Raw genomic sequence first — 96554 nt, forward strand, 5'->3', positions numbered from 1 at the left:
CTGCAGGTGCTCGCCGCGGGCGCGGTGGACCGGGCCCGCACCGCAGCGGTCACCGCCGCAGCATCACCCCTCGTCCCCGTCACGGCCGCTGAAGCGGGCCCGGGTCCGGGCGATGACGGCTCCCGGAACACCGTGGAGTTCCTCCGGGGCAGGCTGCGGATCAGCTCCGCCGAAGCCCGCCGCCGGATCGGGCTGGCCGACTCTGTCCTGCCCAGGGCAGGGTTCGGCGGGCAACAGCTCCCCCCGAGGTACCAAGGAGTTGCCGCCGCGGTCAGCACCGCCCAGATCAGCTCCCGCGCCGCAACCACCATCACCCTGGCCCTGGACCGGGCGCAGCATTTCACCACCCCGGACCACACCGCCGTGATGGAACACGACCTGACCCAAGCCGCCGTCGAAAACGACGCCGACTTCCTCACCCGCGTCGCCAAACACTGGGCCGAAGCCATCGACCAGGACGGGACCGAACCCTCCGAAGCGGCCCTCCGGCAAATCCAGGGCGCGTTCATCCGCCGCCCCAAACACGGCCTGCAGCACCTGGAAATTTTCGCCACCACCGAACAGTTCGAAACGCTCACCACCGCCATGAACACCGCCACCAACCCCCGCACCCCGGCCCCTGCAAAAGGCAACGGCAACGACGGGAACGGCGCCGACGGACCAGGCAGTGACGGACCAAGCAGTGGGGCGGGGAACGCTGAATCGGCCAGCCTTGACGGTTGGGACACCGAGGGTGTCCCGGAGGTCTCCCTGGATCACCGCTCACAGGGGCAGATGCGGCTCGACGGGCTCGTCGGCGCCGTCCAGACCGTCCTTACCACCGACATCCTGCCCGCCAACGGCGGACACCGGCCCCAGATCCTGGCCACCATCAACTACCGCGACCTCCTCGCCGACCTTCGGAAGCGACAAGACGCACAATGGGCCCAAGACTCACAGGGGGACCAGGGCACCCAGTGGGACCAGGGCACCGAGGGCCCGCAGCCGGCCTACACCGGCCGGACCAACGCCGGGAGCACCGGCGGCACCGCACTGTTCGCCTTCTCCGGGCCGGTGAACCCGGCCACGATCCGCAAAATTGCCTGCGACGCCGACATCATCCCCGTCGTCCTCGGCAGCCAGGGCCGGATCCTGGACATCGGCCGCGCCTCACGCGTCTTCCCGCCCCACATCCGCAAGGCCATCATGGCCCGGGACCAAGGCTGTGCGTTCCCCGCCTGCACCATCCCGGCTGCGTGGTGCGAAGCCCACCACATCACCTACTGGTCACGCGGCGGGACCACTGGAACCGGCAACGGCGTCCTGCTCTGCAGCCACCACCACCACCTCATCCACAAAGAAAACTGGAGCATCGAAGTCACCAACGAGGTGCCCTGGTTCAAACCCCCACCAGAACTCGACCCCCACCGAAAACCCCGCCGCAACAACTACTTCCACTCACGGCCACAACGGGAATGAACTGGAACGCGACTGTCCCGCGGCACCGTTCTGCTGGCTATGATCAGACCATGCGTGCCCACCCATCTGCTGCAGACGTGACCGGATACCTGACCGAGGCGGTGGCACTGGCCGAACGGAATGTCGCGGCCGGCGGCGGGCCCTTCGGCGCGCTGGTGGTGACAGCTGACGGCGCCGTCCATGAAGGGGTCAACCGGGTCACCCGTGACAACGATCCCACCGCCCATGCCGAAGTGGTGGCTATCCGGACCGCCGCCAAGGAGACCCGGAGCTTCGACCTCAGCGGCGCTGTCCTGTACGCCAGTTGTGAGCCCTGCCCGCTGTGCCTAGCGGCGGCGCTCTGGGCACGGATCGACCGCGTGTACTTCGCCGCGGACCGGCACGGCGCAGCCGCAGCGGGATTCGACGACGCCGTCTTCTACGAGTACTTCGGCGGCACACGGCCCGAACTGTTGCCGGTCAGCCATACCCAGGTTCCGACGTCGGGCGCCCCGTTCGATGCCTGGCGCAACAACACTGAACGCACTGACTACTGATGCTCGCTACCCGGCGACCCTGCTGGGAAGCCTTCCCACGCCCTCGACCAATTCGCTTTGGTCACCACACAGCGCGATCCGGATCCACCCTTCGCCGATCGAGCCAAAGGCAGTCCCGGGTGCAAAGGAGACTCCGGCCTCGGCGAGGAACTGCTTGACCCAGCCCCGGACATTTCCGCCGCTCACGTGCGAGACGTCCGCCCACAGGTAGAACGCCCCCTGCGCGGTGAGGAAAGGAATGCCCTTCTTGGCCAGAACTGCCGAAGCCGCATCGCGGTTGGCCCGGTAATGCGCGTGGGCCTGCGATACATAGTCCTGCGGACCGGTCAGCGCGGCGAGCGCCGCGTACTGGGACGGCGACGCCACACAGGAGACGATCGCCTCCATGACGTTGTTCATCCGCTGCTCCAGCCCGGGCGGGCAGACCAGTGCCCCGATACGCAGGCCGGTGAGCCCATAGGTCTTGGAGAGCGTCAGCGACGTAAACACCCGCGCCTCGCCGGGGGCGGTGCTGTCGAACCGGGCAGGGCTCATGTGCGGGACGTCGTAGGTGAAGGCCTCGTAGCACTCGTCCGAGATGATCCACAGGTCATGGCGACGGGCCAGTTCAACCAGTTCCCGGGTCAGGTCTTCCCGAAGAACGGCGCCCAGGGGGTTCGACGGCGAGTTGAGCATCAGCACCCGCGTCCGGTCCGTGATGAGCGCCTCAATGTCCGCGATTCGGGGCTGGAAATCATGGGCGGGGTACAGGGGATACTCCACGGGGACGGCATGCAGCAGGCGGCTGGTCATGGCAAACGTGGGATAGCCCGGATTGGGAATCAGGATTTCGTCGCCGGGGGCGAGCAGCAGGCTCATCGCGAAGTGCAGGCCCTGCTGGGCGCCGTCGACCACATATACGCGGTCCGCCCGAATATCTACGCCGGACTGCTCGCGGAACCTGGCTGCGAACGCCTCCCGGAGCGGCGGGATGCCGGCGTTCGGGGTGTAGTTGGTTTCGTCGCGGTCCAGGCAAGCTATTCCGGCATCCAGGACATGGCGGGGGAGCGGGAACCCGGGTTCCCCGATGCTCAGGATCAGCGCTCCAGGGGTGCGCCACGCCGCCTCGGTGATCTCGCGGATCTGGTTTACGGGGACGTCGCGTATGTGCGCGGAAAGCTCGGGCATGACTGCCATCCTAGCGCCGGGCCCTCCCGCACACCGGTGAGCGGGCCGCATGCCCCATATACTGGTAGGCGTGCTTTCTGGACTGGTAATAGTGGACAAGCCGCAGGGATGGACCAGCCACGATGTGGTTGGACGGATGCGGCGGATCGCCGGTACCCGGAAAGTGGGCCACGCAGGAACGCTGGATCCCATGGCCACCGGCGTGCTGGTGCTCGGCATCAACAAGGCGACGCGGCTCCTCACCTATATCGTGGGAACGTCGAAGACCTACACGGCCACCATCCGGCTGGGGGAATCCACCATCACCGACGACGCCGAAGGCGAAGTTGTCAGCCGGGCGAGCGCCGCTTCCGTGACTGAGGATGCCATCCGCTCCGGCGTTGAGTCCCTGACAGGCGAGATCCGGCAGGTGCCCAGCAGTGTCAGCGCCATCAAGGTCAACGGTGAACGCTCCTATGCGCGCGTCCGGTCCGGGGAAGATGTCCAGCTGGCTGCCCGGCCAGTCACCATTCACCGTTTCGACATCCACGGAATCCGCCGGGACCAGGCCGCCGGACACGACACCGATGTCGTGGACGTCGACGTGACGGTGGAATGTTCCTCGGGCACCTACATCCGCGCCCTCGCCCGGGACCTCGGCAACTCCCTCGGAGTCGGCGGGCACCTGACCGCATTGCGTCGGACCAATGTGGGGCCGTACTCGCTGGACCAAGCACGCACCCTCGAGCAGCTCGCGGAAGACCTCGAAGTCCTCGAAATGTCGCAGGCGGCCCGGGCGCTCATGCCCAATCGGGACCTGAGCGCAGAGGAAACTACCGAGATTTCCTTCGGCCGGCGCATCGCCGCCGGAGCCGCTGCGGGCACACCGGCCGCCGCGACAGCCGAAAAGCCCGCAGCCGCATTCGCGCCAGACGGATCGCTTGTGGCGCTGCTCGCGGACAGTGGAAGTTTCGCCAAACCAGTACTGGTCTTCGCACCGGGAACGGGACCCGGCGGTTCCAACAGTTCCGGCACAGGCGGTTCCGACTCCGGCACAGGCGCCGGCGTGCCTGGCGGCTCGGGTGCCGACGGCGGCGGGCAGGCCTAGCGTTGGACGCGTATTTCTACATCATCCTGGGCGTCGGCCTGCTGTCCACGCTCATCTGCGTCGCGGCGGGCATCATGAAGAAGGCCCCGAACGACATCACCATCCTTTCGGTGGCCGCCGTCGAGCTGGCCTTGCTGGTCTACCTCGTTGGCTCGATAGTGCGGGTCATTGCGGGGGAGCATATCGCGGGAGAGGCCTGGGAATTCTGGGGCTACCTCGCCACCGCGCTCCTGCTGCCGGTAGCCGCCGTGTACTGGTCCGTCCTGGAACGGACCCGCTGGAGCAATTTTGTCCTGGCCGCCGTCGGCGTTACAGCCCTCGTCATGGCCGCCCGCATGAATCAGATCTGGTACTGAAGTGGAAGAAGCACGCAACGTGGCTGATACGTCCGAACACACCGGCAAGCGCCCCGCCGACACCCGGAACACCGGTCCCGGCCGGCTACTCATCGCCGTCTACGCCATCTTTGCCATTTCCGCTACCGCCCGGGCCGGCTACCAGATCCTCACCAAGTTCTCAGAGGCCCCGCTGGCCTACCTGCTCTCCGCCTTCGCCGCCGTCGTCTACGTGGTGGCTACGGTGTCGCTGGCCAAGGCCGGCCGCACCTGGTTCAAGGTTTCCCTGGTCGCCGTCCTGGTGGAACTGGTCGGCGTGATTGTCGTGGGGGCGCTGAGCCTGTTCGACCCTGTGCAGTTCCCGCACGAAACCGTGTGGTCCGCGTTTGGCCGCGGCTACGCCTTCGTTCCATTCATCCTGCCGGTTCTGGGCCTCATCTGGCTTTACCGGCGGCGGCCCGCAGCCCCTGCCGTACGGATCTAGCGGTTCTCGTCCGGCACGTCCACCTCGATCAGCTCGCCGGGCGTCAGCGACCCGTGCGAGGCGGTCGCCGAATCGTTCGTCTGCCCTGAACCGTTCGTGTTCGGTGCCGAACCGGATTGCACAGATGGTTCCTCGTCCTGCTCCGTCAGCGGAGCCTGCTGCGACTGCGAGCCGCCGCCAAGAATGCCGCCCAAGATATCGCCAAGGCCGCCCGAACCGAACCCTCCTGAACCGGGCCCGCCCGCCCCCTGTCCACCGCTGCCTTGCCCGCCGTTACCAAGCCCGCCGAGGCTGCCGCCCAGGATTCCCCCGAGGATGCTTCCCAGATCGATCCCGCCTCCACCGGTAGGGGAGGCCTGGTCTCCGGAACCCTGCCCGCCGCCGAGGACCTTCTTGGCCAGATACGACATGACGATCGGGGCGAGGATCGGCAGCAGTTTGCGGACGAGGTCCCCGCCGACTCCGCCGAGGTTGGCTGTCCCCGCCAGCTGATTGGCCACCTTGTCCTGCTGGCCGCCGAATACGTGGCCCACGATCTTTTCGCCGTCCTGGGTGTCCACCTGTGACGGGTCCACGCCGCCGTCGGCAAGTCCATTCCGGTGCCTGGCCAGCTCGGATTCCAGCGCAGCAGCGCCATCCGGCGCCTGGACGTTGTTCTGCATCCCGGCAAGCAGCGTTGGCACGGCGGCTTCCACGGCCGCCTGCGCGGAGGCCGTATCAGTCCCCAGCAGGGAGGCGATCTGCTGGACTGGGATCTGTCCCAGCAGCTCCTGGATGTCACTCATGGCGTGGCTCCTTCCCGCCCGCTCATCTCGCAGGCGATCCGTGCGGTTGAAACGCGAATGAAACTCGAAGGCTCAGGGCAGTGCTGACTGGGCCGCTGCCTTTGCATCCTAGCGGGGCGTACCCGCAGACGGTAGGCCACCGGCCTGCCCCCAGCGCAGTCCACCAGGCCAGCTGCCCGCCGCACGCCGGGGCGTCCGTGACCGGCAGCGATTGCGGGTAACCTTAGAGAGTTCCGGCCCCGGCGCGCCGGAAGCAAGTTCTGGCAGGCAGTAAAAGGCGAGGTTGATGGTCCACATCTGGAATGATCCGACCGAGGTCCCCGAAGACTTTGGTCCTTCCGTTGTCACTATCGGTAATTTCGACGGCGTCCACCGTGGCCACCAGCAGGTGCTGTCACAGCTCATCAGGACCGCGCGGCTGAACAACGCCAAGTCGGTTGCGGTGACGTTCGACCCCCACCCGGCCCTGGTCCATCGGCCGGAAAGCGCGCCCGAGCTGATCATGGGCCTGCAGGACAAACTCCAGGCCCTCAGCGAGCTCGGACTGGATGCCGTTCTGGTCATGAAGTACTCCCTGGAGCTCGCCAGCCTTACCCCGGAAGAATTCGTCGGTTCCGTTCTGGTGGACAGCCTCCACGCCAGCCACGTTGTCATCGGCCACGACACCCGCTTCGGCAAGGGCAACTCCGGGGACCTGAACACCATGCAGGATCTGGGGGAGAAGTTCGGCTTCGAGGTGCTGGTGATCAGCGAGTTCGGCTCGGAAGGCTTCCCGCTGCATGACGACGGCGGAACGGACCGCCGCTGTTCCTCCACCTGGGTGCGCGAATCGCTCCGGGAAGGAGACGTCGGCACCGCCGCCGCGGTTTTGGGCCGAGCTCACCGGATGCGCGGCGAGGTAGTCCACGGAGCCGCGCGCGGCCGGGACCTCGGCTTCCCCACCGCCAACCTCTCCAGCGACGCGAGCGGCCTGATTCCGGCGGACGGCATCTACGCGGGCTGGCTCGTGGACGAGGCGGGGACGCGCTGGCCTGCCGCCATCTCGGTTGGCTCCAACCCTACTTTCGACGGCGTGAGCCGCCAGGTGGAGGCGCATGTCATCGACAGGCCCGAAGAGCGCATCGAGGACTTCGATCTGTACGGCCAGACAGTAGTTGTGGAGTTCGTGGCCAGGCTCCGCGGCATGGTGGCATACCGTGGGCCTGAAGCCCTCGTGGAGCAGATGCGCCAGGACGTCCTGCAGACGCACGACATCCTGCTCAAGCGCTGACCCGCCGGCACCTCCGGGCCTGCACCACACAGTCCCGCATCACACAGTATTGGCAAGGAAGGCGACACTGTGACCGTAGAGAAAAACACCAGGAAACTGGACAAGGGCATTGTGCGCGATTTCAGTTCCCGCATGAGTTACGCGTCCTACCTCCAGCTGCCCACGCTGCTCAGCGCCCAGCAGCCCGTTAGCGTCCCGGAACACCATGACGAACTGCTCTTCATCATCCAGCACCAGACCACGGAGCTGTGGCTGAAGCTGGTGCTTCACGAGCTCCGCAGTGCCGCCCAGTGGCTGCGTTCCGATGACCTTGGTTCGGCCTTGAAGGGCATCGCGCGGGTTAAGCACATCCAGAAGACCCTCACCGAACAGTGGTCCGTCCTGGCCACGCTGACACCCACCGAGTATGCGGAGTTCCGCGGGTTCCTCGGCAACTCATCCGGATTCCAGTCCAGCCAGTACCGTGCCGTGGAGTTCGTGCTGGGCAACAAGAACAGGAAGATACTTCCCGTCTTCGAATCCGATCCCGAAGCCCACGCCCTGCTGACCGAAGTCCTGCACGCGCCGAGCATCTACGACGAATTCCTCGCCTACCTGCACCGCCACGGCTTCGATGTTCCCGCGGAAGTACTGAACAGGGACGTGACGCGGGCGCATGAGTTTGAGCCTGCCCTGGTTCCGCTGTTCAAGCACATCTACGAAAACGCCGCGCAGAACTGGGGAGCGTACGAGGCGTGCGAGGAACTCGTTGACCTGGAGGACAACTTCCAGCTGTGGCGGTTCCGGCACCTGCGAACCGTACAGCGCACCATCGGCATGAAGACGGGCACCGGGGGCTCCAGCGGAGCGGCGTTCCTGCAAAAGGCCCTTGAGCTGACGTTCTTCCCGGAGCTGTTCGCCGTGCGTACGGAGATCGGACAGTGACCGCCCTGGACGGCGCCGGAGACCCGGCCGCCCAAGCGGGCGAGGCCCTGCTGTATAAGGCCACGCGTCTCGACGCCGAAGACCGCCTGGCCCGGTACCGGGACCTGTTCGTCGGCGCGGACACCGAGCTGTCCTACCTCGACGGCAACTCCCTGGGACGCCCGCTCAAGCGGACGGCCGGCGACATTTCCAGCTTTGTCGAGCAGGGCTGGGGCGGGCGCCTGATCCGGGGCTGGGACGAGGAGTGGCTGGACATGCCCCAGGCCATCGGCGACCAGCTGGGGCGCGCGGTGCTGGGCGCCGCCGCGGGTCAGGCCATCATTGCCGACTCCACCACCGTGGTGCTGTACAAGCTGATCCGGGCAGCCCTGGCCGCCGTCGGGGATCCGGCGCGGACAGAGATTGTGGTGGACACGGACAACTTTCCCACCGACCGGTACCTCGTCGAAGGCATCGCCAAGGAGGAGGGGCTGACGCTGCGCTGGATCGAGGCGGATCCCGCCTCCGGTGTCCGCCCCGAACAGGTGCGGGAGGCCGTGGGCCCGGCCACCGCCGTCGTCCTCCTCAGCCACGTGGCCTACCGTTCCGGTTACCTGGCGGACCTGCCGGCCATCACGGCGGCAGTGCACGACGCCGGCGGGCTGGTGGTGTGGGACCTGTGCCATTCGGCCGGGTCAGTGGAGCTGCAGCTGGATGCCTGGGACGTGGACTTTGCCGCGGGCTGCACGTACAAGTACCTGAACGGCGGGCCGGGCTCGCCCGCCTTCGCCTACGTCAACGACCGGCACCTGCCCGGACTCGCGCAGCCCATCTGGGGATGGATGGGCCGGAAGGATGCGTTTGAGATGGGGCCGGGCTACGAACCGGCCGCCGGCATCCGCCGGTTCCTCAGCGGCACACCGGCCATCTTCGGAATGATCGCCATGCGCGGCACCCTGGACCTGATCGAAGAGGCCGGCATGGCCGCCATCCGCGAAAAGTCGCGGCAGCTCACCAGCTACGCCCTGGAACTGCACGATGCGTGGCTCGCGCCGGCCGGCGTGCGGCTTGCCACGCCGCGGGATCCGGACCGCCGCGGAGGCCACATCACCGTTGACCATCCCGCTTTCCGCGAGGTGACGGCGGCGCTGTGGGAGAAGGATGTCATCCCGGACTTCCGGGCGCCCCAGGGCATCAGGATTGGACTTTCGCCGCTGAGCACCGGCTTCGCCGAACTCCACCGCGGCATGGCAGCCATCCGGGACCTGCTTCCGGAGGCCTGAACCGCGATTCAACAATAACCCCCAACAGCACTGCTGCCGTTTCGACAAGATTGCAACACGGCCGGTAAACTAAGCGGTGGATCCGGCTGCAGTCCGTGGTTGCTGGATCCTGCTGTGTGCGGAAACTTCCTTGGAAGCCGGCACCGGCACCCCCGGCAGTGAATTACTGACTCGGGCCTCACGGCACATCTCTAGGAGTTATTGTGGCACTTGACGCCGCCGTAAAGCAGTCCATCATCAAGGATTTCGCAACGTCCGAGGGCGACACCGGTTCGCCGGAGGTCCAGATTGCGGTTCTGACTCAGCGGATCAAGGATCTGACTGAGCACATGAAGGAGCACAAGCACGACTTCCACACCCAGCGCGGTCTGCTGGCCATGGTTGGTCGCCGCAAGCGCATGCTGACCTACCTGAAGAACACCGACATCGCCCGCTACCGTTCGCTCATCGAGCGCCTCGGCCTGCGCCGCTAGTCTGGTTTGGAGGCGGCCCTTTCCTGCCGGAACGGGCCGCCTCGTCAGTACATAAAAACTAAACAGGAGGATCAACCGCATCACGCATTCGCGGTCCTCGGTAGTGATCCCCGGGAAGCTTCGCTGATTGAAGCCGGCCCGTGGGTCTCGATCGATGACCGGGTGCAGGGCCAGTAGACAGATGCTGGCTGGGTTGATGCGGCTGGACTTCCGTTAATCAAGAAACGGAGGTGACTCTCTTGGAGGGTCCCGAAATCCAGTTCTCAGAAGCAGTCATTGACAACGGCCGCTTTGGCAAGCGTGTAATCCGCTTCGAAACCGGCCGCCTTGCCAAGCAGGCAGCCGGCGCAGCCATGGTGTACATCGACGAGGACACCGCGCTGCTCTCTGCCACCACCGCTGGCAAGCACCCGCGTGAAGGCTTTGACTTCTTCCCCCTGACGGTGGACGTCGAAGAGCGCATGTACGCCGCCGGCCGCATCCCGGGCTCGTTCTTCCGCCGTGAAGGCCGCCCGTCCACGGAAGCCATCCTGGCCTGCCGCCTGATGGACCGCCCGCTGCGCCCCGCGTTCGTCAAGGGCCTGCGCAATGAGGTCCAGATTGTCGTCACCGTCCTGGCGATCAACCCGGACGAGCTTTACGACGTCGTGGCAATCAACGCCTCCTCGATGTCCACCCAGCTCTCCGGCCTGCCGTTCTCCGGCCCGATCGGCGGCGTCCGCGTTGCCCTCGTCGCCGACGAGCAGGGTTCGCAGTGGGTTGCCTTCCCGAAGCACTCCCAGCTCGAGAACTCCGTGTTCAACATGGTTGTGGCCGGCCGCGTTGCCGGTGACGACGTCGCCATCATGATGGTCGAAGCCGAAGCCACGGACAACTCCTGGAGCCTCATCAAGGAACAGGGCGCCACCGCCCCCACCGAAGAGGTTGTTTCCGAGGGCCTGGAGGCTGCCAAGCCGTTCATCAAGGCACTCTGCGAAGCGCAGCAGGACCTGGCCGCCCGCGCTGCCAAGCCCACCGTTGAGTTCCCCGTCTTCCTGGACTACCAGGACGACGTCTACGCCGCCGTCGAGGCTGCTGCCGCGGAGAAGCTCACCGCTGTCTTCCAGATCGCTGACAAGCAGGACCGCGACAACGCAGCGGACGAGCTGAAGGACGAGGTTGTTGCCTCCCTGGCCGGCCAGTTCGAAGGCCGCGAAAAGGAAGTTTCCGCAGCGTTCCGCTCGGTGACCAAGCACGTTGTGCGCCAGCGCATCCTGAAGGACCAGATCCGCATCGACGGCCGCGGCCTGACGGACATCCGCCAGCTCACCGCCGAGGTCGAGGTCCTGCCCCGCGTCCACGGCTCGGCCATCTTCGAACGCGGCGAAACCCAGATCATGGGTGTCACCACGCTGAACATGCTCAAGATGGAACAGCAGATCGACTCGCTGTCGCCGGTAACGCGCAAGCGCTACATGCACAACTACAACTTCCCGCCGTACTCCACCGGTGAGACCGGCCGCGTCGGTTCCCCGAAGCGCCGCGAAATCGGCCACGGTGCCCTGGCCGAGCGCGCGCTCGTGCCGGTGCTGCCGTCCCGTGAGGAGTTCCCGTACGCCATCCGCCAGGTGTCCGAAGCCCTCGGCTCCAACGGCTCCACCTCCATGGGCTCGGTCTGCGCCTCGACGCTGTCCATGCTCAACGCCGGTGTCCCGCTGAAGGCTGCCGTTGCCGGCATCGCCATGGGCCTGGTCTCCGACCAGGTGGACGGCCAGACCCGCTACGCCGCGCTGACCGACATCCTCGGCGCCGAAGATGCCTTCGGCGACATGGACTTCAAGGTTGCCGGTACGTCTGAATTCGTCACCGCCATCCAGCTGGACACCAAGCTCGACGGCATCCCGGCATCCGTGCTGGCAGCAGCACTGAAGCAGGCCCGCGAGGCCCGCCTCCACATCCTCGAGGTTATCAACGCCGCGATCGACACCCCGGACGAGCTCTCCGAGTTCGCTCCGCGCGTCATCGCCGTGAAGATCCCCGTGGACAAGATCGGCGAGGTCATTGGCCCCAAGGGCAAGATGATCAACCAGATCCAGGAGGACACTGGCGCGGACATCTCGATCGAGGACGACGGCACCGTCTACATCGGCGCCACCAACGGCCCGTCGGCAGATGCCGCCCGCTCCGCTATCAACGCCATCGCCAACCCGCAGGTTCCGGAAATCGGTGAGCGCTACTTGGGCACGGTCGTCAAGACCACCACCTTTGGCGCCTTCGTGTCCCTGACTCCGGGCAAGGATGGTCTGCTGCACATCTCCGAGCTGCGCAAGATCGCCGGCGGCAAGCGCGTGGACAACGTCGAGGACGTCGTCTCCGTGGGCCAGAAGATCCAGGTCGAGATCACCAAGATCGATGACCGCGGAAAGCTGTCCCTCTCTCCGGTAGTTGCTGAAGAGGAAGGCGCCGGCGACGCCGACCGCGTTCACGCTTCCGCTCCGGCAGAAGGCTCGGACGCTTCCGAGTAGTTCCGGGCTCCGGCTAGCTACGCTGCCGGAACCCATAAAGGCGGGGCCGTTGGTTGTACCACCGGCCCCGCCCCTTTTAACCCACCCCTCTCAACACCGCTTTGCGGCGGCAAATAAGCGCACGTCAGAGCCACGCCGACGGCGTGGCCCGCTGGTACGATTGCAGGCAGATTTGGCTCCGCTTCCCGAAAGGCCTTGATGACTGTCGTACCCCTGCCGCTGGAGCAGAACCACCCCGGCGACACCCTGATCCACGGAGCCGACGGCGGTTCGGAAGTCCGTCGTTCGGTCCTCCCCGGTGGGGTGCGTGTCCTGACCGAGGCGATGCCGGGGCAGCGTTCAGCCACCATCGGGTTCTGGGTGGGCGTGGGATCCCGCGACGAGGCTCCCGGGCAGCACGGTTCGACGCACTTCCTGGAGCATCTGCTGTTCAAGGGCACCAAGAGGCGCACCGCCCTGGAGATCGCGTCCGCCTTTGACGAGGTGGGCGGTGAATCCAACGCCGCCACGGCGAAGGAAAGCACCTGCTACTTCGCCCGCGTGCTGGATACGGACCTGCCGATGGCCATCGACGTCATCGCCGACATGATCACCGGCGCCGTGCTTGACCCTGCGGAGATGGAGCAGGAGCGGGACGTCATCCTCGAAGAGATCGCCATGGACAGCGACGATCCCACGGACGTCGCCCATGAACACTTCGTCGCCGCCGTGCTCGGTACCCACCCGCTCGGGCGCCCGATCGGTGGGACTCCGGACGCCATCCGCGCCGTGGCACGCGACTCCGTCTGGGACCACTACCGCCGTTACTACCGCCCGGACGAACTGGTGATCACTGCCGCCGGCGGTCTGGAGCACGACGTCGTCTGCCGGCTTGTGGTGGATGCCCTCCACTCAGCAGGGTGGTCACTTGAGTCCGGGGCGGCTCCCGTGGAGCGCCGCTCCACCGAGCGCGCACAGATCACCGGCACCGCCGGGCTACATGTGGTCACACGCCCGGTGGAACAGGCCAACATCATCATGGGCTGTCCCACCATCGTGGCCACCGATGAGCGCCGCTATGTTATGAGCGTGCTGAACGCGGTGCTTGGCGGCGGGATGTCGTCACGGCTGTTCCAGGAGATCCGCGAGAAGCGCGGCCTCGTGTACTCCACTTATTCCTTCGCCTCGTCCTATGCCGACGCAGGCTACTTCGGCATGTACGCCGGCTGCACGCCCACCAAGGTCCGCCAGGTCCTGGAACTCCTTGGTGCAGAACTCGACAGTCTCGCGGCGGGCGGCATCTCCGAAGAGGAGCTTCGCAAGGCGGTCGGGCAGCTCTGCGGCGGGATCGTCCTGGCACTCGAAGACACCGGCTCCCGTATGTCGCGGCTGGGCCGCGCCGAGCTGGTCTCCGGTGAATACCAGGACATCGACGAGACCCTGCGGCTCATCAAGGCCGTAACGGCGGAGCAGGTCCAGGAGCTGGCCAGTGAGCTGGCTGCGGCACCCCGGACCGTGACGGTGGTCGGCCCCTTCGCCGAATCGGAAACCTTCGGGCTCTGATCCACGGAAGTTTCGGCGTAGGAGGAAAGATGGACCAGCCGCCACCGGGGACAGCGCACGAGGCCCTGGAGATCTTCGTCGGGCGCTGGCTGGGAACCACCGAGCTGGCTGCCTCGCCGTGGGGTCCGGCACGCACCGCCACCGCGGAGGTGACGTTCACCCGCGCCGCCGGGGGGTTCGCCGTCGTCCAGTCCTACCGCCACACCGAAGCCGACGGTACGCACTTTGAGGGGCACGGGGTCTTCACGGTGGATCCCGACCACGACGAAACGCTCTGGTATTACGTCGACAGCATGGGCGGGCCCCCGTCAGCCCCGGCCCGTGGTGTCTGGCACGACTCGACCCTCATGGTGGAGCGGCACAGCGACCGGGGCACCGCCCGGCACACCTTCCGGGTGGACCAGGGCGTGCTGACCCACACGGCTGAACTGCGGCTGGGGGAGACCCAGGAGTTCCAGCCGTTTATGACCTCGATCTGCCACCGCGCCTGAATCAGCGCCTCGCTCAGCCCACCAGCTCGATTATCGGGGTCTGCGCAGATCTCCTTTGGCTGGCCCCGGCTTCACTCCGGCCGGTCCATTCCGGCGCGGTGAATGGCGAGGTAGAGCGATGGTAGGCCCCGGTGTCCCGCCCCACCACCCACCGCCAGGCCTGGCGCCGGGCCGCACGCTCTATCAGTTCCTGCCGGCTTTTCCCCGACGCTTCCTCACGTCTTGCCCGATTTTTCTAGACGCTTCCTCACGTCGTGTCGACACGAGAGGAAGCGTTGGTCTAACGCGGCGAAACGTGACGGAGCGTTGTGGGGGGTCCAGCTGGGTTAGCCGCCGGCGAAAGGCGGGAGGACGTCCACCACGTCGCCAGCTGCCAGGACGGTGGTCCGGTCCCGGACCGCGACCTCGTTCAACAGGAAGCTGCTGCGGGCCAGGATCCTGTCGAGCGGCGGCGTCCCGGCCGGAGGTTCCGGACGGTCGACGTCGAGCACGGCGGCCAGGAGGGACTCCACCGTGGATCCGGCCGGAAGTTCGAAGCGCTCTTCATCCACGCCTGCCGCGGCGCGTGCGGCAGCGAAGTATCGTACGTTCAAGGATTAGCCTCCGATGGCGCTCATGCTGCGGTCCGGCTGGACGAAGTCCGGAGCGTCGAGTCCCACGTGGTCCATGCCGTGGGCTTTGGGCTTCAGCCACATGGCATCCTGCCAGCGTTCGGCTAGCTGCGCGTCGCTGGCCCCTTGCCTCAGCAGGCCGAGCAGGTCGAATTCCTCGCGGGAGAAAAGGCAGCTCATGATCTTGCCTTCGGCCGTTATCCGGGTCCGCCGGCAGTCGGAACAGAACGGCTCGGTAACGGAGGCGATGATCCCCACGGTTCCCAGCACGGGGGCGTGTGCATCAGCGGAACTGCCTGATGCAGCGGAACCGGCCGTCCGGCGTCGTACTTCAAAGCGTTCCGCCGGTGCGCCGTCCCGGGCCCGAGGATCCGGGCTCAGCGCGAACTCCTCGGAGAGGAGTTCGCGGATCTCGGCCGCGGTGATCATGTTCCGGCGGGTCCAGCCGTGGTCTGCGTCCAGCGGCATCTGCTCAATGAACCGCAGTTCGTAGCCGTGCTCCAGTGCCCAGGCGAGGAGGGACGGCGATTCAGTGTCGTTGATGCCCCGCATCAGCACGGCGTTGAGCTTCACCGGCCCCAGGCCCGCAGCCCAGGCGGCGTCCACCCCGGCGAGCACCCGGTCCAGGAACGGCCGCCGTGTCAGTTTGGTGAAGGTTTCCTCGTGCAGGGAGTCCAGGGAGACGTTGATGCGCGTCAGCCCGGCGGCCTTGAGGGCTGCAGCCTTCCGGTCCAGGCCCACGCCGTTCGTCGTCATGGAAATGGGAAGCTCGGGGTGTGCTCGGCGCAGGGCACCAATGATCTCGACGAGGTCGGCCCGGACCAGAGGCTCGCCGCCGGTCAGGCGCAGCTCGCGCACGCCAAGCTGGTTCACGCCGATGCCGACGATCCGCACGATTTCCTCGCCGGTCATGACCGCCTGCTTCGAGAGCCACTCCAGCCCCTCGGCCGGCATGCAGTAGGTACAGCGCAGGTTGCACTTGTCCGTCAGCGAAAGCCGCATGTCCGTCGCCCGGCGGCCGTAGCGGTCCGCGAGGCCCGCGGGAGCGCCGGCCGGGCGGCGGGCGGGGACCCCGGCCGGGCGCGCAACGGGAAGGGGCTGCGAACCGGAATCGGTTGCGCCTCCTTCGCGAAGCTGCGGTATGCCAAGCTGAACACTCATGACTTCAGGCTACGCCACGATGGGGCGCGGATCACACCTGGTCCGTCCCGTGGCTGGCGGCTGCGGCTGCGCGCCCGGAGGCAGGGCGGCCACCGCAATGACCGCAATGATCGCAGTGCCGGAAAGCGCTGGTGAACCTATGCTGGAAGGGTGAACGGGTCCCATGAGCCAGGCCTGCACCGGCGCCGGTGGGCTGCCGCCGCAGGCGTGGTGGCAGCCGGCACCGGACTTGTCGCGAGCGAACTCATCGCCGGCTTCGTGAGTCCTTCACTTTCCACGATGACCGCCCTGGGCGGCGCCGTCATCGACGCTGTTCCGCCGGGCGTCAAGGACTGGGCCGTTTCCCTCTTCGGGACAGCGGACAAGCTTGCCCTGCTGGCCGGCATGGCGCTGGGTATCGCCGTTTTCGCTGCCGCGGCAGGTGTCCTCGAGCTGCGCCGGCGCTTCGCGGGTGCCGGTATCTTTGCCGTCTTCGGCGTCGTGGGACTGGCCGCGGTCCTGACCCGCGCCCAGGTGACCGCCGCCGCCGTCGTCCTTCCGCTGCTTGCGGCCGGGATCGGGATCGCCGTGCTCCTGAAGCTGGTCAGCCGCCTGGCGGCCCCGCAAAATGGGGAGGCCGGCCCGGGACCGGCCCGTCGGGGGTTCTTCCAGCTGCTGGGAGGCACCGCCGCCGGCGTCCTGGTGGGCGGCGCCGTCGTCACCGTCTGGCGCGGCGGGGCGGCCGGTGTCAATGAGGTCCGCCGGACCCTGCGGCTGCCCGTGCCGCAGTCCCCGGCGCCGCCCATTCCGGCCGGCGCTGACATCGGACTGGCGGGAGTCGGCCCGCTGGTTACACCCAATCCCGACTTCTACCGGATTGACACTGCGCTGTCCGTTCCCGTTCTTGATTCCCGCGAGTGGAGGCTCAAGGTCACCGGGCGGGTGGAACGGGAGGTCGAGCTCACCTTCGATGACCTGATGTCAAAGCCCCTGATCGAGCGGCACGTGACCATCGCCTGCGTGTCCAACGAGGTGGGCGGCGACCTGATCGGCAACGCCAGGTGGCTGGGCTGGCCGGTGCGGGAGCTGCTGGCGATGGCCGGCCCCGCCCCGGACGCGGACATGGTGCTGTCCCGAAGCGCCGACGGCTTTACGGCCAGCACGCCGCTGGAGGTGCTCACCGACCGCCGTGATGCGCTGCTGGCCGTGGGCATGAACGGCGAACCGCTCCCGCTCGAACACGGCTTCCCCGTGCGGATGATCGTCCCCGGGCTGTACGGTTACGTGTCCGCGACCAAGTGGCTCACCCAACTGAAGGTCACCAGGTTTGCCGACGACGTGGCCTACTGGACGCCGCGCGGCTGGTCCGAGCGCGGCCCCATCAAGATCTCGTCCCGTGTCGATGTGCCCCGGAACGGAGCTTCCGTACCGGCCGGGAACGTGGTGTTCGGGGGCGTGGCTTGGGCGCAGCACACCGGAATCGGCAAGGTCGAGCTGCGCGTGGACCGGGGGAGCTGGCAACCGGCCAAGCTCGCTCCGGGCATCTCGGTGGACACCTGGTACCAGTGGCAGCTCGGCCTTGACCTGCAGCCCGGGCAGCACGAGATTCAGGTCCGGGCCACGGACCTCAAGGGCACGGAACAGGCTGAGGAACACCGTTCGGTGGCACCTGACGGCGCCACGGGCTTCCACACCATTAGAGTGGACGTGAAAACGTAGCCCACCAAAGGCCGGACCATGCACAGCCTGCACGAACACAGCACCCACGAGCACGGCAAACACGATCACGGTACCCACAGAAGCGTCGCGGACCACCGGCAGGCGGTCAGGGCACTCCTCGAACCGCTGCTGTCCCCGGAACGGACCGAAAGGCTTCCGCTGGTCCAGGCCCTGGGGCGCGGGCTGGCGGAGGACGTCACCGCTCCGCTGAGCCTGCCCCCGTTTCCGAACTCCCAGATGGACGGCTTTGCCATCCGTTCCGCGGACGTGCCCGACGGCGGGGCGGACCTGCGCGTCGCCGCTCCGGTTCCGGCGGGCGCGCGTCCCGAGCTGCTGCAGCCGGGCAGCGCTGCCCCGATCATGACCGGCGCCATGGTGCCTGCGGGGGCAGACGCCGTCGTACCTATTGAACAGGCGGTCCCTTCCATCTTTCCGCCCGCGGGCGAAGAGGCTGAGGTGAGGCTGCCGGCCACGGCTGCCGGGACGTACATCCGCGCCGCCGGAAGCGACATCGAAGCCGGCCAGCAGGCCCTGGCCGCCGGAACCTGCCTGGGCCCGGCGCAGCTGGGTCTGCTCGCCGCCCTGGGGATGCCCGAGGTCCTGGTCCACAAGCAACTTTCGGTCCTGCTGGTCACCACCGGCGACGAAGTGGTGGAACCCGGGGAACCGCTCGGCGACGGCAAGATCTATGACGCCAACGGCACCCTCCTGGAATCCGCGCTGCGGCAGGCGGGACTTGCCGTGACCCGGGCGGGCATTTCAGCCGACAGCCCCGAAGCCCTGCGGACGCTGCTGCGCACCCACATGTCCGCGGTGGACCTGATTGTCACCACCGGGGGAGTAAGCAAGGGGGCCTACGAGGTGGTGCGGCAGGCCATGGACGGCCAGGACGTCGCGTTCCAGCACGTCGCCATGCAGCCCGGCGGCCCCCAGGGACTGGGAACGTTCGACGGCGTCCCCCTCCTTGCGTTTCCGGGGAACCCCGTCAGCTGCCTCGTCTCCTTTGAGATGTTTCTCCGGCAGGTGCTGGGCGAACTGTTTGGCGCGCCCGCGCCCAGGCCCGCCGTCCGGGCGCGGCTGGCCCAGCCGCTGACTTCCCCGGCCGGCAAGCACCAGGTCCGGCGCGGGTCCCTGCAGGCTGACGGCACCATCCGGCTGCAGGGCGGCGAAAGTTCGCATCTGGTGCAGGCGCTGGCCCACTCCAATGCCCTGGTCCACGTGCCTGCAGGCACTGCCGCTCTCGACGAAGGCGCCGAAGTGGAAGTATGGATGTTGTGACTGCAGAAAATGACCCCGGCGCCCTGACCCACCTGCGCCGTGACGGCACGGCCCAGATGGTGGACGTCTCAGAAAAACCGGAAACCACACGCGAGGCCACGGCCACCGCGACGGTCCGCAGCACCGCCGAGGTCCTCGCGCTGCTGGGCACCGGCGGCCTGCCGAAGGGTGATGCGCTCGCCGTGGCCCGGGTTGCCGGGATCATGGCGGCCAAGAAAACCCCTGAACTGATCCCGCTGTGCCACCCGCTTCCGATCTCAAAGGTGACGGTTGACTTTGAACTCGGACCCGAGACAGTGGACATCCTGGCCACGGTCAAGACCCGCGGGGTGACCGGCGTCGAAATGGAGGCCCTGACGGCGGCCTCCGTGGCGGCGCTGAGCGTCTACGACATGATCAAGGCCGTGGACAAGCACGCTGTCCTCACGGACATCAAGGTCCTGGCCAAGAGCGGCGGCAAGAGCGGGGACTGGGCCCTGTGAGCACCCCCGACTCCACAACCGCGGCACCTCACGTCCACGGCGAGGTCCAGGGCCGCAAGGCCGGCGTCGTGATTGCGTCAACGCGCGCTGCCTCCGGCGTCTACCAGGACGAGACCGGGCCGGTCATCACTGACTGGCTCACCGAACACGGCTTCGTGCCGTATCCGGTCATGGTGGTGCCCGACGGTGAACCTGTGGGCGCAGCGATCCGCGCGCTACTGACCCAGGAACCCGCCGTCGTCATCACCAGCGGCGGCACCGGCCTGAGCCCGGACGACCGCACGCCGGAAATGACGCTGCCGCTGCTGGACCGCGAAATCCCCGGCATCATGGAGAGAATCCGCCAGGCCGGAACGGCGAAGACGCCGCACGCCATGCTCAGCCGCGGACATGCCGGTGCGGCCGGCAGGACTTTCATCATCAACCTGCCCGGATCACCCAAGGGGGTCATGGACGGCCTGACCGTCCTGGACTCGGTGATCGGGCACCTGTGCGACCAGTTGGAGGGCGGACATGGCCACTGAGGCTTCGTTCGAAGTAGTAACCGCGGTGCTCAGCACTGAACCCATCTCCGTGGACCAGGCCATCGCCGCCGTGGAGTCTGAGACGGCCGGAGCTGTAGTTAGCTTCAGCGGCGTGGTCCGGAACCACGACGGCGGGAAGCCGGTCGACCGGCTCAGCTACAGCGCCCATCCGACGGCCCGGAAGGTGCTGGACGACGTCGTGGCGCAGCTGGTGGCCGAACAGGCGGCAGCGGCAGGAGCCGATGGTGCCATGGCTCCGCCCGTCCGGATCTGGGTCGCGCACCGGGTGGGCCCGCTGGAAATTGGCGACCCTGCCCTTGTCTGCGCCGTAGCGGCCGCCCACCGCGGGCAGGCCTTCGCCGTGTGCTCCGAGCTGGTGGACCGGGTCAAGGCTCAGGTGCCGATCTGGAAGGAACAGTTCTTCAGCGACGGCACAGTCGAATGGGTCGGGGCAGGGGAGTAAGGGCCAGCAGCGCAGGGGAATAAGAGCCGGCAGCGCCGCGGAACACGCCGTCCGCGCGTGAGGTAACGCATGCGCTCCGGTTCCGTCCGGCGGCCGCCCGAACTGTAGTGTGGAATCCATGACCCAACAACTTCCTGTCGCCGTTCTGGGCGCAAACGGGCGCATGGGCGCCGAGGCCGTGAAGGCCGTGGAGGCCGCCCCGGACATGGTGCTCGTCGCCGCGCTGGGACGCGGTGACTCCCTCGATTCCCTGCGCGACGCCGGTGCCCGGTATGTCGTGGACCTCACCGTTCCGGAAAGCACCGAGGAGAACGTCCGCTTCGCCGTCGAAAACGGCATGCACGCGGTGGTGGGCACCACGGGCTGGGACGTGGGCAGGCTGGAGTCGCTGGAGACCCTGCTGGCCGGCCACCCGGAAGTCGGCGTGCTCATTGCACCCAACTTCGCCCTTGGCTCCGTGCTCACGTCGGCGTTTGCCGCCAAAGCCTCCAAGTACTTCGAATCAGTGGAGATCATCGAACTCCACCACCCGGACAAGGTGGACGCGCCCTCGGGTACTGCAGTGCGCACCGCCCAGCTGGTGGCAGCGGAACGCGAGGCGGCCGGCGTCGGCCCCAGCCCGGACGCTACTACAACTGAACTGGCCGGAGCCCGCGGCTGCGAGGTGGACGGCGTGCGCGTGCACAGCGTCCGGCTCCGGGGGCTCGTGGCCCACCAGGAGGTCCTGCTGGGCGGGCCGGGGGAGCAGCTGACGCTCCGCCATGATTCCTTCGACCGCGCCTCGTTCATGCCGGGTGTCCTCCTGGGCGTCCGCAACGTTGCCGCCCACCCTGGACTCACCGTCGGCTTGGACGGCTACCTGGATCTGGGGCTGTAACGCAGTGAAACCGTTTCTTGGCTGGCTGAAGACCAACCGCACCAAGATCTGGGTGGGCGCGGTGACGCTCCTGCTGGTCTTCTACCTTGTGGTGTCCCTCCAGCGTTCGGTCCTGCTGCTGACCGACCCCGAGCCCGTGGCCAAGGCCATCGGCGCGGCGTACCTCGTGCTGCCGGTGATCGGTGCCTGGGCCCTGATCCGGGAACTCCTCTTCGGCGCCCGGACCGAGCAGATGGCACGGGTGCTCGAGGCCGAAGGCGGTCTGCCGGAGGATAACCTGCCCCGCACGCCGGCCGGCCGGATTATCCGCGCTGCGGCGGACCAGGAGTTCGAGAAATACCGCGCGGAGACGGAGGCGGCCCCGGACGACTGGCGCTCGTGGTTTAGGCTCAGCTGCGCCTATGACGCGTCCGGTGACCGGAAGCGGGCACGTTCTTCCATGCGCGACGCCGTGCGGCTGTTCCGCGCCTCCGGCGACGCTGTGGCGCGCTAGCAGGGCAGCCGGTCCAGCCAGACAGCAGGCTTAGCGAATCCTTGCCGGCTGGTGGCGGCCCACCTGGTTGGCGGCGTGTCCGAGCCATTCCAGCGGACCGCGCCATTTCAGGATGGCGAAGACCATCCCGATCACCACGGCCAGCGCCGCGTGGGCGAAGTACATCCCGTCCTCGGTCCACCCCGCAGGCAATGGCTTGAGGTGGAACGACGCCACCACGCACACGTGTGCCGTGTACAGGGTCAGGGTCATGGCGCCGGGTCCGCGGAGCGGAAGCAGCAGGTCGAGGGCCAGCCACTGGCCCAGCCTGCCCACCAGAAGGCAAAGGCCGACGACGGCGGCCGCCACACCGCTGGTATGCAGCAGGTCCAGCGTGGCTCCGGAATGGGGCGCGCTGCTTGCCAGCCACCACCAGGATCCCTCTTGGCGGACGCCGGCCAGATTGACCTGCAGGAGGCTGTCCAGCGGATAGTTGGGGTCGGTGAGGATATCCTGCAGGGCGGCGCGGCCGCCCCATGGCCCCATTGCCGCCGTCCCCAGGACCTTGGAGAATGCCGCTACAGCCGTGCCGCCGAGCAGCATCAGCACGGGAACTATCGCCGTGGTCAGCGCGAGCCTGCCAATGATGAGACCTACCAACAGATATGAAATCCACTGGAACACCGGGTAGTACCCCGTCAGGAACAGGTCGCCAAGGAGCTGGCCCGGGGCGGTGAGGTCCTCCCACCCCGGGTTGTGGCTGAGCTGCAGCGGCGGATCGGCGGCCATGAGCCACGGCCGCAGCAGGAAAGCAATCACCGGGGACAGCAGGATCCAGCCCGCAGCCCAGGCGCACAGGGCCTTCAGCCGCAGCCCGATGAACGGCAGGACGCACAGGAACAGCACGGCGTAATGCACCAGGATTACCGCCACGTTGACGTCCAGTCCGCCGAGCGCGAGCCCGACGACGGCAATCACCAGCGCGCGCATAGCGATGCCGCGCCGTGCCGCGGTCAGTGCCGGTCCGTCAAGAGGCTGTTGCTTGCCGGTGGACAGGGCGAGGCCGATTCCCGCGAGCACGGCAAACAGTGCGGCGGCACGGCCCGAGAATGTCAGGCCGACCCACGTCGGGGTCAGGGCGGCGTTCGGCTCGAAAGTCGGGAGCAGGTGGGTGGCCATCATGCCCAGGAGGGCCAGGCCGCGGGCAGCGTCGATACCGGCCAGCCGGACGCCTGTTGCGGGCACCTTCGCTGTTTTGGAAGATGCAGCCGTGCTCCGCGAGGTCATGATGTGATCGTCTCACATCCGCATAGCAGCACTGATTTTCATGAACCAGGGCCGCTAAGGGCGATGTCGCCGTCGGGCTGGGCCTTCAGCTCCGCGATTTGTTCAGGCACGACGTCGGACAGCAGCTTGGACCGGTGGTGTGGTTCCTGATCGGCCGCCGGGCGCCGTCCGCGAGAAAAATCCCGTTGCGGCTAGAGCAATAGGGCCGGCGGCCTCACCGCGTCGTCCTCGGGTGCTTCGAACCATGCCCGGCCGTGGCGGTACCGGAATGCGAATCCGGTGTATCCGGCCGGCCGCAGGTCGACCGTGTCGAGGACGCCCGCTGCCGGGCGCTCGGCCTGGTCCCAGCAGGGAACAACGGCTCCCGGCTCAGCTACCCGTGCAAGTCCGATGTCAGGGAAGCTCGCGTCGACGTATCCGGCGCGTGCCGTGAGAGGTACTCCCGTGTAGATGCAGCCGGCAAAACCGTACAGCAGCAGCCGATTCTCGTTCGGCCGCGACTGTTCCGGCAGCTCGGACCGCTCATCCCAGAGCCAGGATTCCGCGGCCATCGCCGCAAACTCCGCCGCAGACAGGTCATTAATCCTGTCTATTCCATGGAGCGGGCAGTAATCCGAAGCGTGCACGCCCTCCTCCGGCATGAGGCGGTCGTCGGCATCCGGAAAGGACCGGCGGAATTCCAAGAGGCAGATGCATCCACCGGACGTGGCATCTTTCAGGGGTACGAGCCCGGACGCGTCATCAACGAAAGGCCATGACGGCGCCAGACCCGCCCCCGCCGGAACTTCCCAGACGAGGCGCTTCCCCACCCGACTCATCGCGAACAGCCGCCCACCCTGACTCACCACTGTGGCGATGGCCATGATGCTTAGTGCGGCCGCCACTGCAGCAAAAGCGCTTGAGGATGATTCCTTGGCCATTTCCTCATAGGTTCGACCGAGTTCAGCGGGAAGCGCCGCGAAGGCAACTGTCCAACCGGCAGTGGCCGTGGCGACAAAGACGAGGGCTTTGATGTGGCCGCGGCGAAGCGCCCGCTTGCTGGCTTTCACTGCGTTGGCGCCCACTGCGGCAGTGCGTCCCGTGGTTGACGACCGCGCCAGCGCACGCACTGCGCGCACTTCACGCCATGACCGGGAGGCCGCAGCCAGGGCCAGCACGGCGCCTACCGCAGAGCCAAGCCACCACACCGGTCCGGAGGCATAGCCGTCCAAACTGTGGGGCACGGCTGCGAAGCCGAGGACCAACGGTGCTGCCACTACGGCATGCCGTCCCAGCATCCAGCCAAGGACACAGAAACCTGTAGCGAGAAGAATGCTCGCGATGCCCACCATGTCGATGAGGCGGAACGTTCCGTACCATGAAGGGTCATCGAAGGATTCCCAACCACGATCAGCGATAAAGGCCCCGGCTGTCCCGAGTAAGCCAGTGAGCCAACCAAGAATCCCCAGCCGCCGGGAAGACACCCGCTTCGGGAGGGCGGCCCATGCCCGCGTTTCCGGACGCACGATGTCACAGCTGAGGGTCAACAGTCGATCCTTCCGCGCGGCCTGATTTACGTTGATCATTCCATGGCCGGCGGACTGCGGCTGGCATTTTCGCGACCCTTGTATTCGAATATATATTCGAATAGTATTCCGGCATGAAGAAGTCATCAGGGCGTTCGGCGGGTCACCAAGCAGCCGGCCATCAAGCGGGAGGGCATGCGCCTGGGGGGCGCCGGTTCGGGGGTGATGTTCCCCGGGATCAGGCGCCCGGGAGTGATGCGCCCAAGGGTGATCCCCTGAAAGCCATGAGCCCGGGAGTTGTGGACTATCTCTTCCGGCAGCTCGTGGCGGGGGAGCCGCCCGAGGACGTCCAGTGGGGCCGGGAAGGCGTTGCGCTTTCGGCGCAGGCGCCGGGGCCGGAGCTGGCGCGGCGGCTGTCCGAAACGGACCTCGATGCGCTGACGCCCACGGAGCTGTTCCACTATGTCCGCGCCGCACAGCGCCTTTCCCAGTGGGCAGAGTCGTTGCGGGAGGTGGCCGTGGAGCGCTACTGCGCAGGCGCCGATCCCGCCTAGGATGGGCTCGTGACCGCACCGCTTACCGTCTCGGCAGTCCAGTACGCAGCCCTGTCCGGCGGAATCGACGCCAATGTGCCGGAGCATGTGCACCTCATCGAGGACGCCGACTCGCACGGCGCGCGGCTCGTGGTGTTCCCTGAACTGTCGCTAACCGGGTACGACCTGCCGCCGCTTCGCGGTGGGCAGCAGTTTGATGCGGGGGACCAGTGGGTGGCCCCGGGGGATCGCCGTTTGGACCCAGTGCGGGAGATCTGCCGCAGAACCGGGATCACCGCCGTCGTTGGTGCACCCTTCCGGGAGCCGGACGGCACTCCGCGGCTCGCATCCCTGGCCGTTCATCCGAATGGCACAGAAGAGACTGGCTTCAAGACGCACCTCCACGGCGACGAGCAGTCCTTGTTCGAGGCAGGGCGGCAACCGCTCCTGCTGGACGTGGACGGGTGGAAGATTGCCCTGGCCATCTGCTTCGATGCTGCCCAACCTGCGCACTCCGGCGCTGCCGCCGCCGCGGGAGCCGACGTGTACGCCGTCTCGGCGCTCTACACGCAGGAGGAAGGCCACCGGCTGGGGCTGCATCTCGGAGCGCGGGCCATGGACAACCGGATATATGGCGTCCTTGCCAACCTGGGTGGCCGAACACCGCTGGGTCCGTCCTGCGGCCTGAGCGGTTTCTGGGGGCCGGACGGGCTGCCGATGCAGCAGGCGCGCGGTACCGGAACGGAAGTTGTCACAGCTGTGCTGCGGCGGGGTTCCCTGGAGAGGTACCGGTAGCCGGCGTGGTACCGCGGCCAGCTAACGCACGGGAATTTGACGATCATCACGCGGCGGCCATTGTCCTAACCTGCACGTGACAGGGTAACGTTTTTCCCATGGCTGAAACTTCCGCGAACCTCCCTGCCCTGGGCACCCTCCTGACCGCCATGGTTACCCCGTTCACGACGGACGGCAAGGTCGATTACCAGCAGGCAGCGGAATTGGCCAGCAAGCTCGTTGACGACGGCTGCGACGGCCTGGTTGTCACCGGGACCACGGGCGAGACGTCCACCCTCACCGACGAGGAAAACCTCGGAATGTTCCGCGCCGTTATGGAAGCCGTTGGCGGGCGTGCCGCAGTTATCGCCGGTACCGGAACCAACGACACCGCCCACTCGGTGCACCTGTCCCAGGAAGCTGCCAAGCTGGGCGTCGACGGCCTGCTGATCGTCACGCCCTACTACAACAAGCCCAGCCAGGCCGGCGTCCGGGCGCACTTCGAGACGGTCGCATCCGCCACGGACCTGCCCGTCATGCTGTACGACATCCCCGGACGGTCCTCCATCGAGATCGCGCCGGACACCATGATCCGTCTTGCCCAGCACCCGAACATCGTTGCCGTCAAGGATGCCAAGGCCGACTTCGCCGCGGCAACCCGCGTTCTGGCCGAGACCGATCTTGCCTTCTACTCCGGCGACGACGGCCTGACCCTGCAGTGGATGGCCCTGGGCGCCGTGGGCCTCGTGGGTGTCACCACGCACGTTGCCACCCGCCGCTTCCGGGAGCTCATCGACGCGATCAACGCGAGCGACCTCGGCACGGCCCGCAAGATTAACTTTGAGCTTGAACCGATAGTGCGCGCCACCATGACCCGTGTCCAGGGCGCCGTTGCAGCCAAGCAGATTCTTAAATGGCAGGGAGTCCTGCCCAACTCGATTGTCCGCTTGCCCCTCGTGGAGCCGGACGAAGCCGAGATCGAAACCATCCGCGAGGACTTGGCGAAAGGAGGGCTGGTCTTTTCCTGACGGACTGAGACCGGCACTCTTCCGTCTGGAAAGAAGTGCATTATGACCCAAGTAGCCCTCCCCGGCCTCGTTACGCCTCCCCGCCTTCCCCAGGGCACCCTGCGGATTGTTCCGCTGGGCGGGCTCGGCGAAATCGGCCGGAACATGGCTGTGTTCGAAATCGACGGCAAGCTGCTGGTCGTCGACTGCGGCGTCCTCTTCCCTGAGGAAACCCAGCCTGGCGTTGACCTGATCCTGCCCGATTTCTCCTACATTGAGGACCGGGTCGACGACATCGTTGCCGTGGTCCTCACGCATGGCCACGAGGACCACATCGGGGCCGTTCCGTACCTGCTGCGGCTCCGCAACGACATTCCGCTCGTGGGGTCGCAGCTGACCCTGGCGCTGATTGAAGCCAAGCTCCAGGAGCACCGGATCAGGCCCTACACGCTGTCCGTCACCGAGGGGCAGGTGGAGCAGTTCGGCCCCTTCCAGTGCGAGTTCGTTGCGGTCAACCACTCCATCCCGGACGCCCTGGCGGTCTTCATCCGCACAGCCGGCGGCACGGTGCTGCACACGGGCGACTTCAAGATGGACCAGCTGCCGCTCGACGGCCGCATCACCGACCTCCGGCACTTCGCCAAGCTGGGCGAAGAAGGCGTGGACCTGTTCATGTCCGACTCCACCAACGCCGACGTCCCGGGGTTCACCACCGCGGAGAAGGAGATCGGCCCCACGCTGGACCGGCTCTTCGGGCAGGCCACCAAGCGCATCATCGTGGCGTCGTTCTCATCCCACGTGCACAGGGTGCAGCAGGTCCTTGACGCGGCGGCCAAGCACGGCCGGAGCGTCGCCTTCGTGGGCCGTTCCATGGTGCGGAACATGGCCATCGCGGCCAAACTTGGCTATCTGCACGTGCCGGACGGCATCCTGGTGGACCTGAAGAACATCGACTCGCTGCCCGACAACCGGGTGGTGCTGATGTCCACCGGGTCCCAGGGCGAACCCATGGCCGCGCTGTCGCGCATGGCCAACGGCGACCACCGCGTAGTGGTGGGCCAGGGGGACACCGTCATCCTGGCGTCCAGCCTCATTCCCGGCAACGAGAACGCCGTCTTCCGCATCATCAACGGCCTGCTGAAGCTCGGCGCCGACGTGATCCACAAGGGCAACGCCAAGGTCCATGTGTCCGGCCATGCCGCGGCCGGGGAGCTCCTTTACTGCTACAACATCCTCGAGCCGCTCAACGCTATGCCGGTGCATGGCGAGACGCGCCACCTGATCGCCAACGGCAAGATCGCGGAGGAGTCGGGCGTTCCGGCGGCCAGCATCCTGCTCGCAGACAACGGCACGGTGATTGACCTGCGGGACCACCGGGCCGACATCGTGGGCCAGGTCGAGGTTGGCTTCGTGTACGTGGACGGCTCCAGCGTGGGCGAAATCACCGACGCCGACCTCAAGGACCGCCGCGTCCTGGGCGACGAAGGCTTCATCTCCATCATCACGGTCATCAACAGGGCCACCGGCAAGGTTGTCTCCGGGCCCGAGATCCACGCCCGCGGTGTCGCTGAGGACGACTCGGTCTTCGACGACATCATTCCTAAGATCAACGCCGCACTGGAGGAGGCAGTGCTCAGCAACGCTGACCACACCAACCACCAGATGCAGCAGATCGTCCGCCGGGTGGTCGGCACGTGGGTAAACCGCAAGCTGCGCCGGCGCCCCATGATCATCCCGGTGGTCCTGGAGGCCTAACCGCCGGTTCCAGCGGGGCTGAACACGGCTGAACACAGCCCCCGGAAGGCCCGGAAATCCGCGGTTCCCGGGCCGCAGTGGAGTACCGTGGCAGATATGGCCACTCGTACTTCCCCCGCGCCAAAACGTACCCCCAGCAGTAAAACGGGCGCAGCCGCAGGCCGCAGCGGCTCTTCAGCGGCCAAATCCGGCCGAACCGGATCGTCCGCCGGCAGCGCCCGCACGCGCCAGCTTCCCGCCGTCGAACACCGGCAGCCCTGGCTGCTGCGGGTGGCCGGCGGGGCCTGGCTGGGTATCGGTCACCTGGTGGGCGGGGGAGTGCGCCGGATCGGCCAGGACGTCAGCGACCTGGCACCTGAAGACCGCCGCGACGGGGCCGCCCTCTTTAACCTGGCCCTGGCGGTCTTCATCGCCACCTTCGCCTGGTGGGGTTTCCGCGGCTGGTTCCCGGACGCCGTCTACGCCGTGGTCAACGGCACCTTCGGCTGGATGTCGCTCGTCCTGCCGCTCATGCTCTTCGTGTGCGCCTGCAGGCTGTTCCGGCAGCCTGTGGACGGCCGCGGAAACAACCGTGTGGGCATCGGCTTCCTCATCATGACGTTCGCGGGCTGCGGCATCGCGCACATCGTGGGCGGCCAGCCGACCGTCAGCGAGGGCTTCGACGGGCTGCGGCAGGCCGGCGGCATGCTGGGTTTCCTGGCGGCCTCGCCGCTGGCCGCCATTCACCCCGCGGTCCCGGTGGTCCTGTACGGGCTGCTGGCTTTCGTGTCTGTCCTCATCGTCACTGCCACGCCGTTCGGCGCCATACCGCGGCGGCTGCGCGGCGCCTATGAGCACCTGATGGGCATCGACCTTCAGGAGAACGACGGCGACGCCCACGACCGCAGCTACCTGTACGAGAACAGCCCTCCCGTCCCGAAGAAGAAGCGCAAGCGCCTCTTCGGCAAGGACGAGGAAGCCGACCCCCGGCTGGAAGGCTACGTCGGAGACGAAGCGTTTGAACATGCCGTGGTCGACGACGACGACGAGCCGTCACCGGAGGCCGGCAAGGGGCGCCCCGCCGTGGCCCCGGGAGTCCGGCGGCCTACCCAGGCGGAGATCGCCGTCGAGAAGATCAAGGCAGCCCAGGGACTCGGCGCCAAGGGCGCCGACGCCGAGAACGCCACCGAGGCCATTCCGCTCGTGGTCCCCGGCATGGCCGGTTCGGCGACCTCACCCGGCTCGACTGCCGCTGCTGCTGCGCAGGTGCCGTCCAAGCCAGTGGCGCCCGCGCCGCCGCCCACACCGATTCCGCAGCGCACGGAGCAGCTGTCCCTCGCAGGCGATGTCACTTACACGCTGCCGTCGTCCGACGTGCTCACGCCAGGCTCCATTCCCAAGGAACGCACGGAAGCCAACGACGCCGTCGTCGCCGCCCTGACTGACACACTCCAGCAGTTCAACGTGGATGCGACTGTGACCGGTTTTAGCCGCGGTCCGACCGTGACCCGGTACGAGATCGAACTGGCGCCGGGCACCAAAGTGGAGCGGGTCACCGCGCTGTCCAAAAACATCTCCTACGCCGTCGCCTCGAGCGACGTCCGCATCCTGAGCCCCATTCCCGGCAAGTCGGCCATCGGCATCGAGATCCCCAACACGGACCGCGAGACCGTGTCGCTGGGTGACGTTCTGCGCAGCCAGAATGCCCGCCGCACGGACCACCCCATGGTCATGGGCGTCGGCAAGGACGTCGAGGGCGGCTACGTCGTGGCCAACCTGGCCAAGATGCCCCACCTGCTGGTGGCTGGTGCCACCGGTGCCGGTAAGTCCTCGTTCGTGAACTCCATGATTACGTCCCTGCTGATGCGGGCCACGCCCGACGAAGTCCGCATGGTCATGGTGGACCCCAAGCGCGTGGAGCTCACCGCCTATGAAGGCGTGCCGCACCTCATCACGCCCATCATCACCAACCCCAAAAAGGCCGCCGAGGCGCTGCAGTGGGTGGTCCGGGAAATGGACGCCCGCTACGACGACCTCGCCAACTACGGCTTCAAGCACGTGGACGACTTTAACAAGGCAGTGCGCGCCGGCAAGGTCCAGCCGCCGGTGGACTCCAAGCGGGTCATCCGGCCCTACCCGTACCTCCTGGTGATCGTGGATGAGCTCGCCGACCTCATGATGGTCGCACCGCGGGACGTGGAAGATTCCATCGTCCGCATCACGCAGCTGGCCCGCGCCGCCGGTATCCACCTGGTGCTCGCCACGCAGCGCCCGTCCGTTGACGTGGTCACCGGCCTCATCAAGGCCAACGTGCCGTCCCGCATGGCCTTTGCCACGTCCTCCGTTACCGACTCACGCGTGGTCCTCGACCAGCCCGGCGCCGAGAAGCTGATCGGTCAGGGTGACGCTCTGTTCCTGCCCATGGGCGCCTCCAAGGCGATGCGTGTGCAGGGCGCCTGGGTCACCGAATCCGAGATCCACAAGGTGGTGGAGCACGTCAAGGGCCAGCTCCAGGCCGTCTACCGTGACGACGTGGCACCCGAAGCGCAGAAGAAGCAGATCGACGACGACATCGGGGACGACCTCGAAGTGCTGCTGCAGGCCACGGAGCTGGTGGTCACCACCCAGTTCGGCTCGACGTCCATGCTGCAGCGCAAGCTCCGCGTCGGGTTCGCCAAGGCAGGCCGCCTCATGGACCTGCTCGAATCACGCGGCGTTGTTGGTCCATCTGAAGGCTCCAAGGCCCGCGACGTGCTGGTCAAGCCGGACGACCTCGCCGCGGTTCTGGCCGCGATGAAGGGCCAGGAGGCGCCGGCTGCGGCCGATTCGCAGACCGCCGCTCTGAGTGACAACGCCAACGCCAACATCGCCCAGGGCGGCTACGCGGAGGACCTCGTTGCCGCCGACCTGGAAAACCGCACCCAGAGCGTCGACTATTACGACGGCGCCGACAGCTCCGGTGACGACGAGGACGGTTCCGAGGACGCCTGGTCCCTCACCGGCAGGTAGTCCTCATGGGTATCAGCAAGAAAGCGGTAGCGCCGAAGACGGTAGCCTAGAAGGGTGACTAGCACCGAAGCGACCGCGGCCGGCTCCAACAGCTCCGGGATCTGGAATCTTCCCAACATCCTCACGATGCTCCGCATCGCGCTGGTGCCGTTCTTCGTGTGGTTCCTGATCGCCGACGCCCCGGGCCTGCGGAGCGAGTCCGGCGGGTGGCGCTGGGCGGCCGTGGCGGCGTTCGCCGTCGCGATTTACACGGACAAGCTCGACGGCGACATCGCCCGCAGCCGGGGACTGGTCACCGACTTCGGCAAGATCGCCGATCCGATCGCGGACAAGCTGCTGACCGGATCGGCCCTGGTCATGCTGTGCGTCCTGAATGAGCTGCCCTGGTGGATGACGATCGTGATCCTGGTCCGTGAGTGGGGCATCACAGCGCTGCGGTTCTTCGTCATCCGGTACGGCGTCATCCCGGCGTCACGCGGCGGCAAGCTCAAGACGGTTGTCCAGACCGTGGCGATCTTCCTCTACGTCCTTCCGCTGGCTTCCATCGCACCGTGGTTGACCTGGGTGGCCTTCGCGGTGATGCTGGCAGCCGTGCTGATCACCGTCTGGACCGGCGTCGAATATGTCATTCAGGCGCTGAAAGTCCGGTCGGAGGGGCTCCGCCGGCGGGCTGCGGACCTCGGCCAGCAGGAGAACGAGGAGGGCCAGCCGTGACGAATTTGCACCGGATCGCCGGGGAAGCCGTGGCTGCGGCCGTCGGGCGCGGCGTCACCGTCGCCACCGCGGAATCGCTCACGGCAGGAATGGTCGCCGCCGTACTGGCCGACACCCCGGGGGCCTCCGCCATGCTGCAGGGCGGCGTGGTCTCCTACAGCAACACCGTGAAGCGGGACGTCCTTGGCGTTTCCCAGGACCTGCTGGACGCCGTCGGATCGGTGGATGAAGCAGTGGCTGCCGCCATGGCCGACGGCGCCCGGCGGGTCTGCGGCGCGGACCTCGCCGTCTCCACCACGGGCGTCGCCGGCCCTGACGCGCACGACGGCAAGGCCGTGGGAACGGTGTTCGTAGGCGTCGCCACTGCGCAGGGTGTGCAGGCCTTTTCCTACAGCTTCCAGGGCACCCGGGCAGAAATCCGCGGGCTGGCCTGTGGCGCTGCTTTGGAGCGACTTCAGGAGGCACTGGCCGCGTTAAGCTGAGTTTCCGGCTACGCTGACCTGGCCCGCTGACTGCGCTAAGCTACCCGGAGTAAGGTTGCCGGGAACAAAAAGCGAATCCGAATAGTTGTCACATTGTGTCGCCTCTCCTTGAGGGAGGCGCCTAGGATGAAGAGAACATATGCGGTTTACGTCACAGTGAACCGGAACCATGAGGGAGCAAGGCGATACAGATGGTAAAGCAGCCCGTGTCCGTAAACGGCGTTGTCCGCTGGAAGGACGTGGGCCTCGCCGATCAGGCCAAGAGCGAACAGAAGGAGCGCAAGATGGTTGTACTTCGTCACGAAATCGGTGATGTACTGCGCGATGTCCGCCAGCGGCAAGGGCGTACCCTCCGCGAAGTTTCGCACAGTGCCCGGGTCTCCCTGGGTTACCTGAGTGAAGTGGAACGCGGCCAGAAGGAAGCTTCCTCGGAACTCCTGTCCTCGATCTGTTCGGCGCTGGATGTTCCGCTTTCCAGCATGCTCCGCGAGGTCAGCGACCGCGTGGCTGTCGCCGAAGGCGTTGCCGTGCCGGACACCGTCCCGCAGGAATTCTCCCAGCGTTACGGCCGTGACCTTGAGCGCGACCTGAGCAGCGAGCTCAACAACGAGCTCGCCACGGAAATGCTGTCGGGCGCCCGGTAACGGAACCCGGAACTCCGGACTAATAGCAACAGCGAAGGCCTCCGGCAATCCGCCGGAGGCCTTCGTCATGCCTTGAAATCAAGCCCTAATCTAGACGTCGTCCCGGGGGAATCCGTCACGTTCGTACGTGGCGTTGAGCTTGGCCATGTAGGTGGCCAGTGCGTCGAGGTCCTCCACCGGCCATTCGCCCAGGCGCTCACGGAACACCTGCCGCCGGGCATCCTGCACCTGGTGCATCTTCTCTTCGCCTTCGGCTGTGAGCCGGATCGTTTGCGCCCTGCCGTCCAGCGGGTCGGCTTCCTTGAGCACCAGGCCGATGCTTTCAAGGAATGCGATTTGCCTGCTGACGGACGGCTTGCCGACGCCGATGCTGGATGCAAGTTCGGTGAGGCGGATGGGGCCGCTCTTGCGGATCACGCTAAGCAGTCCATAGGCGGCCGGCTCCATGTCCGGGTGGACCTCGCGCGACAGTTGCTGGGAAATGGACCGGGCCCGTCGCCAGAAAAGACTGATCTGGTGCTCCACATTGGTCAGTGCCCTATCAAGCGTGTCCTCGAAGGGGGCAGTGGTTCCGGGGGCTTCAGCGGGATTGCTCATGGCAACCATTCTAGAGTCAGGGTCCGTGAGAGACTGTATTGGGTGAGGATTAGTGATTTCTGGCGGCTGATGGACGACGAATTCGGGGCCGGCTACTCGCGCGTGCTGGGCGGCTCCCTCGTCCTTGCCGGGGTCGGCGGCCGGACAGCCGACCAGGCCCTCGCCGCGGGCGTCAGTCCCCGCGACATCTGGCTGGCGGTGTGCGACGTGCAGGACGTCCCGGAGGAGCGCCGCCTCGGCCGCGATATCAAGCCGCGACAGCACGGGCCAGACCTGGTCTGAGAAGATCCCGACCCGGCCTGGGAACCTGCTGACACGCCGACAGATTGTTCGAATATCTGTTCGGGTGCGACTATGCTTTTTGCCAGCGGGTTATCCACATACGTGCGCCTGCCCGGCAAGAATGTCAGCGGGTGGCGCTAGCGTCGGTGATGACAGACAAAGGGCCGCAGAGGCCCCTCCAAAGCGAGAAAGCATTAGAGGTGTGAACCATGGCGGCAGCCCCGGATCGTGAAAAAGCGCTTGAAGCAGCGCTCGCGCAGATTGACAAGCAGTTCGGCAAGGGATCGATCATGCGGCTGGGCGACGAAACACGCGCCCCCATCGAGATCATCCCCACCGGCTCCATCGCGCTGGACGTCGCACTGGGAATCGGAGGTCTCCCGCGGGGGCGCGTCGTTGAGATCTATGGTCCGGAATCGTCAGGTAAGACCACCGTAGCCCTCCACGCCGTGGCCAACGCCCAGCGTGCCGGCGGCATCGCCGCCTTCATCGACGCCGAACACGCCCTCGACCCCGAGTACGCCGCCAAGCTCGGCGTGGACACGGACGCCCTGCTGGTCTCCCAGCCGGACACCGGTGAGCAGGCCCTCGAAATCATGGACATGCTGGTGGGCTCCGGCTCACTGGACATCGTGGTCATCGACTCCGTGGCAGCGCTGGTGCCGCGCGCGGAAATTGAAGGCGACATGGGCGACAGCCACGTCGGCCTCCAGGCACGCCTCATGAGTCAGGCCCTGCGAAAGATCACCGGCCGGCTGAGCCAGACCAAGACCACCGCCATTTTCATCAACCAGCTGCGTGAAAAGATTGGTGTGTTCTTCGGTTCCCCGGAAACCACCACCGGTGGTAAGGCGCTGAAGTTCTACGCCTCCGTGCGTATCGACGTCCGCCGCATCCAGACCCTGAAGGAAGGTGCCGATTCCGTCGGCAACCGCACCAAGGCCAAGATCGTCAAAAACAAGATGGCTCCGCCCTTCAAGATCGCGGAATTCGACATCATCTACGGCCAGGGCATCTCCCGCGAGGGCGGCATCATAGACATGGGCGTGGAGCACGGCATCATCAAGAAGTCCGGGTCCTGGTTCACCTACGACGGCGACCAGCTCGGCCAGGGCATGGAGAACTCGCGCCGCTTCCTGCGTGACAACCCGGAACTTGCCGCGGAACTGGAACGGCTCATCAAGGAAAAGCTGGGCGTGGGAGTCAAGCCCGCGGCCGATGCCGAAGCTTCACCGAAGCTGAAGGCCGTTGACGGCTTCTAGCAGGCGCCGGTCCTCTTCGGCCTTCGCCAAGGCCGGAGGGGACCGCGAAGCAGGGCCCGGCCCGGAACCCGATGAGGACCGGGACGCAGATCCGGCATCGGTGGCGCGCGCCATCGTGCTGCGCCAGCTGACCGCATCGCCCAAGAGCCGGCTGCAGCTTGAACGCAAGCTGGCCGAGCGCAACGTGCCGGAGGACATCGCCGCGGCTGTGCTGGACCGCTTTGAAGAGGTCCGGCTCGTTGACGACGCCGAATTCGCGGACATGTGGGTGCGGAGCAGGTCGCAATCGCGCAGGCTGGCCAGGGGGGCCCTGCGCCGGGAGCTCGCGGACAAGGGCATTGACCCTGACACGGCGGCCTCGGCTCTGGAGCAGGTCAGCGACGAAGATGAGGAAGCCGCTGCCCGCCACCTCGTGGAGCGCAAGCTTCGGCCGGGAACGGACCTGACTGACCGGGCGGAACGCGACAAGACCACGCGGCGGCTCGCGTCCATGCTCGCCCGCAAGGGGTACCAGCCCTCGCAGGCTTTCCGGATCGTGGGGGAGGTCCTGGACGCTGCAGCCGGCGGCGCCGCGTCCCGCGAGGACACCTACGCGGCCGCCGAGTCCTGGGAATGATCGAACGCCGGGAGTGAACGCGGCCGGTACTCTTGGCAGCCGGTACCCTTAATGGGTGAGTCTGACCTACCCTTCCCCCGCACCGGGCACCGAAAACGCAACCGGCGGCGCCGTTGTGCCCCGCACCTACCAGGTGCGCACCTTCGGCTGCCAAATGAACGTTCACGACTCCGAGCGCATGGCGGGCATGCTGGAGGCTGCCGGCTATGTACCGGCAAACGGCGCCCAAGCCGACGTCGTCGTCTTCAATACCTGCGCGGTACGGGAAAACGCGGACAACAAGCTCTACGGCAACTTGGGTCAGCTGGCGCCGATCAAGGCAGCCAACCCGGGGATGCAGATCGCCGTAGGCGGCTGCCTCGCCCAGAAGGACCGCGAAACCATCCTGAAGAAGGCGCCCTGGGTCGACGCCGTCTTCGGCACGCACAATGTCGGCGCCTTGCCTGCCCTCCTGGACCGGGCGCGCCACAACAACGAGGCGCAGCTGGAAATCCTTGAGTCGCTGGACGTCTTCCCGTCCACGCTGCCCACCAAGCGCGACTCTGTCTATTCGGGTTGGGTGTCCATTTCGGTCGGCTGCAACAACACCTGCACCTTCTGCATCGTCCCTGCCTTGCGCGGTAAGGAAAAGGACCGCCGGCCGGGGGAGATCCTTGCCGAGGTCCAGGCCCTGGTGGACGACGGCGCCATCGAAGTGACGCTCCTCGGCCAGAACGTAAACTCCTACGGGGTGGAGTTCGGCGACCGCCAGGCCTTCTCCAAGCTGCTGCGCGCCTGTGGCGAGATCCCGGGCCTCGAACGCGTGCGCTTCACGAGCCCCCACCCGGCTGCGTTCACCGATGACGTCATTGACGCCATGGCCGAGACGCCCAACGTCATGCCGCAGCTGCACATGCCGCTCCAGTCGGGATCGGACAAGGTCCTGCGTGACATGAAGCGTTCTTACCGGTCGGCGAAGTTCCTCGGGATCCTGGACAAGGTCCGCGCCAAGATGCCGCATGCGGCGATCTCCACGGACATCATCGTTGGTTTCCCGGGAGAGACGGAGGAGGATTTCCAGGCGACGCTGGACGTCGTCGAAAAGTCACGCTTCGCCACGGCCTTCACCTTCCAGTACTCCAAGCGGCCCGGCACGCCAGCCGCGGATCTGCCGGATCAGCTGCCCAAGGCGGTGGTGCAGGAACGCTTCGAGCGCCTCACCGCGCTCCAGGACCGCATTGCCGCGGAAGAGAACGCCAAGCAGCTGGGACGCCGCGTCGAGGTCATGGTCACCGCCCAGTCCGGCCGCAAGTCCGAGGAAACGCACCGCCTCTCTGGCCGTTCGCAGGACCAGCGCCTGGTCCACTTCACGGTTCCCGAGGGCGCTCCTGCCCCGCGTCCTGGAGACCTGGTAACAGTCACCATTACGGAGGCGGCCGCCTTCCACCTGGTCGCCGATCCTGCGTCCGCAGCCGACTACTCCCTGCGCCCGTCCCGTGCCGGGGATGCCTGGGACAGGGCGCAGGCCGATTCCTGCGGTGTGCCGGCCCCTGGCGCGGCGGGTGCAGCGGGCAAGACCGGCGTGTCGCTCGGCATGCCTTCGCTACCCGTGCGGAGCCGCTGACCCAGTGGCGGGCCAACCCCCCGTCATAGCGGTTGTCGGTCCCACCGGTTCGGGCAAGTCCGACCTCGCCGTTGATCTTGCCCTGGCCCTCGACGGCGAGGTTATCAACGCCGACGCCATGCAGTTCTACCGCGGCATGGACATCGGCACCGCCAAGGTCACCGAGGCTGAACAACGGGGCGTCCGGCATCACCTGCTGGACATTCTGGACGTGACGCAGGAAGCGTCGGTGTCCGACTTCCAGCAGCAGGCAAGGGATGCCGTCGCCGACATCCACCGCCGCGGCAAGCGCGCCATCCTGGCCGGCGGGTCGGGCCTGTATGTTCGCGCCGCCCTCGACGTGCTGGACTTCCCGGGAACTGATCCGGAAATCCGCACCCGGCTGGAACAGGAGAACGCCGAGGCAGGGACTGCGGTGCTGCTGGACCGCCTCCGGGCGGTAGATCCCGTCTCCGCAGGGCGCCTCGGCGACGCCCGCCGCATTATCCGAGCGCTGGAGGTGTTCGAACTGACGGGGCGCCCGTTCAGCTCGTTCATGCCAACCCGCGAGTACAACCAGCCAGCCCTCCAGATCGGACTGGAGGTTGACCGTGAGCAGCTGCGCGACCGGCTCGCCGCCCGCGTGCACCGGATGGTGGAGCGGGGGCTGCTGGCCGAAGTCGAACGGCTGGACGCCCAGGGCCTTCGCCGCGGCAAGACCGCACCCCGTGCACTGGGCTACGCCCAGTTCCTCAAGGTGCTCGACGGCGAAGCGAATGTAGCGCAGGCAGCCGAAGAAACCATGGTGGCCACCAGGCAGTTCGCCCGCCGGCAGCTGACGTGGTTCCGGGCCGACCCCCGCATCAGCTGGCTGGACTGGCAGGATCCTCAGCTCGCCGCCAAGGCAGCCCGGCTCTGCCGCCGAGCCAATCCGGCACCAACGCACTGAAAGAAAGACCCGTATGACCCTCGCAGTTACCACCACGCCAAAGCACTCCTCGCGGCGATCCCTCATCGTCGCCGTCGCCTCGCTGCTGGGAGCGACGCTGTTCTGGGCCGGCAACTACGTTGTCGGAGCCGGTGCGGTGGCGAGCATCGATCCCCTCAGCCTGGTGCTGCTGCGCTGGTCCCTCGCCCTGGTTCCGCTGCTGGCCATCGCCCAACTGGTGGAGCGTCCGCGATGGCGGCAGGTGCTGGCCGCCTGGCCGTGGCTGATCGCCCTGAGCGTGTTCGGACTGCTGGGCTACAACCTGCTTTTGTACACGGCTCTCGAGCACACGGATGCGTTCAGTGCTTCCCTCATCAATGCGTTCAACCCGGCGCTCATAACCCTGGCCGCTGCCGCCTTCCTGCGCGAACGGCTGACTCGCCGGGCAGTTGGCGGTGTCCTGATCGCACTTGTCGGGGTGCTGCTTGTCCTCAGCAACGGCGACCTGGGCAAGCTGCTGCAGGCCGGGTTCGGGACGGGTGAGCTCTTCATGCTCGGAGCCATTGCGGCGTGGTCCGCCTATACGATCACCGGGCGCCTGGCTCCGCCGCTGCCCCCGATAACCGCCACGGCCATCCAGGCCGCGGTCACCATCGTTGTGCTCGCACCGGTCAGCCTCGCTGCCGGCGGTCCGGCGCTGCCGTCCACGCAGGGTGCCATCGTTTCCCTGGCCTTCATCGCGCTCTTCCCGTCAGTGCTGTCCTACCTGCTCTGGAACCGCGCCCTGACAGTCATCCCGGCCGGGAACGCCGGAGTGTTCCTTAACCTCATCACCGTCTTCACCGCCCTGTTCACCATCCTCTCCGGCCGTCCCTACACCTTCGCGCAAATAGCAGGCGGCGTGATTGTGGTCGCCGGCATCCTCCTGACCAGCACCCGCGGCCGGCGAGGCAGATCCACAGCGTTTTTCTGGCGCCACCGGCGGACGGGTAACCTTGAACCATGAATGAAACCCTTGCCGAAACAGCCCGGCCCGCCGCCCCCACCGGGGGCTCGACACTGAGCGGACTGCGGTTCTCCAAGGGCCACGGAACAGGCAACGACTTTGTCCTGGTCGCCGATCCCGAGGGCGTGCACGCGATCTCCGCGGAGCAGGTCGCCCAGCTGTGCGACCGCCACCGCGGCATCGGCGGCGACGGACTCATCCGCGCCGTCCCGTCCCGTCTCCTTGACGAGGGCCGGCAGATTCTTGCCGAGAACCCCGACGCCGAGTGGTTCATGGATTACCGCAACGGTGACGGTTCCCTCTCAGAGATGTGCGGCAACGGCGTGCGCGTGTTCGTCCACTTCCTCCTGGCCGAAGGCCTGGCTCAGCTGCCGGCCGGAGGCTCACTGACCATCGGCACCCGCGGCGGCGTCAAGACCATTGTCCGCACACGTGACGGCTACGCCGTCGACATGGGCCCCTGGGAGTTCATTTTCCCGGACGAGGCAGCGGCCCGCGCCATGGATTCTCTCGTCAGCGCCGAGGGACTCGAGGTGCCGCGGCCGGCGCTGTCCGTCAGCATGGGTAACCCCCACACGGTCGTTGCCCTGGCCGAGCTGTCCGAACTCCGGGACACCCGGCTTTTTACCGCCCCGCACGTCGACCCGGCGCCCGCCAATGGAACGAACGTCGAGTTCGTCGTCCCGGCCGAGCCGCTGGTGCACGAGGGCGTGGGCACCGTGACCATGCGGGTCCACGAGCGTGGCGTCGGCGAGACGCAGTCCTGCGGCACCGGCGCGTGCGCCGCAGCAGTGGCCATCCGTCACTGGGCCGGACAGGGCGCGCCGGACGCCTGGCAGGTGAAGGTGCCGGGCGGCGTCGTGGGCGTGAAGTTCTTCACCGTCGCCGGCGGCCGGGAGCATGTTGAGCTCAGCGGCCCGGCAACGATCGTTGCTACTGGGACGCTTTCCTGACCCGCAGGATCCTGAAGGATTTGGACGTGCTCTCCCGCGTCACCGTGAAGGAGTCATCCAGTACCTCCGCCATCCAGCGCTGAAGCGTATCCGAGCCCAGGTTCTTCTGCACCACCAGCCACGCCGAACCGCCCGGTGCCAGCCTGGGCAGCCAGAGCAGCAGGAGTGAGTGGAGTTCATCCTTGCCAATCCGGATCGGCGGATTGGACCAGATGGTGTCGAAGCGGATCTCCGGATCCACGTTCTCCGGCGTGCTGGCCGTGACATTGTTCAGCCCAAGCAGTCCGGCGTTCCCGTTGGTGAGCGCGATGCATCGTTCATTGACGTCCACGGCGTAGACCTGAGCGTGCGGTGCCCGCAGCGCCATGGTCAGGGCGACGGGTCCCCACCCGCAGCCGATGTCGAGCAGGTTTCCCTGCGGCGCAGGCGCGGGAACCTCGGCCAGCAGGATGGCCGTCCCCTTGTCGATCCCGTCCGGACTGAAGATGCCGGACGAGGTCTGCAGCTTCCGCGTTTCACCGGCCAGTTCCACAGTGAGGGGCTTGCGGGTAAACGGCCCCGCCGGTGATGCGCTGAAATAGTGGGCAGATTCCATAACTGGCCAGATTAGTGGGCTGCCCGCCTGATGGGAAACCGGCTGACGGGAAAGCCGGCCGGCCGTTCTGGTATCATTGAAGGCATGTTCCTGATTTTTGAGTAGCCGGTACTTCTTTTTGCCCGCGGCCTTTAGTCGCCGGCACCGGCCCATGGCTCCCCTCCAATGCGACGCAGGTATTGCCCTTTGCAGGCACAAACCTTCCGCAGGAGCGCAGCCCGAAACAGCACTCAATCAGACCGCTTTCCGCCGGCCATGCCCGCGCCTGCCGGCATTTCAGGAGACCCTCCATGACCCCTCGCAGTCAGCCCAGCGCGAATACCGCTGCCAAGGGCGGCAATCAGCACTATTCTGAAGATGCAGAACCTTCAAAGGAGACCATGACCAATCAGCAAAATCCCGGATCCGAGCCGGCAGCCCAGGACATGAGTCCTGAGGAGATCCAGGCTGTTATCGACCGGATCCTCGCCAAGGACGTCCCGGCCAAGAACGCCGCACCTGCCAACGGCAGCCGCGCCGACAGCCAGGGCGTCTTGGGTAAGGCGCAGGCCATCTCGCAGCTCGCGGAAGAGCACAGCACGTACGACGGCGACCAGCAGGACCTCGAGGAACGTCGTGCACTGCGACGCACGGCCGGGCTGTCCACCGAACTCGAGGACGTCACCGAAGTCGAATACCGGCAGTTGCGCCTGGAACGCGTCGTTCTCACCGGGCTCTGGACCGAGGGCACGCTTGCCGACGCCGAGAATTCCCTGCGTGAACTCGCTGCCCTGGCGGAAACCGCGGGCTCGGAAGTCCTCGACGGACTGGTCCAGCGGCGCGCCAAGCCGGACCCCGGCACCTTCCTCGGTTCCGGCAAGGCCTTGGAACTCAAAGACGTGGTGATGTCCACCGGCGCCGATACCGTCGTGGTGGACGCCGAACTCGCTCCCTCCCAGAGACGCGGCCTTGAAGACATCGTCAAGGTGAAGGTCATCGACCGCACGGCCCTCATCCTCGACATCTTCGCCCAGCACGCCAAGAGCCGCGAAGGTAAGGCCCAGGTGGAGCTGGCGCAGCTCGAATACCTCCTCCCGCGCCTCCGTGGCTGGGGTGAATCCATGTCCCGCCAGGCCGGTGGCCAGGTGGGGGGCGCCGGCGCCGGCATGGGCTCCCGTGGGCCCGGTGAAACCAAGATCGAACTGGACCGGCGAAGGATCCGCACCCGGATGGCCAAGCTGCGGCGCGAGATCGCCGCGATGAAGCCTGCACGGGAGACCAAACGGGCCAACCGCCGTCGTAATGAAGTCCCGTCCGTGGCCATCGCCGGATACACCAACGCCGGCAAGTCCTCGCTGCTGAACCGCCTCACGGACGCCGGGGTCCTAGTGGAGAACGCCCTGTTCGCCACCCTGGATCCCACCGTCCGCAAGGCAGAGACCGCCGACGGAATGGGGTACACGCTGGCCGACACCGTGGGCTTCGTCCGGTCCCTTCCCACCCAGTTGGTGGAGGCCTTCCGTTCCACCCTTGAGGAAGTGGCGGATGCAGACCTGATCCTGCACGTCGTGGACGTGTCGCACCCGGACCCAGAGGGCCAGATCGCCGCCGTGCGGTCGGTGTTCGCCGAGGTGGACGCCCGCAAGGTGCCCGAGATCATCGTCCTGAACAAGGCCGACGCCGCCGACCCGTTTGTGGTGGAACGGCTGAAGCAGCGCGAACCACGGCACGTGGTGGTTTCGGCGCGTACGGGGGAGGGCATTGCCGAGCTTCTCGAGGCGATCAGCGAAGCCATCCCGCGGCCTAGCGTCAAGATGCAGCTCCTCGTGCCGTACCACCGCGGGGATCTCATCAGCAAGCTGCACGACTCCGACGCGGAGATCCTGAGCCTGGATCACGAAGAGGGCGGTACCCGCGCGGTGGTCATGGTCCGGGAAGGCCTCGCGGCTGAACTGGAATCCTTCAGCACCGATGACTGACGGGGCGGCAGCCGCCGGCGCCGCGGCCACGGCCGGCGAGCAGCTTGTACTTGACCTGCTCGACCGTGCCGTGGCTGGCATGGGCGGCCAAAGCCGCAGCGGCCAGCACGAGATGGCCCGGCAGGTGGCGCGCGCGATAGAAACCGGTGACCACCTGCTGGTGCAGGCCGGCACGGGAACCGGCAAGTCACTGGCCTACCTGGTCCCGCTCATCGCGCACTCGCTGGAGAGCAATAAGCCGACCCTCGTCTCCACCGCCACCCTCGCCTTGCAGACCCAGATCGTGGGCCGTGACCTCCCGCGGCTGCTGGAGAGCCTCAAACCGGCACTCGACCGGCCCGTGAAGGTGGCACTGGTCAAGGGCCGCGCTAACTACGTCTGCAGGCACAAGCTGGAAGGCGGCTTTCCCTCCGAGGAACCCTCGGAGGGCCAGCTCTTCTCGCTGGGCGAGGACACCAGCGTCCCGCACTTCGCCGCGGCGATGGGCGGCCCCTCGTCGCAGCTCGGCAAGGAGGTGGTCAGGCTCCGGGAATGGGCGGAGCAGACCACCACGGGTGACCGGGACGAGCTCCTTCCCGGCGTCACGGACCGGGCCTGGCGGCAGGTGTCCGTCACATCCATGGAATGCCTCGGCGCGCAGAAATGCCCCCTCGCCGAAGAGTGCTTCAGCGAACTTGCCCGCCATAACGCCACCGAGGCCGACGTCGTGGTGACCAACCACGCCATGCTGGCTGTCAGCGCCTTCGAGGGCCTGGCGGTGCTGCCGGAGTACGACGTTGTGGTGGTGGACGAGGCCCACGAACTCCAGGACCGGGTGACCGGCGCGGTTTCGGGGCAGCTGTCGGTGGCCATGGTCCATGCCGCGGCGTCCGGCGCCCGCAAGCACACCGGGATCACTGTTGACGCGCTCAACACAGCGGCAGCCAACCTCGAGGTGGCTCTTGCGGGCGTTCCCAGCGGCTTGCTGCCCAACGGCCTGAACGACGAGCAGTTGGATTGCGTGGACCAGCTTCGTGAGGCCTGCCGGGCGGCGCTGTCGGACTCCAAGGGGGACAGCAATACAACGGCCGACGGCGGGCGGCAGCTCGCGCGCTCCCGCCTGCTGGTGATTTTGGAGCTTTGTGAACGTTTGATTGCTGCGCGCGAAAACCGCGAGGTGGTCTGGTTCTCCCGGAACAGCACGTTTGATCCCCAGCAGGGATACTCGGCCCCGGACGAGACTGCCCCGGCTCTGGTCAACATTGCCCCGCTGAGCGTCGCTGGCAGGCTCCGGGAAGGCCTGTTCGCCGGCCATACTGTGGTGCTGACGTCAGCCACACTGGCCATCGGCTCTGCCTTCGAACCGGCCGCGGGCGGGCTGGGCCTGGTGGGGGACGGTGCACCGAGCTGGACCGGCGTCGACGTGGGGTCCCCCTTCGACTACCCCCGGCAGGGCATCCTTTACGTGGCAGGGCACCTGCCGAAACCGGGCCGCGGCACTTCGCCTGAGGCGCTGGACGAACTCGAGTCCCTCATCCGCGCCTCCGGCGGGGGAGCGCTCTGCCTGTTCTCCTCGCGGCGGGCCGCCGAGGAAGCGGCGGACGCCCTGCGCACGCGACTGGATGTCAGCATTCTCTGCCAGGGCGAATCCACCATGACGGCACTGGTGAAGCAGTTCGCCGACGAGCCTGATACTTGCCTGTTCGGCACGATGTCACTCTGGCAGGGCGTCGACGTGCCGGGCGGATCATGCCGCCTGGTGGTCATTGACAGGATCCCCTTCCCGCGCCCGGACGACCCACTCATGACCGCGCGGTCCCGCGCCGTTGCCCAGGCTGGCGGCAACGGTTTCATGTCTGTGTCCGCCACGCATGCGGCCATCAGGCTGGCCCAGGGGGCCGGACGGCTCATCCGGTCCACGAATGACAAGGGCGTGGTGGCGGTGCTGGATTCCCGGCTGTCCACGGAACGCTATGGCGGGTTCCTGCGGGCCGCCCTGCCGCCGTTCTGGCCGACGACCGACAAGAAGACCGCGGTCGCAGCACTCGAACGGCTCGCCGGGGCACAGGCGTAAAGAAGCCCCGGGCTATAACAGCCCGGGGCTGAAGGTTGCAGCGGCTACAGCGAGCGGAGTACGGAAACCACCTTGCCCATGACAACGGCGTGGTCGCCAAGGATGGGCTCGTACTGCGTGTTCTGCGGAAGCAGCCACGTGTGGCCGTCCCGCTGCCGGAAGGTCTTGACCGTGGCTTCGTCGTCGAGCAGCGCCGCGACGATGTCGCCGTTGACCGCGTCGCTTTGCCGCCGGACCACCACCCAGTCTCCGTCGCAGATGGCGGCGTCCACCATGGAGTCGCCGGCGACCTTGAGCATGAACAGTTCGCCGTGGCCCACCAGCTGGCGTGGCAAGGGCATCAGGTCCTCCACCATCTGGTCCGCGAGGATGGGGCCGCCGGCGGCGATGCGGCCGACCAGCGGCACCATTGCGGTGTCCATCGCGCTGGGCAGTTCGGACACGGACGCGCCTGCGGTGCTCAGGGCGGGGGCCTTGTCCGCGCCAGCTGTTTTTGCCGTCCCTGCATCCAGGGTGAGCGGCATCAGGACCTCCATGGCGCGCGGCCGCTTGGGGTCGCGCCGGAGGTAGCCAAGCTTTTCCAGCTGCGAGAGCTGGTGGGTCACGCTGGACAGGCTGGCCAGGCCGACGGTGTCGCCGATTTCCCGCATCGATGGCGGGTAGCCGTTGTCATTGACCGAGCGCTGGATGGTTTCCAGGATCTTTTTCTGCCGGACGGTCAGTCCCTTCGGGGTCCGCTGAGACCGCGGGCTGCGCTGGGGAGCCTTGCCGTCAGAGGCTTGTGCTGCCATGTTCGCCAACGCCTTTCCGTTCCTCCCGGCCGCGGTAGCTGCAGTGGCCGGGAACTTCCGGCCTGAAAATGTCAGACCCTGCTGATCAACTGCAGATGTGGTTGTTCTGTGATTTCCAACGTAGGCCAGCCATAGTGCTTTTTCAAACATTTGTTCTAGCGAGTCTCGACTTAATTCGTCGATAGGTGCTAAAACTAGAAAAAGCAAAGTTCGAACATGTGTTCTAGTGCGGGCCGCTTGGCAGTCCGGTGTTCGAACTGTTTATTCGAATACGAGGCAGCACAACTGGTCCAGGAGGGCTCACGCCATGTCAGCGTCAACAGCAGCATCAACTTCAACGGCAATGTCCCTTTCGACGGCGGCACCCCGTTCGACGGCAGCGTCCCGCTCATCGGCCGTGTCCCGGCCGGGGAAGCCGCCGCGGCTTCGTCTCACCCGACGTGGCCGCATTGTCCTGATCGGCCTGCCGCTTGTTCTGCTGGCCGCCGTTATCCTGTCCCTGACCGGGCTCCTGAACTCCCCGGCCAAGGCGGCAGACAATGCCAGTGGTCTGACGGTCACGCCCACGGTTTCGGTCACGGTGCAGCCCGGCGAATCACTGTGGGCCATCGCTGGGCAGGTTGACCCGGACCGCGATCCGCGGGATGTGATTGCGGACATTGTCCAGCTCAATGATCTCCAGGCCGGGAAAGTCATGCCCGGTCAGCAGCTGTTTGTGCCCACCAAATAGGGTGGCGGCGTGCGGTTTCCGGAGGCCGGAACCGTCACAGTTTCCGGCCAGCCCTCCGGGTTACTTAAACTGTTCTAGTGACTGACCAGCTTGAGCGACTCAACCGACTGCCCCTGCGGACCAACCTGAGGGGGCTGTCCCCCTACGGCGCCCCGCAGCTTGATGTTCCGATCCTGCTCAACGTCAACGAGAACACGCATGGCGTGCCGGCCGACGTGCGTGCGGCCATCACGGCGGCCGTAACCGAGGCCGCCGCTGGCCTCAACCGGTACCCCGACCGCGAATTCACCGAACTCCGGGAAGCCTTGGCCGAATACCTCGGCCATGGGCTCAGCGCGGACAATCTCTGGGCAGCCAACGGCTCCAACGAGGTCCTGCAGCAGATCCTCCAGGCCTTCGGCGGCCCGGGCCGTTCGCTGCTGAGCTTCCCTCCGACCTACTCCATGTACCCATTGCTGGCCAGCGGCACGGACACCGCCTACATCGCCGGCAAGCGCGCCGACGACTACGGCCTCAGCGCCGAGTCCGCCGCAAGCCAGGTGCGCGACCTCCAGCCCAGCATCGTCTTCCTGTGCTCACCCAACAACCCCACCGGCACCGGCCTGGGCCTGGATGTGGTGGAAGCCGTATACGAGGCGGGCGAGGCCAGCCAGGCGGTCGTCGTGGTGGATGAGGCCTACCACGAGTTTGCGCACGACGGCACGCCCAGCGCCCTCACCCTGCTGCCCGGCCGGGAGCGGCTCATCGTCTCCCGGACCATGAGCAAGGCGTTCGCTCTTGCCGGCGCCCGCCTAGGCTACATGGCTGCCGCCCCGGAGGTGACTGACGCCCTCCGGTTAGTGCGCCTGCCCTACCACCTGTCGGCCGTCACGCAGGCTACCGCCCTCGCAGCGCTGCAGCACCGCGAAGCGCTCATGGCCGATGTCCAGGACATCAAGCGGCAGCGTGACCGGATCGTCGCGGAACTGACGCGCATGGGGCTGCGGCCTGCTGCGTCCGATTCCAACTACGTCTTCTTCGGCGGGCTGGAGAACCCCCATGACGTCTGGCAGGGACTGCTGGATGCAGGGGTGCTTGTCCGCGACGTCGGCATCGCCGGCCACCTGAGGGTCACGGCCGGTACTGAGACGGAAACCACAGCCTTCCTGGAAGCGCTGGAAAGCATCCTGGCCCGGCAGGCCGCACTTCCGGCCTAAACTTGGATATGGACCAGGTCAGGTCCGCCCCCATCCTTCGTCAAAGGACATCTATCACCATGAGCGACACCGGAATCAAGGCTGCCGAGGCCCGGACTGCACGCATGGAGCGTGCCACCAGCGAATCTTCCGTGCTGGTGGAGATCAACCTCGACGGCACCGGAGTGTCGGATATCAGCACGTCGGTCCCGTTCTACGACCACATGCTGACGGCGCTGTGCAAGCACTCACTCATCGACATGACCGTCAAGGCCACAGGCGACACCCACATTGACGTCCACCACACCGTCGAGGACGTTGCCATCACGTTCGGCGAGGTCCTGCGCACCGCGCTGGGCAACAAGGCGGGCATCCGCCGCTTCGGCGAGGCCACCGTGCCCCTGGACGAGGCCCTCGCGCACGCCGTCGTCGACGTGTCCGGCCGGCCCTACCTGGTCCACGGCGGCGAGCCAGCCGGGCAGGAGTACCACCTGATCGGCGGCCACTTTACGGGTTCGCTTACCCGGCACGTATTCGAGGCCATCACGCTGCACGCCGGCATCTGCCTGCACATGAACCTCATCGCCGGCCGCGACCCGCACCACATCGTGGAAGCCCAGTTCAAGGCCTTCGCCAGGGCCCTCCGCGCAGCCGTCGAGCCGGATCCCCGCGTCGAGGGCATTCCGTCCACCAAGGGAGCACTATGACCGGCAAAGTACTGCACGAGGGTGCGATCCTCGACCCGTCGGCCACGCTGAAGCCGGCATCCCCGGAGGGCAAACCCACCGTCACCGTCCTGGACTACGGCTCCGGCAACGTCCGTTCGGCCGTTCGCGCCCTGGAGCGTGCCGGTGCGGAGGTCATTCTGAGCTCCAAGCCCGAGGACGTGCTGAACGCCGACGGGCTGGTCGTTCCCGGCGTCGGCGCCTTCGAAACGGTCATGCGCGAACTCAAGGCCGTTGACGGCATCCGGATGATCGGCCGCCGCGTTGCCGGCGGACGTCCGGTCCTCGGCATCTGCGTCGGCCTGCAGGTGCTCTTCGAAGCCGGCGTCGAACACGGAACCGAAGCCGAAGGCATGGGGGAATGGCCCGGCAAGGTGGAACTCCTCCCGGCCGATGTGGTGCCGCACATGGGGTGGAACACGGTCAAGGTTCCGGAAGGCTCCAGGCTTTTCGACGGCGTCGAGGGCGAGCGGTTCTACTTTGTGCACTCCTACGGCGTCCAGAACTGGGACTTCGACGTGATCCAGCCCCGGATGGCGCCGCCGCTGGTCACGTGGTCCGAGCACGGTGGCCCCTTCATCGCCGCCGTGGAGAACGGCCCGCTCTGCGCCACCCAGTTCCACCCGGAAAAGTCCGGTGACGCCGGCGCGCGTCTGCTGAAAAACTGGGTCGACGGGCTCCGCGCGCCGCACTCCCGGCAGACGGCGGACGCCTAGATGTGGTCCATCCTCCTGATGGGACTGGCCGGTCTCCTGGTGGGCGGCGGCCTGTCCTTCAGACAGCAGCGCAAGCCGCTCTGGATCCAGGTCGGTTTCTACCTGCTGGCCGCCATGTCGCTGCTGGCCGCCTACCTGCTGACCCTTCCCGGCAAATAACCCACCAACCCGCCGTGTGCGCCGCCATAGTAGCGGCCCGCCGGAACCAGCGCCTACAAGAACTGAGGACCCCTGATGACCAGCCAAAACGAGCTGCCGGTACTTGAACTGCTTCCCGCCGTCGACGTCGTGAACGGCCAGGCCGTCCGCCTGGTCCAGGGCGAGGCCGGCAGCGAAACAAGTTACGGAACGCCCCTGGAAGCGGCGCTCAACTGGCAGCAGCAGGGCGCGGAATGGGTCCATCTGGTGGATCTGGACGCTGCCTTCGGACGCGGCTCGAACGCGGACCTGCTGCGCGAAGTGGTGGGCCGGCTGGACATCAAGGTCGAGCTCTCCGGCGGCCTTCGGGACGACGAGTCCCTGGAGAAGGCGCTGGAGCTGGGCGTTGCCCGGGTTAACCTCGGCACCGCCGCCCTGGAGAACCCTGAATGGACGGCACGGGCCATCGACCGCTTCGGTGACCGGATCGCCGTCGGCCTGGACGTCCGGGGAACCACCCTCGCCGGACGCGGCTGGACCAAGGAAGGCGGGGACCTGTGGGACGTTTTGGGCCGCCTCGAGGAGGCCGGCTGCGCCCGCTACGTCGTCACCGACGTGACCAAGGACGGGACGCTGCAGGGGCCGAACGTCGAACTGCTGCGGCAGATGGTGGAGAAGACCGGCAAGCCCGTGGTGGCCTCCGGCGGTATCTCCAGCCTTGACGACCTGAAGGTCCTGCGCTCCCTGGTGCCGCTCGGCGTCGAAGGTGCCATCGTGGGCAAGGCCCTGTACGCCAACGCCTTCACCCTGCCCGAGGCCCTCGACGTCGCCGGACGCCGGTAGGACATCGCAGTGACCGAGCAGCAGAGCAACTCCGCCGACGGCGCCGGACCGGCAGCGGATCTGCCTCCGGCACGCCGGCTGCCCGGTCACATCGAGGCCGCCCTGGCAGGAGCGGGTGGCGCCGCCGATTCGGCCGGCCAGCCCTGGGCCGGGCGCAGCCTCGCCGGTGACGAGGCTAAAATCCACAACTTCGAGGACGACGACGGTGCGGCCGACCCCGGTTACCTCACCGCAGTCTCCGCTCTTGTCGCCGGCGACGGCGACGAGGCCGCGGTGGTTGCCTCGCTGGCCAGTGCCCGCGTCTTTGTCCCCGTCGTGGCCCAGCTGGCGGAGGAAGCCGAGGGCGCGCACGGCGTGCACGCCGACAAGCAGGCGGACATGGCGCTGGTGACGCTCAAGGCTCCCGACGGCCGCCTCGCCATGCCGGTGTTCACTTCGGCGGAAGCGCTGGCGGCGTGGCACGCGGAGGCGCGGCCGGTGGCCGTGTACGCCGCCCGGGCCGCCCTGTCCGCCGTCGCCGAGGGGGCCGAGCTGCTGGTGGTGGATCCCGGGTCGGAAGTGACCTTCGTGGTCCGCCGCCCCGGCGTCTGGGCCCTCGCGCAGCAGCAACAGTGGGTGCCGGCCTACGTGGACAGCGAGCTGGCCGCCGTGCTGCGCGCAGGAGCCGAAGGAAAGCCGGCCATCCGCGGACTCGAGGTCCTTCCCGGCGGGGGAGTCGCCACCACCACGGCCTCGGGCAGCCGCGTCGATGGCGGCGGCGCCGGACCGGAACTGCGGGTGGTGCTCTACCTGGAGGACGGACTCGATGCGTCCGCGGTCCAGGCCCTCGTTGCCGGCCTCCAGGCCGAGTGGAGCCGGAATGTATTGTTTGGTGAGCGCGTTGATTCGATCGAAGTCAAGCTAAGGCGCGCCGCGCAGTAGCCGCCGGCCCGGTGGGGTCCGTTCCGGCGCTGTCCGGCGGCGGAACTGAGGACCCACCTGTGAATTTCAGCCTGTACCGGGAGCTGCTGGCCGTCCGGCCCATCCGCCGGCTCCTGGCGGTCGGCATGATCGCCCGCATTCCCCACTCGGCGGCGGGCGTCCTGCTGACCCTGCACATCGTCCTTACCCTCGGTGAGGGCTACGCGGCCGCGGGGACCGCAGCGGCCGTGATGACCATCGGCATTGCGCTCGGCGCTCCTTGGCGCGGCCGCCGGGTGGATACGGTGGGCCTGCGGACGGCGCTGATACCCTCCGTAATTTCGGAAACTGTCATCTGGTCCATCGTGCCGCACGTCTCCTACCAGTGGCTGCTGCCGCTCGTGTTCGTGGGCGGCCTGCTGACCCTTCCCATCTTCAGTGTGGTGCGGCAGTCCCTGGGAGTCCTGGCGGACGGCGACCAGCGCAGGACCGCCTTCGCCCTGGACGCTGTCAGCACGGAGATGGTGTTCATGATCGGCCCGGCCGCAGGTGCCGTGGTGGCCACGAGCGGCCATTCCGTGCTGGGGCTGACCGCCGTCGGCGTCTCGACATCGCTGGCCGGGCTCTTCCTCATGTGGTTCAACCCGCCCACCCGCAGTGCTGTCCGCAGCGAATCCTGTGAGGCGGACGAACAGGTTGCCGCAGAGGTAGCCGTGGTGGCCGCGGCTCCCGCACATCTGCAGGAGGCTGCCGCTGAACTGGGTCCGGCGGCCGCGGGCAGCAGGCGGCGGGCAGTCCTGAGGCGCAGGGTGGCCCACAGCTTCGGATGGTTCACCGCCGCGGTAGCCGCGGTGTTCGCCGTTGCTGGCGGCGCCGGCATGGTGCTCAGCGGCACCGACGTGGGAATCGTGGCTGCTTTGGAGACCGGCGGCCGCCAGGGCGAGATCGGCGTGGTGTTCCTCTTCTGGTGCGCCGCGTCGGTGGTCGGCGGCCTCGTCTACGGGGCCATGCACCGGCCCGTCTCACCGATCATCCTGCTCCTGGGCATGGCTGCCCTGACCATTCCCATGGGGTTTGCCACCGACACACTGACCCTCAGCCTGCTGTCGCTGCTGCCGGGGCTCCTCTGTGCTCCGGTGCTTTCGGCAGCCTCCGAGAAGGTGGCCGAACTCGTCGACGAGGCCAGGCGGGGCGAGGCCATGGGCTGGTACGGGTCCGCGCTGACCGCCGGCGTGGCGCTGGGGGCTCCGCTGGCCGGACTTTTCATCGACGGCATTGGCGCGCCGGGAGGCTTTGTGTCCGTCGGGGTGGCAGGGGTGCTGCTCTGCGCCGTGGGGCTTGTCCTGCAGCAGCGCCGCCGCCGCGCCGCAACATCCTGACGTCCTCCGGTTCCGCGGCAAAAGGTTGGGTGGAGAGCGCTGCCGGAGCCAGCGGCCCCCGGAAGACAAAACGGCGGCGGGCCGGCCCCGAAGAGCCGGCCCGCCGCCGTCGTGATTCAATGTTTAGTTCACTGCGCCGGTGAACTTCTCGCCGGGACCCTTGCCCGGGGGATCCGGAATAATGGACTCTTCGCGGAAGGCGAGCTGCAGTGACCGCAGGCCGTCACGCAACGGCCCGGCATGCTGTGAACCGATTTCCGGGGCGGCCGCCGTGACCAGGCCGGCGAGGGCGGTGATGAGCTTGCGGGCCTCATCCAGGTCCTTCAGCTCGGCGGCGTTCTCCTCAGCGGCCAGGCCGAGCTTCACTGCTGAGGCGCTCATGAGGTGCACGGCCGCCGTGGTGATGACCTCGATCGCAGGAACTTCGGAGATGTCGCGGATTTGCTGCGTGACGTCGTCCCCGGCGCCGGGCGCCTGGTAGACGTGTGAATTGCTGTCTGGAGTGCTCATACTGGTAAGCTTGTCACAGACCGACTGGATGTCGTTATTTTGCCGTGGATGGACCCACTGCCGCGAATGTGCGGTAAGCGGGCATCTTTATGTAGAATTGATATTCAGTTTGCAAGCGGAGTTCTCTCCCACCCGCGTCAGCCGTTTTCCCGGAAGTTTCAGGGAAGCAAGGTTGCCGGGTAACGGTCGGGCGGTTCACCGGGCAGAAGCCTGGGGAAGTGCGTGCAGTCCCTCGCGGGATGTGCACATCCGATCCTTTGAGGCCTTCGATTGCTCCGGCAATTGGGGGCCTTCTCTATTTTGCCGGTGGAACACCCATCACGAACACAGGAGCTTTAACATTAGCGAGCCAAGAATCAATGAGCGTATCCGCGTCCCTGAGGTGCGGCTGGTCGGCCCTGCCGGCGAACAGGTAGGAATCGTCCGTATTGAGGATGCCCTGCGTCTGGCTGCCGAGTCCGACCTGGATCTCGTTGAAGTTGCACCGCAGGCGAAGCCTCCGGTGTGCAAGCTGATGGACTTCGGCAAGTACAAGTACGAAGCCGCGGTCAAGGCCCGTGAGGCCCGGAAGAACCAGACCAACACGGTCCTGAAGGAAATCCGGTTCCGCCTGAAGATCGACACCCATGACTACGAGACCAAGCGAGGCCACGCCCTCCGCTTCCTCGGAGCCGGGGACAAGGTCAAGGCCATGATCCAGTTCCGTGGCCGTGAGCAGCAGCGTCCCGAAATGGGCCTGCGCCTGCTTCAGCGTTTCGCGGAAGATGTCGGTGAGGTCGGCGTGGTGGAGTCCAGCCCCCGCATCGACGGCCGCAACATGGTCATGGTCATTGGTCCGCTGAAGAACAAGGCGGAAGCCAAGGCCGAAGCACGCCGGGCAACCCAGCGCGCAGAAGCCAAGGCCCAGAATGAAGCCAAGGCAGCAGGCCGCGTGGACACCTCCGGTGACGATCAGGCACCCCTGACGCAGTCGCTTGCCGACCTTCTGCCGGAAGGCTTCCAGGTTTCCACGGAGGCCACTGCGCAGGACGCCCCGGAAGCAGCTGAGGCGGCCGCTCCGGAAGCCACCGTCGACGCACCCTCGGTTCCGGTCGAGGCAGCTCCGGCTGCCGAGGCTCCCGCCGCGGAAGCACCCAAGGTAGCGGAAGCACCCAAGGCTGCCGAAGCGCCCAAGGTTGCCAAGGAGGCTGAGCCGAAGCGCGAAGCGCCCAAGGCCGCAGCACCCAAGGCAGCCCCCGCTGCTCCCCGGGCCGCAGCACCCAAGGCAGCCCCGGCTGCTCCCCGGGCCGCAGCACCGAAGGCGGCAGCGCCTGCTGAGCCGAAGGCTCCCGTAGCTGAGTCGCCTGCTCCGGCAGCGCCGAAGCCCGCGGCTGCCCCGGCAGCGCCCAAGCCGGTGGCCCGGCCCGCAGCGCCGAAGCCTGTTGCACGGCCCGCAGCGCCCCGGCCCACGCCGAAGCCGGCGGGCAAGAAGACCACCTAGTTCGAAACTGCGGAAGGCATCGCCTTCAGGCAGCCAGCAACCAGCATGCCGCCCCCGCAGGGGCGGCTGCACGATAGAACTGCGGACATTGTCCGCGGATACGTAAGGAGATCGGTTCCCATGCCGAAGATGAAGACCCACAGCGGTGCTAAGAAGCGCTTCAAGCTGACCGGCAGCGGCAAGCTGCGCCGCCAGCAGGCCAACCGCCGCCACTACCTCGAGCACAAGTCCTCCAGGCTGACCCGCCGCCTCGCCGGCGACAAGATCGTCTTCAAGGGCGACGCCAAGGTCATCCGGAAGATGCTCGGCATCTAATTTCCAAGCATTCTGACTGACTGCCACCTGGCAGCAGTCAACTATTAATAAGCCTTCTCAGGCCAGCCGGATACCGGCAGTAGTCGCTTGGGATCAGATTTTTGAAGGAGTACGCACGTGGCACGTGTGAAGCGGGCGGTAAACGCCCACAAGAAGCGCCGGGTTATCCTCGAACGCGCCAAAGGTTACCGTGGACAGCGCTCACGCCTGTACCGCAAGGCCAAAGAGCAGCTGCTGCACTCGTTCGTGTACAGCTATGGCGACCGCAAGAAGAAGAAGGGCGACTTCCGCCGCCTGTGGATCCAGCGCATCAACGCTGCATCCCGCGCCAACGGCCTGACCTACAACCGCCTGATCCAGGGCCTGAAGGCCGCTGAGGTCGAGGTTGACCGCCGCATGCTGGCCGAGCTCGCCGTTTCTGACGCCAACGCTTTCGCTGCGCTGGTCCAGGTTGCCAAGGACTCCCTGCCTGCGGACACCTCCGCTCCGGCCGCCAAGGCTGAGGCTGCACCGAAGGCCAAGGCTACCCGCGCACGCGCTGCGAAGAAGCCGGTTGCTGCAGCTGCTGAGTAAGCAGGCAACTCCCAGTTCAAGGACCGGTGGCAACAGCCACTAAGGTTTCTTATATGAACGAAACCGGGCGCCCGCAAGACTTTCCACTCTCCAATCCCCGAGCAGATCGGGTCAGGGACGTGGCAAAGCTTGCAGGGCGCCCGGCGCGTTTAAAGCGCCGGCAGTTCCTGGCCGAAGGCCCGCAGGCAGTACGTGAGGCCCTGGTGCTTCACGGGAAGCGGATCGCTGCGGGCCAGCCGGGCATAGTCCGCGAGGTGTATGCCAGCGAGGCCTGCCTGGACCGGTACCCCGAGTTTGAAGAACTGGCCGTGGAAACCAGTGCCTGGCTCGCCACGGACGACGTACTGGCCGCCATGGCGGACACCGTCACCCCGCAGGGAATCGTTGCGGTGTGCGATTTCGTGGATGTCGCCCTGGCGGACGTGCTCGACGCCGGACCGCGGCTGATTGCCGTGCTCTGCCAGGTCCGCGATCCCGGGAATGCCGGGACGGTGCTTCGTGCTGCGGACGCCGCCGGCGCCGACGCCGTGGTCCTTACCGGTTCCAGCGTGGACATCTACAATCCCAAGGCGGTTCGCTCGACCGCCGGCTCCCTTTTCCACCTTCCTGTGGTCCTCGGCGCCGACGTCAATGAGCTGGCTGCGCTGTGTAAGGAGCGGGGGATCGGCGTGCTGGCAGCGGACGGCTACGGGCAGTTGAACCTTGACCGCTTGCAGGACGAGAACGCCGCACGCCGGCTTGGCGCTTCTGCCGCCGGCTCTGACTACGCCCTCGAAAATCCCACGGCCTGGCTTTTCGGCAACGAAGCCCAGGGGCTCTCCGAGGACGAGCTTGCGCTTGCCGACCATCGGGTCGCGGTACCCGTCTATGGCGCCGCCGAGAGCCTCAATCTCGGAACGGCCGCCACCGTTTGCCTCTATGCCAGTGCGAGGTCCCAGCAGCCCGCCTAGCGCGCTGGGTTTTTGGCCGCATAGGGCCCTCTTAGTCGCGATATCTGCACAAAACGCCACTCGTAGGCAGCTTCGGCAGCCATTCACGAAGGAGCGGGGGCCCACCGTTCGGTGGACCCCCGCTGCTGTCTGTTTTGTCTGTTATGGGCTCGGGCCCGTTATGGTGCCCGGGTGCTGTGGCTGCGGCCGGTGATGGCGCCGTAGATACCTGCGACTACAAGGCCGCCGATGATGGCGAGGATCCAGGTGCCGAGGTCGAAGAACGCCAGGTCACCCTTGCCGAAGAGAAGGCTGCCGATCCAGCCGCCAACGATGGCGCCAACGACGCCCAGAACCAAGCTGGTGACCCAGCCGCCGCCGACCCTGCCGGGCATGACGGCTTTAACGATTGCGCCTACGATCAGGCCGAGAATAATCCAAGCAAGAAATCCCATTGTCTGCTCCTTCATATTCGTCGGGATCGATTCTTATCAGTCCCGATATGGCTTCAAGCTAACACAGCCCGTGATTATTTGTCAGCAGGCTTACTTTTGGCTCTTTTCGTGGCGTGTGAAGCCGTGTCCGGCGCCCGTCCGGCGCCCGTCCGGCGCCCGTCCGGTGCCTGTCCGGGGCCGGACGGGTACCGTATTTACTAGACGGCGGTTCCATGCGCCCTGTCCCATCCGTTGAAATATGCACGTGAAGAGGTGAGGCTCCCTTGTCTGCAAATGGCGGTACCAAGGCGATTGTGGCGGCGCTGGCCGCCAACCTGACCATCGCTGTCCTGAAGTTCGTCGCGTTCCTGCTGACGCGATCCTCCTCGATGCTGGCTGAGGCCATCCACTCAGTCGCGGACTCCGGCAACCAGATCCTGCTGCTGGTCGGCGGAAAACGCGCGCAGCGGGCAGCCAGCCCGGAACACCCCTTTGGCTACGGCCGTGAGCGCTACATTTACGCGTTCATCGTTTCCATCGTGCTCTTCAGCGTCGGTGGCCTGTTCGCCCTGTATGAGGGATGGGAAAAAATTCAGCACCCGCACGCGATTGAAGGTGACTTCTGGTGGGTGCCCCTGGCCGTGCTGGTGGGAGCCATCATCGCCGAGTCGTTCTCGTTCCGGACGGCCATCAGCGAAGCCAACCGCATCCGCGGCAGCCAGGGCTGGATCAGCTTCGTGCGGACGGCCAAGCAGCCCGAGCTTCCGGTGATCCTCCTCGAAGACTTCGGTGCGCTGCTGGGCCTCGTCTTCGCCCTCCTCGGCGTTGGGCTGACGCTGCTGACCGGCGACGGCATCTGGGACGGAATCGGGACCGGGATGATCGGTCTGCTGCTGGTGGCGATTGCCGTGATCCTGGCGATGGAAACCAAATCGCTGCTGCTGGGAGAGTCGGCAACCAAGGACGACGTGGGCCGGATCCGGCATGCCATCGAGGCGGACGGCACCGCCATTATCCACCTCAAGACCCTGCACCTGGGCCCGGAGGAGCTGCTTGTGGCGGCCAAGATCAGCGTGGAGGCGGGTGATTCCGGGCTGGATATTGCCAAGGCCATTGACGACGCCGAAGCCCGCATCCGCTCGGCAGTTCCCATCGCGCGGGTCATCTACCTGGAGCCCGACATCCGCCGCGCCCAGGTGGCCAGCGGGCCCGCCCTTGCGGGTGACCCAGGCGCCTAGCGGCTTGCGCCCTGGACCGCTGGCCCGTGAAATTCTGAGCCGCCGGCCCGGTGCAATTCCCAGCCGCTGGTTCCGTGACTGCCGTTACGGGGCCAGCGGCTTTTTGCGTTCCAGCAGGCCGCTGAACAGGGCCACGATCAGGCCGAGAATGGCCAGAACAGCACCCACCAGGGCGGGCGCAACGTAGCCCCAGCCCCAGGCGATCACCAGGCCGCCCAGGAAGGCGCCCAGAGCGTTGGCGACGTTCAGGGCTGCGTGGTTGAGCGAGGACGCCAGCGACGGCGCATCAGGAGACGCGTCCAGCAGGCGGGTCTGCAGGGCGGGGACGAGCATGGACCCGGCGCCACCCACCACGAACACCATGACGAAGGCCGACCACGGCCAGTGCACGGCCACGGCGTACACCACCAGTGCGACGGCGATTCCCGGCAGGACGCGGTAGATGGTCCCCATCACGGACTTGTCCGCGATCCGGCCACCGACGATGTTGCCGGCCACCATTCCCAGGCCGTACAGGGCCACCACGAACGGCAGCAGGGCGGCGGGGATCCCGGCCACGGAGGTCATGGTGTGGGAGATGTAGGTGTACGTGGCGAAGAACCCGCCAAATCCGACGATGCCGATGAGGATAGCCAGCCAGACCTGCGCCCTTTTGAGCGCGCCCAGCTCCCTGCGGATGCTGGCGTCCGCGTGTGCCCTTTGGAACGGAACGAATTTCCAGATGAGCGCCAGGGTCACCAGTCCCAGCACTCCCACCAGGACAAAGAGCAGCCGCCAGCCAAAGCTCTGGCCGAGCCAGGTGGCGAAGGGAACACCGACCACGTTGGCAACCGTGAGCCCCGCCATGACCATCGAGATGGCCCAGCCCCGCTTGGTCGGCGCCACCAAGGAAGCAGCGATGACCGCGGCCACGCCAAAGAACGCGCCGTGCGGCAGGCCGGCGGCGAACCGGGAGACCAGCATGCTCGCGTAATCGGGAGCCATGAACGAGGAGAGGTTGGCAACGCTGAAGAACAGCATGAGGCCCAGCGCAAGGAACTTGCGGGGCAGTTTCGCTCCGACGGCGGCAAGCACGGGAGCTCCGACGACGACGCCCAGGGCGTAGGCCGAGATGAGGTGGCCGGCCTCGGGAGTGCTGATCCGAAGTCCGACTTCGACCTCCCTGAGCAGTCCCATCATGGCGAACTCGGTGACACCGATGCCGAAGCCGCCCATAGCCAGGGCAAGGATGGCGGGTCCGATCTTCGTGGCGGCCTTCGGCGTGCGGGGAGCCTGGACAGTGGAAGTCATGTGCCTGCTTTTCGAAAGAAGTTGCGGAGTAGGCCTCGTTGCCACAGTTATGTCTGATTTTAACAAGCTTCGCGGCAGTAGTGATATTCCGACCGGGCAGGGGCCGCCTCATGAAAGACCCCTGCCCTCATAGACTGGACCGGTGACTGAACTCATCAGCGTCGTCGGCGGGGCCGTGCTTGACTCCTTGTCCGCTCCCGCGCGGCTACTTGTGGCACGGCGCACAGCGCCGCCGCAGTTTGCCGGCATGTGGGAATTCCCGGGCGGCAAAGTGGAACCGGGCGAGGCCCCCGAGAGTGCACTGCACCGGGAGCTGCGCGAGGAACTCGGCATCGGGGTCGTCCTCGGGGCGGAGCTGGCGGCGCCCGCGCCAGCCGGCTGGCCCCTGAACGACAAGGCCGCGATGCGGGTCTGGTTCGCCGAAGTGGCCGACGGCGACCCGCGGCCGCTCGAAGATCACGATGAACTCCGCTGGGTCAGCATCCGCGAAGGTGATGAAGCTCTCAGCCTGCCCTGGATTCCGGCCGACCTCCCGATTGTCCAGGCGCTGCTCGCCAGCGTCACCTCAGCGAACCGCGCCGACTCCCTCCCCGGAAATTAACACCACGCTTCACTGCTTTCCTTGAGCTGATTGTTCGGATTTGTTGAGGATAGGGGCTGCTGGGCAGATTACATGCTGGACACCCCGCGGTGTCTCACTCCTTGGACGCTTCCGGGAGGTTTCCACGCCCAGCCCTGAAGGAACCGCATGATATCCGTGAGCCGTGTCGTCAAGAGCTACGGCTCAGGGGCCGCGCAGGTCCGCGCCCTCGACGACGTGACAATGTCCGTAAAGAAGGGCGAAGTCTTCGGCGTCGTGGGGCAGAGCGGCGCGGGCAAGAGCACCCTGATCCGCACTATCAACGCCCTGGAACAGCCGGATTCCGGGACGGTTCACGTCGGCGGCCGGGACATGACAAAGCTGGCTGGCCGGGAGCTGCGGCAGGCCCGCCACGACATTGGCATGATCTTCCAGCATTTCAACCTCCTCAGCGGCCGCACCGTGCGGGCGAATGTCGAGCTCTCGCTCGAAATCACCGGTGCAGGCCGGGCTCAGCGGCGGACCCGCGCGCTGGAAATCCTTGAACTCGTGGATCTGCGCGGCAAGGCGGACGCGTATCCCGCCCAGCTGTCGGGCGGGCAGAAGCAGCGAGTCGGCATCGCCCGCGCGCTGGCATCCAACCCGTCCGTGCTGCTCAGTGATGAAGCCACCTCGGCGCTGGACCCGGACACCACACGCCAGATCCTGGACCTGATCAGGCAGCTGAGCAAGGACCTGGGGCTGACCGTACTCCTCATCACGCACGAGATGGACGTGGTCAAGCGCATCTGCGATTCGGCAGCTGTCATGAGCCAGGGGCGGATCCTGGAGCACGGTTCCGTCGAAAAATTGCTGACCACGGAGAAGTCCCTGCTCGGCCAGGCACTCTTCCCCCTCGGCGACATCCCGCCTACCTCCAACGCGGTCGTGGAGATCACCTTCACCGGAATGGCCACCGACCGGCCGGTCATAGCCCAGTTGGCACGCCAGCACGGCATCGACGTGGGAATCCTGGGCGCTGCCGTGGAAACCATCCACGGCCGCCAGACCGGGCGGACCCGGCTCGAACTGCCCGGCGATGAAAGAACAGTGTCCGGCGCCGTCGCCGACCTGCGGTCCCAAGGACTTTACGTGGAGGTAATCAAGTGATCGACCGCAACGATCCCTACTTTTGGGCGGACCTTCTGGACACCATCCTCAAGGGCGCCGGGGAGACCTTTTACACGGTGGGCGTTAGCCTGCTCCTCACGGTCCTCTTCGGGCTGGCGGCCGGCGTACTGCTTGTCACCACTGAGGCTCACGGGCTGCTGGCCAGGCCGCTCGGCAGCCGCGCACTGGGTGTCGCCGTGAACCGGGTGCTGGACGTCGTGGTGAACATCGGCCGGTCCATTCCGTTCATCATCCTGATGATCCTGCTCATTCCCTTCACCCGCCTGCTGGTCGGCTCTTTTATCGGCCCGACGGCGGCGATCGTACCGCTGGCGATCGCCGGCATTCCGTTCTTCGCCCGGCTCGTGGAAATCGGTATCCGCGAAGTGCCCAAGGGCCTCGTTGAAGCAGCCCAGTCGCTCGGCGCCACGCGTTGGACGATTCTCACCAAGGTCCTGGTTGCCGAGGCTGTCCCCGCACTGGCCCTGGGGCTGTCCACCACCGTTGTGGGCCTCATCGGATACTCAGCCATGGTGGGTGCGGTTGGCGGCGGCGGCCTCGGTGATGTGGCATTCCGTTACGGCTACCAGCGCTACAGCCCTGAGTACATGTTCGCCGTCGTCATCCTGCTGATCCTCCTGGTCCAGCTTTTCCAGTCGCTGGGCAACTTTGCCGCCCGCAGGCTGTCCCACCGCTGACAGCGGTTTCGTCCCCAGCAGTTTCGTCCCCAGCAGTTTCATCCCCATCCGCTCCATCCCGAAAGAGTCCAGCATGATCCGATCCACCATCCTCAAAGCCGCTGCTGCCGGAGCCGCCACCGTCCTGGCCCTCTCTGCCTGTGGCGGCCCAAGCTCCTCCAGCGCCTCGGAGACCATCAAGGTGGGCGCCCTGGCGGTGCCCGCCGGCGACATGCTCAAGCACGTCCAGCGGGAGCTCGCTCCCAAGGAAGGCCTTACGGTCGAGTACAAGGAGTTCAGCGACTACAACACGCCGAATCCGGCCGTGAGCGACGGCGACGTTGATGCCAACCTCTTCCAGAACACCACATTCATGGAGACGTACAACAAGGCCTCGGGCAAGAACCTGGTCAGCGTCGGTAAGGTGTACCTGCCGCCGATGGCGCTGTACTCCAATGAGGTGAAGAGCCTGGACGCCCTGCCCGAGGGCGCGTCGGTGGCCATTCCCAATGACCCCACCAATGAGGCCCGCGCCCTGAAGCTGCTCGCGTCCAAGGGGCTCATCGAGGTTACGGAAAACCCCATCACGCTCAAGGACATGACGGCCAACCCGAAGAACCTGAAGTTCACGGAGATCGAGAACGCCAGCCTCCCGCAGGCGCTGAACGACAAGGATGCTGCCATTGTCACGCTGGCGTTCGCCCTGCCCGCCGGCCTGAGCACCGACAAGCAGATCCTCGTCGAGGGCAAGGACAGCGCCTACTACAACGTCCTGGCCGTGAATGCGGACAAGAAGGACGACGCCCGGGTGCAGAAGCTCTACAAAATCCTGACGTCGCATGAGATGAAGGACTTCATCCAGACGGAGTTCAAGGGCCTGGTGATTCCGGCCAGCTAGGGCCGACCGGCCAGGGCTGACTGGCGAAGGCTCACGGGGCGTACTGCGGATCGTGTCGCAGAGGCCCGCGAAGGGCAGGACGGTAACCGTCCTGCCCTTCACTTATTTGGTTGGCTGCGCTGCTGGTTGGCTGCGGGCTTGGTTGGGGGGCGCGGCGGCAGGGCTCAGAACAGCGTGGGCTGGGACGACCGGGCGCTGCCGTGGCCATGCTGCCCTGACCCGTGCTGGGCAGCCGGATGTTGCGGAATGCTGCCCTCGGGGTAGGCAGCTTCTTCGCCGCGCGGATCGTCCACGGGGGAATCCTCAACGTCCCGGTGGCTGAATCCGTGCGAGCCGGTGAAGCCGTGCCGGGCCTTGAAGAAGCGGACCCTGCCGGCAAGCCAGGTGCGGTATTCCTTGGAGGCGTACGAGCCTGTGCCGTACAGCCTGCGGTAGCGGCCCGCCAGTTCCGGATGCCGGGCGGCGATCCACTGCATGAACCATTCCCGGGTGCCGGGCTTCAGATACAGCGCACCGGCCGTGACGCCCGTGGCGCCCGCGTCCGCCAGCGAGGCGAACAGGGAGTCCAGTGCTTCGTCGCTGTCCGAGAGCCAGGGAAGGATGGGCATGGCCATCACCCCGCAGGGCAGCCCGGCCTCGCGGAGCCGGGACACGAGCTTGAGCCGGGCCCGGGGGCCGGGCGTGCCGGGTTCGATGGCCTCGGAGAGTTGCTCGTCCGTCATGGCGAGGGAGATCCCGATGCCCACAGGAACCTGCGCCGCGGCGTGCTTGAGGAGCGGAATGTCGCGCGCCAGCAAAGTCCCCTTGGTCAGGATGGACAACGGAGTCCCGGAATCGGCCAGGGCGCCGATGATGCCGGGCATCAGCCGGTACCGGCCCTCCGCCCGCTGGTAGGGGTCGGTGTTGGTGCCCAGTGCCACCTGCTGCCGGTTCCAGGAGGGCTTGGCCAGCTCCTTTTGCAGCACCTCTGCTGCATTGATCTTGACCACTACCTGGCTGTCGAAATCAAGCCCGGCGTCGAAGTCCAGATAGGTGTGGCTCTTGCGGGCGAAGCAGTAGACGCACGCGTGGCTGCAGCCCCGGTAAGGGTTCACCGTCCACTCGAACGGCATCCGTGAGCCGGCGGGCACCTTATTGAGCACCGATTTGGCGGTGACCTCATGAAAGGTGACCCCGGCGAACTCGGGCGTGGACACAGACCGCACCAGGCCGGCCAGAGGCAACAGCGGTGCAGTCCCCGGCATCTCTTCCTGTGTCGGTTTGAGTGCCTGTGCGTCCCATCTCATGCCCTCCATTCGAAGGTATGTTCGAACTTAAGTCAAGGCCCGTCGTCGGCGTTCCTGCGGACGGGCGACTACGCTGGGTCCATGATTCTGCTCACCGGCTTTGAACCTTTCGGCGGCCAGCCGATGAATCCGGCCTGGGCGGCCGCCCTGTCCGCGCGGGATCTGCTCCGGGCCGAAGGCTTCGTCGTGGAGGCCGTGGAACTGCCCTGCGTGTTCGGCGCGGCCGCGAGTGTGCTGCGGAATGCCCTCGGTAGCCTGGAGCCTGAACTGGTGGTGTGCATCGGGCAAGCCGGAGGCCGCGGGCGCGTGTCACTGGAACGGGTTGCCATCAACTGCGATGACGCGCCCATTCCGGACAATGCAGGGAACCAGCCCGTGGACCGGGAGGTGGTGCCCGGCGGGCCGGCGGCCTACTTCACTTCCTTGCCGATCAAGGCAGCCCTTCTTGCCGTGCAAAGTGCAGGTGTTCCCGCCGAGGTCTCACAGACGGCGGGAACGTACGTCTGCAACCACATTTTCTATACGCTCATGCACGAGCTCACGCTCCGGCCGGGCGTCCGCGGCGGGTTCGTCCACGTGCCGTTCGCGCCCGACCAGGTAGAGCAGGGGAGCGCTGTCCCGTCACTGCCTGTCGCCGCAATGGCGGCGGCGATTGCCGCCGTCGTCCGGACCTCGGTCAATCAGCCGTCCCAGCCTGCCGGCGTAAACCAGCCATCCGACGTCGCGCTCGCCGCCGGCAGTCTTCACTAGGGCGGCCCGAAGCCTTCGCTAGGGCACCGGCGGTGTCCCTGCCCGGGAGCGCAGCTCCCACACAACCGTGACGCTGGCGCTGAGACAGGATTCACCGGCTTCCACCGTCAAGGCGTCGGCGGCGAAGGCCCGCTGCATCCCGCCCACTGGGATGGGCGACGACGGTACCGGCTGCTGCCGCACGGAGGCCACCTCACCCAGCTCAGCGCCCGCAAGCGCGGCCAGCTGCGATGCTGCGGCGCGCGCGTCGGCCCACGCGGCCTCGCGGGCCCGCGCCATCACGGCTGCGGCATCGGCGAAGCCGAGCTGCACGCCGTCCAGGCGGACGTCGTTGCCGCCGGCATCCACCGCAGCAGCGATGACCCCCGAGGCGGAGGCAGGATCCCGCAACCGGACGCCGAGCATGCTGGATGCCACGTACCCGGTGACCCGCTGGCCCCGGCCCTCCTGCCAGACGACGTCGGCCCGGACGTTGAGACCCGAGGTCCTGATGTCCCGGTTCTCCACGCCCCCGCTGCGCAGCGCAGCCGTCACGACAGCGGAGGCCTCGCCGGCGGCGGCATAGGCGTCACTTGCGCTGTCGCGCCGGCATTCCACGCCAATGGAGAGGGTCAGCAGGTCCGGCGCGGCCTCCGCGGTTCCGGTTCCGGTGACTGTGACAGTCCGGGCTTCCGCCCGGCCAGTGCTTTCCCACATGCCCGCGGGCTTACTCATGCCTGTTCCTCCGGTCATGCCTGTGCCTCCGGTCCACGTAGCCGCCGGCCTCCAGGCCCGCGTGCCGCTCGAAGGGATTTCCCGACGCCGGATCGCCGTACCGCGCGGCGGACCAGGCCGCGGCCGCGAAATAGAACAGCAGGAAGGGCAGCCCGAGGCACCAGGCGTACTGGGTGCTGTGCCGCTCTTCGTGGCCCAGGAGCAGGCGGCTAGCCAAAGCGGCGTCAGCATCCGCGCGGAAGATGACCACGTTGCCCACCGTGAAGGCGCCAGCCGCCGGCAGCCGCCAGCGGTATCCGGTGGCGACAATCAGGCCGCGGGGACCCCGGAACGTCCGGGTGCGGGCCAGCCCGGCAAGCACCAGCCCCAGCGCCGTGGAGACGTTCAGCATGTTAGCGAGCTGCCTCAGGCGCTGTCCTCGTGTCAGCGGGCCCGGAGTCATGGGGCCTTGAATCATGAGGCCATGCTAGCCGCGGCCGGCGGTGCGTGACAGGCGTAGGGCCGCGGCCGATGACAGAGGGCCGGCTGCCGCGCCCCCGCCCATGCCGCGCCCATGCCGCGCCCCTGCCCATGACAGCCCCGGGGCACGCAGCAGCCGGCCCGCTGTCAATTAGCCCGGCGCCGTCAATTAGACTGGGAACAGTGCCCGCCGGCCATCCGCCGGTGAGCCTGCCCTAGTCTTTGGATGGCGTCTTTGGATGACGTCCTTGGATGACTTTCTGCAATGACGTGCCAGCGACGGACGCGCTGCCGGGGAAACCGGCGCGGCTGCACCGGCCGCTGGCATCACCCGACTCGTAGCTAAGAACAGTAGATGACTGAAACTTTGCCGGGCGCCGCCGTCCCGAACCCTCTGGATCAAGCCGCCATCAACGCCGCCGTGGACCAGGCCGTCGCCGCCATTGCCGGCGCGTCCACGCTCGATGAACTCAAGGCAGTCCGCCTGGCCCACACCGGCGAGAAGTCGCCGCTCAGCCTTGCCAACCGAGGAATCGGAAGCCTGCCCAAGGATCAGAAGGCCGCCGCCGGCAAGCTGATGGGTTCATCGCGCGGGCGTGTTAATAAGGCGCTCGCGGACCGCACCGCCGAGCTCGAGGCCGAGAACGACGCCCGCATCCTCGTCGAGGAGACAGTGGATGTCACGGCCGCCCCGCGCCGCCGCCGGGCCGGAGCCCGCCATCCGCTGTCCACGCTGCAGGACCGGGTCGCGGACATCTTCGTGGGCATGGGCTGGGAAATCGCCGAAGGCCCCGAGGTGGAATCCGAGTGGTTCAACTTCGACGCACTGAACTTCAAGCCGGACCACCCCGCCCGGGAAATGCAGGACACGTTCTTCGTGGAGCCGCCCGAAGCGCACCTGCTGATGCGCACGCACACCTCGCCAGTGCAGGTCCGATCCATGCTGGAGCGGGAGCTGCCCATCTACGTGCTGTGCCCGGGCAAGGTGTTCCGCACCGACGAGCTCGATGCAACGCACACCCCGGTGTTCCACCAGTTCGAGGGCCTGGCCATCGACAAGAAACTCAGCATGGCTGACCTCCGCGGAACCCTGGAGCACTTCGCCCGCCAGATGTTCGGCGACGAAGCACAGATCCGGCTGCGCCCCAACTACTTCCCGTTCACCGAGCCGTCCGCCGAGCTGGACATCTTCCACCCCGGCGCCAAGGGCGGCCCGCGCTGGATCGAGTGGGGCGGCTGCGGCATGGTCAACCCCAACGTCCTGCGGGCTGCCGGCATCGATCCGGACATCTATTCAGGCTTTGCCTTCGGCATGGGCATCGAGCGGACGCTCATGTTCCGCAACGAGGTCGGCGACATGCGCGACATGATCGAGGGCGATGTACGTTTCAGCGAGCACTTCGGGATGGAGATCTAACAGTGCGTATCCCACTTTCCTGGCTGCGTGAATTCGCGCAGGTACCGGCCGGAGCCACGGCCGAAGACGTCATGGCAGAGCTGGTCAAGGTCGGCTTTGAAGAGGAAGCGGTCCACCGCCCCACGGACGCCCTGCGCGGACCCGTCGTGGTGGGCCAGGTCCTGAGCCTGGTCAAGGAACCGCAGTCCAACGGCAAGACCATCAACTGGTGCCAGGTCCGCGTCGTCCCCGAGGGACAGGAGCAGACGCTGACCGGCAAGGGCATCGATCCGTCAGGCGTGCAGGGCATCGTCTGCGGCGCCCACAACTTTGTCGAGGGCGACAAGGTGGTGGTCACCCTGCCCGGCGCCGTCCTGCCCGGCGACTTCCACATCTCGGCACGGAAGACCTACGGTCACATGTCCGCCGGCATGATCGCCTCCGTCCGCGAACTGGGCATCGGCGAGGACCACGACGGCATCCTGGTGCTGTCCCGGATCGGTCTGGACCCCGAGATCGGGACCGACGCCATGGAGCTGCTGGGGCTTTACGACGAGGCCGCGGAAATCAACGTAACGCCGGACCGCGGCTACGCGTTCTCGATCCGGGGCGCGGCGCGCGAATACGCGCACGCCACCGGCACGGTATTCACCGATCCCGCGTCGAAGGTCAACGCGCCGGCTGTCCTTTCCGGCGGCTACGGCGTCAAGATCAACGACGACGCGCCCATCTACGGCAAGCCCGGCTGCGACCGCTTCGTGGCGCGCACCGTCCGCGGTGTGGATGCCACCAGGCCCACGCCGCCGTGGATGTCTTCCCGCCTGCGCCTGGCCGGGATCCGGTCCATCTCGCTGCCGGTGGATATCTCGAACTACGTGATGCTCGAGCTCGGCCAGCCGCTGCACTTTTACGACCAGGACAAACTGTCCGGCGACATCGTGGTGCGGCGTGCGGTGGCGGGGGAGAAGCTGACCACGCTCGACGGCAAGGAACGTGCGCTTGACGCCGAGGACCTGCTGATCACCGACGCCTCCGGCCCCATCGGCGTCGCCGGCGTCATGGGCGGCGCGTCCACCGAGGTCACCGACGCCACCACGGCTGTCCTGATCGAGGCTGCCCACTTCGAGGAAGTGTCCATCGCCCGCTCGCGCCGGCGCCACAAGCTCCCGTCCGAAGCCTCCAAGCGCTTCGAACGCGGCGTGGACTGGCAGGTCGCCAACATCGCGGCCCAGCGCGCCGTCGACCTTCTGGTGGAACTGGCCGGCGGGACCGCCGATGAGGCGGGCACCGACGTCGGAACCGCGCCGGATCCGGTGACCATCGCGCTGCCGGGGGAATATCCCGCTGCCCGGATTGGCATCGACTTCACCGAAGAGCAGATCGTCACGTCCCTGGAGGACCTGGGTGCCGTTCTCGAAAAGTCCGACGCCGGCTGGACCGTCACAGCACCGAGCTGGCGAAACGACCTGGAAACCAAGGAGGACCTCTCCGAGGAGGTGGCCCGTCTGGTGGGCTACGACCAGATCCCCGCGACCCTTCCGGTGGCGCCTCCCGGCCGCGGCCTGACCCGCGTGCAGCAGCAGCGCCGCCGCCTGCTCCAGGCCCTGGCCGACGCCGGTCTCACGGAGGTCCTGGCCTACCCCTTCGTGTCGAAGGCCGCCAACGAGACGTTTGGCGTGGCCGAGGAGGGCGCACCCCGGACCGCGGTCAAGCTTGCCAACCCGATCAGCGAGGAGCAGGGCTACCTGCGCACATCGGTGCTGCCGGGCCTGCTGGAGGTCGCCAAGCGCAACCATTCCCGCGGCTTCCGCGACCTCGCCGTCTTCGAAGCCGGGCTGGTGTTCCTGCCCGGTGACACGCTGGGCACGCCGTCCATCCCGCCTTTGGGCGTCAAACCCAGCGATGAGGTGCTGGACGCGCTGTACGACGGCGTTCCGGACCAGCCGCTGCACGTCGCCGCCGTGCTGACCGGCCATGATTCGCCCGCCGCCGCCGGCCATGCCCCACGGCTTTGGGACTGGGCAGACGCCCTGGACATCGCCCGCCTGGCCGGTGACGTCCTTGGTGTGGAGCTTGTGGTCACGCAGGGCCGGCACCAGGCCTTCCATCCTGGCCGCGCCGCGCAGCTGTCGCTGCGCTCCGGCGAGGTGGTGGGATACGCCGGTGAGCTGCACCCCAAGCTCCTGGCCGCGCACGACATGCCGGCGCGGTCCGTCGCACTGGAACTGAACGCGGATGCCCTGTTTGAGGCAGCGGCCGACGTCGTGGTGGCCCGCCACATCTCCACCTTCCCGGTGGCCACGCAGGACGTGGCACTCGTGGTGCCGCAGGACGTCCCCGCCGACGACGTGCTGGCAGCGCTGCGTGAAGGCGCCGGCGAGCTGCTTGAGGACGTCGCACTGTTCGACGTCTACGCAGGCAAGGGGATCGAGGACGGCAAGAAGTCCCTCGCCTTCGGGCTGCGGTTCCGCGCCACCGACAGGACCCTCACCGCGGACGAGGCATCGGAGGCGCGGGAGCACGCCGTCGCCACCGCAGCCGAGCGGTTTGGTGCGGTCCAGCGCTAGCTGAGCCCAAAGAAAGGCCACGCCTTTTGAACTGCTCCTCGAAAGTTGGACTGAAAATTCAGTTCTAACTTGCGGGGAGCAGTTTCATGCTTAAGGGCAGTTCGTGGTCTGAAGCTGTCCTCCGGTTGCACGACAGCGGAACAGCCGGTCAGACCAGCCAGCGCCACCAGCGTGGCTGCTCCGGTTCCGGCGTCGGTTCCGGTTCCGGCTCCGGCTCCTCGCCCAAGGCCAGCGCGGCCTCGACGATGTCGTCCGCGGTGAGCGTCATGACGGCCTCACGATCGAGCGCGTCGAGGCTTTGTTCCTCGTCGAGCGACAGCCGCAGCGCCTGGCGGTTGAGCGCCTGCTCGAACAGCGTGCGGGCGAACCGTGCGTTGCCGGAGTCCTCGCCCGCGTGGAGCCCGGTGAGGATGCGGCGCAGCATCTGGTCCGCACCCGGCTCCAGCGTGTACTCGTGCTGGGCCAGCATCTGGTGGAAGATTGTCTGGAGTGCGTCGACGGAGTAGTCGGGGAACGTGATCTCGCGGGCGAACCGGGAGCGCAGTCCGGGGTTGGAGAGCAAGAAGGACTCCATCAGCCGCGGGTACCCGGCCACGATCACGACCAGGCGGTGGCGGTGGTCCTCCATCCGCTTGAGCAGGACCTCGATCGCTTCGGGGCCGAAGTCCGTCCGGCCGTCCTCCGGGGCCAGCGCGTAGGCCTCGTCGATGAACAGGACGCCGTCCAGCGCACGCCGGATCACCCGGTCCGTCTTGATGGCGGTCGCGCCGACGTACTGCCCCACCAGGCCCGAACGGTCGACCTCGACCAGGTGGCCTTTCTGCAGCAGACCGACCGCGCGGTACATCTCGGCCAGGAGCCGCGCCACGGTGGTCTTGCCCGTGCCCGGGTTTCCGAGGAACACCAGATGCTGTGATGTGGCCACCTCGGGCAAGCCGTGCGCCTTACGGCGGGCCTGGACCTGGAGCAGTGCGACGAGGGCACGCACCTGTTCCTTCACGGTCTCCAGTCCGACCAGCGCGTCGAGTTCGGCCTGCACCTCGGACAGCGGCCGGGCCGGCCCGGGCCTCGCACCGATGAGATCGCCGACCAGGTCGTCGACGCGCTCCGAACCGGGCAGCTTGAGCTGATCGGCCAGATGGCCGATGGTTTCGCGCAGGTCGTCGAGCGGATGGCGGCTGGCAGCCATACATCCACTGTAGTACTCGATTCCCGGCCGGGGTGGGGTTGGCCTCACCAATTACGGCAGCGGCGGCAGGGCCTCTTCGTACAGCCAGGGATGCAGCAGCGCTTCCGAGTCCAGTCCCGTGACGCGGTCGGCCGTGAGGATGAACTCCGGCGTCGACACGGAACTGTGGGCATGCGTTCGGGTCCACTCCTGCAGCAGCGCAAAGAACGCGAGGTCGCCGCAGCGGCGGCGGAGGGCGTGCAGAGCCAGTGCTCCGCGCTTGTAGACCCTGTCGTCGAACATGAGCTCGGGCCCGGGATCGCCCACCAGAAGGTCCTGGCCGGCGGTGCTGAGCCGCCGCCAGGCGGCCAGCGCCCGCTCATGGGCGGACATCACACCGGCTTCCTCGGACCAGATCCACTCCGCGTAGCAGGCGAAGCCCTCGTGCAGCCAGATGTCGCTCCACGTGCCGAGCGTCAGCGAGTTGCCGAACCACTGGTGGGCCAGTTCATGGGCGATCAGGCGTTGCGAATCCCACCCGGTATCCAGATGGTTGGCGCCGAGGATGGACAGCGACGTGGCCTCGAGCGGGATTTCCAGCTCATCGCCGGTGACCACCACCGTGTATTCGGGGAAAGGATAGGGGCCGAAGCGGCTCACGAAGGTGTTCATCATGGCTTCCTGCCGGGCCAGGGCCGTCTCCGCCCGGGCCACCAGCTGCGCCGGCGCCGCAATGAACTGGGGCACACCGGCCGAGTCCGGCAGGCTCACCAGCCCGTACCGGCCGATCTGTATGGTCGCCAAGTACGTCGCCATCGGTTCTCGCTGCTCGTACACCCACGTCTGGCGGCTCGACCTCGCGGCCTGCGCCACCAGGAGACCATTGCAGACGGCGCGGTAACCGGCATCGGTGGTGACGGTGATGCGGTAGCTGGCTTTGTTCCGCGGGTGGTCGTTGCAGGGGAACCACGACGGCGCCCCGTTGGGCTGGCCGGCGACGAGGACGCCGTCGGTGAGCTCCTCCCAGCCCACCTCGCCCCAGAGCCCCCTTCGAGGCCGCGGGTTTCCGTCGTACCGAACGTCGAGGCTGAATTCAGAGCCCGCCTCGAGGGGCTGTTCGCAGTGCACTACGAGCTGTTCCGCCCGCTGCGTGAACTTCCGGACGCGGATGCCGTTCAGTTGGATCTTCAGGGCGCGGAGGCCGGTCATGTCGAGCACGACGGCGGATATGCGGCGCGCCGCCACAGCCGACAGAACTGCACGGCCGGTCAGCCGGTTGCTGGCGAGCTTGTAGTCCAGCTCCAGTTCATAGTGCAGGACGCGGTAGGCATCCGTTCCGTGGTCCGGGACGTAGGGGTCGCCGGTGGCCGCGGCGCCGGCAGAGAGGACGGCGGCCGGGCCGGGTGATTCTCCGGAGCTCATTCTGCGCGTGACTTCCTTAGCTGTTATTTGAGGCGCGGAGCGGGAACGGCGGGCCCGGCCCACGGGCTGACCGGATTGCCCATCCAGTACGTCCCGGCGGGAACGGTCTCGCCCCGCATCACCAGGGACGCCGGACCAACGGTCCCGCCCTTGCCAATCCTCGCCTGCGGCAGAATCACTCCGTGCGGGCCCATCGTCGCCCCGTCTTCGAGACTAACAGTGTCGATGCTCATGATGCGGTCGTGGAAGAGGTGGGTCTGGACGACACAACCGCGGTTGACCGTGGAGCCGGCACCGAGCGTCACAAGGTCCGCCTCAGGAAGCCAATAACTTTCACACCACGTGCCGCGGCCGATCCTGGCGCCGAGGGCACGCAGCCACCAGACGAGGGCCGGGGTGCCGCTGGCCGACCGGGCAAACCATGGGGCACTCACCATCTCGATGAAGGTGTCCACCACCTCGTTGCGCCAGATGAAGGAGCTCCACAGCGGGTGCTCACCGGTCTTGATCCTGCCCACCAGCAGCCACTTGGCTGCCACGGAGCAGCCTGCCGCCACCCCGCCTGCGAACAGCATGACCACGCCTCCGAGTGCCGCTGCCGCACCGTAGCCCAGGGCGGTGGCGAGCCAGTCGAAGACGAGCAGCACGCCAAGGGCCAGGCCCACCGTCAGGGCCACCGGCACGAACCGGCACAGTTCCCAAAGGGTCCTGGCCACCTTGAGCCGGGCCGGCGGCTGGAAGGTGCGCGTGCTGTCGGACGCCACTGCGGTGCGCCGCAGCCTGACCGGGGGGCTGCCCAGCCAGGATGTGCCTGACTTGGCCTTGCCCGGCGTTGCCGAGAGGACTGCCACCAGTGAGTTCTTTGGCACGCTCCGTCCAGCCGCGGTCATGCCGGAGTTGCCAAGGAAGGAGCGCTTTCCGATTTTCGCCGGCGCAATCCTCATCCATCCTCCGCCGAGCTCATAGGAGGCCACCATGGTGTCGTCGGCGAGAAAGGCGCCCTCGCCCACGGTGGTCATGCGCGGCAGCAGCAGGACGGTGGAGGCCTCAACGTTCTTTCCGACTTTCGCGCCCAGCAGTCTCAGCCAGACTGGCGTGAAGAGGCTGGCGTAAATCGGGAACAGCAGGTCCCGTGCCATGTCCAGCACCCGCTCGGTGGCCCACACCTGCCAGCCGACGCGGCTGCGGACGCGGTAGTAGCCCTCCTGCAGGCCGATTCCCAACAGCCGGGTGGTGATAAGGACGAGCAGCGTATTGGTAAGGAACCAGGTCAAAGCGGCGAGCGGTAGCGACGCGAGCACCTGCGGCCAGGCAGCAAGCAGGGACTCGCTGCCCCGAATGAACAGGTAGACCACGAGGGCTGCGGCTCCGGCTGAAGCGTAGGGAATCAGGGCAAGGACGGCGGACGCGGCGGCGAAGGCCGTGAACCAGAGGCGGCCCAGGAGGGAACTGACCGGCTGGGCCGCGGGCCAGTCCTGCTTCGCCTTGCCACGCCGTCCCGCCGGGGAACCTGCCACCACCTGGCCGGCCTTGACCTTTCCCAACACTGCGGAACCCGGTTCCACCTGGCCGCCGGCGCCGATGCTGGCCCCGGGCATCAGGGTGCTGCGGGCTCCCACGGTGGCGTCCGCGCCGACGTGGATATGGCCGATGCGGACGATGTCACCGTCGATCCACCACCCGGACAGGTCCACCTCAGGCTCGATGTTGCAGCCGCGGCCCAAGGTAAGCAGGCCCGTCACCGGGGGTAGGGAATGCAGATGGACGTCGCTCCCGATCTTGGCGCCGAGGGCACGTGCGTAATACGGCACCCAGGGCGCGCTGGCAAGGCTCACTGCACCGGCCAGGTCCTGGATCTGTTCGGCAAGCCAGAGGCGCAGGTGCACTTTGCCTGCCCGCGGGTAGGTCCCGGGCTGCACATTGCGAAGCAGGAGGCGGGCGGCGGCAACAGAGAGGGCCATCCGTCCCGCCGGGCTGACGAAGAGCAGCCAGGAGGCGGCCACCCACCACCACGACACGGTGGGCGCGGCCGTGAACCCGGCAACCGCGGACAGGATGTTGTTGGCAGCCATCAGATAGGTCAGCCAGCGCATGCCCGCCAGAATGTGCAGCGGAATGCCCATCAGGGTCTGGAAGGCCTGTGACTTCAGAGCCGTGGGGCGGACCGGCCGTTCCGGGGCAGGGCCGGCGGAGAGGCCGTCGGGCATCGACTGGCGGGCCGTCTCGATCAGCGCTCCGATGCGCGGGGTGGCGTAGATGTCTGCCACGGTGATGGTGGGGTAGCGGACCCGGAGCGCGGAGACCAGCTGCGCCGCGGCCAGCGAACCTCCGCCGTGGGCGAAGAAGTCCGCGTCGAGGCCGGTCACGCTGCTGCCGAGGACGGCCTGCCACTGGTCAACGACCCACCGGGCATCCTCTGGCAGGTTAAGCGGCGCGGCATCCGCAGCGGCGGCGCCGGCACCCGGCAGTGGCCACGGCAGCGCATGCCGGTCGACTTTCCCGCTGGTCTTGGTGGGCAGCGTGTCGACGACGGTCAGCATGGGGATGAGCGGAGCCGGCAGCGTGGCGGAGAGCAGTTCACGGAACGCGGCCAGGTCCGGGGCCGAGCCCGTGCCGCCGGCGGGAGCCAGGTAACCCACGAGGACCTGGTTGCCGGCCGCCGTCGTGCGTACCGCCGCGGCGGCGCCCGCAACACCCGGCAGGGACTGCAGGGCAGCGTCGATCTCGCCGAGTTCGATCCGGCGGCCGCCCAGCTTGACCTGCTCGTCGGCGCGTCCCATGAAGATCAGGCCGGCACGCTCGAAGCGGACCAGGTCGCCGGAGCGGTACGCGCGGTCCCAGCCCAGCGACGGCATGGCGGCGTACTTCTCCGCGTCCTTCTGCGGGTCGAGGTACCGGGCCAGCCCCACACCGCCGATGATGAGCTCTCCCACCTCGCCCTCTGCTACCGGGACGCCGTCGGAATCGACCACCGCCAGGTCCCAGCCGTCCAGGGGGAGCCCGATCCTGACCGGGCCGGCACCGCCTAGGGGAGCCGCGCAGGCCACGACCGTTGCCTCGGTGGGTCCGTAGGTGTTCCACACCTCACGGCCGTCCACGGCCAGGCGCTCGGCCAGCTCCGGCGGGCAGGCCTCGCCGCCGAAAATCAGCAGCCGGACGTTCTCCAGGGCCTCTGCCGGCCACAGCGCCGCAAGCGTGGGAACAGTGGAGACCACCGTGATGCCGTGATTAATCAGCCACGGTCCCAGATCCATGCCGGTTCGGACCAGGGCCCGCGGGGCAGGCACGAGGCAGGCGCCGTGGCGCCAGGCCAGCCACATCTCTTCACACGACGCGTCGAAGGCCACCGACAGCCCCGCGAGCACCCGGTCCTGCGGCCCAATCGGTTCGTCCTGCAGGAAGATGCGGGCTTCCGCGTCCACGAACGCGGCCGACGAGCGGTGCTGCACCGCAACGCCCTTGGGTGTCCCGGTGGAGCCGGACGTGAAGATGACCCAGGCGTCGTCGTCGGGGGCGGCCGGGCGCGGAGCCGGGAAGGGGCGCGGCCGCTTGTGGTCCGACACGATCTCGCCGTTGGCCCGCAGGATGCCGGCCACCCGGGCCTCACCGAACACCAGTTTGGCCCTTTCGTCCGGATCATCCGCGTCCACGGGGACGTAGGCGGCGCCGATCAGCAGCACGGCGAGGATCGCGATGTAGAGCTCGTTGGTGCCGGAAGGAATCCGGACCCCGATCTTGTCTCCCGCTCCCAGGCCGGCCTGGTGGAGGCGCAGGCCCTCGGTCTTGACCTCGGCCAGGAGCTGGGCGTAGCTCAGGGAGCGGCGGCCGTCGTCGAGCGCAGAAGCTTCGGGATACCGTCCGGCCGTCTCAACCAGGACGTCCACCAGGGTCCGCTCCGGCGGGGCAGCGGCAGCGCCCGGCAGTTGCGCCGCATGCACCGCTGCCGCCGGCGCGCCGGCGGCAGGGGGAGCGGTGGTGTCCAGGGTTTCGGGGAGGGGCTCAATCACGGCTGGATTCTCTCCCGGCAAGATGAACGGAAGGTGACATCGTTTCCCCTCCATTCATCCGGGGCTGCTTTGTTACCGGCCCGCTCTGGCGCGGGCCGGTAACACGGACCGTAGCTAGGGGACCAGCAGAACCTTGCCGGTGGTGCGCCGGCCTTCCAGGTCCTTGTGTGCCCGGCCGGCCTCAGCCAGCGGATAGGTGGCACCGATGCGGACCTTGAGGCTGCCGTCGGCCGCTGCGCCGAAGATTTCCGTGGAGCGCCACAGCCGTTCCTGAGGGTTGCCGAGGAAGTGCGCGAGCGACGGACGCGTCAGGGTCAGGGAGCCGCCGGCATTAAGCCGCTGCGGATCCACCGGCGGGACCGGGCCGGATGCCGCACCGAAGAGGACCAGCGAACCGCGGGTGCGCAGACTGGCCAGGGAGCCGTCGAACGTGTCCTTCCCCACGCCGTCGTACACCACGTTCACGCCGGCACCGTGGGTCAGGTCCCGGACGGCGTCGGCAAAGCCGCCGTAGCGCAGCACCTCGTCTGCGCCGGCACCGCGGGCCAGGGACTCTTTCTCATCCGTGGACACGGTGGTGATGACGCGGGCACCGCGGGCCTTCAGCAGCTGGGTGAGCAACAGGCCCACCCCGCCGGCGCCGGCATGGACCAGCACGCTGTGTCCGGGCTCAACGCGGAACGAGGAGTTGATCAGGTAATGCGCCGTCATGCCTTGGAGGGGGAGCGCCGCGGCGGTGTGGTCGTCCACGCCGTCCGGCACGGGCAGGGCCTTCGCGGCGTCCAGCACGGTGTATCCGGCGTAGCAGGCCGTTCCCTCGGCTGTGGCTACCCGGCTTCCCACGGTGTAGTCCTCAACGCCCTCGCCGATCTCCTCGACGACGCCGGCCGCTTCGGATCCCGGGGTAAAGGGGTAATTCACCTTGTACGTGCCGCTGCGCTGGTAGGTCTCGATGAAGTTGACGCCCGTTGCCGCTACCTTCACCAGCAGCTGGCCGGGACCGGGGACGGGGCGTTCGACCTCCGTGAAGTCCAGGACCTCAGGACCACCCGGCTGCCGGGCGACGATGGCGTGCGTCATGGAATTTCTCCTTTTCCGGGCCGGGACCTCCGGCACCCTTCCTCACCTCATCCTAGGGACCGGGACGGTGCAGGCGAAGTCGGGGCAGCCGGTCAGTAGCGCCGGGAGACCGCAGCCATGGGGCATTCGAAGCGGCGTCCCGCCGCGAGCCCCACCTCATTGAGGTACCGGACTACGATCCCGAATGACGCGGCCAGCGTGGTTTCGGTGAGGGGAATTCCCTGTGTTTCGCAGTGCTTGCGCACAATCGCTGTTGCCTTATGCAGCTGGGGCCGGGCCATGTCGGGGAAGAGGTGATGCTCCACCTGGCGGTTCAGGCCGCCGAGCAGGATATCCATGTACCGGCCGCCGGAAATGTTGCGCGATGTCAGCACCTGGCGGCTGAGGAAGTCAACACGGCTGTCCGCCGGAAGGACCGGCATGCCCTTGTGGTTGGGTGCAAAAGATGCACCCATGTAGAAGCCGAAAACAGCGAGCTGCACGCCGATGAAGGCGGCAGCCATGCCCAGCGGCAGAAATGTAAACGCCAGCACAGGAAGGATGCTGAGACGGGCCAGCAGTATCGGCAGTTCCACCCAGCGGTGGGTGACCTTGGCGCGCCGGAAGATGAAGCGCACCGAATCTATCTGCAGGCCGAGGCCCACAAGGAACAGCAGGGGGAAGAACAGCCAGCCTTGCTTGCGCGTGAGGAAGGCCAGCCAGCCCTGCCGTTCGGCCGCGGCTTCAGCGTGGAAAACAATGGCGCCGGGCGCGATGTCAGGGTCCTTGGCTATGACGTTCGGGTGGTTGTGGTGGGCCCCGTGTTTCTGTTCCCACCACGAGTAGCTGATGCCGGCAACGGATGTGGCCAGGAGCCGCGCGGACCATTCATTGGCACGCCGGGAGGCGAAGATCTGGCGGTGACCTGCCTCGTGGGCCAGGAAGCTCAGCTGCGTGCAGATGATGCCGAGTGCTGCGGCGATAAGGAGCTGGAACCAGCTCTGGCCGATCAGCGCGAAACCGAACCAAGCCGCTGCCATGAGGACTGCCAGCACGGAGAAGACGGTGATGTAGAAGCCCTGTTGCCGCTGCAGGAGTCCGGCCGCCCGCACGGACTTGAGCAGGTCGGAGTAACTCTGCGTGACAGGGTTAGCCTTGTGTAGCGTGGGCGCTTGGAGAATACGGGGCTGGGGGCGCCCGGGAGTGATAGTGGGGGCCATGTAGTGCGTGCCTCGTAACGATAGCGGGCAACGCTGCGGCCGACATTCGGCGCGCACGGTCTGGATCACCCTCTGGCAAGCATACTCTGGCTGGGGGCCGCGCCTTCCCGACAAGGCGCGGACCATCCATGCATAAATATCGGGACCTATGCATACTCTTGCTGTATAGTCGTTCACATGACTATTTCTGTTGCCGTTTCCGGGGCCAGCGGCTACGCCGGCGGCGAAGTCCTCCGCCTCCTGGCCGGCCATCCGGACGTCACCGTCGGCGCCATCACGGCACACAGCAACGCCGGTTCCAGACTAGGCGAACTGCAGCCGCATCTCCATGGCCTGGCCAGCAGGATTCTCGAGGACACCAGCGTGGAGAACCTGTCGGGGCACGACGTCGTGTTCCTGGCCCTCCCGCACGGGGCGTCCGCAGAGATCGCGGCCAAGCTCCCCGAAGGAACGGTGGTGATCGACGCCGGCGCGGACCACCGCCTGGAGTCCGCCACCGCGTGGGAAAAGTTTTACGGCTCGGACCACGCCGGAACGTGGCCCTACGGCCTGCCTGAACTGCCGGGCCAGCGCGAGAAACTCAAGGGCGCCAACCGGATCGCCGTTCCGGGCTGCTATCCGACGTCGGCGCTGCTCGCCCTCACCCCCGGCTTCGCCGGCGGCCTGCTCGAAGGGAATGACGTCGTCATCGTCGCCGCCTCCGGCACCTCCGGCGCAGGTAAGGCAGCCAAGGTGAACCTCATCGGCGCCGAGGTCATGGGCTCCATGAGCCCCTATGGCGTGGGCGGCGGCCACCGGCACACGCCGGAAATCGAGCAGGGCCTGTCCAACGCTTCCGGCGAGCCGGTGACGGTTTCCTTCACGCCCACCCTGGCCCCCATGAGCCGCGGCATCCTCACCACAGCCACCGCACGGGTCAAGCCCGGCGTCGGCGCCGAGGAACTGCGCCGTGCCTGGGCGGAGGCGTACGACGACGAACCGTTCGTCCACCTGCTGCCTGAGGGCCAGTGGCCCACCACCAAGTCCGTGCAGGGCTCCAACCACGCTGCCATGCAGCTGGCCTACGACCAGCACGTCGGACGCGTCATTGTCACGTGCGCCATCGACAACCTGACCAAAGGCACCGCCGGTGGAGCGGTGCAGTCCATGAACATTGCCCTTGGCCTGCCGGAGACCGCCGGGCTCAACCTGCAGGGAGTTGCCCCGTGACCGTCACCGCCCCCAAGGGATTCCGCGCCGCCGGCGTCACTGCCGGACTCAAGGCCTCGGGAAACCCTGACCTCGCCCTCGTGGTCAACGACGGACCGTCCAAGGCAGCAGCCGCCGTCTTCACCTCCAACCGGGTGGCCGCGGCCCCCGTCCACTGGTCCCGACAGGTGGTCTCGGACGGCCGCGTCGACGCCGTGATCCTCAACTCCGGCGGCGCGAACGCCTGCACCGGCCCGCAGGGATTCCAGAACACGCACACGACGGCGGAGAAAACCGCCGAAGCCCTGGGCCTTTCCGCCACCGACGTCCTTGTCTGTTCTACCGGCCTGATCGGCGAGCAGCTGCCCATGGACAAGATCGTCCCGGGCATCGACGCCGCGGCGGCCGCCCTCAGCACCGACGGCGGACCCGACGCCGCCACGGCCATCATGACCACCGACTCGGTGTCCAAGCAGGCAGTCTTTACGGGGGCGGATGCCGACGGAAATGAGTTCACCATCGGCGGGATCGCCAAGGGTGCCGGCATGCTGGCGCCCGGGCTGGCCACCATGCTGGTGGTGCTCACCACGGATGCCGACGTCCAACCGGAAATGCTCGACCTCGTCCTCCGCGACGCCACGCGCGTCACTTTCGACCGTGCCGACTCCGACGGCTGCATGTCCACCAACGACACCGTGGTGCTGATGGCATCCGGCGCTTCCAAGGCCGTTCCGTCCGCGGAAACCTTCGGCGAGGGCCTCACCCAGGTCTGCGCCGAGCTGGCCCGCAAGCTGATCGGCGACGCCGAGGGTGCCAGCCACGACATCGCGATCCGGACATTCAACGCCGCCACCGAGCGCGACGCCGAAACCGTCAGCCGCGCCGTGGCCCGCTCCAACCTCTTCAAGGCCGCCATCTTCGGCAAGGACCCCAACTGGGGCCGCGTGCTCTCCGCCGTGGGCACCACCGACGCCGCATTCGAAGCTGACCAGCTCAACGTGTCCATGAACGGCATCCAGATCTGCCAGAACGGCGGCATCGGCCAGGACCGCAAGCTCGTGGACCTGGAGCCGCGCGAGGTCCTCGTGGAGATCGACCTGCAGTCCGGCGGGGCGGAAGCCACCATCTGGACCAACGACCTCACGCACGACTACGTCCACGAGAACAGCGCCTACTCAAGCTAGGCCCGCCTACTCAAGCCCGATCCGCCGGCAACCCTGGAGAACCAGCCGCATGAACACCCAGACCCGCGAGTCAACGTCCATGAGTGACGCCCAAGACAAGGCCGGAACGCTCATCGAAGCCCTGCCGTGGATCCAGCGCTTCGCCGGAACCACCATGGTGATCAAGTACGGCGGGAACGCCATGGTCAACGACGAGCTGCGCCGCGCCTTCGCTGAGGACGTCGTGTTCCTCCACCACGTCGGCATCCACCCCGTCGTGGTGCACGGCGGCGGCCCGCAGATCAACTCGATGCTGGGCCGGCTCGGCATCGAGTCGGAGTTCAAGGGCGGCCTGCGCGTGACCACGCCCGAGGCCATGGACGTGGTGCGCATGGTCCTGACCGGCCAGGTTGGCCGCGAACTGGTGGGCCTGATCAACTCACACGGGCCCTACGCCGTCGGCATGTCCGGTGAAGACGGCGGCCTGCTGCGCGCCGTCCGCACCGGAACCGTCGTTGACGGCGAGGAGGTGGACCTCGGGCTCGTGGGCGAGGTGGTGGGAGTGGACCCCGCCGGTATCGTGGACATTCTCGACGCCGGCCGGATCCCCGTGATCTCCACCGTCGCCCCGGAGATTACCGACGCCGGCGAAGGCGTGGCGGGCACCGCGCGCTTCCAGCCCACCGGCCAGGTCCTGAACGTCAACGCGGACACCGCCGCGGCAGCCGTGGCCTCCGCCCTGGGCGCTTCCAAGCTCGTCATCCTGACCGACGTCGAAGGCCTCTACGCCAACTGGCCGGACAAGTCCTCGCTGATTTCGTCCCTGACGGCATCCGAGCTGCGGGACATGCTGCCCAGCCTCGAATCAGGCATGATCCCCAAGATGGCCGCCTGCCTCAAAGCGGTTGACGAGGGCGTGGAGCGGGCGCACATCGTGGACGGCCGGCTGCCCCACTCAATGCTGCTAGAAACATTTACGACGGCGGGAATCGGCACCCAGGTGGTCCCGGACGAGGAGACGAACGCATGAGCAACTTTGAACAATCCGCAGTCGTTGAGCAATCCCCGGTGGTCGAAGGGCCCACGGCAGCAGGGGTCCCCGTCCGAGCGGGCGAGGAAGGGGAGCTGCTGGGGATTGTCGAAACCAAAGGCCACACAACCGGCTCCGAGTGGCTGGCGCGCTACTCGTCGTCGCTCATGGGTGTATTCGGCACGCCCCAGCGGGTGCTCGTCCGCGGCGCGGGCTGCCTCGTCTGGGACGCCGACGGCAAGGAATACCTGGACCTCCTGGGCGGCATCGCCGTCAACGCGCTGGGCCACGCCCACCCGTTCGTGACCTCGGTGATCTCCAGCCAGCTGGCCACCCTGGGGCATGTCTCCAACTTCTTCACCAGCCCCACCCAGATCGCCCTCGCTGAGAAGCTGCTTGAAATCAGTGCGGCGCCGGCCGGGTCCAAGGTGTTCTTCTCCAACTCCGGCACGGAGGCCAATGAGGCCGCGTTCAAGCTGGCCCGCCGGAACTCCGGTTCTCCCGCAGGGGAGGCCGGCGGCAAGCCCCGCACCCGGATCATCGCGCTTGAGGGCGCATTCCACGGCCGGACCATGGGGGCACTGGCGCTCACTGCGAAGGAGGCCTACCGTGCGCCGTTCGAGCCGATGCCCGGCGGCGTTGAGCACATTCCGTTCGGGGACATCGAAGCGCTGCGCAACGCCGTCGACGACACCGTGGCAGCCGTCTTCCTGGAGCCCATCCAGGGCGAGGCCGGCGTCCGGCCCCTGCCGGCCGGTTACTTGAAGGCGGCCCGCGAGGTCACCGCCGAGGCCGGCGCCCTGCTGATCCTGGACGAGGTGCAGACCGGCATCGCCCGCACGGGCAAGTGGCTGGCCAGCGAGGACGCCGGGATCGTGCCGGACGCCATCACCCTCGCCAAGGGCCTCGGCGGCGGTTTCCCGATCGGCGCGCTGATCACGTTCGGCGAGAAGACGTCGTCACTGCTGTCCGCGGGACAGCACGGCACCACGTTCGGCGGAAACCCGGTGGCAACCGCTGCGGCGCTGGCCACCCTGCACGCCATCGAAAGCCAGCACGTGCTGGACAACGTCCGCACCGTGGGTGAGTATGTCCGGCAGGCGCTGGCCGCCGTCGAGGCTGTCACAGAGGTGCGTGGCGAGGGCCTGCTGATCGGCTTCGATTTGGACGCCGACGTCGCCCCCGCCGCCGTGACCGCGGCGCTGGACGCCGGCTTCATCATCAACAGCCCCGGCCCGCGCACCATCCGCCTGGCGCCGCCGCTCATCCTGACCACAGAGCAGGCGGACCGTTTCCTGGCCGCCCTTCCGGCCATCCTGCAAACCGCAAAGGACGCACAGTGACTTCCACCATCCGCCATTTCCTGAAGGACACGGACCTCAGCCCTGCCGAGCAGGCGGAAGTCCTGGAACTTGCGGGCCGCATGAAGGCGGCGCCGTACAGCGTCCAGCCCTTCGCCGCCGAAGGCAGCGGGCGCAAGACCGTGGCTGTCATCTTCGACAAGACCTCCACCCGGACCCGGGTCTCCTTCGCCACCGGCGTGGCGGACATGGGCGGCAACGCCCTGATCATCAACCCCGGTGAGGCGCAGATCGGCCACAAGGAATCCGTCGAGGACACGGCCAAGGTGCTCGAGCGCATGGTTTCCACCATCGTGTGGCGGACCGGCGCGCACTCAGGCCTCGTTGCCATGGCTGAAAATTCCAGGGTTCCGGTCATCAACGCGCTGTGCGACGACTACCACCCCTGCCAGCTGCTGGCCGACCTCCTGACCGTCAAGGAGCACAAGGGCGAACTCAAGGGCCTCACCATGGCCTACCTCGGTGACGCCGCCAACAACATGGCCAACTCCTACCTGCTGGCCGGCGTAACGGCAGGCATGCACGTCCGCATCGCCGGTCCCGAGGGCTACCTGCCCGCGGCCGGCATCGTGGCCGCCGCCGAAGAACGTGCCGCCGAGACCGGCGGATCCGTCCTCATCACGACGGACGCGGCCGAGGCACTCAAGGGAGCCGACGTCGTCGCCACCGACACCTGGGTTTCCATGGGCCAGGAAGCGGAGAAGGAAGCACGGATGAAGCTGTTCCGTGAATACTCCGTGGATGAGGCCGCGCTGGCGCAGGCCGCCGCTGACGCCGTCGTGCTGCACTGCCTTCCCGCCTACCGCGGCTACGAAATCTCGGCCGGCGTGATTGACGGCCCGCAGTCCATCGTGTGGGACGAGGCAGAGAACCGGCTGCACGCGCAGAAGGGACTCATGGCCTGGCTCATGCACCGGTCCGGGCTGGCGTTCGTCGACGGTCTTTCTCCCGTTGAGGGCACCGGGGAGAGCACGTTCTAGTGTCCACCAACCCGGCGGCCCCGGGCGCGAGCCCGGCCACCAAAACCGCCCGCCAGGCGCGGATCACCGCGATCCTGACCGGCGAATCGGTGCGTTCGCAGGCGGAGCTTGCGGCGCTGCTCGCCGACGACGGCGTGCAGGTCACCCAGGCCACGCTGTCGCGTGACCTCGTGGAGCTTGGTGCTGTCCGCGTCCGCGGCAAGGAAGGCGTGCTGGTGTACGCCGTCCCCGGTGAAGGCGGGGAGCGGGCGGCCAAGAGCGGCGTCAGCCAGGAAATCCTCGATGCCAGGCTGGCGCGGCTGTGCGGCGAACTGCTGGTCACGGCGGAGGCCTCGGCCAACATCGCTGTGCTCCGGACGCCGCCGGGCGCGGCGAACTTCCTCGCCCTCGCCATCGACCATTCCGTGATGCCCTCGATCCTGGGCACCATCGCCGGGGACGACACGGTGCTGCTCGTCGCCCGGGACCCGCTGGGCGGACCGGGGCTGGCTGCGCGGTTCCTGCAGCTCGCCGAGGAAGCCGGCACAGGCCAATAGCGTCCGGGCCAGTAGCTTCCGGTCACTTTCTTCCACACCCAATAGACACAAACAAACGAAACAAGAAACAACAAAGGAGCATATTCCGTGACTGAGCGTATTGTTCTGGCCTACTCAGGTGGCCTGGATACTTCCGTAGCCATCGGCTGGATCGGTGAAGCCACCGGCGCCGAGGTCATCGCTGTGGCGGTCGACGTCGGACAGGGCGGCGAATCCCTGGAGACCATCCGCCAGCGTGCCCTTGGCTGCGGCGCCGTCGAGGCCTACGTGGCCGACGCGTCTGACGAGTTCGCCAATGAGTACTGCGTGCCCACGCTGAAGGCCAACGCCCTCTACCAGGGCCACTACCCGCTGGTTTCCGCCATCTCCCGCCCGGTGATCGTCAAGCACCTGGTCAAGGCCGCCCGCGAATTCGGCGCCACCACCGTGGCCCACGGCTGCACCGGCAAGGGCAACGACCAGGTCCGCTTCGAGGTGGGCATCCAGACCCTCGGCCCGGACCTGAAGTGCATCGCGCCCGTCCGCGACCTCGCCCTGACCCGCGACAAGGCCATCGCCTTCGCTGAGGAAAAAGGCCTGCCGATCGAGACCACCAAGAAGAACCCGTACTCGATCGACCAGAACGTCTGGGGACGCGCCGTCGAAACCGGCTACCTCGAGGACATCTGGAACGCCCCCACCAAGGACATCTACGACTACACCGCCACGCCGGAATTCCCGCCGGCCCCGGATGAAGTCATCATCTCCTTCGAAGCCGGCGTGCCGGTCGCGATCGACGGTGTCAAGGTCACCCCGCTGCAGGCCATCAAGGAACTGAACCGCCGCGCCGGCGCCCAGGGCGTGGGCCGCATTGACGTCGTCGAGGACCGCCTCGTCGGCATCAAGTCCCGCGAAATCTACGAAGCACCGGGTGCCATGGCGCTGATCACCGCGCACAAGCACCTCGAGGACATCACCATCGAGCGTGAGCAGGCCCGCTTCAAGGCGACCGTCGGCCAGCGCTGGGCCGAACTGGTCTACGACGGCCAGTGGTTCTCCCCGCTGAAGCGCTCCCTGGATGCCTTCATCGATGACACCCAGAAGTACGTTTCCGGCGACATCCGCATGGTGCTGCACGGCGGCCAGGCGATCGTCAACGGGCGCCGCTCCGAGACCTCGCTCTACGACTTCGACCTCGCCACCTACGACACCGGCGACACGTTCGACCAGTCCATGGCGCGCGGCTTCATCGAGCTGTGGGGCATGTCCGCCAAGGTTGCCGCCCGCCGTGACATCCGCGTCTCAGGAAAGTAGCCGCTGTGGCTGAGCAGGAAACCACCAAATCGGAGGCTACGAACACCGGTGCACTGTGGGGCGGCCGGTTCGCCGGCGGCCCGGCCGATGCCCTCGCGGCGCTGAGCAAGTCGACGCACTTCGACTGGCGCCTGGCCCGCTACGACATCGCCGGCTCCAAGGCGCACGCCCGCGTGCTGCACAAGGCGGGGCTGCTGGATGCCGCCGAACTTGATGGGATGCTCGCGGCTCTGGACCAGCTGGATGCGGATGTAGCGTCTGGCGCCTACGTGCCGGCGGAATCCGATGAGGACGTGCACGGTTCGCTGGAGCGCGGCCTGATCGAGCGCGCCGGGACCCAGCTGGGCGGCAAGCTCCGGGCAGGGCGTTCACGCAACGACCAGGTGGCCACGCTCGGCCGCATGTTCCTGCGCGACCATGCCCGGATCATCGCCCGCGGTGTGCTGGCCACTATCGACGCGCTGGTGGAGCAGGCCAAGGCACACCCCGGCGTGGCCATGCCCGGCCGCACGCACCTGCAGCACGCGCAGCCCGTTCTGCTCAGCCACCACCTCCTGGCCCATGCGTGGGCGCTGCTGCGCGATGTGCAGCGGCTTCAGGACTGGGATAAGCGCGCCGGCATTTCGCCGTACGGCTCGGGTGCCCTCGCGGGCTCGTCGCTGGGCCTTGACCCCGAGGCAGTTGCCGCGGACCTGGGCTTCTTCTCCGCCGTCCACAACTCGATCGACGGCACTGCCGCCCGCGACGTATTCGCCGAGTTCGGCTGGGTGGCCGCGATGATCGGCGTCGACCTGTCCCGGATCTCGGAGGAAGTCATCTTCTGGGCCACCAAAGAGTTCTCCTTCGTCACGCTGCACGATTCCTACTCCACGGGGTCGTCCATCATGCCGCAGAAGAAGAACCCGGACGTGGCAGAGCTGGCCCGCGGCAAGGCCGGCCGGCTGATCGGCAACCTTACCGGCCTGCTGGCCACGCTCAAGGGCCTGCCGCTCGCGTACAACCGCGACCTGCAGGAGGACAAGGAGCCGGTGTTCGACGCCGCCGACACGCTGGAGCTGCTGCTGCCGGCCGTTTCGGGCATGATCGCCACGCTGAAGTTCAATGCCGAGCGGATGGAATCGCTGGCACCGCAGGGCTTTGCGCTGGCCACGGACATCGCCGAGTGGCTGGTCCGCCAGGGCGTTCCCTTCCGCGAGGCGCACGAACTGTCCGGTGCCGCCGTTAAGCAGGCCGAAAGCCGCAACGTGGAACTGTGGGACCTGACGGACGAGGAGTATGCCGCCATTTCGGAGCACCTCACCCCGGAGGTCCGCAGCGTCCTGAGCACGGAAGGCTCGCTCAACAGCCGGAACTCGCAGGGCGGTACGGCACCGGCCGCCGTCGAACGCCAGCTGGCTGCGCTGGAAGGGGAGCTTAACGGCGTCCGCGAGTACACGGGGTAGATTCCACTCACGCGAAGTGGCACATAACGGCAATGTTCTTCAGAAACACTGCCGTTAAGTGCCACTTCGCTGGCGTTAAGGGGGATTAACTGTCGGCTACGATTGCGGCATGACCGCGATCACACCCGACGCTTTGCTCGCCGAACTCCACAAGGCGGCCGACGTCGTCTCCTCCCTGGCAGCCAAACTCACCGAAACTGATGTCCCGGCTCCCTCGGCCCTCCCGGGCTGGACCCGCGGGCACATCCTCGCGCACATAACGGGCATCTCCAACGCGATGGCGCGGCAGCTCGAATACGCCGCGCGTGGCGAAACGGTGGAACTGTACGACGGCGGCTATGAGGGCCGCACGAAGGCCATTGAAATGGGCGCCGGGCACGCCCTGGCCCAGCACCGTGCGGACCTGGACGCAGCGCTGGAGCGGGCGCTGCGCGCCTTCGACTCGCTCGATGCGGATGCCGGGGACGCTGATGCGGCTGGCGCGACGGGCTGGCGTGCGCCCATTTCCTACCGCGGGGGAGCGGTGCTGGACGGTGGCCTGGCGCTGTGGCGCGAGCTCGTGATCCACGCCTCCGACCTCAACACCGGCCGCGGACCGGAAACGTGGAGCAGGCCGTTCTGCGAGCACCTGTTCACCTTCCTGGCCGCACGCGTGCCGGAGGAGCAGAGGCTGGTGCTGCAGCCGCTTGGCTTGCCTCCGGTGACGATCGGGACCGGCCGCCGCTCCACGGTCATCAGTGGCATGCTCACCGATGTCGCCGCGTGGCTCGCCGGCCGGGAGCCGTCGTTGGGCAGCCTGCGCGCTTCAGCCGCGGCCGACGGCGTGGACCTGCCGGAGCTGCTGCCTTGGCCATCCGGGGTTCCGGCGAAATAGCGACCAGTCCAAGGCGCAGCAGCGAGCCGGCCAGCTGGTTCAGCCCGCGGCGAGTCCCTGCTTTTCGCGGGCCAGCAGGCTTTCCTTGATCCGCAGCCCCCAGCGGAAGCCGCCCATTGTGCCGTCCGTGCGGACCACCCGGTGGCACGGTACGAACAGCGCAGCGGCGTTGAAGGCGCAGGCGCTGGCGGCGGCGCGGACTGCCTTGGCATTGCCGGACAGCTCAGCGTATTCCGTGTAGGTGACCGGCGCCCCCGGGCTGACGGTGCGGAGCACGTCCCACGCGTGGGCGCGGAACGGGCCCGATTTCTGCAGGACGGGCACGTTCATGGCAGGAGCCGGGTCGCCCGCGTAAAAAGCCTCCACAGCCGCGGAAATCGGGCCGAGATGCTCCACGGCCTCGTAGGCGTCCGGCAACAGCTGCGGATGGATCTGGCCCGTCAGGTCCTGTGGGTCGGCCGTCCAGCCCGAGGCGAGCACCACGCCGTCGCGGGCGATGATGGTGAACGGCCCGTCCGGCGTTGTCATGGTGAGCAGCTGGGCTTTCATTGCACTGTCGCTTTCGTTGGTTGCGCCCTGCGGGCGGCGGGAGTTGGGGGTACAGAATTTCTGGGTGCAGCTGCAGCGGCGCGCCAGAGGTGCATGGTGGCGTACGAACGCCAGGGGCTGACTTCGCGGAAGTCCGACGACTGGAAGTCCGACGACGGCGTAGCGCCACTTCCCGCCGTACCGGTTATCGGGCTGGCGCCGACGGACAGCGCCCGGATACCGTTGCGTACCGCTGCGTCGTTGGCGAGGAAGATGTCCGGTGCACCGATGACCCGCATGGCCACGTATCCCACGGTCCACGGCCCGACGCCCGGCTGCGGCAGCAGCTTGGCGGAGAGGCTGGGCAGGTCGTCCCCGTAGCCGAGGTCCAGCGTGTTTTCGGCCAGGGCGGTGGCAACGGCCAGCAGCGACTCTATCCTGCGCCGCGGGCCGCGCAGCAGTTCCGCGCCGGCCTCGGCGATCTGCGCCGGCGACGGGAACAGCCGGGAAAGCCCGTCGCCCGGCGCCGCGCTGGGACTGCCGGCCGCGGCCAGTTGCGTGAGGGCCGTGCGGGCAGCTGCCACCGTGATCTGCTGCCCCACCATCGCCCTTATCAGCAGTTCCTGCGGATCGAGGGCGCCCGGCAGGCGGATCCCCGGCGCTGCCGCCACGGACGCCGAAAGCCGGGCATCGGCACCGAGCGCCCCGTCAATGGCGACGGGATCGGCGTCGAGGTCAAAAAGCCTGCGTACCCTGCTCAGCAGGGCCGGCAGGTCCCGGAGGTCCACCGCGCCGATGGTGAGCACCAGCGGCCGCCCGTGCGGCCCGCCGTCGTACCTTGGAGTTCCGCCCTCTCCGGTGCCGTTCGCTGTAGCCGAGTATTCCGCGCCCGTGTATTCCACGCTGAACCGCGCGTCCCCGTGCGGAAGCCGCAGCGTACGGGCATAGGACGTTGCGGTTCCGGCCTCGATCCCCGGAATGGCACGGACGGCGAGGAAGCTGAACACGCCCGGGTCGAACGGTTCGCGGTAGGGGAGCGCAAGCGTGAGTGAGGTGCTCGCGGGGGCTGACGGATGATGCCGGGCGGTGCTGCGCAGCGCGGTCGGCGTCATGTCGAACACCTCGGCCACGGTCTCGTTGAACTGGCGGACGCTGCTGAAGCCCGCCGCGAAGGCGACATCTGCGAGCTTCATCGTGGTGGAGACCAGCAGCGTGCGTGCGGTCTGTGCCCTGCTGGCCCGGGCCAGGGACAGGGGACCGGCGCCGAGTTCATGGCTGAGGATCCGGTTCAGCTGCCGGGATGAATAGCCCAGCCGCGAGGCGAGGCCCTCAACGCCGTCGCGGTTGATCACGCCATCATTGATCAGCCGCATGGCCCGGCCGGCAATGTCCGAGCGGAGGTTCCAGGCCGGTGTGCCCGGCACTGCCTCGGGCAGGCAGCGCTTGCAGGCGCGGTACCCGGCGTCGTGGGCGGCGGCGGACGTCTCATAGAAGGTGACGTTCTCCGCCTTGGGCGTCCTCGCGGGGCACGACGGCCGGCAGTAAATGCCCGTGGTACGCACCGCCGTAAAGAACTGCCCGTCGAAGCGGGTGTCCCGCGCGTCGATGGCGCGGTAGCGCTGCCAGAAGTCCATGCCTCCATCCTGCCAGTCCCCAAGGCGGGCTGCTAGCGGAAATCGGACATGGCCGTGGAAGGCTTCCCGAGGCATCAGGCCTGGGACAACAGGCGCTTCGGTAAAGTCGGGGCATGACCACCAGCGGCCCTGTGCGGCAGTTCTTGTCCGGCGATGCCCGAGAAATCGCCCCGCTGCTCCTGGGAGCCGTCCTGACGCACGACAGCGATGAAGGTTCCGTCGCCGTACGGATCACCGAACTTGAGGCGTACATGGGCCCCGTCGATTCACTGCATCCCGATCCCGGCTCCCACACCTACCGCGGCCCAACCCGCAGGAATGCCCCCATGTTCGGTCCGGCCGGCCACCTCTACGTCTACTTCACGTACGGCATGCACTACTGCGCCAACATCGTCTGCGGCCCGGCCGGCCATGCCTCCGCAATCCTCCTGCGCGCGGGTGAGATCGTCGAGGGCCGTGAACTGGCCCTCGCGCGCCGGCCGACGTCGAAAGCCCCCAAGGACCTGGCCAGCGGACCCGCCCGGCTGGCCACAGCACTCGGGCTGAACACCGAGGACAGCGGCCGGGACGCCCTGGGTCCACCGTTTGGCCTGGTGCTGCCGCCCGCACCCGCCGCCCACGTCAGCACGGGGCCGCGGGTCGGCGTCGCCGGTCATGGCGGCACGCACGATTATCCCTGGCGGTTCTGGCTCACGGGCGACCCCACCGTGTCCCGCTACAAGGCTGCAAAGGCGCGTCCGCCGCGGGCGTAGGCTGGACGGGTGAACCACAGCGAACAAGCCCCTGCCCCCAGGCCCGTCCCCGTGGACGAACTCATTACCAGCCTCTGCGCGACCGTTCCGGATTACCCCAAACCCGGAATCACCTTCAAGGACCTGACCCCCGTCTTCGCCGACGGTCCCGCGTTCCGGGCAGTCGTCGACGCGCTCGTGGAACCGTTCAAGGGGCAGTTCGATGCTGTGGCCGGTGTCGAGGCGCGGGGCTTCCTGCTCGCTTCCGCCGCGGCCTACGCCACCGGCACCGGCGTGGTGACAGTGCGCAAGGCCGGGAAGCTGCCCCGCGAGGTTTACTCCGAGGACTACGCCCTGGAATACGGCAACGCCACGCTGGAACTCCACACCACGGACCTGGCCCGCGGCAGCCGGGTGCTGATCCTCGACGACGTCCTCGCCACGGGCGGCACACTCGGGGCAGCCGCCCGCCTGTTTGAACGCTGCGGGGTCCACGTCTCGGGCGTGGGCGTGGTGATGGAACTCGGCGAGCTGCGTGGCCGCTCCGCCCTGGCCGGCCACCGCGTGCGGTCGCTGCTGCGCCTCTGACCAGCGGCCTTGCCGCGAGCGTCGGAGCCGCGCTGTCAGATAACCTGCTGTATGCAGCTCAACAGCCGCCACACAAGCCGAAAAGGTTATAGAATGGACGGTCTGTCTTTTGCGATAGGGGAACGATGCACGACGCCGATTTGGCCCACGAACGGGACTATGTAGCCGGCCTGTACACACGGCTTGATGAACTGCGTGCGGAAAAGCGCGCCCAGCTGGCCCAGGTGCGCCGCGCTGGAGCAATCGGCACCATGCAGAACGTCTCCGAACGCGATGCCTTCGCGGCCCTGTACGAGGACCGCCTCGCCCAGCTCGACGCCGTCGACGACCGCCTGGTGTTCGGCCGGCTGGACCTGGACTCCGGCGAGGCGCAGTACATTGGCCGCATCGGGCTCACCACCGAGGACCTCGTCCGGCTCATGGTCGACTGGCGTGCGCCGGAGGCCGGCCATTTCTACCAGGCCACGGCATTTGACCGGCAGGGAGTGCGCCGGCGCCGGCACCTGATCCTGCAGGGCCGCGAGGTCAAGGCCATCGAGGACGACGTCCTGGACGCCGACATGCTCTCGGACGCCGACTCACTGCAGGGCGAGGGCGCCCTGCTGGCCGCCCTGAACTCCAAGCGCACGGGCCGGATGTCGGACATCGTGGGCACCATCCAGTCCGAGCAGGACCGCATCATCCGGTCCTCCATCTCCGGCGCCCTCGTGGTGCAGGGCGGCCCCGGCACCGGAAAAACCGCCGTGGCCCTGCACCGCGCCGCCTATCTGCTGTACACCCACCGCGACAGGCTCAAGTCCGCCGGCGTGCTGTTGGTGGGCCCGTCGTCGTCGTTCATGAAATACATCGAACGTGTCCTGCCGTCGCTGGGTGAAACCGGCGTCGTCATGGCCAGCCTTGGCAGGCTCATGCCCGGCATCAACGCAGTGCCTGAGCAGGAGGCGGACGTTGCCGCCATCAAGGGCCGGCTGGAGATGGCCGAGGTCATCGCCAATGCCGTGGCTAACCGGCAGCGCATTCCGGCGGAAAACCGGATCCTGGAAGTGGACGGCCGAAGGCTGACCCTCACACCCCGTCAGGTCCGCCGCGCCCGCGAACGCGCACGCTCCACCGGCAAGCCGCACAACGAGGCCCGCGTCACGTTCGTCAAGATCCTGCTGCGCGAGCTGACCGAGCAGATGACCGAGCTCGTTGAAGCCGGCAACATCGGGAACAACGCCGACCGTTCCTACCTTGCCGAGGACGTCCGGACAGCACGCGATGTGCGTGTTGCGCTGAACCTGTGCTGGATGCCGATGACGCCCGAGAAGCTCGTGGGCGAACTTCTCAGCAAGCCCGCGCTCCTTGAAGCCTGCACTCCCGGGCTGACCGCCAGGGAACGCGAGCTCCTTCTGCGGGCTCCGGGTGCGCCCTGGACCGAGGCCGACGTCCCCCTGCTCGACGAAGCAGCTGAACTGCTCGGTGAACTGGATCCTGCTGCAGGCCGTGGCCTTGCCCAGCAGGAGCAGGACCGTGCCCGCGCCCTGGCCAACGCCCGGCAGACCCTGGTCAACATGGAGTCCGCCGGCGTCGATGTCCTGATGTCCGCTGAGGAACTCGTTGAGCAAAACGAGGAACGCGAGGCCCGCCTGACGGCCGCCGAGCGCGCCACCAGCGACCGCACCTGGGCCTTCGGCCACATCGTTGTCGACGAGGCGCAGGAACTGTCTCCCATGCAGTGGCGGCTCCTGGTCCGCCGCTGCCCGCTCAAGTCCTTCACGATCGTGGGGGATATCGCGCAGACCAGTTCCGTGGCCGGCGCGAAGTCCTGGCAGGGAGCCCTCGCACCGATGTTCGGCGACCGCTGGCAGCTGGAGGAGCTTACGGTGAACTACCGGACGCCGTCGCAAATCGCCGAAGCGGCGGCACGCATGGCCAACGCCGCCGGCCTGGTGGTCTCCGCTCCGAAGGCCGTCCGGGAAGGCCGCTGGTCGCCGATCATCGACCGCGTCGACAAGTCGGGCCTCGTGAACCGGCTGGTGGAGGTCCTACCCGAGGAGCTCCAGGCGCTCGACGGCGGCCTGCTCGCCGTGATTGCCGACGGCGACCTGCTGCGGGAGGCCACCGCCGCGCTGCGGGCGAAGTACGGCTCCCGGCTAGGCACGGGTGCCGGCAGTTACGAACAGGACGTGGTGGTCATCAGCCCGCGGGAAGCCAAGGGACTTGAGTTCGACGGCGTCGTGGTCCTGGAACCGAGCGCCATGCTGAACCACGAGCACGGCAGGGTCGGCGATTTGTACGTCGCCATGACGCGCCCCACCCAGCGGCTTCGGCTCATCGCGGCCGCGGACGTTCCGGCGGGCATCGAACGCTAATGTTCCCGGGCAGGCCGGCCGTTCGCGGTCCGGCCTGCCTCCAGCCCTTCACGAGGGTCCAGGGGCCGCCGATCCTGCTAACTTAGAAGGCGTGTCACAACTAAATGAGCTCGAATCCCAGCAGAACGACCCCAGCTTCGCCAACATCTGGCAGGAGCTCAAATGGCGCGGCCTTGTCCACGTATCCACCGATGAGGTGGAACTGGAGAAGCTTCTCGCCGGGGAGCCGGTCACTTATTACTGCGGATTCGATCCCACGGCGCCGAGCCTTCACCTGGGCAACCTGGTCCAGCTCCTCCTCATGAGGCGGCTTCAGTTGGCCGGCCACAAGCCGCTGGGCCTCGTGGGCGGCTCCACCGGGCTGATCGGCGATCCGCGTCCGACGGCGGAACGAACCCTGAACACCAAGGACACCGTTTCCGAGTGGGTCGGCTACCTGCAGGCCCAGGTCCGCCGATTCCTCAGCTTCGACGGCGCCAACGCCGCCCGGATGGTCAACAACCTCGACTGGACCGCGCCGCTGAGCGCGATCGACTTCCTCCGCGAGGTCGGCAAGCACTTCCGTGTGGGCACCATGTTGCGCAAGGACGCCGTGGCCTCACGCCTCAGTTCTGAGGAAGGCATCAGCTACACGGAGTTCAGCTACCAGATCCTGCAGGGCATGGACTACCTCGAGCTCTACCGCGACTACGGCTGCATGCTGCAGACCGGCGGATCGGACCAGTGGGGCAACCTCACCAGCGGCACCGAACTGATCCGCAAGGTTGAGGGCAAGACGGTTCATGCTCTGGGCACTCCGCTCATCACCAACTCGGACGGCACCAAGTTCGGCAAGAGCGAGGGCAACGCCATCTGGCTGGACTCTGCCATGGTCAGCCCGTACACCTTCTACCAGTTCTGGCTGAACACCGCTGATGCGGACGTGGTGGACCGGCTGAAGGTGTTCACTTTCCTGACCCGGGCGGAGATCGAGGACGTGGCGGTGTCTGTCGCCGAGCGCCCCTTCGCCCGCGAAGGCCAGCGGAAGCTCGCCTACGAAGTAACGGCCCTGGTCCACGGAGCCGAAGCCACGGAAAAGGTCATTGCCGCTTCTGCCGCTGTCTTTGGAAACGGCGATCTGTCGGTGCTCGACGAGCAGACGCTGGCCGCGGCGACGGCCGAACTGCCGTCGGCTTCCGTGGACGGAGCGGGACTCGGCATCATCGACCTGCTGGTGGCCTCGGGGCTGTCGGACAGCAAGTCCGCGGCGCGCCGGGTCGTCGGCGAGGGCGGCGCCTATGTCAACAACGCCAAGGTCACGGACCCGGACGCGGTGATCTCCCCGTCCCAGCTCCTGCACGGCAAGTACCTGCTGCTCCGCCGCGGCAAGAAGAACCTGGCCACGGTCCAGGTGACCGGCGCCTAGCACCGGAACCGACCAAGTGCACGCTCCTCCGCAGCCGATTTGCCCGGCCGCGGGGGAGCGTGTAATGTCTTCTGAGTCGCCGCCGCTGAGCGGTGACAAACCCCCCGCACTGAGAAGCAATTCTTCAACTTCAAAGCATGAATGAAGAAAAGCTTCCATTAGTGCTGGGCGGATTCGTTCCACGAGGTAAATATCGGGTGAATAACCCGGATTTGCAAAGTGAAAATGAATGAAATAAGCTAGAAACATCGCAGCGAAGAAATACGAAACACAAATTACTGGTTTTTATCCGGAATTGTTTCGAGAAGTATTCGAATGTGTCTGTTGTTTGAGAACTCAATAGTGTGCCAAGTTTGTTGATACCGATTTTTTATTAAATTGGTTGAATTTGCCGGACCGTGCCGCCTCCGTGGTGTGGTCTGGTGTTTTTAGCTGGTTTCAAATTTTGTGCAGCTGGTTTCCGCGTTATTTCCGTGGTTTCTGGTTGTGTCTGTTTTTCTTCAACGGAGAGTTTGATCCTGGCT

General features: G+C 67.2%; 91 protein-coding genes. 69 read left to right on the top strand and 22 right to left on the bottom strand.

The window, feature by feature from the left end:
- Both DBZ45_RS14965 and DBZ45_RS14970 read left to right on the top strand, forming a co-directional pair.
- Positions 1-1458, top strand: a 1458-nt coding sequence (locus DBZ45_RS14965; protein WP_111904679.1) for an HNH endonuclease signature motif containing protein, incomplete at its 5' end; no start/stop codon positions are given.
- A gap of 50 nt (positions 1459-1508) precedes the next feature.
- On the top strand, positions 1509-1994 hold the full coding sequence (locus DBZ45_RS14970) for a nucleoside deaminase (protein ID WP_111904680.1): 486 nt from the start codon (positions 1509-1511) through the stop codon (positions 1992-1994).
- 6 nt (positions 1995-2000) lie between these two features.
- Here DBZ45_RS14970 and DBZ45_RS14975 read toward each other — a convergent pair whose 3' ends face one another.
- Positions 2001-3161 (bottom strand): pyridoxal phosphate-dependent aminotransferase, encoded by a 1161-nt coding sequence (locus DBZ45_RS14975; RefSeq protein ID WP_190243148.1) that lies wholly within the window; start codon positions 3159-3161, stop codon positions 2001-2003.
- A 70-nt stretch (positions 3162-3231) separates the two neighbouring features.
- Here DBZ45_RS14975 and truB point away from each other — a divergent pair, with 70 nt between their 5' ends.
- The 3 genes from truB to DBZ45_RS14990 are packed head-to-tail and all read left to right on the top strand — an operon-like array spanning position 3232 to position 5067.
- Positions 3232-4248 (top strand): tRNA pseudouridine(55) synthase TruB, encoded by a 1017-nt coding sequence (gene truB / locus DBZ45_RS14980; RefSeq protein WP_223257099.1) that lies wholly within the window; start codon positions 3232-3234, stop codon positions 4246-4248.
- A gap of 2 nt (positions 4249-4250) precedes the next feature.
- The gene (locus DBZ45_RS14985) at positions 4251-4604 is read left to right on the top strand and encodes a hypothetical protein (protein ID WP_111904682.1); all 354 of its coding nucleotides are present in this window, start codon (positions 4251-4253) and stop codon (positions 4602-4604) included.
- A gap of 1 nt (position 4605) precedes the next feature.
- Positions 4606-5067, top strand: a complete 462-nt coding sequence (locus DBZ45_RS14990) for a hypothetical protein (RefSeq protein ID WP_440130522.1) — start codon at positions 4606-4608, stop codon at positions 5065-5067.
- Here the strand turns inward: DBZ45_RS14990 and DBZ45_RS14995 are convergent.
- Positions 5064-5852 (bottom strand): DUF937 domain-containing protein, encoded by a 789-nt coding sequence (locus DBZ45_RS14995; RefSeq protein ID WP_111904683.1) that lies wholly within the window; start codon positions 5850-5852, stop codon positions 5064-5066. The two genes, DBZ45_RS14990 and DBZ45_RS14995, sit on opposite strands and share 4 nt — an antisense overlap.
- Before the next feature lie 286 nt (positions 5853-6138).
- On the opposite strand from DBZ45_RS14995, the gene DBZ45_RS15000 reads away from it, so the two are divergent.
- The 7 genes from DBZ45_RS15000 (at position 6139) to DBZ45_RS15030 (ending at position 14318) form a co-directional block, all read left to right on the top strand.
- Complete coding sequence (locus DBZ45_RS15000; RefSeq protein ID WP_111904684.1) at positions 6139-7122, top strand: bifunctional riboflavin kinase/FAD synthetase; 984 nt, start codon at positions 6139-6141, stop codon at positions 7120-7122.
- Between the two features lie 69 nt (positions 7123-7191).
- Positions 7192-8046, top strand: coding sequence for a tryptophan 2,3-dioxygenase (gene kynA, locus DBZ45_RS15005; protein WP_111904685.1), 855 nt, complete (start codon positions 7192-7194; stop codon positions 8044-8046).
- A 5-nt stretch (positions 8047-8051) separates the two neighbouring features.
- Positions 8052-9308 (top strand): kynureninase, encoded by a 1257-nt coding sequence (gene kynU, locus DBZ45_RS15010; RefSeq protein WP_111904751.1) that lies wholly within the window; start codon positions 8052-8054, stop codon positions 9306-9308.
- Between the two features lie 203 nt (positions 9309-9511).
- Entirely contained in the window at positions 9512-9781 is a 270-nt protein-coding gene (rpsO, locus tag DBZ45_RS15015) for a 30S ribosomal protein S15 (RefSeq protein ID WP_102970860.1), read from the top strand.
- A 239-nt stretch (positions 9782-10020) separates the two neighbouring features.
- The gene (locus DBZ45_RS15020; protein WP_111904686.1) at positions 10021-12285 is read left to right on the top strand and encodes a polyribonucleotide nucleotidyltransferase; all 2265 of its coding nucleotides are present in this window, start codon (positions 10021-10023) and stop codon (positions 12283-12285) included.
- A 198-nt stretch (positions 12286-12483) separates the two neighbouring features.
- A complete protein-coding gene (locus DBZ45_RS15025; RefSeq protein ID WP_111904687.1) occupies positions 12484-13827 on the top strand; it encodes a M16 family metallopeptidase in 1344 nt (447 codons plus the stop codon).
- A 29-nt stretch (positions 13828-13856) separates the two neighbouring features.
- Positions 13857-14318, top strand: coding sequence for a DUF1579 family protein (locus DBZ45_RS15030; RefSeq protein ID WP_111904688.1), 462 nt, complete (start codon positions 13857-13859; stop codon positions 14316-14318).
- Between the two features lie 326 nt (positions 14319-14644).
- Here the strand turns inward: DBZ45_RS15030 and DBZ45_RS15035 are convergent, their stop codons facing one another.
- Positions 14645-14911 carry a MoaD/ThiS family protein gene (locus DBZ45_RS15035; protein WP_111904689.1) on the bottom strand — a complete coding sequence of 89 codons (267 nt, stop codon included), beginning with the start codon at positions 14909-14911 and terminating at the stop codon, positions 14645-14647.
- 3 nt (positions 14912-14914) lie between these two features.
- Positions 14915-16090 (bottom strand): GTP 3',8-cyclase MoaA, encoded by a 1176-nt coding sequence (gene moaA, locus DBZ45_RS15040; RefSeq protein ID WP_190243149.1) that lies wholly within the window; start codon positions 16088-16090, stop codon positions 14915-14917.
- Positions 16091-16369: 279 nt separating this feature from the next.
- Between moaA and DBZ45_RS15045 the strand changes: the two genes are divergently transcribed.
- The 7 genes from DBZ45_RS15045 to DBZ45_RS15075 all read left to right on the top strand — a co-directional run bounded on the left by DBZ45_RS15045 (position 16370) and on the right by DBZ45_RS15075 (position 21905).
- Positions 16370-17788 (top strand): molybdopterin-dependent oxidoreductase, encoded by a 1419-nt coding sequence (locus tag DBZ45_RS15045; RefSeq protein ID WP_223257105.1) that lies wholly within the window; start codon positions 16370-16372, stop codon positions 17786-17788.
- Between the two features lie 18 nt (positions 17789-17806).
- Positions 17807-19066: a molybdopterin molybdotransferase MoeA gene (locus DBZ45_RS15050; protein WP_111904691.1), complete on the top strand. Its 1260-nt coding sequence runs from the start codon at positions 17807-17809 to the stop codon at positions 19064-19066.
- Positions 19054-19548: a cyclic pyranopterin monophosphate synthase MoaC gene (gene moaC, locus DBZ45_RS15055; RefSeq protein WP_111904692.1), complete on the top strand. Its 495-nt coding sequence runs from the start codon at positions 19054-19056 to the stop codon at positions 19546-19548. The genes DBZ45_RS15050 and moaC overlap by 13 nt, the downstream gene beginning before the upstream one ends.
- Positions 19545-20072 (top strand): MogA/MoaB family molybdenum cofactor biosynthesis protein, encoded by a 528-nt coding sequence (locus DBZ45_RS15060; protein ID WP_111904693.1) that lies wholly within the window; start codon positions 19545-19547, stop codon positions 20070-20072. The genes moaC and DBZ45_RS15060 overlap by 4 nt, the downstream gene beginning before the upstream one ends.
- Positions 20062-20535 carry a molybdenum cofactor biosynthesis protein MoaE gene (locus tag DBZ45_RS15065; RefSeq protein ID WP_111904694.1) on the top strand — a complete coding sequence of 158 codons (474 nt, stop codon included), beginning with the start codon at positions 20062-20064 and terminating at the stop codon, positions 20533-20535. Before DBZ45_RS15060 ends, DBZ45_RS15065 begins: the two co-directional genes overlap by 11 nt.
- A 118-nt stretch (positions 20536-20653) precedes the next feature.
- Positions 20654-21412, top strand: coding sequence for a 4-hydroxy-tetrahydrodipicolinate reductase (dapB, locus tag DBZ45_RS15070; RefSeq protein WP_111904695.1), 759 nt, complete (start codon positions 20654-20656; stop codon positions 21410-21412).
- Between the two features lie 4 nt (positions 21413-21416).
- Positions 21417-21905: a hypothetical protein gene (locus DBZ45_RS15075; protein ID WP_102970871.1), complete on the top strand. Its 489-nt coding sequence runs from the start codon at positions 21417-21419 to the stop codon at positions 21903-21905.
- Positions 21906-21935: 30 nt separating this feature from the next.
- Here DBZ45_RS15075 and DBZ45_RS15080 read toward each other — a convergent pair whose 3' ends face one another.
- Together DBZ45_RS15080 and DBZ45_RS15090 are read right to left on the bottom strand one after the other, a co-directional pair.
- Positions 21936-23171: a heparan-alpha-glucosaminide N-acetyltransferase domain-containing protein gene (locus tag DBZ45_RS15080; RefSeq protein ID WP_111904696.1), complete on the bottom strand. Its 1236-nt coding sequence runs from the start codon at positions 23169-23171 to the stop codon at positions 21936-21938.
- Between the two features lie 191 nt (positions 23172-23362).
- Entirely contained in the window at positions 23363-24697 is a 1335-nt protein-coding gene (locus DBZ45_RS15090) for a hypothetical protein (protein WP_146617530.1), read from the bottom strand.
- Positions 24698-24960: 263 nt separating this feature from the next.
- Between DBZ45_RS15090 and DBZ45_RS15095 the strand changes: the two genes are divergently transcribed.
- The 8 genes from DBZ45_RS15095 (at position 24961) to DBZ45_RS15130 (ending at position 33573) form a co-directional block, all read left to right on the top strand.
- Positions 24961-25230 carry a hypothetical protein gene (locus DBZ45_RS15095; RefSeq protein WP_111904698.1) on the top strand — a complete coding sequence of 90 codons (270 nt, stop codon included), beginning with the start codon at positions 24961-24963 and terminating at the stop codon, positions 25228-25230.
- A 9-nt stretch (positions 25231-25239) separates the two neighbouring features.
- The gene (locus DBZ45_RS15100) at positions 25240-26004 is read left to right on the top strand and encodes a carbon-nitrogen hydrolase family protein (protein ID WP_111904699.1); all 765 of its coding nucleotides are present in this window, start codon (positions 25240-25242) and stop codon (positions 26002-26004) included.
- Positions 26005-26102: 98 nt separating this feature from the next.
- Positions 26103-27011: a 4-hydroxy-tetrahydrodipicolinate synthase gene (gene dapA, locus DBZ45_RS15105; RefSeq protein ID WP_111904700.1), complete on the top strand. Its 909-nt coding sequence runs from the start codon at positions 26103-26105 to the stop codon at positions 27009-27011.
- Positions 27012-27053: 42 nt separating this feature from the next.
- Positions 27054-28745: a ribonuclease J gene (locus tag DBZ45_RS15110; RefSeq protein ID WP_111904701.1), complete on the top strand. Its 1692-nt coding sequence runs from the start codon at positions 27054-27056 to the stop codon at positions 28743-28745.
- 96 nt (positions 28746-28841) lie between these two features.
- Complete coding sequence (locus DBZ45_RS15115) at positions 28842-31733, top strand: FtsK/SpoIIIE family DNA translocase (protein ID WP_111904702.1); 2892 nt, start codon at positions 28842-28844, stop codon at positions 31731-31733.
- Positions 31734-31787: 54 nt separating this feature from the next.
- Entirely contained in the window at positions 31788-32447 is a 660-nt protein-coding gene (gene pgsA / locus DBZ45_RS15120; protein ID WP_111904703.1) for a CDP-diacylglycerol--glycerol-3-phosphate 3-phosphatidyltransferase, read from the top strand.
- Positions 32444-32929, top strand: coding sequence for a CinA family protein (locus DBZ45_RS15125; RefSeq protein WP_111904704.1), 486 nt, complete (start codon positions 32444-32446; stop codon positions 32927-32929). The genes pgsA and DBZ45_RS15125 overlap by 4 nt, the downstream gene beginning before the upstream one ends.
- A 191-nt stretch (positions 32930-33120) precedes the next feature.
- The gene (locus DBZ45_RS15130; RefSeq protein WP_003798764.1) at positions 33121-33573 is read left to right on the top strand and encodes a helix-turn-helix domain-containing protein; all 453 of its coding nucleotides are present in this window, start codon (positions 33121-33123) and stop codon (positions 33571-33573) included.
- A 90-nt stretch (positions 33574-33663) separates the two neighbouring features.
- Here DBZ45_RS15130 and DBZ45_RS15135 read toward each other — a convergent pair whose 3' ends face one another.
- Positions 33664-34170 carry a MarR family winged helix-turn-helix transcriptional regulator gene (locus tag DBZ45_RS15135; RefSeq protein WP_111904705.1) on the bottom strand — a complete coding sequence of 169 codons (507 nt, stop codon included), beginning with the start codon at positions 34168-34170 and terminating at the stop codon, positions 33664-33666.
- 42 nt (positions 34171-34212) lie between these two features.
- Here DBZ45_RS15135 and DBZ45_RS15140 point away from each other — a divergent pair, with 42 nt between their 5' ends.
- The 7 genes from DBZ45_RS15140 to dapF all read left to right on the top strand — a co-directional run bounded on the left by DBZ45_RS15140 (position 34213) and on the right by dapF (position 40799).
- Positions 34213-34452, top strand: a complete 240-nt coding sequence (locus tag DBZ45_RS15140) for a DUF3046 domain-containing protein (RefSeq protein WP_111904706.1) — start codon at positions 34213-34215, stop codon at positions 34450-34452.
- 209 nt (positions 34453-34661) lie between these two features.
- Positions 34662-35714: a recombinase RecA gene (gene recA / locus DBZ45_RS15145; RefSeq protein ID WP_111904707.1), complete on the top strand. Its 1053-nt coding sequence runs from the start codon at positions 34662-34664 to the stop codon at positions 35712-35714.
- A gap of 100 nt (positions 35715-35814) precedes the next feature.
- Positions 35815-36330, top strand: a complete 516-nt coding sequence (locus tag DBZ45_RS15150) for a regulatory protein RecX (protein WP_111904753.1) — start codon at positions 35815-35817, stop codon at positions 36328-36330.
- A gap of 55 nt (positions 36331-36385) precedes the next feature.
- Positions 36386-37933, top strand: a complete 1548-nt coding sequence (gene miaB / locus DBZ45_RS15155; protein ID WP_111904708.1) for a tRNA (N6-isopentenyl adenosine(37)-C2)-methylthiotransferase MiaB — start codon at positions 36386-36388, stop codon at positions 37931-37933.
- 4 nt (positions 37934-37937) lie between these two features.
- Complete coding sequence (miaA, locus tag DBZ45_RS15160) at positions 37938-38861, top strand: tRNA (adenosine(37)-N6)-dimethylallyltransferase MiaA (RefSeq protein WP_111904709.1); 924 nt, start codon at positions 37938-37940, stop codon at positions 38859-38861.
- 13 nt (positions 38862-38874) lie between these two features.
- Positions 38875-39846, top strand: coding sequence for a DMT family transporter (locus DBZ45_RS15165; protein ID WP_111904710.1), 972 nt, complete (start codon positions 38875-38877; stop codon positions 39844-39846).
- Entirely contained in the window at positions 39843-40799 is a 957-nt protein-coding gene (gene dapF / locus DBZ45_RS15170; protein ID WP_111904711.1) for a diaminopimelate epimerase, read from the top strand. Before DBZ45_RS15165 ends, dapF begins: the two co-directional genes overlap by 4 nt.
- Here dapF and DBZ45_RS15175 read toward each other — a convergent pair.
- Positions 40780-41394 carry a class I SAM-dependent methyltransferase gene (locus DBZ45_RS15175; RefSeq protein WP_111904712.1) on the bottom strand — a complete coding sequence of 205 codons (615 nt, stop codon included), beginning with the start codon at positions 41392-41394 and terminating at the stop codon, positions 40780-40782. The genes dapF and DBZ45_RS15175 overlap by 20 nt on opposite strands.
- Positions 41395-41774: 380 nt before the next feature.
- Between DBZ45_RS15175 and hflX the strand changes: the two genes are divergently transcribed.
- Positions 41775-43352, top strand: a complete 1578-nt coding sequence (gene hflX, locus DBZ45_RS15180) for a GTPase HflX (RefSeq protein ID WP_111904713.1) — start codon at positions 41775-41777, stop codon at positions 43350-43352.
- Entirely contained in the window at positions 43345-45405 is a 2061-nt protein-coding gene (locus DBZ45_RS15185; RefSeq protein ID WP_111904714.1) for an ATP-dependent DNA helicase, read from the top strand. Before hflX ends, DBZ45_RS15185 begins: the two co-directional genes overlap by 8 nt.
- Before the next feature lie 44 nt (positions 45406-45449).
- On the opposite strand, the gene lexA is transcribed toward DBZ45_RS15185, so the two are convergent.
- The gene (lexA, locus tag DBZ45_RS15190; RefSeq protein WP_111904715.1) at positions 45450-46196 is read right to left on the bottom strand and encodes a transcriptional repressor LexA; all 747 of its coding nucleotides are present in this window, start codon (positions 46194-46196) and stop codon (positions 45450-45452) included.
- Positions 46197-46539: 343 nt separating this feature from the next.
- Between lexA and DBZ45_RS15195 the strand changes: the two genes are divergently transcribed.
- The 8 genes from DBZ45_RS15195 to DBZ45_RS15225 all read left to right on the top strand — a co-directional run bounded on the left by DBZ45_RS15195 (position 46540) and on the right by DBZ45_RS15225 (position 52802).
- Positions 46540-46926, top strand: coding sequence for a LysM peptidoglycan-binding domain-containing protein (locus DBZ45_RS15195; protein WP_440130525.1), 387 nt, complete (start codon positions 46540-46542; stop codon positions 46924-46926).
- Positions 46927-47003: 77 nt separating this feature from the next.
- Positions 47004-48122 carry a histidinol-phosphate transaminase gene (locus DBZ45_RS15200; protein ID WP_111904716.1) on the top strand — a complete coding sequence of 373 codons (1119 nt, stop codon included), beginning with the start codon at positions 47004-47006 and terminating at the stop codon, positions 48120-48122.
- Positions 48123-48181: 59 nt separating this feature from the next.
- Positions 48182-48808: an imidazoleglycerol-phosphate dehydratase HisB gene (hisB, locus tag DBZ45_RS15205; RefSeq protein WP_111904717.1), complete on the top strand. Its 627-nt coding sequence runs from the start codon at positions 48182-48184 to the stop codon at positions 48806-48808.
- The gene (hisH, locus tag DBZ45_RS15210; RefSeq protein WP_111904718.1) at positions 48805-49542 is read left to right on the top strand and encodes an imidazole glycerol phosphate synthase subunit HisH; all 738 of its coding nucleotides are present in this window, start codon (positions 48805-48807) and stop codon (positions 49540-49542) included. Before hisB ends, hisH begins: the two co-directional genes overlap by 4 nt.
- Positions 49543-49701: a hypothetical protein gene (locus DBZ45_RS22985; protein ID WP_190243150.1), complete on the top strand. Its 159-nt coding sequence runs from the start codon at positions 49543-49545 to the stop codon at positions 49699-49701.
- Between the two features lie 75 nt (positions 49702-49776).
- Positions 49777-50523, top strand: coding sequence for a bifunctional 1-(5-phosphoribosyl)-5-((5-phosphoribosylamino)methylideneamino)imidazole-4-carboxamide isomerase/phosphoribosylanthranilate isomerase PriA (priA, locus tag DBZ45_RS15215; RefSeq protein ID WP_111904719.1), 747 nt, complete (start codon positions 49777-49779; stop codon positions 50521-50523).
- 9 nt (positions 50524-50532) lie between these two features.
- Positions 50533-51444: an SseB family protein gene (locus DBZ45_RS15220; protein ID WP_440130523.1), complete on the top strand. Its 912-nt coding sequence runs from the start codon at positions 50533-50535 to the stop codon at positions 51442-51444.
- Positions 51445-51503: 59 nt separating this feature from the next.
- On the top strand, positions 51504-52802 hold the full coding sequence (locus DBZ45_RS15225; protein ID WP_111904756.1) for an MFS transporter: 1299 nt from the start codon (positions 51504-51506) through the stop codon (positions 52800-52802).
- A gap of 123 nt (positions 52803-52925) precedes the next feature.
- Here the strand turns inward: DBZ45_RS15225 and DBZ45_RS15230 are convergent, their stop codons facing one another.
- Positions 52926-53312 carry a DUF1844 domain-containing protein gene (locus DBZ45_RS15230; protein WP_003798723.1) on the bottom strand — a complete coding sequence of 129 codons (387 nt, stop codon included), beginning with the start codon at positions 53310-53312 and terminating at the stop codon, positions 52926-52928.
- A gap of 382 nt (positions 53313-53694) precedes the next feature.
- Between DBZ45_RS15230 and infC the strand changes: the two genes are divergently transcribed.
- From infC to DBZ45_RS15250, 4 genes are all read left to right on the top strand, one after another.
- A complete protein-coding gene (gene infC, locus DBZ45_RS15235) occupies positions 53695-54792 on the top strand; it encodes a translation initiation factor IF-3 (RefSeq protein WP_262982864.1) in 1098 nt (365 codons plus the stop codon).
- Between the two features lie 120 nt (positions 54793-54912).
- Positions 54913-55107, top strand: coding sequence for a 50S ribosomal protein L35 (gene rpmI / locus DBZ45_RS15240; protein ID WP_009358635.1), 195 nt, complete (start codon positions 54913-54915; stop codon positions 55105-55107).
- 117 nt (positions 55108-55224) lie between these two features.
- Positions 55225-55680 (top strand): 50S ribosomal protein L20, encoded by a 456-nt coding sequence (gene rplT, locus DBZ45_RS15245; protein ID WP_111904720.1) that lies wholly within the window; start codon positions 55225-55227, stop codon positions 55678-55680.
- A gap of 53 nt (positions 55681-55733) precedes the next feature.
- The gene (locus DBZ45_RS15250) at positions 55734-56630 is read left to right on the top strand and encodes a TrmH family RNA methyltransferase (RefSeq protein ID WP_111904721.1); all 897 of its coding nucleotides are present in this window, start codon (positions 55734-55736) and stop codon (positions 56628-56630) included.
- Positions 56631-56788: 158 nt separating this feature from the next.
- Here the strand turns inward: DBZ45_RS15250 and DBZ45_RS15255 are convergent, their stop codons facing one another.
- Positions 56789-57064, bottom strand: coding sequence for a GlsB/YeaQ/YmgE family stress response membrane protein (locus DBZ45_RS15255; protein WP_003798714.1), 276 nt, complete (start codon positions 57062-57064; stop codon positions 56789-56791).
- Between the two features lie 263 nt (positions 57065-57327).
- Here DBZ45_RS15255 and DBZ45_RS15260 point away from each other — a divergent pair, with 263 nt between their 5' ends.
- Positions 57328-58281 (top strand): cation diffusion facilitator family transporter, encoded by a 954-nt coding sequence (locus DBZ45_RS15260; protein WP_111904722.1) that lies wholly within the window; start codon positions 57328-57330, stop codon positions 58279-58281.
- An 84-nt stretch (positions 58282-58365) separates the two neighbouring features.
- Here DBZ45_RS15260 and DBZ45_RS15265 read toward each other — a convergent pair whose 3' ends face one another.
- Positions 58366-59571, bottom strand: a complete 1206-nt coding sequence (locus DBZ45_RS15265) for an MFS transporter (RefSeq protein ID WP_111904723.1) — start codon at positions 59569-59571, stop codon at positions 58366-58368.
- A 142-nt stretch (positions 59572-59713) separates the two neighbouring features.
- Between DBZ45_RS15265 and DBZ45_RS15270 the strand changes: the two genes are divergently transcribed.
- From DBZ45_RS15270 to DBZ45_RS15285, 4 genes are all read left to right on the top strand, one after another.
- Positions 59714-60172 (top strand): (deoxy)nucleoside triphosphate pyrophosphohydrolase, encoded by a 459-nt coding sequence (locus DBZ45_RS15270; protein WP_111904724.1) that lies wholly within the window; start codon positions 59714-59716, stop codon positions 60170-60172.
- A gap of 147 nt (positions 60173-60319) precedes the next feature.
- On the top strand, positions 60320-61300 hold the full coding sequence (locus tag DBZ45_RS15275) for a methionine ABC transporter ATP-binding protein (RefSeq protein WP_111904725.1): 981 nt from the start codon (positions 60320-60322) through the stop codon (positions 61298-61300).
- On the top strand, positions 61297-61998 hold the full coding sequence (locus DBZ45_RS15280) for a methionine ABC transporter permease (protein WP_111904726.1): 702 nt from the start codon (positions 61297-61299) through the stop codon (positions 61996-61998). The genes DBZ45_RS15275 and DBZ45_RS15280 overlap by 4 nt, the downstream gene beginning before the upstream one ends.
- A 73-nt stretch (positions 61999-62071) precedes the next feature.
- On the top strand, positions 62072-62875 hold the full coding sequence (locus DBZ45_RS15285; protein WP_111904758.1) for a MetQ/NlpA family ABC transporter substrate-binding protein: 804 nt from the start codon (positions 62072-62074) through the stop codon (positions 62873-62875).
- A 164-nt stretch (positions 62876-63039) separates the two neighbouring features.
- Here DBZ45_RS15285 and DBZ45_RS15290 read toward each other — a convergent pair whose 3' ends face one another.
- Positions 63040-64161 carry an Rv2578c family radical SAM protein gene (locus DBZ45_RS15290; protein ID WP_111904727.1) on the bottom strand — a complete coding sequence of 374 codons (1122 nt, stop codon included), beginning with the start codon at positions 64159-64161 and terminating at the stop codon, positions 63040-63042.
- 81 nt (positions 64162-64242) lie between these two features.
- On the opposite strand from DBZ45_RS15290, the gene pcp reads away from it, so the two are divergent.
- Complete coding sequence (pcp, locus tag DBZ45_RS15295; protein ID WP_111904728.1) at positions 64243-64911, top strand: pyroglutamyl-peptidase I; 669 nt, start codon at positions 64243-64245, stop codon at positions 64909-64911.
- An 18-nt stretch (positions 64912-64929) separates the two neighbouring features.
- Here pcp and DBZ45_RS15300 read toward each other — a convergent pair whose 3' ends face one another.
- Complete coding sequence (locus DBZ45_RS15300) at positions 64930-65625, bottom strand: SIMPL domain-containing protein (protein ID WP_223257102.1); 696 nt, start codon at positions 65623-65625, stop codon at positions 64930-64932.
- Positions 65618-66082 (bottom strand): hypothetical protein, encoded by a 465-nt coding sequence (locus DBZ45_RS15305; protein ID WP_223257103.1) that lies wholly within the window; start codon positions 66080-66082, stop codon positions 65618-65620. Before DBZ45_RS15305 ends, DBZ45_RS15300 begins: the two co-directional genes overlap by 8 nt.
- Positions 66083-66439: 357 nt before the next feature.
- Here DBZ45_RS15305 and pheS point away from each other — a divergent pair, with 357 nt between their 5' ends.
- Together pheS and pheT are read left to right on the top strand one after the other, a co-directional pair.
- Entirely contained in the window at positions 66440-67501 is a 1062-nt protein-coding gene (gene pheS / locus DBZ45_RS15310) for a phenylalanine--tRNA ligase subunit alpha (RefSeq protein ID WP_111904730.1), read from the top strand.
- 2 nt (positions 67502-67503) lie between these two features.
- Positions 67504-70047 carry a phenylalanine--tRNA ligase subunit beta gene (gene pheT, locus DBZ45_RS15315; RefSeq protein ID WP_111904731.1) on the top strand — a complete coding sequence of 848 codons (2544 nt, stop codon included), beginning with the start codon at positions 67504-67506 and terminating at the stop codon, positions 70045-70047.
- Positions 70048-70195: 148 nt separating this feature from the next.
- Here pheT and DBZ45_RS15320 read toward each other — a convergent pair whose 3' ends face one another.
- The 5 genes from DBZ45_RS15320 to DBZ45_RS15340 form a co-directional block, all read right to left on the bottom strand.
- Positions 70196-71236 carry an AAA family ATPase gene (locus DBZ45_RS15320; RefSeq protein WP_111904732.1) on the bottom strand — a complete coding sequence of 347 codons (1041 nt, stop codon included), beginning with the start codon at positions 71234-71236 and terminating at the stop codon, positions 70196-70198.
- A 51-nt stretch (positions 71237-71287) separates the two neighbouring features.
- Positions 71288-72637 carry a M1 family metallopeptidase gene (locus DBZ45_RS15325; RefSeq protein ID WP_111904733.1) on the bottom strand — a complete coding sequence of 450 codons (1350 nt, stop codon included), beginning with the start codon at positions 72635-72637 and terminating at the stop codon, positions 71288-71290.
- Positions 72638-72660: 23 nt separating this feature from the next.
- Positions 72661-76644, bottom strand: coding sequence for a Pls/PosA family non-ribosomal peptide synthetase (locus DBZ45_RS15330; protein ID WP_440130524.1), 3984 nt, complete (start codon positions 76642-76644; stop codon positions 72661-72663).
- Positions 76645-76758: 114 nt separating this feature from the next.
- A complete protein-coding gene (locus tag DBZ45_RS15335) occupies positions 76759-77724 on the bottom strand; it encodes a quinone oxidoreductase family protein (RefSeq protein WP_111904734.1) in 966 nt (321 codons plus the stop codon).
- A gap of 92 nt (positions 77725-77816) precedes the next feature.
- On the bottom strand, positions 77817-78923 hold the full coding sequence (locus DBZ45_RS15340; protein ID WP_111904735.1) for a fatty acid desaturase family protein: 1107 nt from the start codon (positions 78921-78923) through the stop codon (positions 77817-77819).
- A gap of 177 nt (positions 78924-79100) precedes the next feature.
- Here DBZ45_RS15340 and argC point away from each other — a divergent pair, with 177 nt between their 5' ends.
- From argC to DBZ45_RS15385, 9 genes are all read left to right on the top strand, one after another.
- On the top strand, positions 79101-80132 hold the full coding sequence (gene argC / locus DBZ45_RS15345; protein WP_111904736.1) for an N-acetyl-gamma-glutamyl-phosphate reductase: 1032 nt from the start codon (positions 79101-79103) through the stop codon (positions 80130-80132).
- Positions 80129-81295, top strand: a complete 1167-nt coding sequence (gene argJ, locus DBZ45_RS15350; protein WP_111904737.1) for a bifunctional glutamate N-acetyltransferase/amino-acid acetyltransferase ArgJ — start codon at positions 80129-80131, stop codon at positions 81293-81295. The genes argC and argJ overlap by 4 nt, the downstream gene beginning before the upstream one ends.
- Before the next feature lie 49 nt (positions 81296-81344).
- A complete protein-coding gene (gene argB, locus DBZ45_RS15355; protein WP_111904738.1) occupies positions 81345-82304 on the top strand; it encodes an acetylglutamate kinase in 960 nt (319 codons plus the stop codon).
- Positions 82301-83647, top strand: a complete 1347-nt coding sequence (locus tag DBZ45_RS15360) for an acetylornithine transaminase (RefSeq protein ID WP_223257104.1) — start codon at positions 82301-82303, stop codon at positions 83645-83647. Before argB ends, DBZ45_RS15360 begins: the two co-directional genes overlap by 4 nt.
- A complete protein-coding gene (gene argF, locus DBZ45_RS15365; RefSeq protein ID WP_111904739.1) occupies positions 83644-84645 on the top strand; it encodes an ornithine carbamoyltransferase in 1002 nt (333 codons plus the stop codon). The genes DBZ45_RS15360 and argF overlap by 4 nt, the downstream gene beginning before the upstream one ends.
- Positions 84645-85181, top strand: coding sequence for an arginine repressor (locus tag DBZ45_RS15370; protein WP_111904740.1), 537 nt, complete (start codon positions 84645-84647; stop codon positions 85179-85181). The genes argF and DBZ45_RS15370 overlap by 1 nt, the downstream gene beginning before the upstream one ends.
- 87 nt (positions 85182-85268) lie before the next feature.
- Complete coding sequence (locus DBZ45_RS15375) at positions 85269-86474, top strand: argininosuccinate synthase (RefSeq protein ID WP_111904741.1); 1206 nt, start codon at positions 85269-85271, stop codon at positions 86472-86474.
- 5 nt (positions 86475-86479) lie between these two features.
- Complete coding sequence (argH, locus tag DBZ45_RS15380) at positions 86480-87916, top strand: argininosuccinate lyase (protein ID WP_111904742.1); 1437 nt, start codon at positions 86480-86482, stop codon at positions 87914-87916.
- 109 nt (positions 87917-88025) lie between these two features.
- Complete coding sequence (locus DBZ45_RS15385) at positions 88026-88790, top strand: maleylpyruvate isomerase family mycothiol-dependent enzyme (protein ID WP_111904743.1); 765 nt, start codon at positions 88026-88028, stop codon at positions 88788-88790.
- A 39-nt stretch (positions 88791-88829) separates the two neighbouring features.
- On the opposite strand, the gene DBZ45_RS15390 is transcribed toward DBZ45_RS15385, so the two are convergent.
- Both DBZ45_RS15390 and DBZ45_RS15395 read right to left on the bottom strand, forming a co-directional pair.
- Positions 88830-89339, bottom strand: a complete 510-nt coding sequence (locus tag DBZ45_RS15390; RefSeq protein WP_111904744.1) for a methylated-DNA--[protein]-cysteine S-methyltransferase — start codon at positions 89337-89339, stop codon at positions 88830-88832.
- Positions 89336-90952 carry a DNA-3-methyladenine glycosylase 2 family protein gene (locus DBZ45_RS15395; protein WP_111904745.1) on the bottom strand — a complete coding sequence of 539 codons (1617 nt, stop codon included), beginning with the start codon at positions 90950-90952 and terminating at the stop codon, positions 89336-89338. The genes DBZ45_RS15390 and DBZ45_RS15395 overlap by 4 nt, the downstream gene beginning before the upstream one ends.
- Before the next feature lie 113 nt (positions 90953-91065).
- Here DBZ45_RS15395 and DBZ45_RS15400 point away from each other — a divergent pair, with 113 nt between their 5' ends.
- The 4 genes from DBZ45_RS15400 to tyrS all read left to right on the top strand — a co-directional run bounded on the left by DBZ45_RS15400 (position 91066) and on the right by tyrS (position 96030).
- Positions 91066-91704, top strand: coding sequence for a DNA-3-methyladenine glycosylase (locus DBZ45_RS15400; RefSeq protein WP_111904746.1), 639 nt, complete (start codon positions 91066-91068; stop codon positions 91702-91704).
- Positions 91705-91713: 9 nt separating this feature from the next.
- On the top strand, positions 91714-92271 hold the full coding sequence (locus tag DBZ45_RS15405; RefSeq protein WP_111904747.1) for an adenine phosphoribosyltransferase: 558 nt from the start codon (positions 91714-91716) through the stop codon (positions 92269-92271).
- A 125-nt stretch (positions 92272-92396) separates the two neighbouring features.
- The gene (locus DBZ45_RS15410; protein ID WP_111904748.1) at positions 92397-94625 is read left to right on the top strand and encodes a HelD family protein; all 2229 of its coding nucleotides are present in this window, start codon (positions 92397-92399) and stop codon (positions 94623-94625) included.
- Between the two features lie 91 nt (positions 94626-94716).
- On the top strand, positions 94717-96030 hold the full coding sequence (tyrS, locus tag DBZ45_RS15415) for a tyrosine--tRNA ligase (RefSeq protein WP_111904749.1): 1314 nt from the start codon (positions 94717-94719) through the stop codon (positions 96028-96030).
- Positions 96031-96554: the final 524 nt, after the last annotated feature.

The sequence above is a fragment of the Arthrobacter globiformis genome (assembly GCF_003261175.1).
Classification (GTDB): Bacteria; Actinomycetota; Actinomycetes; order Actinomycetales; family Micrococcaceae; genus Arthrobacter; species Arthrobacter globiformis_A.

What these genes read in the sequence shown, in the direction of transcription:
- DBZ45_RS15290 (WP_111904727.1), bottom strand. Translation starts at nt 64,161, where the DNA reads ATGAGATGGGACGCACAGGCACTCAAACCGACACAGGAAGAGATGCCG.
- DBZ45_RS15195 (WP_440130525.1), top strand. Translation starts at nt 46,540, where the DNA reads ATGTCCCTTTCGACGGCGGCACCCCGTTCGACGGCAGCGTCCCGCTCA.
- DBZ45_RS15135 (WP_111904705.1), bottom strand. Translation starts at nt 34,170, where the DNA reads ATGAGCAATCCCGCTGAAGCCCCCGGAACCACTGCCCCCTTCGAGGAC.
- dapB (WP_111904695.1), top strand. Translation starts at nt 20,654, where the DNA reads ATGACCCAACAACTTCCTGTCGCCGTTCTGGGCGCAAACGGGCGCATG.
- DBZ45_RS14970 (WP_111904680.1), top strand. Translation starts at nt 1,509, where the DNA reads ATGCGTGCCCACCCATCTGCTGCAGACGTGACCGGATACCTGACCGAG.
- DBZ45_RS15390 (WP_111904744.1), bottom strand. Translation starts at nt 89,339, where the DNA reads ATGAAAGCCCAGCTGCTCACCATGACAACGCCGGACGGGCCGTTCACC.
- DBZ45_RS15165 (WP_111904710.1), top strand. Translation starts at nt 38,875, where the DNA reads ATGACCCTCGCAGTTACCACCACGCCAAAGCACTCCTCGCGGCGATCC.
- DBZ45_RS15185 (WP_111904714.1), top strand. Translation starts at nt 43,345, where the DNA reads ATGACTGACGGGGCGGCAGCCGCCGGCGCCGCGGCCACGGCCGGCGAG.
- lexA (WP_111904715.1), bottom strand. Translation starts at nt 46,196, where the DNA reads ATGGCAGCACAAGCCTCTGACGGCAAGGCTCCCCAGCGCAGCCCGCGG.
- DBZ45_RS15080 (WP_111904696.1), bottom strand. Translation starts at nt 23,171, where the DNA reads ATGACCTCGCGGAGCACGGCTGCATCTTCCAAAACAGCGAAGGTGCCC.
- DBZ45_RS15045 (WP_223257105.1), top strand. Translation starts at nt 16,370, where the DNA reads ATGACCGCCCTGGGCGGCGCCGTCATCGACGCTGTTCCGCCGGGCGTC.
- DBZ45_RS15335 (WP_111904734.1), bottom strand. Translation starts at nt 77,724, where the DNA reads ATGACGCACGCCATCGTCGCCCGGCAGCCGGGTGGTCCTGAGGTCCTG.
- DBZ45_RS15360 (WP_223257104.1), top strand. Translation starts at nt 82,301, where the DNA reads ATGAGCAACTTTGAACAATCCGCAGTCGTTGAGCAATCCCCGGTGGTC.
- hisH (WP_111904718.1), top strand. Translation starts at nt 48,805, where the DNA reads ATGACCGGCAAAGTACTGCACGAGGGTGCGATCCTCGACCCGTCGGCC.
- DBZ45_RS15065 (WP_111904694.1), top strand. Translation starts at nt 20,062, where the DNA reads ATGGCCACTGAGGCTTCGTTCGAAGTAGTAACCGCGGTGCTCAGCACT.
- DBZ45_RS15305 (WP_223257103.1), bottom strand. Translation starts at nt 66,082, where the DNA reads ATGATTCAAGGCCCCATGACTCCGGGCCCGCTGACACGAGGACAGCGC.
- DBZ45_RS14975 (WP_190243148.1), bottom strand. Translation starts at nt 3,161, where the DNA reads ATGCCCGAGCTTTCCGCGCACATACGCGACGTCCCCGTAAACCAGATC.
- hflX (WP_111904713.1), top strand. Translation starts at nt 41,775, where the DNA reads ATGACCAATCAGCAAAATCCCGGATCCGAGCCGGCAGCCCAGGACATG.
- DBZ45_RS15410 (WP_111904748.1), top strand. Translation starts at nt 92,397, where the DNA reads ATGCACGACGCCGATTTGGCCCACGAACGGGACTATGTAGCCGGCCTG.
- DBZ45_RS15110 (WP_111904701.1), top strand. Translation starts at nt 27,054, where the DNA reads ATGACCCAAGTAGCCCTCCCCGGCCTCGTTACGCCTCCCCGCCTTCCC.
- DBZ45_RS15320 (WP_111904732.1), bottom strand. Translation starts at nt 71,236, where the DNA reads ATGGCTGCCAGCCGCCATCCGCTCGACGACCTGCGCGAAACCATCGGC.
- DBZ45_RS15300 (WP_223257102.1), bottom strand. Translation starts at nt 65,625, where the DNA reads ATGAGTAAGCCCGCGGGCATGTGGGAAAGCACTGGCCGGGCGGAAGCC.
- DBZ45_RS15025 (WP_111904687.1), top strand. Translation starts at nt 12,484, where the DNA reads ATGACTGTCGTACCCCTGCCGCTGGAGCAGAACCACCCCGGCGACACC.
- hisB (WP_111904717.1), top strand. Translation starts at nt 48,182, where the DNA reads ATGAGCGACACCGGAATCAAGGCTGCCGAGGCCCGGACTGCACGCATG.
- DBZ45_RS22985 (WP_190243150.1), top strand. Translation starts at nt 49,543, where the DNA reads ATGTGGTCCATCCTCCTGATGGGACTGGCCGGTCTCCTGGTGGGCGGC.
- DBZ45_RS15265 (WP_111904723.1), bottom strand. Translation starts at nt 59,571, where the DNA reads ATGACTTCCACTGTCCAGGCTCCCCGCACGCCGAAGGCCGCCACGAAG.
- DBZ45_RS15230 (WP_003798723.1), bottom strand. Translation starts at nt 53,312, where the DNA reads ATGAGCACTCCAGACAGCAATTCACACGTCTACCAGGCGCCCGGCGCC.
- DBZ45_RS15095 (WP_111904698.1), top strand. Translation starts at nt 24,961, where the DNA reads ATGAGCCCGGGAGTTGTGGACTATCTCTTCCGGCAGCTCGTGGCGGGG.
- pheS (WP_111904730.1), top strand. Translation starts at nt 66,440, where the DNA reads ATGACTGAAACTTTGCCGGGCGCCGCCGTCCCGAACCCTCTGGATCAA.
- argB (WP_111904738.1), top strand. Translation starts at nt 81,345, where the DNA reads ATGAACACCCAGACCCGCGAGTCAACGTCCATGAGTGACGCCCAAGAC.
- DBZ45_RS15130 (WP_003798764.1), top strand. Translation starts at nt 33,121, where the DNA reads ATGGTAAAGCAGCCCGTGTCCGTAAACGGCGTTGTCCGCTGGAAGGAC.
- DBZ45_RS14995 (WP_111904683.1), bottom strand. Translation starts at nt 5,852, where the DNA reads ATGAGTGACATCCAGGAGCTGCTGGGACAGATCCCAGTCCAGCAGATC.
- DBZ45_RS15030 (WP_111904688.1), top strand. Translation starts at nt 13,857, where the DNA reads ATGGACCAGCCGCCACCGGGGACAGCGCACGAGGCCCTGGAGATCTTC.
- DBZ45_RS15400 (WP_111904746.1), top strand. Translation starts at nt 91,066, where the DNA reads ATGACCACCAGCGGCCCTGTGCGGCAGTTCTTGTCCGGCGATGCCCGA.
- dapA (WP_111904700.1), top strand. Translation starts at nt 26,103, where the DNA reads ATGGCTGAAACTTCCGCGAACCTCCCTGCCCTGGGCACCCTCCTGACC.
- DBZ45_RS15395 (WP_111904745.1), bottom strand. Translation starts at nt 90,952, where the DNA reads ATGGACTTCTGGCAGCGCTACCGCGCCATCGACGCGCGGGACACCCGC.
- argC (WP_111904736.1), top strand. Translation starts at nt 79,101, where the DNA reads ATGACTATTTCTGTTGCCGTTTCCGGGGCCAGCGGCTACGCCGGCGGC.
- priA (WP_111904719.1), top strand. Translation starts at nt 49,777, where the DNA reads ATGACCAGCCAAAACGAGCTGCCGGTACTTGAACTGCTTCCCGCCGTC.
- DBZ45_RS15255 (WP_003798714.1), bottom strand. Translation starts at nt 57,064, where the DNA reads ATGGGATTTCTTGCTTGGATTATTCTCGGCCTGATCGTAGGCGCAATC.
- DBZ45_RS15285 (WP_111904758.1), top strand. Translation starts at nt 62,072, where the DNA reads ATGATCCGATCCACCATCCTCAAAGCCGCTGCTGCCGGAGCCGCCACC.
- recA (WP_111904707.1), top strand. Translation starts at nt 34,662, where the DNA reads ATGGCGGCAGCCCCGGATCGTGAAAAAGCGCTTGAAGCAGCGCTCGCG.
- DBZ45_RS15250 (WP_111904721.1), top strand. Translation starts at nt 55,734, where the DNA reads ATGAACGAAACCGGGCGCCCGCAAGACTTTCCACTCTCCAATCCCCGA.
- rpmI (WP_009358635.1), top strand. Translation starts at nt 54,913, where the DNA reads ATGCCGAAGATGAAGACCCACAGCGGTGCTAAGAAGCGCTTCAAGCTG.
- moaC (WP_111904692.1), top strand. Translation starts at nt 19,054, where the DNA reads ATGGATGTTGTGACTGCAGAAAATGACCCCGGCGCCCTGACCCACCTG.
- dapF (WP_111904711.1), top strand. Translation starts at nt 39,843, where the DNA reads ATGAATGAAACCCTTGCCGAAACAGCCCGGCCCGCCGCCCCCACCGGG.
- DBZ45_RS15175 (WP_111904712.1), bottom strand. Translation starts at nt 41,394, where the DNA reads ATGGAATCTGCCCACTATTTCAGCGCATCACCGGCGGGGCCGTTTACC.
- DBZ45_RS15115 (WP_111904702.1), top strand. Translation starts at nt 28,842, where the DNA reads ATGGCCACTCGTACTTCCCCCGCGCCAAAACGTACCCCCAGCAGTAAA.
- moaA (WP_190243149.1), bottom strand. Translation starts at nt 16,090, where the DNA reads ATGAGTGTTCAGCTTGGCATACCGCAGCTTCGCGAAGGAGGCGCAACC.
- DBZ45_RS15000 (WP_111904684.1), top strand. Translation starts at nt 6,139, where the DNA reads ATGGTCCACATCTGGAATGATCCGACCGAGGTCCCCGAAGACTTTGGT.
- DBZ45_RS15325 (WP_111904733.1), bottom strand. Translation starts at nt 72,637, where the DNA reads ATGAGCTCCGGAGAATCACCCGGCCCGGCCGCCGTCCTCTCTGCCGGC.
- pcp (WP_111904728.1), top strand. Translation starts at nt 64,243, where the DNA reads ATGATTCTGCTCACCGGCTTTGAACCTTTCGGCGGCCAGCCGATGAAT.
- DBZ45_RS15050 (WP_111904691.1), top strand. Translation starts at nt 17,807, where the DNA reads ATGCACAGCCTGCACGAACACAGCACCCACGAGCACGGCAAACACGAT.
- DBZ45_RS15275 (WP_111904725.1), top strand. Translation starts at nt 60,320, where the DNA reads ATGATATCCGTGAGCCGTGTCGTCAAGAGCTACGGCTCAGGGGCCGCG.
- DBZ45_RS15385 (WP_111904743.1), top strand. Translation starts at nt 88,026, where the DNA reads ATGACCGCGATCACACCCGACGCTTTGCTCGCCGAACTCCACAAGGCG.
- DBZ45_RS15340 (WP_111904735.1), bottom strand. Translation starts at nt 78,923, where the DNA reads ATGGCCCCCACTATCACTCCCGGGCGCCCCCAGCCCCGTATTCTCCAA.